General features: G+C 67.2%; 105 protein-coding genes (2 of these 105 only partly in view). 61 read left to right on the top strand and 44 right to left on the bottom strand.

Annotated features, from left to right (window positions below):
* From FE263_RS11840 to aqpZ, 13 genes are all read right to left on the bottom strand, one after another.
* Positions 1–235, bottom strand: partial view of a TadE/TadG family type IV pilus assembly protein gene (locus FE263_RS11840; protein WP_240759476.1) — the 5' portion only. 338 nt of this gene lie to the left of the window's left edge; only the first 235 of its 573 coding nucleotides appear in the window; the start codon lies at positions 233–235; the stop codon falls past the left edge of the window.
* Positions 222–932: a tetratricopeptide repeat protein gene (locus tag FE263_RS11835; RefSeq protein WP_171034060.1), complete on the bottom strand. Its 711-nt coding sequence runs from the start codon at positions 930–932 to the stop codon at positions 222–224. Before FE263_RS11835 ends, FE263_RS11840 begins: the two co-directional genes overlap by 14 nt.
* Before the next feature lie 39 nt (positions 933–971).
* The gene (locus tag FE263_RS11830; RefSeq protein WP_138326177.1) at positions 972–1,931 is read right to left on the bottom strand and encodes a type II secretion system F family protein; all 960 of its coding nucleotides are present in this window, start codon (positions 1,929–1,931) and stop codon (positions 972–974) included.
* Entirely contained in the window at positions 1,928–2,887 is a 960-nt protein-coding gene (locus FE263_RS11825) for a type II secretion system F family protein (RefSeq protein WP_138326176.1), read from the bottom strand. Before FE263_RS11825 ends, FE263_RS11830 begins: the two co-directional genes overlap by 4 nt.
* On the bottom strand, positions 2,884–4,233 hold the full coding sequence (locus tag FE263_RS11820; protein WP_138326175.1) for a CpaF family protein: 1,350 nt from the start codon (positions 4,231–4,233) through the stop codon (positions 2,884–2,886). Before FE263_RS11820 ends, FE263_RS11825 begins: the two co-directional genes overlap by 4 nt.
* Positions 4,230–5,483 (bottom strand): AAA family ATPase, encoded by a 1,254-nt coding sequence (locus FE263_RS11815; RefSeq protein ID WP_138326174.1) that lies wholly within the window; start codon positions 5,481–5,483, stop codon positions 4,230–4,232. The genes FE263_RS11820 and FE263_RS11815 overlap by 4 nt, the downstream gene beginning before the upstream one ends.
* Entirely contained in the window at positions 5,483–5,803 is a 321-nt protein-coding gene (locus tag FE263_RS11810) for a hypothetical protein (RefSeq protein WP_138326173.1), read from the bottom strand. Before FE263_RS11810 ends, FE263_RS11815 begins: the two co-directional genes overlap by 1 nt.
* A 5-nt stretch (positions 5,804–5,808) precedes the next feature.
* Positions 5,809–7,197, bottom strand: coding sequence for a type II and III secretion system protein family protein (locus FE263_RS11805; RefSeq protein ID WP_138326172.1), 1,389 nt, complete (start codon positions 7,195–7,197; stop codon positions 5,809–5,811).
* A complete protein-coding gene (gene cpaB / locus FE263_RS11800; protein ID WP_138326171.1) occupies positions 7,197–8,027 on the bottom strand; it encodes a Flp pilus assembly protein CpaB in 831 nt (276 codons plus the stop codon). Before cpaB ends, FE263_RS11805 begins: the two co-directional genes overlap by 1 nt.
* A 4-nt stretch (positions 8,028–8,031) precedes the next feature.
* The gene (locus FE263_RS11795; RefSeq protein WP_138326170.1) at positions 8,032–8,511 is read right to left on the bottom strand and encodes an A24 family peptidase; all 480 of its coding nucleotides are present in this window, start codon (positions 8,509–8,511) and stop codon (positions 8,032–8,034) included.
* 94 nt (positions 8,512–8,605) lie between these two features.
* Positions 8,606–8,776 carry a Flp family type IVb pilin gene (locus tag FE263_RS11790; protein ID WP_138326169.1) on the bottom strand — a complete coding sequence of 57 codons (171 nt, stop codon included), beginning with the start codon at positions 8,774–8,776 and terminating at the stop codon, positions 8,606–8,608.
* Positions 8,777–8,960: 184 nt separating this feature from the next.
* Positions 8,961–10,250 (bottom strand): glycosyltransferase family 87 protein, encoded by a 1,290-nt coding sequence (locus FE263_RS11785; RefSeq protein ID WP_138326168.1) that lies wholly within the window; start codon positions 10,248–10,250, stop codon positions 8,961–8,963.
* A 121-nt stretch (positions 10,251–10,371) separates the two neighbouring features.
* The gene (aqpZ, locus tag FE263_RS11780) at positions 10,372–11,094 is read right to left on the bottom strand and encodes an aquaporin Z (RefSeq protein WP_240759403.1); all 723 of its coding nucleotides are present in this window, start codon (positions 11,092–11,094) and stop codon (positions 10,372–10,374) included.
* 242 nt (positions 11,095–11,336) lie between these two features.
* Here aqpZ and FE263_RS11775 point away from each other — a divergent pair, with 242 nt between their 5' ends.
* From FE263_RS11775 to FE263_RS11750, 6 genes are all read left to right on the top strand, one after another.
* Complete coding sequence (locus tag FE263_RS11775; protein ID WP_240759400.1) at positions 11,337–13,772, top strand: recombinase; 2,436 nt, start codon at positions 11,337–11,339, stop codon at positions 13,770–13,772.
* Positions 13,773–13,925: 153 nt separating this feature from the next.
* On the top strand, positions 13,926–15,389 hold the full coding sequence (locus FE263_RS11770; protein ID WP_138326166.1) for an efflux RND transporter periplasmic adaptor subunit: 1,464 nt from the start codon (positions 13,926–13,928) through the stop codon (positions 15,387–15,389).
* 33 nt (positions 15,390–15,422) lie between these two features.
* Complete coding sequence (locus tag FE263_RS11765; protein WP_138326165.1) at positions 15,423–18,557, top strand: efflux RND transporter permease subunit; 3,135 nt, start codon at positions 15,423–15,425, stop codon at positions 18,555–18,557.
* Between the two features lie 31 nt (positions 18,558–18,588).
* Complete coding sequence (locus tag FE263_RS22555) at positions 18,589–22,128, top strand: efflux RND transporter permease subunit (protein WP_138326164.1); 3,540 nt, start codon at positions 18,589–18,591, stop codon at positions 22,126–22,128.
* A 256-nt stretch (positions 22,129–22,384) separates the two neighbouring features.
* The gene (locus FE263_RS11755) at positions 22,385–23,587 is read left to right on the top strand and encodes a calcium-binding protein (protein ID WP_138326163.1); all 1,203 of its coding nucleotides are present in this window, start codon (positions 22,385–22,387) and stop codon (positions 23,585–23,587) included.
* Between the two features lie 15 nt (positions 23,588–23,602).
* Positions 23,603–26,449 carry a glycosyltransferase family 2 protein gene (locus FE263_RS11750; protein WP_138326162.1) on the top strand — a complete coding sequence of 949 codons (2,847 nt, stop codon included), beginning with the start codon at positions 23,603–23,605 and terminating at the stop codon, positions 26,447–26,449.
* Between the two features lie 15 nt (positions 26,450–26,464).
* Here FE263_RS11750 and FE263_RS11745 read toward each other — a convergent pair whose 3' ends face one another.
* The gene (locus tag FE263_RS11745; RefSeq protein WP_138326161.1) at positions 26,465–27,178 is read right to left on the bottom strand and encodes a fumarylacetoacetate hydrolase family protein; all 714 of its coding nucleotides are present in this window, start codon (positions 27,176–27,178) and stop codon (positions 26,465–26,467) included.
* Positions 27,179–27,376: 198 nt separating this feature from the next.
* Here FE263_RS11745 and rpsB point away from each other — a divergent pair, with 198 nt between their 5' ends.
* The 3 genes from rpsB (at position 27,377) to recO (ending at position 30,071) form a co-directional block, all read left to right on the top strand.
* The gene (rpsB, locus tag FE263_RS11740) at positions 27,377–28,216 is read left to right on the top strand and encodes a 30S ribosomal protein S2 (RefSeq protein WP_138326160.1); all 840 of its coding nucleotides are present in this window, start codon (positions 27,377–27,379) and stop codon (positions 28,214–28,216) included.
* A gap of 118 nt (positions 28,217–28,334) precedes the next feature.
* The gene (tsf, locus tag FE263_RS11735; protein WP_138326159.1) at positions 28,335–29,273 is read left to right on the top strand and encodes a translation elongation factor Ts; all 939 of its coding nucleotides are present in this window, start codon (positions 28,335–28,337) and stop codon (positions 29,271–29,273) included.
* A gap of 36 nt (positions 29,274–29,309) precedes the next feature.
* On the top strand, positions 29,310–30,071 hold the full coding sequence (recO, locus tag FE263_RS11730; protein ID WP_138326158.1) for a DNA repair protein RecO: 762 nt from the start codon (positions 29,310–29,312) through the stop codon (positions 30,069–30,071).
* Here recO and FE263_RS11725 read toward each other — a convergent pair whose 3' ends face one another.
* Together FE263_RS11725 and FE263_RS11720 are read right to left on the bottom strand one after the other, a co-directional pair.
* Positions 30,072–30,395 (bottom strand): flagellar biosynthesis regulator FlaF, encoded by a 324-nt coding sequence (locus tag FE263_RS11725; protein ID WP_138326157.1) that lies wholly within the window; start codon positions 30,393–30,395, stop codon positions 30,072–30,074. It lies immediately after the preceding gene.
* A 66-nt stretch (positions 30,396–30,461) separates the two neighbouring features.
* Positions 30,462–31,922 carry a flagellin gene (locus tag FE263_RS11720; RefSeq protein WP_138326156.1) on the bottom strand — a complete coding sequence of 487 codons (1,461 nt, stop codon included), beginning with the start codon at positions 31,920–31,922 and terminating at the stop codon, positions 30,462–30,464.
* Between the two features lie 130 nt (positions 31,923–32,052).
* Between FE263_RS11720 and FE263_RS11715 the strand changes: the two genes are divergently transcribed.
* The 27 genes from FE263_RS11715 (at position 32,053) to FE263_RS11605 (ending at position 55,906) form a co-directional block, all read left to right on the top strand.
* A complete protein-coding gene (locus FE263_RS11715; RefSeq protein WP_138326155.1) occupies positions 32,053–32,445 on the top strand; it encodes a hypothetical protein in 393 nt (130 codons plus the stop codon).
* A gap of 533 nt (positions 32,446–32,978) precedes the next feature.
* Positions 32,979–33,254, top strand: a complete 276-nt coding sequence (locus tag FE263_RS11710) for a hypothetical protein (protein WP_138326154.1) — start codon at positions 32,979–32,981, stop codon at positions 33,252–33,254.
* A gap of 29 nt (positions 33,255–33,283) precedes the next feature.
* Positions 33,284–33,757: a hypothetical protein gene (locus tag FE263_RS11705; RefSeq protein ID WP_138326153.1), complete on the top strand. Its 474-nt coding sequence runs from the start codon at positions 33,284–33,286 to the stop codon at positions 33,755–33,757.
* Positions 33,758–34,145: 388 nt separating this feature from the next.
* The gene (locus FE263_RS11700; protein ID WP_138326152.1) at positions 34,146–34,901 is read left to right on the top strand and encodes a hypothetical protein; all 756 of its coding nucleotides are present in this window, start codon (positions 34,146–34,148) and stop codon (positions 34,899–34,901) included.
* Positions 34,831–36,864, top strand: coding sequence for a hypothetical protein (locus FE263_RS22100; protein WP_171034059.1), 2,034 nt, complete (start codon positions 34,831–34,833; stop codon positions 36,862–36,864). The genes FE263_RS11700 and FE263_RS22100 overlap by 71 nt, the downstream gene beginning before the upstream one ends.
* A 4-nt stretch (positions 36,865–36,868) precedes the next feature.
* Positions 36,869–38,323: a phage portal protein gene (locus FE263_RS11695; RefSeq protein ID WP_171034058.1), complete on the top strand. Its 1,455-nt coding sequence runs from the start codon at positions 36,869–36,871 to the stop codon at positions 38,321–38,323.
* Between the two features lie 50 nt (positions 38,324–38,373).
* Entirely contained in the window at positions 38,374–38,919 is a 546-nt protein-coding gene (locus tag FE263_RS11690; protein ID WP_138326150.1) for a phage scaffolding protein, read from the top strand.
* Positions 38,920–39,005: 86 nt separating this feature from the next.
* Positions 39,006–40,379: a DUF4043 domain-containing protein gene (locus FE263_RS11685; RefSeq protein ID WP_138326149.1), complete on the top strand. Its 1,374-nt coding sequence runs from the start codon at positions 39,006–39,008 to the stop codon at positions 40,377–40,379.
* Positions 40,380–40,590: 211 nt separating this feature from the next.
* Positions 40,591–40,992 (top strand): hypothetical protein, encoded by a 402-nt coding sequence (locus FE263_RS11680; RefSeq protein WP_138326148.1) that lies wholly within the window; start codon positions 40,591–40,593, stop codon positions 40,990–40,992.
* 63 nt (positions 40,993–41,055) lie between these two features.
* Positions 41,056–41,601, top strand: coding sequence for a hypothetical protein (locus tag FE263_RS11675; RefSeq protein ID WP_138326147.1), 546 nt, complete (start codon positions 41,056–41,058; stop codon positions 41,599–41,601).
* A gap of 10 nt (positions 41,602–41,611) precedes the next feature.
* Complete coding sequence (locus FE263_RS11670) at positions 41,612–42,256, top strand: hypothetical protein (protein WP_138326146.1); 645 nt, start codon at positions 41,612–41,614, stop codon at positions 42,254–42,256.
* Positions 42,257–42,301: 45 nt separating this feature from the next.
* A complete protein-coding gene (locus FE263_RS11665; RefSeq protein WP_138326145.1) occupies positions 42,302–44,212 on the top strand; it encodes a hypothetical protein in 1,911 nt (636 codons plus the stop codon).
* A 10-nt stretch (positions 44,213–44,222) separates the two neighbouring features.
* The gene (locus FE263_RS22095; protein ID WP_171034057.1) at positions 44,223–44,393 is read left to right on the top strand and encodes a hypothetical protein; all 171 of its coding nucleotides are present in this window, start codon (positions 44,223–44,225) and stop codon (positions 44,391–44,393) included.
* 12 nt (positions 44,394–44,405) lie between these two features.
* Positions 44,406–45,986 carry a phage tail protein gene (locus FE263_RS11660; RefSeq protein WP_138326144.1) on the top strand — a complete coding sequence of 527 codons (1,581 nt, stop codon included), beginning with the start codon at positions 44,406–44,408 and terminating at the stop codon, positions 45,984–45,986.
* An 83-nt stretch (positions 45,987–46,069) separates the two neighbouring features.
* Positions 46,070–46,495 (top strand): hypothetical protein, encoded by a 426-nt coding sequence (locus FE263_RS11655; RefSeq protein WP_138326143.1) that lies wholly within the window; start codon positions 46,070–46,072, stop codon positions 46,493–46,495.
* A gap of 1 nt (position 46,496) precedes the next feature.
* The gene (locus FE263_RS11650; RefSeq protein WP_138326142.1) at positions 46,497–46,814 is read left to right on the top strand and encodes a hypothetical protein; all 318 of its coding nucleotides are present in this window, start codon (positions 46,497–46,499) and stop codon (positions 46,812–46,814) included.
* A 23-nt stretch (positions 46,815–46,837) separates the two neighbouring features.
* The gene (locus FE263_RS22090; RefSeq protein ID WP_171034056.1) at positions 46,838–46,987 is read left to right on the top strand and encodes a hypothetical protein; all 150 of its coding nucleotides are present in this window, start codon (positions 46,838–46,840) and stop codon (positions 46,985–46,987) included.
* A gap of 1,173 nt (positions 46,988–48,160) precedes the next feature.
* Complete coding sequence (locus FE263_RS22085) at positions 48,161–48,319, top strand: hypothetical protein (RefSeq protein ID WP_171034055.1); 159 nt, start codon at positions 48,161–48,163, stop codon at positions 48,317–48,319.
* Positions 48,316–49,137, top strand: a complete 822-nt coding sequence (locus tag FE263_RS11645; RefSeq protein ID WP_138326141.1) for a hypothetical protein — start codon at positions 48,316–48,318, stop codon at positions 49,135–49,137. Before FE263_RS22085 ends, FE263_RS11645 begins: the two co-directional genes overlap by 4 nt.
* Before the next feature lie 6 nt (positions 49,138–49,143).
* Entirely contained in the window at positions 49,144–49,329 is a 186-nt protein-coding gene (locus tag FE263_RS11640; protein ID WP_138326140.1) for a hypothetical protein, read from the top strand.
* An 80-nt stretch (positions 49,330–49,409) separates the two neighbouring features.
* The gene (locus FE263_RS11635; protein ID WP_138326139.1) at positions 49,410–50,405 is read left to right on the top strand and encodes a hypothetical protein; all 996 of its coding nucleotides are present in this window, start codon (positions 49,410–49,412) and stop codon (positions 50,403–50,405) included.
* 76 nt (positions 50,406–50,481) lie between these two features.
* Complete coding sequence (locus tag FE263_RS11630; RefSeq protein WP_240759398.1) at positions 50,482–51,009, top strand: phage baseplate assembly protein V; 528 nt, start codon at positions 50,482–50,484, stop codon at positions 51,007–51,009.
* Positions 51,010–51,068: 59 nt separating this feature from the next.
* A complete protein-coding gene (locus FE263_RS11625) occupies positions 51,069–51,380 on the top strand; it encodes a hypothetical protein (protein WP_205880347.1) in 312 nt (103 codons plus the stop codon).
* A complete protein-coding gene (locus FE263_RS11620) occupies positions 51,380–52,486 on the top strand; it encodes a baseplate J/gp47 family protein (RefSeq protein WP_138326137.1) in 1,107 nt (368 codons plus the stop codon). Before FE263_RS11625 ends, FE263_RS11620 begins: the two co-directional genes overlap by 1 nt.
* The gene (locus tag FE263_RS11615) at positions 52,483–53,817 is read left to right on the top strand and encodes a phage head spike fiber domain-containing protein (protein WP_138326136.1); all 1,335 of its coding nucleotides are present in this window, start codon (positions 52,483–52,485) and stop codon (positions 53,815–53,817) included. The genes FE263_RS11620 and FE263_RS11615 overlap by 4 nt, the downstream gene beginning before the upstream one ends.
* 45 nt (positions 53,818–53,862) lie before the next feature.
* Positions 53,863–55,164, top strand: a complete 1,302-nt coding sequence (locus FE263_RS11610) for a glycine-rich domain-containing protein (RefSeq protein WP_138326135.1) — start codon at positions 53,863–53,865, stop codon at positions 55,162–55,164.
* A gap of 22 nt (positions 55,165–55,186) precedes the next feature.
* Positions 55,187–55,906 carry a glycosyl hydrolase 108 family protein gene (locus FE263_RS11605; protein ID WP_138326134.1) on the top strand — a complete coding sequence of 240 codons (720 nt, stop codon included), beginning with the start codon at positions 55,187–55,189 and terminating at the stop codon, positions 55,904–55,906.
* Here the strand turns inward: FE263_RS11605 and FE263_RS11600 are convergent.
* The 3 genes from FE263_RS11600 to FE263_RS11590 all read right to left on the bottom strand — a co-directional run bounded on the left by FE263_RS11600 (position 55,854) and on the right by FE263_RS11590 (position 58,372).
* Entirely contained in the window at positions 55,854–56,594 is a 741-nt protein-coding gene (locus FE263_RS11600; RefSeq protein WP_240759389.1) for a hypothetical protein, read from the bottom strand. The genes FE263_RS11605 and FE263_RS11600 overlap by 53 nt on opposite strands.
* Before the next feature lie 135 nt (positions 56,595–56,729).
* Positions 56,730–57,518, bottom strand: a complete 789-nt coding sequence (locus tag FE263_RS11595) for a GDSL-type esterase/lipase family protein (RefSeq protein ID WP_138326133.1) — start codon at positions 57,516–57,518, stop codon at positions 56,730–56,732.
* An 8-nt stretch (positions 57,519–57,526) separates the two neighbouring features.
* Positions 57,527–58,372, bottom strand: a complete 846-nt coding sequence (locus FE263_RS11590) for an undecaprenyl-diphosphate phosphatase (protein ID WP_138326132.1) — start codon at positions 58,370–58,372, stop codon at positions 57,527–57,529.
* A 192-nt stretch (positions 58,373–58,564) separates the two neighbouring features.
* On the opposite strand from FE263_RS11590, the gene FE263_RS11585 reads away from it, so the two are divergent.
* A complete protein-coding gene (locus tag FE263_RS11585) occupies positions 58,565–59,029 on the top strand; it encodes an MlaD family protein (protein WP_138326131.1) in 465 nt (154 codons plus the stop codon).
* Between the two features lie 46 nt (positions 59,030–59,075).
* Here FE263_RS11585 and FE263_RS11580 read toward each other — a convergent pair whose 3' ends face one another.
* Positions 59,076–60,110, bottom strand: a complete 1,035-nt coding sequence (locus tag FE263_RS11580; protein ID WP_138326333.1) for an ATP-grasp domain-containing protein — start codon at positions 60,108–60,110, stop codon at positions 59,076–59,078.
* Between the two features lie 44 nt (positions 60,111–60,154).
* The gene (locus FE263_RS11575) at positions 60,155–60,733 is read right to left on the bottom strand and encodes a DedA family protein (protein ID WP_138326130.1); all 579 of its coding nucleotides are present in this window, start codon (positions 60,731–60,733) and stop codon (positions 60,155–60,157) included.
* 430 nt (positions 60,734–61,163) lie between these two features.
* Between FE263_RS11575 and FE263_RS11570 the strand changes: the two genes are divergently transcribed.
* The 14 genes from FE263_RS11570 to mazG all read left to right on the top strand — a co-directional run bounded on the left by FE263_RS11570 (position 61,164) and on the right by mazG (position 76,661).
* Positions 61,164–61,610: a hypothetical protein gene (locus tag FE263_RS11570; protein ID WP_138326129.1), complete on the top strand. Its 447-nt coding sequence runs from the start codon at positions 61,164–61,166 to the stop codon at positions 61,608–61,610.
* Positions 61,611–61,676: 66 nt separating this feature from the next.
* The gene (locus FE263_RS11565) at positions 61,677–62,672 is read left to right on the top strand and encodes a lytic murein transglycosylase (protein WP_138326128.1); all 996 of its coding nucleotides are present in this window, start codon (positions 61,677–61,679) and stop codon (positions 62,670–62,672) included.
* A complete protein-coding gene (locus FE263_RS11560) occupies positions 62,669–63,586 on the top strand; it encodes a septal ring lytic transglycosylase RlpA family protein (RefSeq protein WP_138326127.1) in 918 nt (305 codons plus the stop codon). Before FE263_RS11565 ends, FE263_RS11560 begins: the two co-directional genes overlap by 4 nt.
* Positions 63,587–63,595: 9 nt before the next feature.
* Positions 63,596–64,846, top strand: a complete 1,251-nt coding sequence (locus FE263_RS11555) for a D-alanyl-D-alanine carboxypeptidase family protein (RefSeq protein ID WP_138326126.1) — start codon at positions 63,596–63,598, stop codon at positions 64,844–64,846.
* Positions 64,847–64,850: 4 nt separating this feature from the next.
* On the top strand, positions 64,851–65,486 hold the full coding sequence (gene tmk / locus FE263_RS11550) for a dTMP kinase (protein ID WP_138326125.1): 636 nt from the start codon (positions 64,851–64,853) through the stop codon (positions 65,484–65,486).
* A complete protein-coding gene (locus FE263_RS11545; RefSeq protein ID WP_138326124.1) occupies positions 65,483–66,505 on the top strand; it encodes a DNA polymerase III subunit delta' in 1,023 nt (340 codons plus the stop codon). The genes tmk and FE263_RS11545 overlap by 4 nt, the downstream gene beginning before the upstream one ends.
* Complete coding sequence (metG, locus tag FE263_RS11540; RefSeq protein WP_138326123.1) at positions 66,502–68,037, top strand: methionine--tRNA ligase; 1,536 nt, start codon at positions 66,502–66,504, stop codon at positions 68,035–68,037. Before FE263_RS11545 ends, metG begins: the two co-directional genes overlap by 4 nt.
* 13 nt (positions 68,038–68,050) lie before the next feature.
* Entirely contained in the window at positions 68,051–68,842 is a 792-nt protein-coding gene (locus tag FE263_RS11535; RefSeq protein ID WP_138326122.1) for a TatD family hydrolase, read from the top strand.
* A 4-nt stretch (positions 68,843–68,846) separates the two neighbouring features.
* Positions 68,847–69,629 (top strand): MBL fold metallo-hydrolase, encoded by a 783-nt coding sequence (locus FE263_RS11530; protein ID WP_138326121.1) that lies wholly within the window; start codon positions 68,847–68,849, stop codon positions 69,627–69,629.
* Between the two features lie 351 nt (positions 69,630–69,980).
* On the top strand, positions 69,981–71,927 hold the full coding sequence (locus FE263_RS11525; RefSeq protein WP_138326120.1) for a PrkA family serine protein kinase: 1,947 nt from the start codon (positions 69,981–69,983) through the stop codon (positions 71,925–71,927).
* A gap of 49 nt (positions 71,928–71,976) precedes the next feature.
* Positions 71,977–73,269, top strand: coding sequence for a YeaH/YhbH family protein (locus FE263_RS11520; RefSeq protein WP_138326119.1), 1,293 nt, complete (start codon positions 71,977–71,979; stop codon positions 73,267–73,269).
* Positions 73,266–74,840 (top strand): SpoVR family protein, encoded by a 1,575-nt coding sequence (locus FE263_RS11515; protein WP_138326118.1) that lies wholly within the window; start codon positions 73,266–73,268, stop codon positions 74,838–74,840. The genes FE263_RS11520 and FE263_RS11515 overlap by 4 nt, the downstream gene beginning before the upstream one ends.
* 52 nt (positions 74,841–74,892) lie before the next feature.
* The gene (locus FE263_RS11510; protein WP_138326117.1) at positions 74,893–75,801 is read left to right on the top strand and encodes a phosphatase PAP2 family protein; all 909 of its coding nucleotides are present in this window, start codon (positions 74,893–74,895) and stop codon (positions 75,799–75,801) included.
* Between the two features lie 71 nt (positions 75,802–75,872).
* A complete protein-coding gene (gene mazG / locus FE263_RS11505; protein ID WP_138326116.1) occupies positions 75,873–76,661 on the top strand; it encodes a nucleoside triphosphate pyrophosphohydrolase in 789 nt (262 codons plus the stop codon).
* 15 nt (positions 76,662–76,676) lie between these two features.
* Here the strand turns inward: mazG and FE263_RS11500 are convergent, their stop codons facing one another.
* The 8 genes from FE263_RS11500 to dusB all read right to left on the bottom strand — a co-directional run bounded on the left by FE263_RS11500 (position 76,677) and on the right by dusB (position 87,096).
* Entirely contained in the window at positions 76,677–77,501 is an 825-nt protein-coding gene (locus FE263_RS11500; RefSeq protein WP_138326115.1) for an inositol monophosphatase family protein, read from the bottom strand.
* Between the two features lie 72 nt (positions 77,502–77,573).
* Positions 77,574–78,863 (bottom strand): GTPase HflX, encoded by a 1,290-nt coding sequence (gene hflX / locus FE263_RS11495; RefSeq protein WP_138326332.1) that lies wholly within the window; start codon positions 78,861–78,863, stop codon positions 77,574–77,576.
* A gap of 43 nt (positions 78,864–78,906) precedes the next feature.
* Positions 78,907–79,218: an RNA chaperone Hfq gene (gene hfq, locus FE263_RS11490; protein ID WP_138326114.1), complete on the bottom strand. Its 312-nt coding sequence runs from the start codon at positions 79,216–79,218 to the stop codon at positions 78,907–78,909.
* A 139-nt stretch (positions 79,219–79,357) separates the two neighbouring features.
* A complete protein-coding gene (ntrX, locus tag FE263_RS11485) occupies positions 79,358–80,776 on the bottom strand; it encodes a nitrogen assimilation response regulator NtrX (protein WP_138326113.1) in 1,419 nt (472 codons plus the stop codon).
* A complete protein-coding gene (locus FE263_RS11480) occupies positions 80,766–83,021 on the bottom strand; it encodes a sensor histidine kinase NtrY-like (RefSeq protein ID WP_240759473.1) in 2,256 nt (751 codons plus the stop codon). The genes ntrX and FE263_RS11480 overlap by 11 nt, the downstream gene beginning before the upstream one ends.
* Before the next feature lie 252 nt (positions 83,022–83,273).
* A complete protein-coding gene (gene ntrC, locus FE263_RS11475) occupies positions 83,274–84,722 on the bottom strand; it encodes a nitrogen regulation protein NR(I) (RefSeq protein ID WP_138326111.1) in 1,449 nt (482 codons plus the stop codon).
* Positions 84,723–84,856: 134 nt separating this feature from the next.
* Positions 84,857–85,939 carry a two-component system sensor histidine kinase NtrB gene (locus FE263_RS11470; RefSeq protein ID WP_138326331.1) on the bottom strand — a complete coding sequence of 361 codons (1,083 nt, stop codon included), beginning with the start codon at positions 85,937–85,939 and terminating at the stop codon, positions 84,857–84,859.
* A gap of 107 nt (positions 85,940–86,046) precedes the next feature.
* Positions 86,047–87,096 (bottom strand): tRNA dihydrouridine synthase DusB, encoded by a 1,050-nt coding sequence (dusB, locus tag FE263_RS11465; protein ID WP_138326330.1) that lies wholly within the window; start codon positions 87,094–87,096, stop codon positions 86,047–86,049.
* Positions 87,097–87,381: 285 nt separating this feature from the next.
* Here dusB and ispD point away from each other — a divergent pair, with 285 nt between their 5' ends.
* Entirely contained in the window at positions 87,382–88,554 is a 1,173-nt protein-coding gene (gene ispD, locus FE263_RS11460) for a 2-C-methyl-D-erythritol 4-phosphate cytidylyltransferase (protein ID WP_138326110.1), read from the top strand.
* A 221-nt stretch (positions 88,555–88,775) separates the two neighbouring features.
* Positions 88,776–88,976, top strand: coding sequence for a DUF987 domain-containing protein (locus FE263_RS11455; RefSeq protein WP_138326109.1), 201 nt, complete (start codon positions 88,776–88,778; stop codon positions 88,974–88,976).
* Between the two features lie 39 nt (positions 88,977–89,015).
* On the opposite strand, the gene FE263_RS11450 is transcribed toward FE263_RS11455, so the two are convergent.
* The 8 genes from FE263_RS11450 to FE263_RS11420 all read right to left on the bottom strand — a co-directional run bounded on the left by FE263_RS11450 (position 89,016) and on the right by FE263_RS11420 (position 99,362).
* Positions 89,016–91,199 carry a S9 family peptidase gene (locus FE263_RS11450; RefSeq protein WP_240759388.1) on the bottom strand — a complete coding sequence of 728 codons (2,184 nt, stop codon included), beginning with the start codon at positions 91,197–91,199 and terminating at the stop codon, positions 89,016–89,018.
* Positions 91,196–92,809 (bottom strand): OPT/YSL family transporter, encoded by a 1,614-nt coding sequence (locus FE263_RS11445; RefSeq protein ID WP_138326108.1) that lies wholly within the window; start codon positions 92,807–92,809, stop codon positions 91,196–91,198. Before FE263_RS11445 ends, FE263_RS11450 begins: the two co-directional genes overlap by 4 nt.
* A gap of 33 nt (positions 92,810–92,842) precedes the next feature.
* Positions 92,843–93,433: a nitroreductase family protein gene (locus tag FE263_RS11440; protein WP_138326107.1), complete on the bottom strand. Its 591-nt coding sequence runs from the start codon at positions 93,431–93,433 to the stop codon at positions 92,843–92,845.
* 124 nt (positions 93,434–93,557) lie between these two features.
* The gene (locus FE263_RS22080) at positions 93,558–93,734 is read right to left on the bottom strand and encodes a hypothetical protein (RefSeq protein ID WP_171034054.1); all 177 of its coding nucleotides are present in this window, start codon (positions 93,732–93,734) and stop codon (positions 93,558–93,560) included.
* Positions 93,735–93,815: 81 nt separating this feature from the next.
* Complete coding sequence (locus FE263_RS11435; protein WP_171034053.1) at positions 93,816–94,550, bottom strand: ATP12 family protein; 735 nt, start codon at positions 94,548–94,550, stop codon at positions 93,816–93,818.
* Positions 94,547–97,003, bottom strand: coding sequence for an AsmA family protein (locus FE263_RS11430; protein WP_138326105.1), 2,457 nt, complete (start codon positions 97,001–97,003; stop codon positions 94,547–94,549). The genes FE263_RS11435 and FE263_RS11430 overlap by 4 nt, the downstream gene beginning before the upstream one ends.
* Before the next feature lie 5 nt (positions 97,004–97,008).
* Positions 97,009–97,980 carry an RluA family pseudouridine synthase gene (locus FE263_RS11425; RefSeq protein ID WP_138326104.1) on the bottom strand — a complete coding sequence of 324 codons (972 nt, stop codon included), beginning with the start codon at positions 97,978–97,980 and terminating at the stop codon, positions 97,009–97,011.
* The gene (locus FE263_RS11420; protein WP_240759385.1) at positions 97,977–99,362 is read right to left on the bottom strand and encodes a replication-associated recombination protein A; all 1,386 of its coding nucleotides are present in this window, start codon (positions 99,360–99,362) and stop codon (positions 97,977–97,979) included. Before FE263_RS11420 ends, FE263_RS11425 begins: the two co-directional genes overlap by 4 nt.
* 111 nt (positions 99,363–99,473) lie before the next feature.
* Here FE263_RS11420 and FE263_RS11415 point away from each other — a divergent pair, with 111 nt between their 5' ends.
* Entirely contained in the window at positions 99,474–99,629 is a 156-nt protein-coding gene (locus FE263_RS11415; RefSeq protein ID WP_138326328.1) for a YqaE/Pmp3 family membrane protein, read from the top strand.
* A 19-nt stretch (positions 99,630–99,648) separates the two neighbouring features.
* Here FE263_RS11415 and FE263_RS11410 read toward each other — a convergent pair whose 3' ends face one another.
* The 4 genes from FE263_RS11410 to uxaC all read right to left on the bottom strand — a co-directional run bounded on the left by FE263_RS11410 (position 99,649) and on the right by uxaC (position 104,461).
* Positions 99,649–100,821: a GGDEF domain-containing protein gene (locus tag FE263_RS11410; protein WP_138326102.1), complete on the bottom strand. Its 1,173-nt coding sequence runs from the start codon at positions 100,819–100,821 to the stop codon at positions 99,649–99,651.
* 104 nt (positions 100,822–100,925) lie between these two features.
* Complete coding sequence (locus tag FE263_RS11405) at positions 100,926–101,858, bottom strand: BKACE family enzyme (protein ID WP_138326101.1); 933 nt, start codon at positions 101,856–101,858, stop codon at positions 100,926–100,928.
* A gap of 73 nt (positions 101,859–101,931) precedes the next feature.
* Entirely contained in the window at positions 101,932–102,951 is a 1,020-nt protein-coding gene (locus FE263_RS11400; RefSeq protein ID WP_138326100.1) for an SPFH domain-containing protein, read from the bottom strand.
* A gap of 112 nt (positions 102,952–103,063) precedes the next feature.
* Positions 103,064–104,461 (bottom strand): glucuronate isomerase, encoded by a 1,398-nt coding sequence (uxaC, locus tag FE263_RS11395; RefSeq protein ID WP_138326099.1) that lies wholly within the window; start codon positions 104,459–104,461, stop codon positions 103,064–103,066.
* Positions 104,462–104,543: 82 nt separating this feature from the next.
* Between uxaC and FE263_RS11390 the strand changes: the two genes are divergently transcribed.
* Entirely contained in the window at positions 104,544–105,257 is a 714-nt protein-coding gene (locus FE263_RS11390; RefSeq protein WP_138326098.1) for a GntR family transcriptional regulator, read from the top strand.
* 13 nt (positions 105,258–105,270) lie between these two features.
* Here FE263_RS11390 and FE263_RS11385 read toward each other — a convergent pair whose 3' ends face one another.
* On the bottom strand, positions 105,271–105,513 hold the full coding sequence (locus FE263_RS11385; protein ID WP_138326097.1) for a hypothetical protein: 243 nt from the start codon (positions 105,511–105,513) through the stop codon (positions 105,271–105,273).
* A gap of 137 nt (positions 105,514–105,650) precedes the next feature.
* Between FE263_RS11385 and FE263_RS11380 the strand changes: the two genes are divergently transcribed.
* Positions 105,651–107,153: a glycosyltransferase family 39 protein gene (locus FE263_RS11380; RefSeq protein WP_171034052.1), complete on the top strand. Its 1,503-nt coding sequence runs from the start codon at positions 105,651–105,653 to the stop codon at positions 107,151–107,153.
* Positions 107,154–107,180: 27 nt separating this feature from the next.
* Here the strand turns inward: FE263_RS11380 and FE263_RS11375 are convergent, their stop codons facing one another.
* Both FE263_RS11375 and FE263_RS11370 read right to left on the bottom strand, forming a co-directional pair.
* Positions 107,181–107,774 (bottom strand): NADPH-dependent FMN reductase, encoded by a 594-nt coding sequence (locus FE263_RS11375; protein ID WP_205880346.1) that lies wholly within the window; start codon positions 107,772–107,774, stop codon positions 107,181–107,183.
* A 2-nt stretch (positions 107,775–107,776) separates the two neighbouring features.
* On the bottom strand, positions 107,777–108,832 hold the full coding sequence (locus FE263_RS11370; protein ID WP_138326095.1) for an aldo/keto reductase: 1,056 nt from the start codon (positions 108,830–108,832) through the stop codon (positions 107,777–107,779).
* Between the two features lie 216 nt (positions 108,833–109,048).
* On the opposite strand from FE263_RS11370, the gene FE263_RS11365 reads away from it, so the two are divergent.
* The 5 genes from FE263_RS11365 to FE263_RS11345 form a co-directional block, all read left to right on the top strand.
* On the top strand, positions 109,049–109,618 hold the full coding sequence (locus FE263_RS11365) for a hypothetical protein (RefSeq protein ID WP_138326094.1): 570 nt from the start codon (positions 109,049–109,051) through the stop codon (positions 109,616–109,618).
* Positions 109,615–111,627: a TonB-dependent receptor plug domain-containing protein gene (locus tag FE263_RS11360; protein ID WP_138326093.1), complete on the top strand. Its 2,013-nt coding sequence runs from the start codon at positions 109,615–109,617 to the stop codon at positions 111,625–111,627. The genes FE263_RS11365 and FE263_RS11360 overlap by 4 nt, the downstream gene beginning before the upstream one ends.
* Positions 111,628–111,685: 58 nt before the next feature.
* Positions 111,686–114,118 carry a putative bifunctional diguanylate cyclase/phosphodiesterase gene (locus FE263_RS11355; RefSeq protein WP_138326092.1) on the top strand — a complete coding sequence of 811 codons (2,433 nt, stop codon included), beginning with the start codon at positions 111,686–111,688 and terminating at the stop codon, positions 114,116–114,118.
* A 153-nt stretch (positions 114,119–114,271) separates the two neighbouring features.
* Positions 114,272–115,327 (top strand): hypothetical protein, encoded by a 1,056-nt coding sequence (locus FE263_RS11350; RefSeq protein WP_138326091.1) that lies wholly within the window; start codon positions 114,272–114,274, stop codon positions 115,325–115,327.
* Positions 115,327–115,343: the 5' portion of a hypothetical protein gene (locus tag FE263_RS11345; protein WP_138326090.1), read on the top strand. 1,273 nt of this gene lie beyond the right edge of the window; the window shows 17 of its 1,290 coding nt (coding positions 1–17); the start codon lies at positions 115,327–115,329; the stop codon falls past the right edge of the window. The genes FE263_RS11350 and FE263_RS11345 overlap by 1 nt, the downstream gene beginning before the upstream one ends.

Raw genomic sequence — 115,343 nt, 5'->3', positions numbered from 1 at the left:
CGCCACCGAGCGCGGGGCAGACGATGGTGTTGATGAAGGCCGCGCCGGTCGCCTGGTTCTGGGCGTTTCCTGTCTGTACCTCGCGCGCGGCACGCTGCAGAGCCGCATCCAGCACCGACTGGGTGAACAGGTCGTAGGAGAGTTCGAAGACCAGCAGCAGCACCGCCAGAAACGGGACTGCGAGGAGTGCGAACTCGATCGCCGCCGTCCCGCCGAGCGCCTTATCGCGGTGCATCACGCAGACTCTCGAACGCGTTGACGACCGATGCGACCTGTGTCGCGGGCATATCGATCCGCAGCACGCTCGCCGCCTGCTCCTGATGGCCGGCGAGGGTCTCGGCCAGGGCGTAATCCTGCCGCACCCGCGAACCCGCATCGGCGGACCGGGCAAGCGGCCCGAGCAACCTCAACGCCGCGGAGGGATGGCCCGAGATCGCGAGCGAGAGGCCGAGATCCGCCTGCGCGGACAGCAGGGCGGGATCGACGTCGAGCGCTGCGTGATAGGCAGCCTGCGCCTCGGCGGCGCGGCCGAGCAGGTCGAGGGCGACGCCAAGGTCGGTCAGGATCCGTGCATCGCGTGGGCCAGCCTTCGCGAGCCCTTGCAACCCGGCCAGCGCGCCGGCGGGATCGCTTGCAAGCTGCAGCCGGGCGAGTCCCAGGCCGGCAGGGACGTTCCCCGGAGCGGTCGCGAGGACGCGCCGGAAGCTTGCCTCGGCAGCCTGCGGATGGCCGAGCGCCGCATCGGCTTCGCCCATGCGCAGGGTGACCCGCGCGTCGCCGGGACGCCGCGCGGCCAGATCCTGCATGATCCGCAGGGCCGCGTCCGGCGCGCCGCTGGCAAGCTCGATGTCGGCGACCTTGAGGTCGTGATCCACCTGCGACGAGGCCGGCAGGGTGGCACAGCCCGCGAGCAGGCAACAGTACCAGCTCACGCACCGGATCGGGATGGAAGCGCGGAATGATGTCATGCGCTAATGGCCACCGTTGAATGCATTCGCCATCAGCATGATCGCGGGACCGACCACGATGATGAAGATGCAGGGCAGGATGAACAGGATCATCGGAAAGGTCAGCATGACGGGCAGGCGGGCGGCACGCGCCTCGTTGCGTGTCATGCTCTCCTGGCGCATCTCGACGGCGAGCGTGCGCAGCGCCTGGCCCATCGGCGTGCCGAACTGGACCGCCTGGTTGAGGGCGGTACCGAGGCGCCGCAGGCTTTCAAGGCCGGTGCGGATGCCGAGATTGTCCAGCACCTGTTTGCGGTCGGTGATCAGGCGCATCTCGTTCGACGTGATGCGCAACTCCCGCGAGACCTCGATATGGGAATGCGACATTTCCGCGGCGACGCGATCGATCGCCGGCTCCAGGCCCAGCCCAGCCTCGGTGCAGATCAGCAGCATGTCGAGGGTGTCGGGGATGCCGGCCTGGAGACGTGTCAGGTAGCGGGCCCGGCTCTGGCGCAGGATGTAGTCCGGTGCAAGCAGACCGGCGAGGGCGCCGGCGACCGGAAGGACGGTGTGCCAGGGGGCATGGATGCTGAACCCGGTGACCAGCAGCGAAAACAGCAGCAGCAGGCCGCCACATCCGAGCACCTTGGCGCCGATGAAGATGGCAATCGCGTTGGCGCCCGGCAGGCCTGCGATGCTCAGCGTGCGGGACATCTGCTCCAAAGTCGCGGCCGGCAGCAACCCGCTCTGCGACAACAGGCTTCCCACCATCGCCAGCATACGCAGCGCGGCGTCCTCGCGACTGGGGGCGGGCTGCGTGGCAGACCCGGGCTGCGCCATGCGCAGGGACTGCAAACGCTGCGCCAGCCGGCGGCGCAGCCTGTCCCGCCGGAGCAGCAGCAGGCACCCGGTGAGCCCGCCCGCCAGCAATGCGGCCCCGACAGTCAGCAGCGCCCGGTGCGGGAACAGGCCGGAGGGGATCATGCAAGCGACCGGTTGGTGATCTGCTGCATGAGGGTGAGACCGATGGTCAACGACGCCGCCGCCGTGGCGACCAGCTTCAGGCCGAACGACGTCGTGAACAGCGGCATCATGTAGGACGGATTGCTGAAGAACAGCAGGACACCGACCACGAACGGCAGGCCGCCTAGCACGTAGCAGCTTGCGCGTGCCTCGGATGCCAGCGCGTATCCGCGCATGCGTGCCGCCACCCGCTTGCGCACCGTATCGGCCAGCGTCTCAAGGGTCTCGGCAAGGCCGCCACCGGTCTGGTTCTGCAACGAAAGCGCCGTCGCGAAGAAACGGTATTCCGCAAGCTGGTTTCGAGCGCCCATCGCGCGCAGCGCCTCGGCGAGCGGGACGCCGACGGCCATTTCCTCGGCCAGCTGCCGGAATTCCGCGCTGGTCGGGTCCGGCGCCTCCTTGGAGATCAGGATAATCGACCGGCCCAGCGGAACGCCTACGCGGACCGCTCGCACGATCATGCCGAGCGCATCCGGAAATTGCCGGAACAAGGCTGCGCTGCGGCGTCGATCGCAATGCCGGTAGAAGAGCCGGCTCAGCACGACCCAGAGCACCGGTGCGACCGGAAGCGCGATCATTCCGGCAACGTGCAGCGCCAGCCAGCCGGCGATGGCTGCAGGGCAGCCAGAGAATACCAGCACGCGCAAGAAGCCCTGCGTGTACTGCATCCGGCGCACACGCCTGAAGCCGAACAGGACCTCGAGGCGAATGGCGGCATCCGAGCCCGAACCGGCGGTCCTGACGGATGAAGGATCGGCACTGACTTCGTTCACCCGATAGGGCGTGATGATCGAAGTCATGCGGCGCGTGATCGCTAGGCGGGCGACGTGGCTCTCGTTGAGAAGGAGCGCCGCACCGCAGACCGCGATGGCGCCCGCGCAGGCGGTGGCGAGCGAGAGCAGCGCCACCCGGTTCATCGCGTCACATCCTCCAGGGCGGCGGCCCAGGCCCGGTCGAGCTGGAAGTAGGTCAGCGTGTCCTGGAAGCTGGGACGGGAGCGGCTGACGCGATAGTGCCCCTTCAGCCGCCCATCGACCGCCTCGCCCTCGATCACGTATGCGAAGATGTCGTTGAGAACCACGACATCGCCTTCCAGTCCGGCGACATCGGTCAACTGCGTGATCCGCCGCACGCCATCGCGATGCCGCTCGACCTGGATGATGAGGTTCACCGAACTTACGATCTGGGTGCGGATCGCGCGCGAGGGCAGTCCCATGCTGCCCATCTGCACCATGTTCTCGATGCGCGTGACGGCATCGCGGGTGGTGTTGGAGTGGATCGTCGACATGCTGCCGTCGTGGCCGGTGTTCATCGCCTGCAGCATGTCGAACGCCTCCGAGCCGCGCACCTCGCCGATGATGATCCGGTCGGGGCGCATGCGCAGCGCGTTGCGGACAAGATCGCGCTGGGTGACTTCACCCTTGCCTTCCAGGTTGGCGAGCCGGGTTTCGAGGCGCACGACGTGGGGCTGCTGCAACTGCAGCTCGGCCGCGTCCTCGATGGTGACGATGCGCTCGCCATGGTCGATCAGGCGCGAGATGGTGTTCATCAGCGTGGTCTTGCCGGAGCCGGTGCCGCCGGAGATGACGATGTTGAGCCGCGCCCGTCCGCTGATCTCGAGGATGCGTGCCAGCGCGCTGGAGCACGAGCCGTTCCGGACCATCTGCTCGAAGGTGATGGCCGAGCGCGAGAACTTGCGTATCGAGAGGTAGGGGCCGTCGAGTGCGAGCGGTGGAAAGACGATGTTGACCCGGCTGCCGTCCTTCAGGCGCGCGTCGACCATCGGGCTGCTCTCGTCGATCCGCCGGCCGACGGCGGTCGCGATGCGCTGGCACACGCTGACCAGATGAGCCACGTCGCGGAACCGGACCGACGACAGGGTGGTCTTGCCGGAGCGTTCGATGAAGATGCGGTCCGGTCCGTTCACCATGATGTCGGCGATGCCGTCATCGTCGAGCAGGGGCTGCAGCGGACCGAGGCCGAGCATGTCGTGGACGAGCTCGCCGGCGAGGTCGCGCTGTTCGCGCAGGTTGAGCTGGATCCTGCGCTCGCTGGCGATCTCGCCGACCAGGCGCTCGACCTCGCTCGCCAACCGGTCCGGCGGTAGCGTCACCACGTAGGCGGGATCGAGGCGGCTGAGGCAAAGGCCGCGCAGGTTGAGCAGCATCGCGCTCGAGGACGGCTGGCTCGCAGCGGCGGCCGGGGCGGCCGGAGGCGGCTCTATCCCGGTGGGGCGCCGGCCGAAACCGATGGTCGAACTCATGCGCGCGGTCTCAACAGCCGGCGCCAGCCGGTGGCGGCGGGACGGGCTTCGGCCTCCTGGGTCTCGGCCATGCGGACGAAGGTCGCTGCCTGGGCCAAGGCCAGGATGGCGCTGCGGAACGGTCCCCTGCCGGTGACCGCGTGCTTGCCGGCGATCGATGCCTGCCCCACCACGCGCGGCAGGAAGGGGATGATGACGTCTGGCTTGAGACCGAGCGCGTCTTCGACCTGCGCAAGCGTCAAGGTGCCGGAGAGGCCAAAGCGGTTCAGGACCAGGAGCGCGCGCCGGCTCTGCGGCCCGGTGTTGATCAAGGACAGCAACCGCAAGGCATCGCGCATGGAGCGAAGGGTCGGGTCCATTACAACAACGCGCTGATCCGTCAGCTCGATCAGGTCGCGGTTGAGCGCCTGGGCCTGGAACGGCACATCGACGAGCACGAAGTTGTAGCGCCGCCGGACGATCCCCAGCAGGTGCTGCGCCGCGCCGGGCGCAATGTCGGGGGTCTCCGACAAGGTCTCCTCGCTCGAAAGGACCGACAGACGGTCCGTCACCGGCTGGGCGCTGCGCTCGATGAAGAGCTGGTCGACGCGAGCGGGAAGTTCGAGCGCGGTGCGCAGTCCGGTGTCGCCCCGGACGCCAAAGGCAAGAGCCATGCTGCCGGTGAACAGGTTGGAGTCCAGCAGCAGGGTGTGGCGGCGGACTTCGGTGGCCAGGTGCCAGGCGAGGTTGGTGGCAATGGTGGTCGCGCCGACCCCGCCGGCGGTGCCGGTGAAGCTGATCACGCGGCCACCCTGCGCAGCCTCATTGGCCACGGCGCCATCGTTGATCCAGCGGCCGAAATGGCGTGCCACCATGCTGCGCGCGAGCGGCTTGTAGAGATACTCCAGGACGCCGAGGCCACGCGTGATCTCGCGGTAGAAATTGACATCCTGGCGGTCGCCGATGACCAGCACGCGCACATCGGGCTCCACCACCTGCGACAGATCGACCAGCACGGCGATCGGCTGGTCCTCGCCGGAGACGTCGATGATCAGTACGCGCGGTGTCGGCATGCGTCGAAGCAGGGCGATGGCTTGCCGGCATGGCATGCGGCGCACGTCTATCCCGCGTGGCAGGACTTCGCTGAGGCCTTCGAGCAGGATTGCCTCGGTGGCGCTGTCGGCCACGAAGGCGGTCACGCTCGGCCGCTCCGCGCGCCCGGCGACGGCGTCGGCATGGACGGCGGCGAGGGCTGCCCCGGGATCTGCCATCACAGGCCGCCAATACCGGGCGTTGCGGTATCGGCCGCTGCGCTTCCCGAGACCCCGATCTGCGACAGGCCGCCCTCGGCCAGCTTCTTGACGCGGTCCTGGCGAAGCCGGGCGACCGCCGCCGCCGCCTGCAGTCCATCGGCATCAGCGCCGTGCCTGCCGTGCTGCAGGTCGTCGGGCACGGCGACCTGGGCGGCCAGATTGGCGGCGTTGACGCCGGACGGGTTCCAGCGGCTGGTATCGTAAAGTGGGTCGGTGGCCGTGCAGGCCATCGAAAGCCCGGCGAGCCCGAATGCCAGCAGACGGAGTGGTGCACGCATCCCGGTCATTCCACGATGAAGCCGGCATCGCCCGGGATATGGACCGGCGATGCGGTTACGTTGATGCCCGCGTGCGCCCGCCCGTTCTGGCGCAGCAGCAGGATGCGCTCGAGGTCGCTGGGGGGCTGCCAGTCGTCGGTCGGCAGCCTGAGCGCTGCCGCAGTGTCGACAGGGCGCACGATATAGGGCGTGACCACGATCACCAGCTCGGACTGGTTGCGCAGGAAGGAGTCTGAATGGAACAGCGCCCCGAGGACCGGGACGTCGCCCAAGAACGGCACGCCGCTGCCAGTGTCGGTGGTGTTTTCCTGCAGCAGCCCGGCAATCGCGAAACTCTGGCCGCTGCCCAGCTCGACGGTAGTGTCGACGCGGCGCACGGTCAGCGCCGGGATCTGGATCACGCTGTTTCCGCTGCTGATGGAGACCGCGCCCTGGTTGGTGAGCGCGCTGACTTCCGGTCTGACATGCAAGCTGATCTGGCCGTCATCGAGGACGGTGGGGACGAACGAGAGCGAGATGCCGTACTGCTTGTACTCGACGCTGATGCTGTCCAGTCCGCCCGAGACCGGAACCGGAAATTCACCGCCTGCAAGAAAGCTTGCCGGCTCGCCACTCATCGTCGTCAGGTTCGGCTCGGCCAGCATGTGGATGAGCTGGTCTTCCGACAGCGCGTCGATCACAGTATCCAGGGTCGTCGCGTGGCCGCCGATCTTGAAGCGTGACAGGAAGCCGAAATTCTGCGCCAGCGCGGCCGCGGGATAAGCCGTCGAGACGCCGATGGCAGCCTGGGTGCCAAGCGCGTTGACCGACTGCCAGTTGATGCCGAGCTGGCGGGTCAGGATACGGGACATCTCCGCGATCCGCACACGCAGGTTGACCTGGATCGAGCCGTTGACGCGCATGTGGTTGACGACATGGCCGTCCCTGCCGAGCGCATCCTGCGCGACAGTGACCGCCTCCTGCGCGCCGGCGGGCGATGGCGCGACTCCGCTCAGGGTGATGCTGTCATTGCCCTGCTGCATGCGAATGCCGTCGAGCCCGCTCTGGCTGAGCACGTGACGGCCGGCCTGCGACGCATAGGTCGAGGGCACCACCTCCACGGTGTAGCGCCCGATGCTGTTGCCGTCGGCGTCGATCGCGACCACGGTGGTATGGCCAGGTGCCACGCCGAACACGAACAGGCTGGTCGGACTGGCTGCGCGAACCTCGGCGACTTTCGGATCGGCGGCGAAGATGTTGGCGGCGTGCGCCGACAGGGCGAGCAGCCGGCCTGAGCCTGCCTCGATGACAACATGGTGGGCGTCTCTCGGCACTGCCTGGCCTGGTGCGGCCGGCGTGCACAGGAGTGTTGCCACCAGGAGGCAGAAAAGGATCGTGACGGCGCGGCGCACCATCAGAAGTGGGTGTCCTTGGGATCACCGCTGCCGTTGAAGACGTGCAGAGTCGTGCTGACAATGGTCTGGTTGCGCGCCAACGCCGGCGAGACGTCGCCGCCCCAGGTCAGGCTGGCAGGTTGCCGGCTGCCGGCGCATTCGGACAGCGGACACACCGACAGCGAAAGCCTTCCCAGCCGCGCCGCCAGCGAGATGCGTTCGGCCTGGTCGGGTGTCGCCTCGATGGTGACCGTCCGCGAGGCGGCGCTGCCGCTGGTCGGAAGCTCGCCGCGCACGATGTCCTGGTCGGTTGCAATGATGCGCAGGCCGCTCAGTACCGTCTCCGCGGCCATGTGATGGCTACTCGACACACCCGGATCGTCGAGGGTCTGGGTCAGGATGAGATCGACATAGTCGCCGGGCCAGACCAATCCGGCGATGCCGCTCACCGCATCGACGCCAATGCTGACGGCGCGCTTGCCGGGCGACAGCACGGCCGCGAGATAACCGTGGTCGCCCGGCCTGACCACGTCCTGTGGAAACAACAGGCCGCCAGCCGGGATCGTGACGCGCAGCAGGGCGCCGGCGAGGCCCTGGCGCGCAGCGATGGAATCTGTCAGCGCATTCGGCGCCACGCTTGCGACGGGAAATTGCCTCGAGGCGAAATCCTCCGCGCGCACCAGCTGGCCGGCATGGATCAGGTGCGCCGCCACCAGGACGCTGGTTTCTGCCTGCACGACCGGAGCGGACGCCACGGCCGGATGATCGTTCGACATCAGTGAGATTGCGACGGCGCCGAAGCCGCCGATGCTCAGCAGCATGAAGACGACCAGGATGACGCGCGTGAGCATGGCCTCAGTGCCCGACGATCTGCGTCATGGTGCCGAGCGCGATGGCGACGGCGTATGGCAGCGGGCCGCGACGATGAACACGCCAGAGTTCCGCGCGTATGGCGCGACGGACGAGATGTCGCGGACGGACCGGCTGTGGTTGCGGGAGAACCTTGCCTGCGAAGACATACAGGATGGCGAGCATGCCGCCGACCATGCTGATTGAGATCAGCAACACCGGGACTTCATGCGGTGTCACGACCAGGGAGATGGCGGCGAGCAGCTTCACGTCGCCGCCGCCCAGCAGGCCCTTGCGCCAGGCCAGAGTCGCAGCCAGGAAGATCATCGTCGCGATCCACAGCGACGGCGCGATGGTGTGCGCCAGTGCCGCGCGCAGACAGCCGAGCGCTGCCAGGGAGGCGGGGACGCCATTCGGGATCGTCCGGCCGACCACGTCGTGAAGTGCAGCGTAGGCGAGCAGCAGCACGCACACGCACGGGATCATGGCAAGAGCATCCAAAGCGTTCAAAATATGTCATTCCGACGAGTGCTGGACGTCGACTTCCGGCGACACCGTCCGGCATCGCCGTAAGGGCGATTCAGAACTTCGCGCCGATAGCGACGAAAGCGGCGTCCATCTTGCTTCCGAGAGTCGTGAAGGCGGTTACCAGGACGGTAGCCAGCACACCGGCGATGATCGCGTATTCGAGCGCGGTGACGCCGCGGCGGTCAACGCCAAGACCGATGCAGGCGCGGAGGAGATTCAACATGGAAACTGTCCTGTCTTAGAGAGTTGCAATCGCGGTCGCATGGGGCATCGGGGCCGGCGACGATGGCAGGCCGGCAACCCGCAGACGCAATCTGACAAAGACTCGTTTCGGAAAAGTAAATTTCGGAGACAGGGTTCTCGATGGTGCCTGCGGAGCCTGGACCCACAGCTACGCGCGCCGGAGGTTAATGACTGGTTAACGCCCGACGAGCGTGACCTGGCAGTCGTGCGCGATCCCAGGTGCAACTCAGCAGGAGCACGGCGGGGGCGACGAGGGCGGCCAGTTGGACGTGAAGGTGACCGACGATCGGGGCCAGGCCGGGGAGCATCCAGCAGGCGGCCATCACGGTCGCGGACCAGGGTGGATAGAAGCCGCGGCGACCGTGGCGGACCAGCCAGCAGAGTGCCGCGAGAATGAAGACGAAGTCGTAGAACAGCGAGAACGGCGCCGCGATCACGGATGCGGCGAGCAGCCCGGCGGCGCGCAGCGGCAGCGCCGCCTGGCGCCGCCAGAGCATCGCCACCGCACCAACCGCCAGTGCCGTTGCGATCGCCTGCGCCACGGATGCGACGATGCGTGGGGCGCCCGCCGAGCGAAAGGCGCCGTACGGCATGACCAGCGCGCTATGCGAGGCGACCAGCTCAGCCCGGAAGTCCGGCTGGCAACTTGAGAGATAGACAAGGTAGGCGTTCCAGATCGCCGGGCTGAACAGCCAGGTCGAGAGCGCGCAGATCAGCACCGTGCCGGCTGCAGCCGCGGCAAACGCACGCCAATGACCGCCGGCCACGAAGGCCACCGGGACCAGCAGGGCATACTGGGGCTTGCAGGCAAGGCAGGCGACAAGCAGGCCGGCAAGCAGTGGCCGTCGCTCCAGGAGAAGCAGGGCCCCGGCAAACAGTCCGGCGGTGAAGAACGAGTTCTGGCCCAGCAGCAGCACCCAGGGGACGGCGGGGAATGCCAGCAGGCCGGCGATACACCGGCGCCAGGGCAAATCGAGGATTGCTCGCAGGACCGCAAGGCCGCCGACCAGCGTCACCGCCTCGAATGCCAGGAAGGCAGCAGGCAGGGGCAGCCGGCCGAGGACGCCGCACACCAGCAGAAAGGGCGGCGGGTAGAGGAAATACTCGTATGGGGTGCCGGGACCGAGCGCCGCCTGCTCGGCGGCATGATGGGCAACGCGGCTATAGGCGGCGAGGGCGTGGCCGCTGTCTGCCAGCACTCCGGCTGCATAGAAGCTGACGAAATCCAGCGAGCCGGGATGCTGGAGCGGGACGATCCAGCCACGTGCCCCGGCGAACAGGAAGGCGAAGACGATGGTTTGCATCCAGAGCAGGATCGCGACCCGGCGACGCAAGGCGGGGGTGGCCAGCCAGTCGCCGGTCGCGGCGTGCTCCCGCGTGCGCTGGATCGCCTCCGCGGACCGCCTCGCAAGGAGCGCAAGACGGCCTGGATCAGCCTGAGACCCGACGCCCATGCCTTGTCCTCCCGCGGCCCGACCGGTGCCGAGCCCTGGCAGGCGGGTCGGGGGCCGCAGGATGATGGCGAGATGTTTCTAAAGCGTTAGCGACCCTGCTCGGCGCTCGGAAGCGGGCCTCTCAGGTCGCGGTGGCGCGAGATGCCTCGATGGCGGCATCGACCGGGTCGTGCAGCATGCGTCCGACTGCTCCGGCCACCATGGCTCCGGCAATCGGCGCCACCCAGAACAGCCAGAGTTGGCCGAGATACTCGCCGCCGGCGAACAGGGCGGGGCCGGTGCTGCGGGCGGGGTTGACGGACGTGTTGGTGATCGGGATCGAGATCAGGTGGATCAGGGTCAGGGCGAAGCCGATCGGGATGCCGGCGAAACCGACCGCCGCACCCTTCGAGGTGGTCCCGATAATGATCATCAGAAAGAAGAAGGTGAGCAGGAACTCGGCGAGCAGGCAGGCGCCGAGGGAGTAGTGCCCCGGGCTGAGATCGCCGTATCCGTTGGAGGCGAATCCCGCCGGCAGCCAGTCGGGCTTGCCGCTGGCGATGATCCACAGCGCGCTGGAGGCCAGGATCGCGCCGATCACCTGAACGACGATGTAGGGGCCGACGTGCTTGCCCGCACACCGGCCGGCGGACCACAGGCCAAGGGTCACGGCGGGATTGAAATGGCCGCCGGAGATGTGGCCGACCGCGTAGGCCATGGACAGGACGGTGAGGCCGAAGGCGAAGGCGACGCCGAGGAAGCCGATGCCGAGATGCGGGAATGCGGCGGAGACGACGGCGCTGCCGCAGCCGCCGAAGACAAGCCAGAAAGTCCCGATGAATTCGGCAGCCAGACGCCGTTGCATGTCGTTCTTCATGACGCGGCCCCTACAGGATGAGCGAAGTCTAATATTTCGGACAGAATCTATCCATAAAATTCGACCGGGCGGCGGGATCCTCTCTCATTCGGCAATAGCACGCGTACTCCACAACCAGAACGTGCACCAATCGTGATTGACTAGATATGGTGCGACGCGCAGGGAAGGTCGCTATATATAGCCGTCTCCTCCGGCGAGTCGGGGCGGTTGATCAGTTCTTGGAGTGCCTGATGGACGGACATCTTGCGACGCGACTGCCCCTGGCGGACGACCAGGCCGACTTCTCGCTGGCCCGCCTGGACGGGGCTTTCGGTGAGCAGAAGCTGCCCGGGCGGAAGCTGGACCGGGGGATGGGCGAGGCGGTCGGACGGCGTACGGTGTTCAGGCCGGGCGATGCAGAGGATTTCGCCCGGGTGGCGGATCGCGTGGCGGCCGGGAACACCGCGCTGGTGGACCATGTCAGCGCATTCGAGCGGGCGCAGCTGCGCAATGCCATCGCTACCGGGGCATTGCTGACGTCCGGACGGCATCTGCAGCATGGCGACGCCGAGCAGCCTGGCCGCAACATGGAGGTGTTCACCAACTGCGCCACGGCGATCACCTCGTTCGCCAAGTTCTACCTGCTGCTGAATGGCTCCGGCGTAGGCCGCGCCTACGACGACGAGTTGTGCGCGGTCGACTGGGGACAGGCGCCGACACTGCTGCTGCATCTTTCGCCGGAGCATCCGGACTTTCCGCGCGACCGGTCCGGGCTGCACCGCTTCGGCGTCGAGATGCAGTTGCTGCCCTGGGGGATGGGGCCGGAGGATTTCGACGGCGCCGCAGAGGCGCAGGTGCGCGCCGTCCTTGACGCCGGGGTGCTGACGGACCTCGCGCAGGCGCCGGCCGGCGCGGTGCACCACCGGATCGCGGATAGCCGCGAGGGATGGGCCAAGGCGGTCGAGATCCTGGAGGCGATGGCGTTCCGGCGCCAGGCGGATCGCACCCTGGTGCTCGACCTGTCCATCATCCGGCGGGCCGGCAGTCCGATCGCCGGCATGCAGGGACGTCCGGCCTCCGGGCCGATCTCGCTGCTGCGCGGGCTGATGAACATCCGGCGTCATGTGATCGAGCCGGCGCGGGATGACAGCGGCGGCAGCAGGCTGCAGCCCTGGGAGCAGGCGCTGCTGGTCGATCACCATCTTTCTGTCGAGGTGCAGGTGGGCGGCGCACGGCGGGCGGCGCGCATGGCGACGAAGTCGTGGCGCGATCCCGGCGTGCTCGGCTTCGTGCGCTCGAAGTCCGAGGGCGGGCTGTGGACCGCCAACCACTCCGTCATGGTGGACCGCACCTTCTGGTCGTTGCTGGAGGGATCCGGGCAAGGCGACCTCGCCGTTCATGCCCGCGCGGTGTTCGACGAGGTGACCCGCTGCGCCTACGTCAACGGCGAGCCTGGCTTCATCAACGGTGACCTGCTGGAGGACCACCGCACCGGCACCGCCTGGGCCAAGCCGGTGCACGAGGATGGCCGCGACTTCGCCTCGCAGCGCTACCAGGCTGATGCAGCGGCGGACCTGCTGGCGGAGCTGTCGCGCCGGGCCAGCCGGGCGCGGTTTCCGGTGACCACCAATCCGTGCGGCGAGATCACCCTGCATGTGACGGGCGGCTATTGCGTGATCGCGGATTTCGCGCCTGCGCTGGCCTGCCCGGTCGGTCTCGGGGATTTCGCGCCGGGGCAGCCGACGGACGAGGTTGCCGGATTGTGGGACGCGCGGGTGGCGGACTCCGTCAGGCTGGGCGTGCGGTTCCTGCTGCGGGCCAACCGGATGGATGCGCTCTATGCGGAGGAAGTGGCGCGCACCAACCGCATCGGTATCGGCCCGACCGGGCTGCACGAATGGGCCTGGGTGCGGTTTGGCCTGAGCTTCCGCGATCTGCTGGACGAGGAGCGTGCCGCGCCGTTCTGGCGCATGCTGGAGGAACTGTCCGGGATCGCCAAGGCGGAGGCGAACGCCTATGCCGCCGAGCTCGGGACCACGCGCCCGGTCACGGTGACGACGGTGAAGCCGGCCGGCACGACCTCGAAGCTGTTCGGCCTGACCGAAGGGGCGCATCTGCCGGCGCGCCGGCAGTACCTGCGCTGGGTGCAGTTCCGCGGCACCCGCGATGCCGGGGCGGAGAGTGGCAACTGGCTGGAGGGCACCGATCCGCTGCTTCCGGAATACGAGCAGCGTGGCTATCCGGTGCGCACGCTGCGTTCGTTTCCGGGCATGAGCATCGTCGGTTTCCCGACGGTATCATTGATCCAGCGGCTCGGGCTGGGTGACGCTCTGGTGACGGCGCCGGAGGCATCGCCGGCGGAGCAGTATCAGTGGCTGCGCCTGCTGGAGCGCCACTGGATCGGAGCGGAGCAGGGCAACCAGGTCTCCTATACGCTCAAGATCTATACCGACCAGACGGATCTTGCCGCGTTCCGCGACATCGTGCTGCGCGAGCAGCCGCTGGTTCGTTGCTGCTCGATCCTGCCGAGCCGGCCGGACAACGAGCTTGGCTATGAATACCTGCCCGAGGAGGAGGTCTCCGCGGCACGGTTTGCGGCGATCGCCGATGGGATCCATGACGAGGCGGCCCAGGAGGTGGTGGACTGGGCCCACCTGCAATGTGCCAGCGGCGCCTGTCCGATCTGATTGTCTGCGAGCACCCGGATGCGGGTTGCGATACAATCGGCAACGTGCATCCGGCACCGTCTTGCTGCTTATGTCCGCCGGTCCGGCTGCGCGGCTGGAGACGAGGCTGACGGTATGGGCCGATAGCCGGACGGAAGGGCGGTCGATCCTCAGATGGACAAGCGGATAGGCCGGGACGCGCAGACGGGCCGGAACGAGCAGACTGGCCGGAACGAGCAGACTGGCCGGAACGAGCAGACTGGCCGGGGCGAACAGGCTGGCCAGGACGGGCGACATGCGACCGCATTGCTGGACCGCCAGCCGGTTCGGCAGGCTGCCTGGCGGCGGCCGGTGCTGCTGGTGGCGGTACTGCTGCTGTCGGCCCTGGCAGTGTGGTGGTTTGCCGTCGGGCGGGCGCCATCGGGGCAGCCAGCGGGTCATGCAACCAGGGTTGCGGCACAGCCCGTAGGGGCCGCGACCATCGCCACCGGCGCGCTTCCGGTGACGCTGACCGGGCTCGGCACGGTCACCCCGCTTGCGACAATCACCGTGCAGACGCAGATCAACGGCTACCTGATGTCGGTCGGATTCCACGAGGGCCAGCTCGTGCAGAAGGGTGACTTCCTGGCCCAGATCGATCCGCGCCTCTACCAGGCGGCAGTCGAGCAGGACGAGGGAACGCTGGGGCACGACACCGGCCTGCTGCACCAGGCGATCTCGGATCTCGCGCGCTACAAACTGCTGCTGGCGCAGCACAGCATCGCGGTGCAGCAGGAGGTCGACCAGGAATACCTGGTCGAGCAGTATCGCGGCACGGTGCTGGCCGACCAGGGAGCGCTCGCGACGGCCCAGGTCAACCTCGCCTACTGCCGTATCACCGCGCCGGTTACCGGACGCGTCGGACTGCGGCTGATCGATCCTGGCAACTACGTGCAGACATCGAGCACCACCGGGCTGGTGGTGCTGACCCAGCTGCAGCCGATCTCGGTCATCTTCGTGCTGCCGGAAGATGATCTTTCCGCCGTGTGGGAGGAGCTCCACGCCGGCCATACGCTGTCGGTGACTGCCTTCAACCGCACCGACCAGACGGCGATCGCTACCGGCACGCTCGACAGCGTCGATAACGAGGTCGACACCACCACCGGCACGGTGAAGCTGCGCGCCAATTTCGCCAATACCGACCAGTCGCTGTTCCCGAACGAGTTCGTGAATGCCGAACTCCTGGTGAACACGCTTTCGAACGTGGTGCTGGCGCCGGTGGCCGCCGTGCAGCACGGCGCGCCCGGGGATTTCGTCTACCTGATCAAGCCGGACAAGACCGTCGCGGTCACGGTGGTCAAGACCGGCGTCACCAGCGACGACAAGGTGCAGGTCCTGACCGGCCTCAAGGCCGGCGACCAGGTGGTGGTCGACGGCGCCGACCGGTTGCGCGACGGCGCGCATGTCCGCGTTACGGCCGATAGCGCCAACCCGTCGTCCGACGTCGATCCGGCAAACGCCAACCCGGGTCCCGGTGCGCCCCCCGGCGAGCAGCCGGCGCCGGCGACCCCGCAGGCACCCGGCCATCGCGGGCACCACAGGCACGACGCCGGCGATGCGGGTGGGGGCTCCGGTGGCCAGGCTTCAGGTGGCCAGTAGACGGTTGGGACAGCGAGTCCGAGGCCTGCAGCCGTGAGCCCGTCGCGCCTGTTCATCCTGCGGCCGGTGGCGACCACGCTGCTGATGGTGGCGATCCTGCTGATCGGCATCGTCGGCTACCAGTTCCTGCCGATCTCGGCGCTGCCGCAGGTGGATTATCCGACCATCCAGGTCTCCACCTTCTACCCCGGCGCCAGTCCGATCGTGATGACGACGGCGGTGACGGCGCCGCTGGAGCGGCAATTCGGCGAGATGCCCGGGCTGTCGCAGATGAGTTCGAGCAGTTCGGCCGGCGCCTCGGTGATCACGCTGCAGTTCGATCTCAGCCTCTCGCTGGATGTCGCCGAGCAGGAGGTGCAGGCAGCGATCAACGCCTCGACCAGCCTGCTGCCGACGGGCCTGCCGGCACCGCCGGTCTATGCAAAGATCAACCCCGCCGATACGCCGGTGATGACGCTCGCCGTCACGTCCAAGACGCTATCGCTGACCGCGATCGAGGATCTGGCCGACGTGCGCATCGCCCAGAAGCTGTCGCAGCTGGACGGGGTCGGGCAGGTGTCCCTGGCCGGCGGCCAGCGTCCCGCGGTGCAGATCCGGGTCAATCCGCGCACCCTGGCGTCGCTGGGCATCGCGATCGACGATATCCGCACCGATATCACCAACCAGAACACCGACCTGCCGAAGGGCAATTTCGACGGGCCCTCGCAGGACAGCACGATCAACAACAACGACCAGCTGCAGAGCGCCGAGGAGTATCGGCGACTGATCGTCGCCTACAAGAACAACGCCCCGGTGCGGCTGTCCGACGTCGCGTCGGTGATCGAAGGAGCCGAGAACACCGAGCTGGCGGCCTGGGCGGACAAGACACCGGCGATCATCATCAACATCCAGCGCCAGCCGGGCTCGAACGTGATCGCCGTGGTCGGCGAGATCAAGGCGCTGCTGCCGAAACTGAGGCTGTCGCTGCCGGGCGCGCTGGACATAAGGGTCCTGTCCGACCAGACCATCACCATCCGCGCCTCGGTCCGCGACGTCGAGTTCGAGCTTGGCCTCTCGGTCGTGCTGGTGGTGCTGGTGATCTTCGTGTTCCTGCGCAACCTGCCGGCGACGCTGATCCCGTCGCTTTCGGTGCCGCTGTCGCTGGTCGGCACCCTGGCCGGCATGTACCTGTTTGGTTTCTCGCTCGACACGCTGTCGCTGATGTCGCTCACCATCGCCACCGGCTTCGTGGTCGACGATGCCATCGTCATGATCGAGAACATCTCCCGCTACGTCGAGGAGGGGAGTTCGCCGCTGGAGGCGGCGCTGCGCGGCTCCAGCGAGATCGGCTTCACCATCATCTCGCTGACGGTCTCGCTGATCGCGGTGCTGATCCCGCTGCTGTTCATGAGCGACGTGGTCGGCCGGTTGTTCCACGAATTCGCCGTCACGCTCGCCACCACCATCATCCTCTCGGCCGTGGTGTCATTGACGCTGGTGCCGATGCTATGCGCGCTGCTGGTGAAGCACCGTCCGCAGGGCGCCCGCACCCGGATCGACCTTGCAGCCGAGCGCGGCTTCGACTGGCTGATCGGCCGCTACGACCGCGCCCTTGGCTGGGTGCTGAAGCACCAGGGCCTGACGCTGCTGGTGGCGACCCTGACCCTGGTGCTGACCTGCATCCAGTATATCGAGATTCCGAAGGGGTTCTTCCCGCAGCAGGATACCGGCGCCATCCAGGGCGTGACCGTGGCGGCGCAGGATATCTCGTTCGGATCGATGGCAGCGCAGCAGCAGCGCCTGGCCGACATCATCCTGCGCGACCCGGACGTCGCGAACCTGTCCTCGTTCATCGGCGTCGATGGCACCAACAAGACGCTCAACAGCGGGCGGATGCTGATCACGCTGAAGCCGTTCGACCAGCGCACCGATACCGCGAACCAGATCATCGCGCGGCTGAACCAGGCCACGCAGTCGCTCGCGTCGATATCGGTTGCGCTGCAGCCGGTGCAGAACCTGACCATCGACAGTACGGTCGGGCGGGCACAGTACCTGTTCTTCCTGGAGAACCCGAACGGCGCGCTGTTCTCGACCTGGGCGCCGCGCCTGGTCGAGCGGCTGGCGCAGAATCCGCTGTTTCACGACGTATCGAGCGATCTGTCCGCCAACGGCCGCCAGTTGCAGATGACGATCGACCGGCAGACCGCCGCGCGCTTCGGGATCACGCCCGCTTCGATAGACAACGCGTTGTACGACGCCTTCGGGCAGCGGATCGCCTCGACACTGTATACGCAGTCGAACCAGTACCGGGTCATTCTCAATGCGGACATGCGCGACGTGCGCAGCCTGCGCAACGCGTTGGCGGCAATCTACCTGCCGTCCTCCACCTCGACCGCAACCGGCGGCGTGGCACCGGCCCAGGTGCCGCTGGGTGCGCTGGTCAGCGTGTCGGAAACCAGCGGGGCGCTGCAGATCGAGCATCTCGGGCAGTTCCCGACGATCTCGATCTCCTTCAACCTCGCGCCGAACGCGTCGCTGGACAAGGTTGTCGCCGCCATCGAGCAGGCCAAGCAGGATATCGGGCTGCCGGCGACCTTCAGCACCGCCTACCAGGGTGTGCTGTCGGCGTTCCAGAACTCGCTGGGCAACGAGCTGCTGCTGATCCTGGCTGCCGTGGTTGCGGTCTATATCGTGCTCGGCGTGCTGTACGAGAGCTTCCTGCACCCGCTCACCATCCTGTCGACGCTGCCATCGGCCGGCGTCGGGGCGCTGCTGTTCCTGCGACTGGGGGGCTACGATCTCGATATCATCGGCATCATCGGCATCATCCTGCTGATCGGCATCGTGAAGAAGAACGCGATCATGATCATCGACTTCGCGCTCGAGGCCGAGCGGGTAGAGGGCAAGCCACCGGTCGAGGCCATCCACCAGGCCTGCCTGCTGCGGTTCCGGCCGATCCTGATGACCACCCTGGCTGCGATGTTCGGCGCCATGCCGCTGATGCTGGCGACCGGAGCCGGGTCCGAACTGCGTCGGCCGCTCGGCATCTGCATCGTCGGCGGCCTGCTGGCGAGCCAGTTGCTGACCCTGTTCACCACGCCGGTCATCTACCTGGCGGTGGATCGCATGGGAGTGCGGCTGTTCGGGCTGCACGCCAATCGGAATACCGGCGAGGTTGCGGCGGAATGAGCGGTCGCGGCAGGCTGTGGGCTGCGCCTGCATGAACATCTCCGCCCCGTTCATCTCGCGGCCCGTCGCCACCACGCTGCTCACCATCGCGATCACGCTCGCCGGGCTGCTCGGCTACGCCAAGCTGCCGGTGTCGCCGCTGCCGCAGATCGATTTCCCGACCATCATGGTGAATGCGCAGCTGCCCGGCGCCAGTCCGGAAGTGGTCGCCACCAGCCTGGCGGCACCGCTGGAGCGGCATCTCGGGCAGATCGCGGACGTCACCGAGATGACATCGCAGAGCCAGACCGGGCAGGTGCGCATCACCCTGCAGTTCGGCCTGAGCCGCGACATCAACGGCGCCGCACGCGACGTGCAGGCCGGGATCAACGCGGCGCAGGCCGACCTGCCGACGAACCTGCTGTCGCAGCCGACCTATCGCCTGGTCAACCCGGCCGACGCGCCGATCCTGATCCTGGCGCTCACCTCGAAGACCCTGACCCGCGGACAGATGTACGACAGCGCCAGCACGGTGATGCAGCAGCAGCTGTCACAGCTGTCCGGCATCGGCCAGGTGGTGATCAGCGGCGCCGCGCTGCCGGCGGTGCGTGTCGAGCTCGATCCGCTGGAGCTGTTCCACTACGGGATCGGGCTCGAGGATATTCGTTCGGCGCTGACCAACTCGAACGCCAACACGCCCAAGGGCAGCATCGATCTTGGCGGCCATCGCTGGCAGATCGCCGACAACGACCAGTCCAACCACGCGGACGACTACCGGCCGATGGTGGTCGCGTATCGCAACGGCGACGCGGTGCGGCTGTCGGACGTGGCGCAGGTGACAGACTCCGTGCAGGACGTGCGCAACCTCGGCCTTGCGGACGGCAAGCCGGCGGTGCTGGTGATCCTGTTCCGCCAGCCCGGCGCCAACATCATCTCGACAATCGACGGCGTGCGCGCCGCGGTGCCGAAGCTGCGGGCGGCGCTGCCGAGCGACCTCGACATCACGTTCGCGATCGACCGCTCGACCACAATACGGGCGTCACTGGCGGACACCCAGCGTACCCTGATCATCGCGGTGCTGCTGGTGATCGCAGTGGTGTACGTGTTCCTGCGCAGCGGCCGCGCGACGCTGATCCCGGCGATCGCCGTGCCGGTCTCGATCATTGGCACCTTCGGGGTGATGTACCTGTTCGGCTATTCGCTGGACAACCTGTCGCTGATGGCGCTGACGATTGCCACCGGCTTCGTGGTCGACGATGCGATCGTGGTGCTGGAGAACATCTCGCGGCACTTGGAGGACGGCATGCCGCGCGTGCAGGCGGCGCTGATCGGGGCGCGCGACGTCGGTTTTACCGTGGTGTCGATCACGCTCTCGCTGATCGCGGTGTTCCTGCCGATCCTGCTGATGGGCGGAATCGTCGGCCGCCTGTTCCGCGAATTCGCGGTCACGCTGTCGGTGGCCATCCTGGTGTCGATGCTGATCTCGCTCACCACGACACCGATGATGTGCGCGCTGTTCCTGCGTCCGGAGAAAGTCCGGGAGGCGGCGGGCACGACGGCACTGGACAGGCTGCGCAACCGCAGCCTGTTCCAGCGGGTGCAGGACGGCTATGCGCGGGTGCTTGCCGTGGCCCTCGACCATCCGGTGCTGGTCCTGTTGCTGCTGGCGGGGACGGTCGCGCTGAACGTCTGGTTGCTGGTAGTCATCCCGAAGGGGTTCTTTCCGGAGCAGGATACCGGACGGCTGATGGGCTCGCTGCAGGCGGACCAGTCGATCTCGTTCCAGCTGATGAGCAAGAAGTTCACCCAGATGATGTCGATCGTGCAGCACGACCCGGCGGTGCAGGACGTGGTCGGCACCACCGGGCAGGGCAGCGGCGGCGCTTCGTCGCAGACCAATACCGCCACGGTCTATGTCTCGCTGAAGCCGCTCGCCCAGCGCGACCGCATGCCTCAGGTCCTGGCCGGGCTGCGGCGGGAGCTTGGCCATGTTCCGGGCGGCAGGCTCTACATGCAGGCGGTGCAGGACATCCGGGTCGGCGGGCGCCAGAGCAACGCCGCCTACCAGTACACGCTGCTCGGCGACAACAGCGACGAGGTCAACGAATGGGGCCCGAAGCTGCTGGCGGCGCTGCAGCATGGCCATGTGCTGGTCGATGTCAGCTCGGACCAGCAGCAGGGTGGGCTGGAAACCAATATCGTGGTCGACCGGGCGACGGCGTCGCGGCTCGACCTCACGATGTACCAGGTGGACAACACGCTCTACGACGCCTTCGGCCAGCGCTCGGTGTCGACCATCTACGACGCCGAGAACCAGTATCACGTGGTGATGGAGGTGGCGCCGCAATACTGGCAGCGGCCGTCGATCCTCGGGCAGATCTGGATCAGCACGTCCGGCGCCCAGGCGAGCGGGTCGGAGACGACGGCGCTGTCGGGCGGATCGGTCTCGGCGGGGAGTGCCACCGGGATCACCACGGCCTCGGTGGTCTCCGTGCCGGCGGTCTCGGCCTCGCGGTCCTCGAGCGCCGACGGGGCCACCAACAGGTCCGCCGTGTTGACCAACAACACCGTCTCGCTGTCGATCGTGGCGAGTGCTGCGGGAAGCAACGGCAACTCCGCCAGCAGCAGCGCGAGCGCCACGAGCAGCAGCAGCGGCACCACCAGCAACGGGACATCGAGCAGCAGCACGTCGAGCAGCAGCACCACCGGCAGCAGCTCCAGCAGCAGCACCGCCGCCAACAACGCGGTTCGCACGGCGGCGCAGGCCTCGCTGACCAGCACCGGCAACGGCAGCTCGTCCTCGGCCTCGGCGGTCTCGACCTCGGCCGAGACGATGATCCCGCTTTCGGCGGTGGCGCATTCGATCGCCGACCACACGCCGCTCGCCGTAAACCACCAGAGCCAGTACGTGGCGACGACGATCTCGTTCAACCTGGCACCGGGCAAGTCGCTCAGCGACGCCACCGACGAGATCCAGAAGGCCGTGCAGTCGATCCGCTTGCCGGGGGATCTCACGGTGGGCTTCGCCGGCACCGCGCTGACCTACCAGCAATCGCTGAAGTCGGAGCCGATCCTGGTGCTGGCGGCGCTGACCGCGATCTACATCGTCCTCGGCGTGCTTTACGAAAGCTTCATCCACCCGCTGACGATCCTGTCGACGATCCCGTCCGCCGGCGTCGGCGCGGTGCTGGCGCTGATGCTGTTCGGGATCCCGTTCACCATCATCGCGCTGATCGGGATGATCCTGCTGATCGGCATCGTGAAGAAGAATGCGATCCTGATGATCGACTTCGCACTCGCCGCCGAGCGCGAGGACGGAATGGATAGCCGGGAGGCGATCTTCCAGGCGGCCGTGTTGCGGTTCCGGCCCATCATGATGACGACCTGCGCGGCACTGCTCGGCGCACTGCCGCTGTGCTTCAGCTTCGGCGAGGGGAGCGAACTGCGGCAACCACTCGGGATCTCCATCGTCGGCGGGCTGATCGTCAGCCAGGCGCTGACGCTGTTCACCACCCCGGTGGTCTATCTGGCGCTGGACCGGCTGCGGCTGCGTGGACGCCGCAGCGATACGCGGCAGCTTCCGGCGCAATGACTCCTGTTCGGTATCAACACGAGTTCGATCTGTAGCACTGAACAGACAAGTTCTGTTTGTCTGGCACAGGCCTGTGCAAGACATCGTCGGGATGGACATACGCGCATTAGCTCCATCTGTGATCCTGTTCTCGATATTAAGATGATTTGGTGAACTTCGGTTCATCGATTTAGCTGTTGAGAAGCCGGGTTGGTTCCATTAACAGTCTTTTTGCGACGCCTACCAGCTTCCGCAAACAGAAAATTGGAACAGTATCATGGCTGGTGTCACCGTCTCCGGAGGCTCGGGCGAAACTATTACATTACCGTTTGCATCGGGACAGAACGCCCTGCTGGCGCAGGGGCTTGCCGATGCTTTGACGAAATCGATCAACTCGGGAGCGCTGTCGGCGGTGACCTACACCGGCGCAAGCCTGCCGCCGGTCACGCCAGGGGTCCAGGAGGAAGTCGTCATCAAGGCGAGCGGGCCGTTGTCATTGCCGAGCGAGGCAGTCGCGCTGGTCGATGTTGCTGCCAATTCGGTGGTGTTCGGCGGCGGCGCGTTGAATGAGACCGTATTGGCTGGTTCCGGCGCGCTCACCTTCTTCACGGAGGGCGGGTCGGGAACGATCGTGACCGGCGACGGGAACAACCGCATCATCGAAAGCGGGAGCGGACCCTGGAACATCGCGACCGGGGCAGGCAACGACTTCATCTCTGTCGCGGGCGGTCTCAACACCGTCTCCGCCGGGACAGGTGACAACACGATCCTGCTCAACGGCGGTGACAACCTGATCAACTCGACCGGCAACGACACGATCTCCGCAAATTCGGGTAGCGATACGATTGCCGCCAGCGGCGGCAGCCCGGTCCGGGTCAGCGCGACCGGGGCCGATCTCACCTTCATCGGCGGTGCCGGGGCTGCGACAGTCCTTGGCGGAGCCGGCTCGGATACCGTATTTGCCGTTGCGGGTGGGTATTTCCAGGGCGGAACGGCCGGCAACAACCTGATCGTCGGCGGCAGCGGACCAACCACCATCCTTGGCGGCGGCAGCGGCGATGTGCTGGATGCGACCGGAAGCGGGGGCACCAGCCTGTATGCCGCAGGAGGTAACGAGACGCTCGACGGATCGCTCTCCTCGGGCAACGACCTGCTGCAGGCCGGCGGCGGATCCGATCAAGTGACCGGCGGCTATGGCACCGACACCCTGATCGGCGGTAGCGGCACCGTCACCATGCAGGGCGGGCTCGGCAAGGACGTCTTCCAGTTCATCAAGGGCGATGCCTCGAACGCCCTGATCGTCGACTTCTCCGGCGCCAAGGGTGACAGCCTCAACCTCAAGGGCTTCGGCAGCAGCGAGGTGAGCTACGCCTTGCAGCATGTCCAGTACAGCGCGACCGGCGCCGTCGTCACGCTTTCGGACAACACAAAGATCACCTTGACCAACGTCACCGACTTGACCAAGAGCAATTTCTCCTGATCAGGAGCTAGGGGAATGGACGGCGGTGGCGCTTCGGCTACCGCCGGAACTGCCTGTTTCGGCCGAGCCGATCCGGTGGAGAGCGCACTTGTCACCGGATGGCTGGTCGCGCCGGGCGATGGGGTGGTGGATGCCTTCATCGACGGTGAGGGCGCCGGAAGTGCGATGGTGTCATCAGGATCTGGCGACGCTGCACTTGCAGATGGCACGCGGCGCTTCAGCTATCAGATCCCCTGGAATTTCCAGGATGGGCGCTCGCACGTCCTGTCCCTGGTGCTGGGCGACGGGACTGCGATCGAATGCCCGACTCGTGGCGGCGTGACGCGCTCCAACATTCGCTTCCGCTTCGAGCAGCCACCCGACACGCAGGCTCGGGGCAAGGATCTCGACCAGGAGAGGCGGGTTGCGGCGGATGCGGGACAGGACGGCAACGCCGGCCTTGCTGATCCGCTCTCCGGGAGCATCATCACCGGGTGGGCAGTTTCGAGGCAGGCGCCGGAAGAGACGGTGCGGCTACGTGTGTTTGTCGATGGCAACGCCGCCGGCATCGCAGCTTGCGACCGTCCGCATCGGGCTCTGCGTGCGCTCGGGTTGCCGAACGAGATCGGCGGGTTCGAATTCGAGATCGGGCGCCGCTATATCGATGGGCTGACCCATTCGCTGGTCATCCTGTTCGAGGATGGCAGCACGCTTCCCTTCCTCGATGCGCAGGGGAAGACGCGGAACACAATCGACTTCACCATCAGGCCGCTGACCTCGATCGCAGGTGTCGTGGACGGCCTGCACGGGGACAGCATCAAGGGTTGGGCGGCGCGCCGGGATCTCCAGACCGGCGATCTCGAAGGCAGGCTGCGTATCGAGGTGCTGTGCAACGGGATCGGCGTGAGCGAGATCGTCGCCGACCTGCCGCGGCTGGATGTCGCGAGGGAGAATCGCTGCGATCCGGCGGTGGGCTTCGAGTTCAGGCTCCCGGCGCAATGCCGGAGCGGGGTGGAATTCGAGTTCGTGTTTCGCGTCCTGCCGGATGGCCAGGAACTGGCCGGCAGCCCGTTGGTGGTCAAGCATCGTCCGACCGAGAACGAGGGCGAGTTGCGGTCGCTGATGGAGACGGTCGAGGACCTCTGCGCCAAGACCTTCAAGCTGCAGCGCCAGCTCCATGCCATGCTGCCGGTCTCGGACGCCACCATCGACAACTACGACGGCTGGGCCCGGCGCAACCTTGCGCGGCTGCGTTCCCGTGTCGCCGGCGCTGCCACCCCGTGCGACGATCCGCCGCTGGTGTCGATCGTCATGCCGGTCCATCGCGCCAACCTCGCTTATCTGACCGCTGCGATCGCGTCCGTCTGCGCACAGACTTACCTGAACTGGGAGCTGATCATCGTCGACGACGGCAGCAGACAGACGGCACTGTCCGCCTGCCTGCGGACATATTCCGCAGCCGATCCTCGGATCGTCTGCGTGCTTGGCAGGCAGCATCGCGGCATCGGCGCAGCCAGCAACGTGGCGTTGCGGCGTGCCCTTGGCGCCTATGTGGTGATGTTCGGCCAGGAAGACCTGATGGTCGATGTCGCGCTCGAGGAGATGGTGCGGGAGGCGCTTAGGACCGGGGCAAAGGTCCTTTATTCGGACGAGGATGCGATCGACGAATTCGGCGGGCTCAGTGAGCCGAAGCTCAAGCCCGATTGGAACTACCGCCTGTTGCTCGGGAACAACTATATCGGCAGCCTGTTGATGATCGATCGGCCGCTGCTGATGCGGGCGGATCTGCTACGGACGAACTACGACGGGGCGCAGGAGCACGACCTGCTGCTCCGGCTGTGGGAAGCCTGCGAGCCCGGGCAGATCGGCCACCTGGCCGAGATCCTGTCACACCGGCGCACTGGTTCCGTGCTGTCGACTAGGCAACCGGAGGCGATCGAGGCGGGCCGGCGTGCGGTTGCAGACCATCTCGTGCGGCGCGGCTTCGCAGCGAGCGGTGTTGCCGCGCATCGCGGGGGCGCGGGCTACAGAATCAACTGGGGATACGCCGAAGAGCCTTCGGTCACCATCATCGTCCCGTTCAAGGACCAGGTGGCGACCACGCGTCGGTGTCTGGAGCGCCTGCTCAAGAATACCCGTTGGAGGGACTGGCGGATCGTGCTGGTCGATAACGGGTCGGTCACCCCGGCGGCGGCGGAATTCTGCCTGGAGGCAGCGCTGGATCCACACGTGGTCGTGCGGCAAGTGCGGGAGGCGTTCAACTACGCGCGCCTCAACAACATGATGGTACGGGAGTTCACGTCCGAATTCTACGTGTTCCTCAACAACGACGTGTTCGTCCAGCAGCCCGACTGGCTGCACATCCTGGTCGGAGAGGCGATGGCAGACCCGCGGGCGGCGATCGTCGGAGCCAAGCTGCTCTACCCGAACGGCACCGTACAGCATGCCGGTGTGATCCTGGGTGTCGGCGGGATAGCGGATCACGCCTTTCGCGGGCTTCCGGCGGATCATGGCGGATATCTTGGCCGGGCGCGTTGCGCGCAACGCTACTCGGCGGTGACCGGCGCCTGCATGCTGTGCCGGTCGGAGGCGTTTCTCGAAGCAGGTGGCTTCGACGAGCGGGAGCTCAAGGTCACCTTCAATGACGTCGACCTCTGTCTGAAGGTTGCGGCACTTGGCTGGCACGTACTCTGGACGCCGGACATGGTGGCCGAACACCATGAGTCACTCAGCCGGGGCGACGATATCTCCGCCGGCAAGGCGCCGCGTTTCTTCTACGAGAATCAGGTCATGCTCGAACGCTGGGGGGACCAGCTGACGGTCGACCCGTTCTACAACCCGCACTTCTCGCGCGATCACGGCATCTTCTCGGACCTGCGTTAGGCGGTCGCCTGCAATCTATCGGCCGCCGATGCGCACCGTCACGCCGCCGATCCCCGCAATGCTTCCCTCGAGCAGATCGCCGCGCTTGACGGCGCCCACTCCTGACGGCGTGCCGGTGAAGATCAGGTCGCCAGCTTCGAGCCGGACCAGGCGGGAGAGAAACACGATGGTTTCGGCAAGCGGCCAGATCATGTCGGAGAGGTCGCCCTGCTGCCGGAGTTCGCCGTTCACACGCAGGGTGATGGCGCCACGGCCGGGATCGTCGACATCGGACGTAGGCACCAGCAAGCCGATCGGCGCGGAGTGGTCGAAGCCCTTGGCCATATCCCAGGGGCGACCCTGCTTCTTGGCGATGGCCTGGAGGTCACGCCGGGTCATGTCCAGGCCAACACCGTAACCCCAGACATGATCGAGCGCCCCTTCGAGGAGGATGTCGCTGCCGCCGGAGCGTAGTGCCGCCACCAGCTCGATCTCGTGGTGCAGGTCGTCGGTGGCCGGCGGGTAGGGCATCTCGGTGATGCCCCGCGACAGGGCACCGGCGGGCAGGAGCGCGTCGGCGGGCTTGGAGAAGAAGAATGGCGGCTCGCGGTCGGGATCGGCGCCCATTTCGCGCGCGTGTTCCGCGTAGTTGCGTCCGACGCAGTAGACCCGGCGCACCGGGAAGGCGGCGCCGGTGGTGGTCGGCAGCAGGATGGCGGGCGGAGTGGGGATCATGTTGGGCTGGCTCATGCGCCCGAGCATACCAGATCGCCAGCCGAGGGCACCCGGGCGCGCTTGCTTTTGGCCGGCAACTTGGCCATATGCCGCATGCCGGTCGAACCGTGCCCTCAGGGTGTGGCTGGACCGGTAATTCGCACGCGGGGCGGCTCTGGTGTCCGTTTGGACAATGGCCCCGCGGAGGCACAACCAGAAGGAAAGGACACGCCGATGGCGATGCCCGACTATACTCTCCGCCAGCTGCTCGAGGCCGGTGTCCATTTCGGTCACCACACCCGCCGCTGGAACCCGCGGATGGCGCCGTACCTGTTCGGCATCCGCAACCAGGTCCACATCATCGACCTGCAGCAGACGGTGCCGATGCTGGATCGCGCCCTGCGCGCGGTCCGCGACACCGTGGCAAACGGCGGCCGCGTGCTGTTCGTCGGCACCAAGCGGGCGGCGTCCGAGCATGTGGCGGATGCGGCGAAGCGCTGCGGCCAGTACTACGTCAACCATCGCTGGCTCGGCGGCATGCTGACCAACTGGAAGACCATCACCGGCTCGATCAAGCGGCTGCGCCAGATCGAGGAGATGCTTTCCGGCGACACCCAGGGGCTGACCAAGAAGGAGATCCTGGAGATCACCCGCGACCAGGAGAAGCTGGAGCGCTCGCTGGGTGGCATCAAGGAGATGGGCGGCCTGCCGGACATCCTGTTCATCATCGACACCAACAAGGAGAAGCTGGCGGTCGAGGAAGCCAACAAGCTTGGCATTCCGGTGATCGCGGTGCTTGACAGCAATTCGGATCCGGCCGGCGTCACTTATCCGATCCCCGGCAACGACGATGCGATCCGTGCGATCACGATGTACTGCGACCTGATTGCCTCCGCGGTGCTGGACGGCATCAGCGCCGAGCTTGGCGCATCGGGCCAGGATTACGGCGGCGCCGAGGACCTGCCGATCGAGATGGCGCCCGAGGTGTCCGCATCCGAGTTGCAGGGCGAGATACCCGGCCAGGGCGAGGTGTCGGCTCCCGTCGCCGAGACCCATGCGGCTCCGGCGGAATAGTCCGGACTGCCTACCGGGAGCGGAACGCCTGGTGCGATCCGGTCCGTCCTGTTGATGCCGAAGTCACGCCCGGCCGGGTCAACGGCTGGGCGTGTTCCCTGCTTGAGGAGAGAGGCCGATGGCCGAGATCACCGCCGCCCTGGTGAAGGAACTGCGCGAAAAGACCGGCGCGGGCATGATGGACTGCAAGAAGGCGCTGAACGAGACCGGCGGCGACATCGAGCAGGCAGTCGACTGGTTGCGCAAGAAGGGCCTCGCTGCCGCTGCCAAGAAGTCCGGCCGGGTCGCCGCCGAGGGCCTCGTCGGTGTGGCATCCGGTCCGCGCATCGCGGCGATGGTCGAGGTCAATGCCGAAACCGACTTCGTAGCGCGCAACGAGAGCTTCCAGGCCTTCGTCGAGAGCGTGGCGCAGATCGCACTGCAGATCGGTGACGATATCGAGGCGATCAAGACCGCAATGCTGCCGACCGGTCGCAGCGTTGCCGACGAGATCACCCACCTGATCGCGACCATCGGCGAGAACATGTCACTGCGCCGGGCACGCGTGCTGACAGTACCGTCCGGCGTGGTGGCGACCTATGTGCACGGTGCGCTGCGTCCGGGCCTGGGCAAGATCGGCGTACTGGCGGCCCTTGAGGCGCCAAGTGAAAGCGATGCGCTCGAGATGCTTGGCCGTCAGGTCGGCATGCATGTGGCGGCGACTAGTCCGAGCGCCCTCGATGTCGATGCGGTCGATCCGGCGGCGCTGGAGCGCGAGCGGGCAGTGTTGATGGAGCAGGCGCGCGCCTCCGGCAAGCCGGAAGCGATCATCGAGAAGATGGTCGATGGCCGGGTGCGGAAGTACTACGAGGAAGTGGTTCTGCTCGAGCAGGTCTGGGTGCATGACGGCGAGAGCCGCGTGAAGGCGGTCGTGCAGAAGGCCGGCGGCAAGCTGGTGGCGTTCGATCGCTTCAAGCTGGGTGAGGGTATCGAGAAGGAGAGCAGCGACTTCGCCGCCGAGGTCGCCGCCGCCTCCGGGGTCAAGAAGGACCCGGATCCGGATCTCGAGCCGGCCTGATCGTAACCGGACTATAACAGCGGGGCGGGAGCATCCATGGAGTGGGAGGCTCCCGCCCTTGTGCTTTCCGCCACTCCCTACGGGGAAAACGCGGTCGTGGCCCACGTGCTGACGGCGGAACACGGCGCCTATCGCGGGCTGGTGCGTGGTGGGGCGTCGCGCAAGCAGGCGTCGCTGTGGCAAGCCGGCAATCTGGTGTCAGCGCGGTGGTTTGCAAGGCTTCCGGAACAGCTGGGCAATCTCGGCGCCGAACTGGTGCATCCTTCCGCCGCCCGGATCATGCTGCACCGGCTTCCGCTTGCGTTGCTGTCGTCATGTTGCGCGGTTGCCGACGGCGCTCTGCCGGAACGCGAGCCGCATCCGCGTGTGTTCGACGGGCTGGTTAAGTTGCTCACCCTGCTGAGCCTGGATGCTGAGGAGGCCCAGCGTAGTGGCGTGGTCGCCCTGATCCGGTGGGAGGCGGCACTGCTCGCCGATCTTGGCTACGGGCTGGATCTCACGAGTTGTGCGGTGACCGGTGAGGCGGGCGAGTTGAGCTTCGTCTCGCCGCGTAGCGGAAGAGGTGTCTCCGCCGTCGGAGCCGGCACCTGGCGCGATCGGCTGCTGCCCTTGCCGCCCTTCATCATGAACGCAGGGGACGTTGGCAATCCGTCAACCTGGAGCCAGGGTCTTCGGCTGACGGGACATTTCCTGGCAAGAGACGCCTTCGGGGCACGGCATCAACCGCTGCCGGCGGCAAGGTCTCGCCTGCAGGACATGATCGAGGCCATGCCCGTTGCAGGCGAGGCGCCTGGATGATCAGGACAGTCCTTCGACCATGTCCTCGTTGATGGCGACGAGCGGTGCCAGCGGCAGGTCCTGCAGCACGGCCTGGGTGCTATAGGCCATCGACCAGCGGGCCAGCCTGATGCAGTCCTGTCTGAGGACCGGCGGCAGGCGGTTCTCCGAGGATCCCAGGTCGCGGAACAGGATCGACCAGAGCTCGTGGTTGAGGCCGAGGGCTGCATTGCGGGTGGGCGGGGTGTCTGCCTGGGTAAGCTTGCGATTGACGAGACGAAAAGCGATCGCCTGCTCCTCGCGCGGCGACGTGGCAGCGGTAGCGGTAGCGTATGGATTGGCCATGGGTTGGTCCGATCAGGAGAGCGAGAGGACATCGGTCCGGCCTGTAGCTGGCCGGACCGAGGAGCCTTAGCGGAACAGCGACATGATGGAGGAGGACTGCGAGTTCGCGATCGACAGGGACTGGATGGCGAGCTGCTGCTTGGTCTGTAGCGAGGTCAGCTTGGCGCTTTCGGCGGAGAGGTCGGCATCGGTCAGGGCGCCGACGCCGGAGGTCAGTGCATCCGACAGGGTGCTGACGGTGCTTTGCAGGCCAGTGAGCAGGTTGGTGGAAGAGCCGAGCGAAGACGAGATGGTGTTCATCTTGGAGATGGCGGCGTTGACCGCGTCCACCGCGACGGCCGACCCGGTGACCGCGGTGACGGTTCCGGTGCCGACACTGCTGGCGTTGTTGGGGTCGATGGTGTTGAGGTTGCCGCCGCTGACCGTCAGGTCGCCGGTCGTAGAGTCCTTGGTGACGCCGTAGCCGGAATTCTGCACCGCGGTCATCAGGAGATCGACCTGAAGCGGAGCGGTGCCTGCCGCATTGGTCGCATTGTTGGTCTCGGCGCTGCTGGTCTCGACACTTGTGATGTTTGTCTTGGCGGTGGTGTTGCCGTTGCTGTCGACCGCGGTCGAGACCGAGTAAGTGTTGTTGTTCGACGCATCGGTCGAGACGGTGATGCTGTTGCCGGTCGCCGTGTCGGTATAGACGGAGTTGTTGTTGGCATCGGTAGAGGTGGTGAAAGCGCCGGCCATGCTGAGCACACCGCCCGTCACCGTCGCCGTAGAGCCCTGCGAACCCAGGGCGGTATTGATTGCGGTAGTAATCGCGGCGTCGGCCGTGTGGGCGTTGTTCAGGATGTAGGATGATGTGACGTACGGTGATTGCGCCGTTCCAGTTGTCGCCGTGCCGCCCGGCGCCGACGAGACCAGGGTGAGCTCCGCGGGGGTGGCTGCGCCATCGCCGAATGCAGTTGCCGTTGTGCCGACCGCGATCTGCAAGCCGGCCTGAGCGACGTTCAGCCCCGCCAGGCCAAGTCCGGAGCTGGTCGCGTTGGAGCCGGCCAGCGAGAACTTGTCGCCTACGAGATCCTGGACCGCGCTCACGGACGTGCTGGTGACTCCGCTGCCGATAGAGCCCGACAACAGGTTGACGCCCTGGAAGGTGGCGCCGGTAGCGTTGGCGTCGATCTGCTTGAGCGTGGCGTTGATGCTGTTGTTGATCGTCGTGGCGCTCAGGCCGTTGGTCTGGCCGGCGGTGATGGTCTGAGCCAGGCTCGAGAGCAGTCCGCTGGTCGCGGTTGCCTGGGTGGAGGCGGTGCTCACCACCTGGGCGGTGAACTGCAGTCCGGAGCTGACACCGGCGAGTCCGGCGATCTGGGAGTTCATGCCCTGGGAGATCGCATACACGGCCGGATCGTCCGACGCGGAGGAGATCTTCTTGCCGGTGGAGATCTGATTTTCCGTCTGGGTCAGCTGGGTTGCGGTCATGCGGAGCGAGGCCAGCGCGGCGATGGACGCCGTGTTGGTGTTAACGGAGAAGGTCATGGAAGCTCACCTCGATTGAAAGTGGGCCATAAGGGCACCTAGAGGTTAAGACATCGTGAAAGCGTGGATAAACAAGGCCGACGGCGGCCGACCCTCCCGGGTTGGGATCGAGGTCAGGAGGGACAGGACGATGCGGACTTGGGCTATCGGGCTCGCAGGGGCAGCGCTGCTGCTTGTGTGTCATGCGACGGCGCTGGCTGACGAACCGGGCGCCGGCGACGATCTGTCCCGCCAGCAGCTTGAGCGGGTGCTGGCGGTCCTGAGGGCGCAGCCTACGGCGGCGGGGCCATCCTGCCTGGAGTCCCTGCGGGACATGCACAAGACCGAGGATCAGGTCAAAGCGCTGCAGGCGCGGGCAAAAGATCCGGACAAGGCGCTGGCTCAGGACGTTCTGGAGTCCGACTACGAGAACAGCAGGGAGATTTGCGGCGCAGATGCCGCTCGCCTCTGCTACGCGCCATCGGCTTCGGCGGGCATGACGACCGCTTGCGCCGGCTTGAGGCATGCACGTCGTAACCAGTAAACTCGACGTCCTTCGAGGCGCCATCACGGCCACCACGTACTGAAATCCCCTCGCGCGGGCAATCAGAACGATAACAAGCATACCCAGACTGGATCTTTGCAAAGCCTGATCAGGGACCCGGCACACTTCATCTGCCGGGTTAGGCCGATTGCGGGGAGGACCCGCAGTTTTGGTTTCCAATATAGTCCTTACGGACTCAGCGGCACCCATAGTGATGGCTTGCTGTCGCAATCTCGCCGGGCCAAAGGACCATGACGAGAAGTCCTCGCGGTCAAGCAGGGTCAGTATAAGCAGGATCCGATTGAATACTGCCGCGATCTGCTCATGCATCGGACGATGCGGATCTGAGCCCGGGCCGAGGATGTTGTGGTAGTTACTAACCTTGCCAGAAAACCGTGCCATTTCTGTCCTTAAACCGAGTCCAGAACTAATTGCGGAAGAAGTTAGGAGAAAGCTCTTGTACAGGCGCCTAGCAGTCGTCACATTCCCGTGAGACTTCCGCGCGTTATAAAAAGAGTAAAGGACCGTCGCATATGCCCCGTTCACTTGTCTGGACCATGGAGCTCGACGACAAGCTGGAGCACCTGATCGATTTTCAGGGCGCCACCATTCGATGTGCCGCAAAACAGCTGGGAGTGAGCCGCAGCTTCGCACAGAGGCGGGCGAAATTGCTTTCCGTGCAGTCGCGGCGGCGCAACTGCTCGGAAGCGCGGGAAGCTGCTGGTGACGAGCCTCTGCGGGCGGGTCATCCGATCACCTGGAGCGCAATCTGCAAGGATACGTTACCGTTCCGATACCAGGCGGCGTGATACAGGTGTCTCAAGGCGAACGAGCGCCCTTGCAGTTGGCTACGAAAGAGCGCCTTGCGAAGGCTGCTTACCACACGAATATCGGCGGAGTACAACGCCTCGCCGAGCCGATGCTGGCTCTGCAGCGAGCCGGCGATATCCAGGACAGTCACGTGGCTGCCGCTGAACGTTGGTATCGCGACTATGTATTTGGTGTGGAAGGCGCGCGCGATCCGGAGGCAAGACGAACCGGGAATGCCCCGGACGTCCATGCCGCCATGCTTTCGCGGGTCGCAGCGTGCACGCGCCATCGAAACGTACAGGCAGCGCTTGGATGGTGTGGCGAGATCCGCTTGCGGCTCCTGCTGGTCGAAGAGCTTTCATTTTCGAATATTGCAGAAAGGCTGATGCCGACGGACGTGAACGGACGCAAAAAGATCGCGGCGCAGGTTGTCTTTCTTCTCGAGCAGCTTGCGGAACATTATGACAATCTGGATCAGGTTCGATGTCGTGGACCTGGGTGACCTCCGGGTGTGGGCGACGCGGTGAAGCAAGGAAGGTGCATTTAGTTTCGTTACTTTCAAATAAGGTTTATTGACAGTGGACCCGGTCCAGACTATAAAGTTTACATACTGAAGAAGTTGAGCCCGCCGGTAGGAATGCCAGGCGGGCTTCTTCGTCTCGGCCACCTGTCGGATGATAACTCATGCCATCTGGGACCAGCACTCGCTGCTGCGGTGATGTGGTGAAAAGCGGAAACTCGGTGTTCGCGGTGCAATCTTCCAGCAGTTCCCAGCATGTTCTGCTGCGGCTGGAGAAGCCATCCCGGGCAAGGCACCGTGCAGATGTAAGTCCCGGCCACTGGTCCGAAATCGCGCTCTGCGGCCTGCCGGCACAAGAGATCGTCATACGATGCGTTCCGATCCGGAGAAGTGGACCGTGCAAGTTGACGAAGCTGGGTCATCTGTCGGAAGCGATGTGCAGCCGGATCGCCACCGCCGTAAGCCGGGAGATGCTGATCAGGCGGTTCGAAGGCAGTCCCTCGATGCGCAGCAACCTGATGGCCTCGACGAGTTCCAACGGTCGCCGGGTAGGCGCGGTGCGGCAAGGCTGACCCTGGATCCGGTCGTCAAAGCCCCACGCAAGCGCGTCGCGAGGAAACCGATGGCGCAACGGACTGTCGCGGATGCCGTCAAAAGCCTGTCGCTCTCCGATCGCTTCCTTGCAACCCTGTCGGTGACCGGCAATCCATCAGCGGCCTGTCGAGCCAGCACCATGACCCGCAGGCAGCTGAACGAGCTGCTCGAGGCCGATGCCGAATTTGTACGCTGCTATCACGAAGCTCTCGAGGAAGCCGCCGACATGCTGGAGGCGGAAGCCTGGCGTCGTGCGTTGGAAGGCGTGCCGCATCCGATCGTCAACTCCGGCAAGCCTGTGTTGGATCCTGCCACCGGGGGCACCTTGATGGTGCGACGCTATAGCGACACGCTGCTGATGATGCTTCTGCGCGGCAGCAAGCCGGACAAATTCTCGCTCAAGGCTCCGGTGGCGGCGCGTGAGGATCCACTGCTTGTCTTGAAGGAGATCTCGACGGACGATGATCCACCAAGGCGGGAGCCGAGCGCGCGGACGGCCAGGGACGGGGCGGCAAGCAAGCCCCAAGCTTGATCGGATCGCGCTGACCGATGCGCAGTGGGACATCTACCAGGCCGGCTGGCAAGGCGATACCCGCTTCCGCGTCGCGGTGTGCGGCAGACGGTTCGGCAAGGCGCTGTCGACCGAGACAGCCCTGCGAATGCCGGACGGATGGACGACGATGGCGGAAATACGCGAAGGCGACAGGCTGTTCGACGATCTGGGACAACCCTGCCGGGTAAGGTTTATCTCGGAGATCATGACAGGGCGGCCATGCAATCGTATTGCCTTCGATGACGGGGTCGAGATCGTCGCCGATGACGAACATTCCTGGACAATTGCGTCATGGAGTGGTCCCGAGACGCTGACGACCGCGCAGATCGCGGCCAGGCTTCACGCGGCGCCGGACGAAGTCCTTACCGTGCCCGCCTGCCGCGCACTGTCGCTGGCGAGATATGCCAGCAGCGGTCGTATGGTGCCGGACGGGGTCGCCGGCTCGATCGAGCAGCGCAGGCTCATGTTGCGGATGCTGGTTCGTTGTTCTGCACCTGATGGAAACTGGTTGACGGTCATCCCGGGTGGCACGGACGACGCGGTTGCGATCGTCGGACTATTGAGATCGCTTGGATTATGTCCCTCGGCAACTAGAATTGCGGAACGCTCAGGTATTCGCTGGCAACCCGGAAGCAGAAGCCGCCGGATCGTGTCGGTCCTCCCGGTGGCCAGTGTTCCGGTGCGATGCCTGCAGGTCGACTCTGCCTCCCGCCTTTATCTCTGCGGCGACGGCCTGGTTCCGACCCACAACACGTTCCTGATGACAGAAGAGATACGCCGGGCTGCAAGGCTCGCCGTGCAGCGGCGCATCGGAACCGAGAACGAGATCTGGTACGCCGCTCCGACGTTCCTGCAGGCGAAGCGGGTGATGTGGAGCCGGCTCAAGAAGACGATCCCGGCGCGGTGGCTGGACGGCCGACCGAATGAGACGATCTGTGCGATGACCTTGCGGTCCGGTCATGTCATCAGGTTGGTCGGGCTGGACGCCTTCGAGAACCTGCGAGGATCCGGGCTCTGGTTCTTCGGCGGCGATGAGTGGGCGGATTGCCGGCCGGAGGCCTGGAGCGAAGTGATCCGGCCGATGCTGTCGACCGCCCGCGGTCATGCTTTGTTTGTCGGGACGCCGAAGGGCTTCGACCACTTCCGCGATGCCTATCTGCTCGGGCAGCCGGGTGGTGACCCGAGCTACCGCTCGTTCATGTTCACGACCTTGAACGGCGGCAACGTGCCCCCGGCGGAGGTGGACGCGGCGCGCCAGCAGCTGGACGCCCGTACCTTCAGGCAGGAATACGAGGCAAGCTTCGAGACCTATGCCGGGCGGGTCATCTATGCCTTCAGCCGAGCCGGAAATGTCAGGCCGGTCTCCTACGATGCGACCCGTCCACTGCATATCGGAATGGACTTCAATATCAACCCGATGTCGGCGACGGTCTGGCAGGAGGACGGGATTGCGACATGGCAGATCGACGAGATCGTCATGCCGACATCGAATACCGACGAGATGGCGACGGAGATTGCCCGTCGCTACGGCCGTACCGGGTTTGATCCCGGCAAGTCCATGGTCGACCACATAACAATCTATCCAGATCCGGCAGGTGCGCAGCGACGAAGTTCTGCGGCCGGGCGCACTGATATCGGGATCCTGCGTCATGCCGGTTTCGTGGTTGTTGCAGGCGCATCACATCCGCCGGTACGGGACCGGACCAACATGGTTAACCGGCAGTTCATGTCCGCCGATGGGCAGCGCCACGCTTTCGTGGATCCGGGATGCGTGCGATCCATAGAGGCCTATGAGCGGCTCATCTACCGGGACGGGACGAACGAGCCGGACAAGGGCTCTGGTCATGACCATCTGGTCGACGCGACCGGATACTACCTCTTCGGGCGAACGCTTCGCCTGCCTGGAAAGAAATTTTCCGCATCTCAATTCATGGAGCGCTGACCTCATGGACTGGCTCGCCCTCCAGGCGCGGATGCCGCGGGATCCCGACATGTCACCGAGGAGCAGTCGCCTCGGCAATCTCGAAGCCGTTCTCGAGGGACGGCAATACGATGTGCTGCCATTCGCTTTCTCCCGCGAACGCAGCGAAGCCGGGGATTATGTACCGCTGGATGAGCGGCGACCTTCGGTTCGAACCGGCCTGTGCCGCGTTGTTGTCGAGGACTCCGTCTCACTCCTGTTCAGCGAGGGCCACTGGCCGGAGATCAGCGCTACCGATCCGCGTACGGTAGAGGCGCTCGCCGACCTGGTGAGGGAGACGCACCTGAACGACATCATGCTCGATGCTGCCACCAGGGGATCGGTGGGCTCGGTCGCGCTGCTGCTGAAGGTGGTCGAGCGACGGCCGTTCATCGAGGTGCTGACAACGCGGTATCTGACGCCGCTCTGGAGCCGGAGTGATCCGGGCATGCTGGTCAGCGTCACCGAGCGATACAAGGTCACAGCACAGGATCTGGTAGCCCTCGGGTACGATGTGGATCCGGCTGCAGGGCAGATGTGGTTCGAGCGTTGCTGGAACGATGTTGCAGAGACCTGGTATATCCCTGTCGGGGTGAACCAGATTGATCAGCAGAGGCGGATCGATCATCAGCGAACGGTAGTGCACGAGCTTGGCTTCGTGCCGATTATCTGGATCCGCAACATCTCTGGCGGCGCAGGAAGTGGCCGGGACGGTGCCGACGGGGCGTGCACCTTCTCCGCCGCGATCGATACGGTCATCGAGGCGGACTACCTGCTGTCGCAAGCCGGACGTGGCCTGAAGTACGGATCGGATCCAACACTGGTGTTGAAGGATCCCGCCGGCGCAATGGCCGGCGGCAGCATGGTCGTGCACTCGGGCGGCGTCGCCAGCGCGCTGACTTTGCCGCCGGAAGGTGATGCAAAGTTGCTCGAGATCAACGGCAATGCTGCAGCTGCGGTCCTGGCTCATGTCCAGGAACTTCGTGCCATCGCGCTGGAAGCCATGCATGGCAACCGCGCGCATGGTGACCGCCTTTCGAATGCGCAGAGCGGGCGGGCCATCGAGCTGATGTTCCAGGGCCTGATCTGGCTCGCGGACAGGCTACGGATATCATACGGGGAAGTCGGGCTGCTGGCCCTGATGCGCATGGTCTGCGCAGCGTCCGGACGCGTGCGCGGTGGGCTGAGCATTGCCGGGCAGGACTACGCGGACCTCGACGCTGTGGGGCTCCGCCTGATCTGGCCGGGCTGGTTCCCGATGACGTTCGCGGACAAGCAGGCACAAGCCGCCACGGTCGCCTCCCTGGTTGCGAGCGGCGTCATCGACAAGCAGGCGGCGTTCGACATCGTAGCGCCTGTCAACGACCTGCAGGGGCACCGTGGGCGCCTCTACGGGGATGGCGTGCAAGGCGGCAGCGACACGACTTCCGAATTGCCCTGAGCAGCCCGCTCGCAGGCGATCGGCCACCAATCTTGAGGGACACCACCATAATGTCGGATCTGCAGAATGAAATCCCGGATGATGCGGTCGATGCTCCCACACCCGATGCCGTCGATCCTTCACGCGAAAGCACGGAGTACGAGAAGCGTCTGAGGCGAGACCTGGTCCGCGTCCGCGAGCAGGCGAGGGCAGCGCAAAGCGATCGGGATGCTGGCGTGGCGGCAGCGAACCGGGACCGCGACGAAGCGATCGCATCACTCAGGACCGATTTGACGGAACGGATCATCCGGTCCGAGCTGAAGGCACACGCCATCAGGGCCGGAATCGTCGACCTCGATGCGCTCAGACTGGCCGACACGGCGACCCTGTCGCTTGGTGACAACGGTGATGTCGTCGGCGCCGAAGCGTTGATCGACGGCCTGCGCCTGCAGAAGCCCTATCTGTTTGTCGACAGCCAAGCCAGGAGCGGTGTCGCCACGACGGCGCAGACCTTGCGTGCTCCGGCTCCAGCACTTCCCACCGAGATGGATGCGAGGACGCTGCCCCGGGAGGCATGGCTGGCGGAGCGCAACAGGCTGCTGGCTCCTCGAGGCTAACTGGCGACTGCGGCAACCCGATCTGATCGGCCCCGCCGCGCGCTCGTGAACGATCTCCTGCAATCAACGAAAAGGCATCCAACACGATGGCTATCCAGAACTTCCCGCAGCAGTTGCAGCCGATCATCCAGCAGGGCTTTCTCGCACGTGAATTCCAGGACGGCCTGCAGTCCAGGCTCAGCTTCCGCGCCATTGCCGACCGCGAGGTGTTTCCGAACCGGATCGGCGAGACCATCACCAAGACCCGGAAGGGACTGAAGACGCCGGTCACGGTGCCGCTGGTGACGTCCTCGAACACCAACTTCGACAACGGTCTGACGCCGTCGACCTGGTCGGTCGAGCAGTATACCCTGACCATCAATCAGTATGGTGACACCACCGATCTGAACATGGTGAGCGAGGGGATCGGCATTGCAAGCCAGTTCCTGGCAAACGCCAAGACCAACGGCACCCAGGCGATGCAGTCGCTGGATCGGATCGCGCGCAACGCATTGTTCGGAGGCTCCGCCGGAGGAGTCGGTGGTTACCTTGGTGGCAATACGAGGGTGATTACGACCCTTGGTGCAGCTGCGACCACGGTGCGGGTCGATGATCTCCGAGGCTTCCAGAACGTTCTCAGCCCGTACGGGCAGGTGGTTGGAGTCGGCGCGACCAATGGGATGACGGTCACGGTCGGGTCCAACGCCTACACGCTTGTCGGCAGCCTTTCCGACGCGGTGAATATTTCCACCGCTCCAAACGGCGTTTCCGGCACGCTGAGTTTCTCGACCAACGTCGCCGTGAGTGACGGCACGATCAGTCAGGCGGTGATTGCCGCCACCGCGCCCCTGGTGCTGCGGCCGAACGGGCGCACCAGCACCGCCGGTTTGACGGCTCCGACCGGGACCTATGGCGCGGTTTCGTACGTACCGGGCGATACACTGGGCATCCAGACAGTGCTCGGTGCGGTTGCTGCGCTGCGAATGAACAACGTGCCGCCGATCAACGGCTCGTTCAACTGCTACCTCGATGATCAACAAATGCTCGGTCTATTTCGCGACGGCGACTTCAAATACCTGTACCGAGGCGCCTACGGGTCAGATGTCTATCACTCCGGCGCAATCGTGGAACTGCTCGGCGTGCGGTTCGTCCCGACGACGGAAGCCCCACAGCAACTCAGCCTTGGCGCCGGCGCAATCCATCGCGCCATCGTCTGCGGTCAGGGCGCACTGGTCGAAGGCGACTATCAGGATATGGGGCACCGAGACATCCCAGACGCGGAAAAGTCGCTGATCGAGCATGTGGATAATGTCGTCATGGTGACGCGTGAGCCACTCGACAGGTTGAAGCAGATCATCGCGCAGTCCTGGTACTGGATCGGTGGCTTTGCCTTGCCGACCGACTCAACCGCAAGCACCTCGATCATTCCGACCTCCACGAACAGCTACCTCAAGCGCGGCGTCGTCATCGAGAGTTTGTAGTGGCACGCCGTCCGCAACCTCCGGAGCTCGGGCTGCCTGGCAACGGAGCCGGTGAGAACGCTGTCGCCAGGCCGATGCGGCTGGTCCATCCACACGGCTTCTATCATGCTGACGGCGTGCATCGGTTCTGGGCAGCCGGGCAGGTTGTGCAGGATGGCGCGGAGCTGGAGCTGCTTCGCAGACGCGGGGTCGATTTGCAGGAGACATAGCAATGTCCGGCTCAAGCAGCTTAGCGACAGCAGACCTCACGGATGCCGAGCGAGTCGATGTGCGGCGGTTCTGCGGGTATCCTGCATTCGGCAACACGGCGTCCGGCGGGCAGTCCTGGCGATTCTTCCAGGCCTACGGAACGCTCGAATTCCGTCTGAGCAACGTCACTGCGGAAGAACTCCAGGTCATCAGGCAGTATCTGGCCTGGCTGTATCTTCTTGAGCAGGCGGTTCCGACAGCGGCGGCAAACCTGGATACCGACAAGGCCGCGTCCTGGACGCACAGCAGGACCGAGGTGATGGACCGTGTGCGGCTTTTCGATGAGTGGCGGCGCCGGCTGGCGGTCTTCCTCGGTATCCCCCTGGATCCCGATAGCGCCTTCGGCGGCCGCATCGTCATATGAAATCGGTGCGGGGAGCGGGGAGCTCTCCCTCGATCCGCTGCCAAATCACCCGGGAGGGACCGCATGAATTTTTTCTCGGGCTGGATCGGCTACGGCGTGTCGGTAGCCGGAGGCGCTCTCCTAGAACCGGTCGACCCGGTTTATGCGAGGCGTCCGATCCTCTTCAGCCCGCTGCAGAACGGGACGAGCTTCGATATAGGCAGCGGAACCTGCGGGCCATCATCGACAAGCTGGGGAACGCTTGCCTTCGCCGGAGTGTTCGACGCTGCGGTCGCAGGAAACCTGTTGCTGTGGTGGCCGCTCTTGTTGCCGACATCGGTGCCGGCGTCATCGACGTATACCACCGGACCCCGCGCGAACACCCTGGTCTTCCGGAGCCTGCGCGAAGGCCCGGACGTGGTGACCTACCCAGGCGGCAGCATACCGGCGGTGATGCCGAACGGCACGCAGGTTACTGCGGGCGTGGCACTTCAGGTCGCTGGCGGCGTGCTGGCGGCCGTGCCGTTCGTATTCGGCGCCAGCGTTGTGATGTCGCAACTCCCTGCCGCCTCTGCGACGGGCGGCAGCGGACAGCTCTGGAATGACGGTGGCGTGGTGGCGGTATCGTAGGAGAACGACATTGGACCAGATCAGGCTGCAATCGCTCATCGGTCGCGGTCTTGCGCTCTGCGGCTCGATCACCGGAGGCAGCTATCTGCAATACCGCCCGACGACGGCGCTTGATCCGATATCCGTCTCCACTCCGATCGCGACACTCAACTGTGCCTTCGACTTCAGCAAGGACCTGCAGCTTCTGACACCCACGCCGCCCGGTCACCCATTCGTGCTAGTGCTGGTCGATCCCGGTCGGCTGCTTGCCGGAGACCTGCTCGTCGGTGCGGACACCTACTTCATCTCGCGGGTGGAGGCCCTGCAGCCGGCCTGGGCTGTGTTGTGCAACGCCACGGTCAGCCTGGTGGATACGGCACCCGCGACATCTCCCGGTGCGAACTCCTACGGCGGACAGGTTGTCGCGGCTAACCTACTCGTCGCCAGCGGCTGGCCGGCGAGCATGCTCGCGAAGAACCGTGGCGAGCAGGACGTCACCAAGCTGCCTAGCGATACGCGTGCCGCATATTTCGAAGTCTTCCTGCCAGCGATTCCCGGATTCACGATTGGGCCGGGACTTGAGCTGCAGGATCAGAACGTTGCGAACTATACCATCATGAGCTTCGAGACGACCGACTTCGGCTGGAAGCTTATCGTCGGGTTGGCGACGAGCTGACGATCATCCTGCTCTGGGACGAGCACTCAACCGGGGGGCGACGGTGTGGCGGACATATCCGATGTCGAGGAGGCACTCTGCGGGCTGATCCTCGCGGCGACATATCCGGATGGCGTCGGCTCCCCTAGCATTACGGGCCCCACGATCAAGATCTTCAGGGGCTGGCCGATCAACAAGACGCTCAACGCCGACCTGCAGAACGGCATGCAGAACGTGACCGTGTTCAGCAGGGCCAACTCGACACGCGATACCTCGCGCTACGCCAGGCACTGGCGGACGATCTCGACAACTGTATCGACGATGACCATCAGCGTCGATGGAATGCAGGCAACGCTCGGTGGCTCCGGCGGCGCAGGCCAGACCGTTGGCTTGATTGTCGACGGTGTCGGATACGCCTATACGCTGACGGCTGCCGACGGATCGGCCAGCACCGCGACGATGCTTGCCGCGCTGCTACCCTCGGCGGCCAGTCAGGGCAGCGTCATTACCGTCACCGCGGCGAGAACGCTGCAGGCCAGGATCACCGGCAGCGGTATTGCAGAGATGGAAACCCGGCGCCAGGAACAGGGCCTCATGGTGTCGGTCTGGTGCCCGACGCCGGCAGGCCGCGACGTCCTCGCCAGTGCCATCGATAATTATCTTGCTCCGATCGACTGGTTATCATTGGCCGATGGAACGTCGGCGCGGCTGACCTACCATAGCAGCGCCGAGACGGATGAATCCCAGAACGCCATCCTCTACAGGCGTATCCTGAACTACACCGTCGAGTATGCAACGACGCTGCGCATGACCAGCGCACAGATGATGTTCGGCATTGGCACGCTGCAGAGCGGTGGCATCGAGCAGGGGTTCAGCTGCCTGGCGCCGCCTTCGCGGCTGGTCGTCCCACCTCTTGGCGCAATCCGCTTCGATGCCTGGTACGATCCGTCGAACGGGGTCGATCAGCAACTCGCTGTCGTGCTGTCGCCGCCGGAATTCAATTTTCGGCTTCCGTCTGATGCGTCCGTCGACGCGGGACTGGCTTCCTGGCCGGTGGCAACCCAGTCAACGATCGATGCTGAGATCGTGTCGGCGATCGCGGCTGGCCTGGCCTTCTGGGCATTCGACAGCTATCGACCTGATGACAGTCTGAGCCTCGCGCTGAGCCTCTACCTTTCGAGCGCCTATCGACCGCGGTTGAAATTCTGCATGCTCGGGCAGACTTCGAATTGGGGATCCGGTGGCGAGGATCAGCCGTCCCTGCTGCGCGACATCTCGATGATGACGCAGGGCGGCTACATGACGGTACTCGGGGGCAGGCCGCTCTATCTTGTTCTGGACGCCTCTGCAGGCCAGATCGCCGGCTTGCCGCCAGGTGGTGTCGCTGCAGCTATCGCATTGGTGAGAACACAGGTGCAGGCGGCGGGCGCAGCCAACCCCTATGTCGTGTGGCTTTCCGGTGCGGCTCTCGCGGATTACGACAATACCGCCAAGGCGACTGCCGTAGGTGCGGATGCAGCCGGTGCCTACGCGACGCCGAGGTTGAACGGCGCACCGCAGCCATATTCGGCACTGCGGCTCGCCGCACGGCAGGACTGGGCGGCGAGGGCGGCCACCGGATTCCCGATGGTGCCAACCGCCATGACAGGTTGGGACCAGCGGCCGTTGATAGAAACGCCGCAAGCCTTTTACCCAATCCCGCCCGACCTGACGCCGCTCAACTACTACGACACCGCGTCGGCTGCCGAACTGGGATCCCACGTGGTCGAACTGGTCGAGGCGGTCGGGACTTACAGCGCGGCATGTCCAGCTCAGGTCGGACTGATCTATGCATGGAACGAGCTGGCCGAAGGTGGCTGGCTTATGCCGACATTCAGTCCCGCCGGACCTGATCTTGATCGATGCGCCGCGACATCCGCTGCCATCGCTGCGGCTGTCGAGAAGTCGAAGCAGCCCTCCATCGCACTCATCTCCTGACGGGAACATCATGACCGACGTCCACCCAGATGCGCTTGTCGTTCTGCACGCCTTCGGACCATACTTTCGCGGGCAACTCCTGACCGATCCGGCCGTGATCGCCGCCATCCTCGGGGGCGGCAACGCGTCCCTGGTGGTCCGGACCCGGCTGCCACAGCCTTCTCCTGTCCAGGCTGAGTGAGGCATCGCGAACATGGTACAAATCACGCAGTCCGGTGCACTCAACACCGCGGCGCTTGTCGTTCCAGATCTGTATGTGCAGATCACATCCCCGCAGGCGCTCAGTCTCAACGGAGTTCCCAGCGACCTGCTTGGCATCGTCGGAACGGCAAGCTGGGGGCCGGTCGATCAGCCGGTGCTGTTCGGCAGCCTTGCCGGCTACAATGCCGCCTTCGGAGCAGTTCTCGTGCGCGGGTTCGATATGGGAACTCCGGCTTCCTGCGCGATCGACCAGGGCGCCTCCGCGCTGGTCGGTGTGCGGGTCACTGACGGCACTGATACCGCCGCCAACTACGCGGTGCTTTACAGCGCTGTCGCCGGCAACTACCCGTTGCTGCTGACCGCGATCTGCACTGGAAGCCGGGGAAACCAGATCGCCATCGTGCTCGCGGGCGGCACCAGCGCCAACAGCTGGAAATTGACTCTTCAGGTTCCCGGCATGTTGCCCGAGGTGTTCGACAACATCGCGGGAGGAGGCGGGCCGGCCAATCTCTGGTCCAACATGGTGTTGGCCGTGAACGTCGGAACCGGGCCTATGCGCGGCCCGTCGCAGCTCTGTCTTGCGACACTCGGCGCGGGGACTGCAATCGCGCCAGCGATGATCGGCAACCAGTCCCTGATGGGGGGGACTGACGGCGTCACCGGGATTGCCTCGGCCGCCCTCGTCGGCATGGACGGGCTCTCCCGGACCGGGATGTTCGCCCTCAGGGGGCAGGGATGCGCGGTAGCACTGCTGGCGGACTGCACCGACCCCACGGCATGGTCGGCAATGAGTGCATTCGGTCTGCAGGAGGGCATCTACATGATCGCCTGCGGTGCAAGCGGCGACAGCATCGTCAGTGCGATCGAGAGCAAGCAGAGTTTCGGCATCGACTCCTACGCCCTGAAGATGATGTTCGGAGACTGGCTCTACTGGTATGATAGCGACAACAGCCAGACCCGGATGGTCAGTCCGTTGGGATTTGTTGCCGGCTGCCTCGTCAACCTGTCACCCGAGCAGTCGGGCTTGAACAAGCAACTGTCCGGCATCATCGGGAGCCAGAAAAGCGGGTTGTCCTCCAGCGGGCAGACGACGACCTATTCGTCCGTCGAATTGCAGGCCCTGTTCTCCGCGGGCATCGACGTGATCTGCAACCCTGCTCCAGGTGGCGCATACTGGGCAATCCGTTGCGGCCATAACAGCTCGACCAACTTCGTGATCGCGTCGGATGCATACACGCGGATGACCAACTTCATCGCCCAGACGCTGGCTGCGGGGATGGGACGTTACGTCGGCAGCGTGATCAATTCCACCCTCCTGTCGAATGTTCGAGCGACCTTGCTCGGGTTCCTGTCGAACCTGGTCGGGCAGGGGATCCTGGGCTCGGTGGATGGGTCGATCCCCTACGCCGTCGTCTGTGGAACCACGAACAACCCGGCTGCTCGCACTTCCCTTGGCTACGTACAGGCCGACGTGCAGATCCAGTACCAGGGGATCAACGAGAAGTTCATCGTCAATCTGCAAGGCGGGCAGGGCGTCACCATCACATCGAGCCAGACTCCCTCGATCCGGTAGCCGGCTTCACGCCGCCCCTGTCAATGCCTTGGCGGCGCCGGGCCTTGCCGGCCTCGCCGCGATCAACGAATTGAGGATCAACCTTGGGCAATCCCTATAGCATCGGACGCGACTGTCAGGTCGTGCTGCTGTGGAACGGCATCCGCATCGACTTGCGTGATGTCGTGGGCTTTCAGGCGGAGCAACAGGTCAAGCTGCAGCGGTCCGATCCGCTCAACAGCGTGCCGGTCGAGTTCAATACGCCAGCGGGGTGGCGTGGCCAGTTCCATATCGACCGTGGGTCCTCGGCACTCGACGACCTCATCGTCGCCATCGAGGCCGCGTTCTGGAATGCGGGTATCATCGGGTCCGGGACGATCTACCAGTATGTCAACGAAACCGACGGGTCGACCAGCACCTACGAGTTCACCGGGGTTGCGCTCACCCTGAGCAACTCGGGGACCTACAAGGCGGAGGCCATCGTCACTCAGACAATCAACTTCTTTGCCAGCCAGAGGAACAGGATCTGATATGCTCCCATCCGAAATCGACAGCGGCGATGGCAGGAAGTTTTCCCTGCTGGCGTCAACGCCGGCAGACATGCTCGATCTGCTCGAGGCTGCCGGGCCCGCGGCGGGCTCGGAGGCCTGGATGCGCTACGCCCTGATGATCTGCTCGGTGAGCGCGATCGACGGCAAGCCGATTTTGATGCCGCGGACCAAGGAAGCCGTCCGAGAACTGGCCCGCAAGGTCGGCAACGCCGGAATGGATGCCCTGGCGTTGGCACACTATCCCGAGCCGATTTCCGACGCGACGATGACCGACGAGCTCGACACCGCAAAAAACTAAGTCGGCACTCCCTGCTCATGCAGATGATGTATCTGCTCAGCAACGGGGTGCCGTGGCCGGAGATCCTGGCAATGTCGGCCGTGCGTCGGCTTGCCTGCTGTGTCTGCCTGGGTGAGATCGACGGCGGCGTGTTCGACTGGTCTAGCCTGAGCTGGGCGGTTCAACCGATCTGACCATTCGAGACAAGCGCTGGAGTGATCTGCATGTCGGATGCCCTGAGTGCGGCAGCCGATCCTGTGCATGCAGGATCGGCGGTTTCCATCATGCGCCGCGCCATGCGGTCAACCGCTGCCGGGACGGACGGCCGGGATGCCGGCCTGCTCGCGCTGCTACTGGCCGGCGGCGGCGCCGGAAGCGGTGTGCCCCGCCGTCGGAGGAAGGCGACCGGTCCGGGCCGCGATGTAAATACAGAGGGCGAAGGGGTCCGCCCGGGTGTGATCGGCGATCGGCCGCAGGGGATCGGGGCGCTGACGGCGGTTTCGTCTTCGAGAGCTTCGACTGCCGGGGCGGCGAAACTGGCCGTCGTGCCGCCTGGTAGATCGCTCGGGCACGCCCAGCGATCTGGACTGCCGCGTGGGCGGCAGGGTCTGGCCGGCGAGCGTACAATAGTGGCGAATTCCGCATTGGTCCCGCCGCTCGTCGCAGTCAAGAATGCGCGGCTTCCGCCGCAAGCGTCGTCGGGGTTGTCGATGCCCCGCGCTGGCCTGGGGGCGGTCTTGAAGGCCGTAACCGCGGGAAACGAACCGCCGCGCCCCGATCTTGGCCGTGGCCGCATGATGACGCAGCCTGCGACGCCCGCTGCCATGCGTCAGGCGCCGGGCGTCGAGCGTGACGGCCGGCAGGCACTCCGGCGACGGGGCTTCGCTGGGCCCTCGACCATCGACGGCCAATACGCTTCTGCGATCACCGCGCCAGGAACCGGCAGATCGCCCGAGGGACCGCCATTCGCCGGCCCGGCGGGAAACCGACACCTGTCCTCGGCGCAGGACGGACGGTCCGCGATCGGCAGCCTCCCTTCGCGGCTGTTCATGGCGCCACCTGCCGGACGAGCGATCGTGACGCCGACGACGGGCGTAGCGGCTGGCGTATCGGGCAACGAAACGGCCCTGCAGGCCGCGATGTCCAAGCATGTCGCATTCGTCGGCGCCGGGATTGTGCCGCGCCGCATAGCCAGCGCCAGCTCCGGCGAAACGGCGCCGTCGGGTGGCTTCACCACAGGCGCACGTTCGGCGGGCCTGCGATCATCATCCGCGGGATCCGGGCGCGACGGCGTCCCGCAGGTTCAGGCAACGTCATCGGGTGCGTCGTCCGGCAGCAGCGCGCCAGATGGAAACGGGAGTGGAACGATGATTGCCTTGACTGGGGAGATCGCAATCGATGGCCGCAAGCTCGGACGGATCACCGCCGCCAGCCAGGTCAGCAGCGCCAGCCTGCCGCCCCGATCCGCGTCGGCGGTCAACATACGCGCCATGCCGGTCTTCACCGGGTCGAGCGTACCGTTGTGAGCGGCGGGGCCGGTCTTGCTCTTGTCGAAACGCTTCTGGCAACTCTGGGCCAGGCACCGCTGATCCTCGGCCCGGTGGTGTTTCTCGGCCACGAGGTTCCCGCGCGGATCAGGGTCGGCGGCAAGCAGACTTCCAGCATACACCGGTTGCCCGGTGGCGGTCGCATCATCGACACGATGGGCGCGGACGATGGCGCGATTGCCTGGACCGGATACTTCACCGGACCGTTCGCAGCCGCGCGGGCGCGCATGGTCGACGCCATCCGCCGGAACGGCAGCGCCGTCGGACTGAGCTTTGGCGATTACGCCTTCACGGTCGTCGTGGTGAGCTTCGACTACGACATCCAGGACCGTGGTGCGGTCATCTCCTACCGCCTGCGCGCGGAAATCGTCCCGACGGGCATACTTATAATCGAGAATACCGCTGCCGGCATCGCTGCCAGCATCGTGGTCGACCTGCTCGCCGCGTCGGCGCTGCTGCCGGCTAACGCGGGCGCAGGGGCATTCAACCAAGCGCAGGACCTGTTGGGTTCAGCCACGGCCCCGACCTCGACGCTTGCTCTGGCGTCGGTGGGCAGCGCGATCTCGGCAGGCGGTCAGGCGCTGCAGCTCGCATTGTCATCGACCGGAAGCCGCTTGCTCGACGATCGCGACAGTTTCGACGGGAACGGCGTGTCCCCGACCCTGCTGACCGGAATGACGCAGGATGCCGGTCAGCTCGCCGCCATGACGCAGTCCGCCGGCTACGTCAATCGCAGCCAATCCAACCTTAACCAGCTGGCCGGCCTTCCACAGGGCGATCCGCTGGTCTTTGCGTGAGGCAACATGACCATCATACGCGTGGCGGACATCACCCTGTTCCATGTCGCGGCGCAGCAGCTCGGCGACGCCACACAGTGGAACCGGATCGCCGCCCTGAACAGCCTGTCCGATCCGATGCTGCACGGTGTCACGGTGCTGTCTCTGCCGCCGCTCGACACCGGCCTGGGCGGCGGGTTGCCGTCACAGTGAGCGCTACCATCACGACCCTCTGTCGCCGTCCGCGCGCGCGCGTGCTTGTTTCGGGACAGGCGATTGCCGGCTGCAGGTCGATGGAGATTGCAACCAGCAACCTGGCGCAGGCGGGCAGTTTCTTTACCCAGATCGCAATCGACACCGCCACGATCGGCGCCGCGTCGTCGTGGTACAACGCGGACACGCTGGATCTGACGATCCAGCTCGGCTTCGTCCCGGAAGGTGCGAGCGAGGGTGCCGTGGGCTGGCAGAACATGCTGTCGGGACGGGTCGACCGGATGCATTTCGATCCTGTTGCCGGACTGGTTACGCTGGAGGGTCGCGACTACGCGGCGCGCCTGCTGGATCTTCCGGTGTCCGAGACCTTCCTCAATTGCACCAGCAGCGATGTCGCACAGCAGCTCTCGACACGGTGCGGGCTGAGCGCCGCCATTGATCCGACTTCCACCTTCGTCGGGCAATATTATCAGATCGAGCATGCGAGGCTCTCGCTGGCGCCGTTCTCGCGCTTCGGAACCGCCTGGGACCTCCTCTCCAGCCTGGCGCAGATCGAGCAATACGATCTCTGGGTTGACAACAGCACCTTGAACTTCAGGTCGGCTGCGAGAAGTGCCGGAGCTGCCATACCGATCACATTCCGGACCGGCGGCCCGGGTGCGTCATCCGCCACCGTCAACGCAAGCACTCTGACCGTGCAACGCTGCCTGGCTCTCGCAGGAGACGTTCCGGTGGTTGTCGCGAGCTGGAACAGCCGGCACAGAACCCGCATACAGGTCCAGGCCGGTGCCGGTGGCGGGTCCGGCGCAAGCGCCATCAGGGTGCTGCGACCCAACCTGCCGGCGGACACTGCGCAGGCGTTGGCCAATTCCGTCAGTGCCACGGCGCTTTCCCACCAGCGAAGCTTGACTGCCACGATGGCCGGCGACCTCACGCTCAACCCGCGTGACAGCGTTCGGCTGACCGGACTGGGCGCTCCGTGGGACGGGGCGTATCGCGTCACCCGGCTGGAACGGGAATTGACCCTGCATGGCGGTTTTGTGCAGCGGGTCAGCGCACAGGCAGCGTCCGGCTGACAGCGCCACGCGTCAAACGGGATCGTTATACCAACAGCAGAGCGGTCCGCCCGACGGATCCGTTCGAGGAGAGCCCGTGCCGGACTGGATCGAAGCCGTCAAATTTCATTCGGCCGTGCATTCCGCAAGCAATGGCCAGCCGCGCTACGCGATCGTGACCAGCGTTGACCCGGCGAACCACGCCATCAAGGCAAGGATCGAGCCGGACGGCGTGGAGACCGGCTGGATCCCGGATAGCGCCGTCGCTGCAGGCGGCCTCAAGATTGCCTGCCCAAGTGAGGTCGGGACCCAGGTCCTGCTGCTGGCGGTGGAGGGCGATACCGAACATCCCGTGGTCGTCGGCAGGTTGTTCGATACGGTCTCGGCGCCCCCGGTCAGCCCGGCGACGTCGCAGCCGGTTCAGCCGGGCGAGGTCGGAGTTTTTCTCCAAGGTGGCGTCTATCTCCATCTGACCCCGGCCGGCGTCTTCATCGCGGGCGACGTGCGCATCGCCGGGACGGTGACGAGCACCGGAGACGTCGTTGCGGGCGAAATCAGCCTGCAGCTTCATGTGCATGGTGCCGTGCAGGCGGGCCAGGGACGCTCCGGGCCGCCGAGCTTCTAGCGATGGCAGATATCGCGCATGTCGTCGGAAGCGATCTTCAACTCAGCAGTAGCGGAGACGTGGCGACCGTCGATCAATCCGACTGGACCGAGCAGCGCGTGCTGAGGCGCCTGCTCACCAGCCTTGGCGCCTATATCTGGCAGCCGGCCTACGGTGCCGGCCTTTCCGGGCTGATCGGCAGCACCGTCTCGACACAGCAGATCGCGGCTCTGATCAGAAGCCAGCTCGCGCTCGAGGCAGCCATCCTGCAGCAGCCGGAGCCGGTCATCGCCATCAGCCGAGGTGCTTCCGGCGAGGCTTTCGCAACGATCTCGTATGCCGATGCGACGACCGGCGGCGCGGCCATCATCACAATCCCAGGGGCCGGTTGATGCAGCTCTCGTTGCAGAATTTCACCACCCTGGTCGCAAACATGGCGGCGAGCGCGCAGGGGGCCTGCTCGACCCTGCTTGATGTCAGCGTCGGGTCGGTTCTTCGTGCGGTGATCGAGAGCTCGGCCTCGGTCGCGCTCTGGCTGCAGTATCTCATCCTGCAGGTGCTTTCGATGACCCGTCTCTCGACCAGCATCGGCGCGGATGCGGATAGCTGGGTTGCGGACTTCGGGTTGATGCGGCTGCCATCGATCCCGGCAAGCGGCATGGTCGTCATGGCGTCGCTCAATCCGTCCGGCCAATCCGCGACAATCCCCACCGGCGCGCTTGTCAAGACAAGCGACGGGACGCAGAGCTTCCTTGTCGTCGACGGTCCGTATCTTCGGGCCGTGGGGGTGGCATCGGTAGCAGTACCGGTGCAGGCGATGGTCGCCGGCGTTCTGGGAAACGCACAGGCGGGCTCGGTGACGATCCTCGGCACCGCCATTCCTGGGATCGATACCGTAACAAATCCGGTTGCCTTTACGCTTGGCGCGCCGGCGGAGACCGACCAGGCTCTGCGTGCCCGCTTTGTCATCTATGTCAACACGCGCTCGCAGGCGACCGAGCAGGCGGTGGCCAACGCCATCGAGTCGGTCCAGCAAGGCCTGACCTACGTGATCCAGGAAAACGTGACTGCAGCCGGCCTCTCGTTGCCGGGCAATTTCGTGATCATCGTCGACGACGGCAGCGGCGCGCCGCCTGCATCCCTGCTTCAAGCAGTGGCGACGTCGGTGGATGCGATCCGTCCGGTGGGGTCGACCTTCTCGATCATCGCGCCGATGCTGATCGAGGTTGCGGTCTCGATGCAGATCACGGTGACCGATCCGACGCAGAACAGCCTTGCGCAGGCGGCGGCCGGTAGCGCGGTCTCCTTCTATATAAACAGTCTCGCGGTCGGACAGGCGCTGCGTATCTCGCGTATTGCCGGCCTGGTGTACGATGCGGCTGCGATCGTCTCGAATGTCACCGATGTCAGCCTGAACGGGCTCGATGCGGATCTCGGCGGGCAAGCCGGATCGGTGGTGCGGGCCGGCCTGATGACCGTCCTGATCGCACCGTCATGAGCAGCTTCTCCGGCCCCGGTAGCGGCATCGGATCGATCGCCGACATGATCGCCAGGCTGCGTGCGGTCCTGCCGACAGGCTGGTTCCCGCAATCTCCACCGGCGCCGCTGGCGAGTGCCACGCCGGTCCTCGATGGTGTTCTCAGCGGGATCGGGACCGCCTGGTCGCTGAACTACGGCCTTCTTTTCGACACCGCGCAGCAGACGCGGATTGCCACCGCGAGCGTGGGCTTCCTCGACCTGATCGCGGCGGATTTCTTCGCCGGCGCGCTGGTGCGCAACGTCGGGGAGACGGATGCACCGTTCCGGTCCCGGATCCTGGCCAACCTGCTGGTCCGGCGCGGCACCCGCCAGTCCGTCAGCGATGGCGTGCGGTCGCTGACCGGACAGGCGCCGACGATCATCGAACTGCAGCGCGGCGCCGATTGCGGCGGCTACGGACACGGCAACGATCCCGGCACCGGTCGCGGCGGCTACGGCACGCCGGCGCTCATCTACGGATCCGCCATGATGAATTTCCAGTACCTTGTCATCGCCGCGCCATCGCCGGCGTTCGCACCCGGCCTCGCCACGACGCGGCGCAGCATGGCCACTTATGTCGACGCGAGCGGACTGATCGTCCAGGCACCGCCGATGACGATACGGCCGCTCTACCAACTCGGCGTCCTGCAAGGTCCGCTGATCGAGCGCGGCAGTTTCAACCTCGTCGTTGACAGCCGGAACTGGACACCGCTCGCCCGAACCGCAACGACAACGGCCGGCTGGTCGCTCTCGACCCTGCAGGATGCGCCGATCCCTGGCGATCCGGTGCTGGACCTTAGCATTCCGGCCGGCGGCGAGGCGTCCGGCCCGGGAGTTTCGGTCGCGGCAGGCGGCAGGCCGGCCTGCGGCTCGGCCTGGATCCTCATCGGCCAGCAGTCTGGACTGTCGTCGGCGAGCCTGATCCTCACCGACCTTACCGACGGAACCACGGTTGCATCCTCAGCCGACATGACTTCCATCGGTGTCTGGCAACGCCTCAGCGCGACGCTGACACCGCGGCAGGCGGGCGGCCCGACGTTGCAGATGGCGATCGCCGGAACGGCGAGCTCCGGGCAGCCGGGCGTGCTGCTCACGCAGTGCTGGCAGATCGAGCCCGGATCTATGGCGACGAGCTACATTCCGACGTCCGGCTGTCTCGGCCTGCGCGACGCCGACGTCGTCTCGGTCGTGCCGCCGAGACCTGTCGTCTTCACGCCCACCATCGCGCAGGTCATGGCGACGATTGCCGCGACCGAACCGATCGCGACGATCGGCTGGACCGCAATCGTGCCGCCGGTCATCGCGATCTGATCGCGCTCCGGCAGAACCCCTGATGCGAAAGATCCTGGAGTAGTCATGGACCGTCAGATCATCTATCCCGGCGCCATCGCGCTCGATACCGACCAGCTGCTGCAGTCGCGCAACACGATGGTCGGGCTCGGCTATCTGGCCAAGATGATGCTGGGCGACGCCACGCCCTGCGCGGACGGCCTGCAATGCACGCCGGCAACCGGCCTCGCCGTCATGCTGTCTGCCGGCAGCCTGACGCTGCCGACGGTGATCGATGCTTCCTATGTGGGCCTGCTGCCGCCGGACGGCGATCCGCTGCTCAAGATCGGCATCAACACCGCGCCGGTGCTGGTGCAGCTGGGCAGCCCTGGCGCCTTCCTGATCTCAGCCACAGTGACCGAGGTCGCGGGCGGCGACCTGCCGATCGCCTACTACGACGCCGCCAACCCGTCGCTGGCCCTGATCGGTCCGGGCGGCGATGGCCTGCCACAGGCGAGTGTCCTGCAGCAGCGTATCGGCTTCGCGGCGACAGCGGCAGGCCTTGCCCCGGCCGGCAGCACGCCGCTCTGGAGCGTCGAGATCCCGGCCGGTGCCATCGCGGTCGGGCCGGGCATGATCACTCCGGCCCCGGGCGCGCCCTTCATCGCGGTCAAGCTGCCACAGGCCGCGCCACTGCTATCCCCTGGTTTTTCGGGAGCGCCAACCGCGCCCACCGCATTGCCCGGCGATGTCAGCACCCTGCTTGCCACCACCGCCTTCGTGTCAGGCGCCAACCGGCGCTCGCGTGCGGTCTGGATCAAGGCTGGAACCAATGTCTGGACCTGTCCGGCCGGGGTGTCGCAGATCCTGTTCAGGGGATGGGGAGCCGGTGGCGCCGGCGGCACCGGGTCCGGCGGATCGCCCGCCGGCGGCGGCGGCGGCGGCGGCTATCTCGAGGTGCTGCTCGATGTGGCGCAGGGACAAGCCTACCCCGTCGTCGTCGGCTCCGGCGCCACCGCCTCCGCCACGGTCACCCCGACCAGCTTCGGCGGATTGCTGTCGGTGTTCGGCGGTGGCAATGGCGGCAATGGCGGAAGCCAGCCGGGTGTCGGCGGAACCGTCGGCAGCGACGCGGTCCTGCAACTCGCGGCGCTGTCCAATCCGGGGATTTCCGCTGGCCAGGCTGGCTATGTTGCGGGAGGAACGGCGATCGGCGGCGCCGGCGGCGGGAGCTACGGCTCGACGCTCGGCTTCGCGAACACCGGCCTGGGTGCGGGATTGCCCGGTGGCTGGCCCGGCGGTGGCGGCTCCGGCGGTGCTCCGGGGCCGGGTGGCCCGGGAGCGGACGGGCTGGTGATCCTGGAATGGTGCGGCGAGCCGGCCGCATGAACCGCTTGGCGAGGACCAGCTCATGATCACGGAATTCGCGGCATGCACCGCCTTCACGGCGGCTGAAGAGGGCGGCTACGTGTGCGATGCACGTGATTCCGGCAACTGGACCAGCGGCATCTGCGGCACCGGTTCGCTGGTCGGGTCGAATCTCGGCGTCGGCGCACCCATCCTCGAGCGCTGGTTCGGGACCAGTACGAGGGTGACGACCGCACTCATGCGGGCGCTGCCGCCGGCGACCTACCAGGCGATCGCGATGGAGTTCTACTGGCAGCCGATGCAGTGCGCGCGATTGCCCGCCGGGCTCGACCTGATGGTGTTCGATTTCGGCTGGAACCGCGGCTGCACCACGTCGGTCAATATCTTCCTGCGCAGCCTCAGCCTGGGTGCGGCCTGCCTGCAGGCACCCGATGGCGATGCCGTCGCGGCGGCGCTGCTGGCGGTGCCGTTGCAGACCTGGCTGCGCTCCATACCGCTCTCCGACATCCTGACGTTGCAGACAATGCTGGGCTTGCATGTGGATGGCATTGCCGGCCCGCAGACGCTGGCGGCGTTGCAGGCGCGGCCCGACCTTCGGATCCATCTGGCCGTGCTGGTGCTGGCAGCGGCACAGTTGCTGTCGTACCGGCAGTTGAGCAACTTCGCGACCTACGGCGCCGGCTGGATGGCGCGGACCATGCGCCGTCGCATCAGCGCGCTGGCACTGCTGACCATGCAGGTTCCGGTCCGGCTGGTCGGGTGAGCGAAGCCTCGAATACCCGGGCGGGTTGGCCCACGAAATCGGCCGGTCCGCTATGGGTCAGGCTGGACCTCGTCTCCAGCCAGACCTGGCCACCAAGCGCCCGCCAGCGCTGGCAGAAGGCGAAGTCCTCGCTGAGATAGATCCGGGAGGCCGGATCGATCATGCACTCGAACAGTGCGAACGGGTGCAGGTCGCTATCCGGATGCTGGTCCGCGTAGCTGTGGACGCTGCGGTATGATGTCTCAGGGTAGGCCTGCATCATCCGCTCGATCACCGCGCGTGCGATCAGCATGAAGCCGGTCCCGGCATACCGGGCAGTCGCGAAAGCGCCGTCGCGTTCCGCCTCCGCGTTCATGCACAACTCCCCGACATAGCGCAGGCCGGCAGCCTCGGGCGGCTCGCCACGCTCGAGCCGCAACCGCGTCGCCTCGTCCCAGTAGTGCGTCTTGAGTGGATAGGTCGCGGCACAGAGTGGCTTGCCGAAGGCGAGCAGGTCGCGGACCAGCGCCGGCTGGAAGCTGATATCGCCATCGACGAACAGGATATGGGTCGCCTGTCGCAGGGCCATGAAATGGGCGAGGAGCGTGTTCCGGCTGCGGGTGATCAACGCGTCCTGACCCAGCAGCCCGAGCGTCACGTCGTAGCCGTCGTTGGCGGCGCAGCGCATCACGCCGATCACCGACTGCATGTAGCCCTGCGTGACCACCCCGCCATAGCACGGCGTCGCCAGGAAGAGGTGAGGGCGCAGGCGACGGCTCCTTCGATGCAGAGCCGGAAAAGCGCGGCTTGCCCGTCATCCTCGCAGCCGACGGTTACTGAAACCTTAATGGTGGATGTGGTCGCCCATGAGCGAGGCCAGCGTCGGCTCGATGAGCGCGGCCAGCTCGGCCTGGCTCTGCGCGGTAGGATGCAAAGGCGGATCTGGCGGCGACAGCATCGGGTCCATGTAGCGCGAGGCCAGCACACGGCCGTCCTGCTCGAAGATCGGGGCTGCGTCTATGAAGCTGATCCAGCGTGGGCTGCCGGCGGCGAAACGCGCGAGGTCACGGTTCAGCGCGAGCGTGTTCACGCTGACCCATGGCGATCGGATCGAGGGCAGCACGCCGATCAGCAGCACGCGGGTGTCCGGCAGTCGCTCGTGCAGCAGATCCAGGATCACCCGGATCCCGGCGAATGTCGCGGCGGCATCGGTGTGTATGTGACCGAAATTGTTCGCCCCGATCAGCAGCACCACGGCGCGGGGATGCACGCGGTCAAGCTCGCCGTGCTGCAGCCGCCAGAGCAGATGGCAGGTGCTGTCGCCCTTGAATCCCAGATTAACCGCATGGCGGTCGCCGTAGTAGCGCCGCCAGGCCGGGGCAAAATCCCGCCAGGGCTCCGGTCCCGTCCGCTCCCAGTCCTGGGTGATGGAATCCCCGATCCAGAGCAGGTCCACCTGCCCGACGAGCTCCCGCTGCTTGGCTTCGAAGCGTTGCTTCCACCAGGGCAGATCCATTCGCGAGACCGGCTGCGTGGCGATGCCGGCTGGCGCGGCCGCGCCCAGTCCGAGGAAGATGGCGGCGCCCAGGCAGACCTTCCCGAAGCGGCGCCACCGCGGCGGATTCCGTCTCATGAGGCCGCTCAGAGGTAGAGAAAGGCGAAGCTGGCGGCACCGAACAGTATGCAATAGATGGCGAACGGGCTCATCGCCCAATCCTCATGCGAACGGAAATATCGCATCAGGAAGGCTGTGCTGGCCAGGGCGGTGATGCCGGCGACCACGGCGGCCAGGATCGCCGGCGCCCAGTTCGAGCTTGCTGCCGCACCGGCCTTGTGCAGGTGCAGCATCTGGTCGGCGGTGGCCGCAAAGATGATCGGGGTCGCGATCAGGAAGGAGAACCGCGCGGCGCCCTGGTGATCGATGCCGCGCAGGATGCCGCCGATGATGGCGGCGCCCGAGCGCGAGATCCCCGGGATGAAGGCCAGGCACTGCCAGAGCCCGATCACCAGTGCGTCGCGCCAATCCAGGGTCGCGATCGGCCGATGGTTGGCCGATACGCTGCGGCCGCGCAGCTTCTCGCCAGCCAGCAGCATGATGCCGTTGACCACCAGGAAGATGGCGGCGATCTCCGGGGTGCCGAACAGCCGGCGCAGGAAGCTTTCGAACAGGAAGCCGAGCACCACCGCCGGGAGCGTGGCGAGGATGATCAGCCAGAGGATATGCCGGCTCTCGCGCTGCATGGCGGGGTCGCCCTGGCCCAGGGCGCCACGCGCCAGCTCGTACCAGTCGCGCCAGAAATAGGCGAGCAGGGCGATCGCGGTGCCGAGATGCAGCGTCACCAGGAAGGGCAGGAAGGCCGGGCTGCGCTGGTCGATCGACCAGTGCAGGATGGCCGGGATGATCACCGCGTGTCCCAGGCTGCTCACCGGAAACAGCTCCGTCACGCCCTGCAGGATGGCGATGATGAGCGCTTGGAGGGTGGTCATTCGGACATCGTCCCGAGTCTGTGAGAGCCACCTGTTGCCGGACTCTCGGTCGTGCCGCAAGCAATCCCGCGGCTTGACCCACGATCGTGGCGGCCCCTATCTGACCGCCACGCGCACGGTCCCTCCGGTCGCGCCACCAAGCCTGCGCAGACAGATCGGGATTGCACGCATTGCTTCATCGGACCGATCCTCTTGGCCCGTCATAGCGCCACCGCGATCCTGGCCAGCGCCCTGGTGATCGCCGTGGCCGCCGGCTTCTATACCTATGCCGAGACCAGAGGCGCAGGCCCGACCGAGGCGACCTACGAGCTGCAGTCGGTGTTCCTCTCCGCGAACGGGCTGGCGCCGGGCGCCGACGTGCGGCTGGCCGGCGTCAAGGTCGGTTCCGTCTCATCCATCGCGCTGGATACCAGGCTGTTCGTCACCCATGTCGGGTTTCGCATCGAACAGCGCTATCGCCTGCCCGAGGACAGCAGGCTCGCCATCGGCAGCAGCGGCTTCACCTCGTCCGACGCCCTGATGGTCACGCCCGGCCACTCGGCCCGCATGCTGCAGCCCGGCCAGGTCATCCGCGACACCCAGGAAATGGTCAGCCTGGAGCAGCAGGTCAGCCAGTACATCTTCGGCACCGGCGGGCTCGGCACCGGCGGACCCTGACCTGAACGTTGATCAGGTCCGGGTCGCGTTTCGCGCGGCGAGGCCGCTAGTCGTTCAGCGGATAGGACGCCATCAGCCGCCGCTGCTTGCGCCAGTCGCGCAGCATCGCCAGGACTCCGCTGCTGCCATGGCCACGGGCCCGCATCTCGGCGCCGATCTCGAAGGCTTCCCGGTAGTGCTCGAACTGCACCCGGTAGGCGTCGCGCAGCGTGGTGGATGCGTCCCAGATATGGGTCGCCTCCGACCCGACACCGTTGATCTCGATGATCCGGAAATCCTCGCCACGCCTTAGCGCCGCCAGGCTGCGATAGCGCAGGTCGATCCGGCCGAAGTGGAAGTCGGGAATGTCGGATACGATCGACTCGATGCAGGTCGTCAGCGCCGCGGTGATGTCCGCGTTCCCGTTCAGGAAGATCGACCCCTTGCAGTGGTTGCCGGCGAACACCAGCCGGATCGCCACCCCCGCACCCGGGACGCTCTCGAGGCGGTCGTGCAGCCGGGGCATGTAGAGATGCGGCACCAGGCGGGTGCGCGGATCCGCCATGATGAGGTCGCGCAGCGTGGAACGGCCGTCGCCGACCAGGATCGGCGCCTGCTTGTGGGTCAGCGAGGTGATGCGCCCGTGCTCCTCGCCGGGGCGGCGGACATAGAACACTCCCGCCTCGCCCTCGTGGGCGATCAGCTCCTGCAGGACCAGATCGACGTCGCGCGGGAAGGCCGCCAGCGTCTCTGCCAGACGATCCTCGTCCTGCACCAGCCGGACACCGGTACCGTTGCAGCCGATGTCCGGCTTGACCACAAGCGGCAGTTCGAGACCAGCCACGCGGAGCTGCGCCAGGGCACGGGGCACATCGCCGGCCCCGGTCCGGAACACGGTGTAGGGCGCAATCCACGCACGCGCTTGCGGGCCGGCCTGGTCGAGAATGGAACTCTTGCTCTCGCCGCACAGGCCACCGGTCGAGATGCGCGGGTTGGCGGCGGATGGCAGGCTGAAGTCGCCGTGCCGCAGGCCAAGCAGGACCCACCAGGCCACCACCGGAGTGTAGAACAGCCAGCCGGGCCAGTATTCGAACCTCGACATCTCGCGCGGCGGGGCGGCGGGAGTGGCGCCAGCGGCGATTTCACTCACGACGAGGTCTCCCGCACTTTGGCGATGATACGACCCGCCAGCACCACCACGATGGCGAAGCCGATCGCGCCGACCCAGCGCCAGGCGCCGAAATGCTGCATCAGGAACTCGCCCACGCGAAGCGAGACCAGGAACAGCAGGCTGGTCCAGATCGAGGTCGCCACCACCGCGGCAAGCACGAAGCGCCACAGGTTGGCCTTGAGGAATCCGCAGGCGGTGTAGGTCGGCAGCCGCGCGCCGGGTATGAACCGGCTGATCATGACCACCCTGAACACCTTCCCGGAAAGCCACTCGCGGCCGCGGGAATGGCGCTCCGCCGACACCATGCGGTTGATGCGCGGCACCGCCGCCGCCAGCCGGCCAAGCCCGTAGAGGCCGAGATCGCCGAGCACGATGCCGCTATACAGCGAGGGCAAGGCGACACCCACGCGGACCACCCCGGACTGCACCTCGATCGCCGTCAACACGGTGGCCGCATCCTCGAGGATGAAGGTGCCGACGATGATGGTTGCCGCCTGGGCCAGGGGAGAGGCGCCTGCCGATTTGAGCAGCGCGGAGACCGATAGGAAGACCATTCGAGTTCACGCGCGCCGGCCGGTAGCCTGGACAGGGAGGATCGGGATCAGGACGGAGATAGTGGAGAAGGCCTCAGCGAGGCGATCTCCCGGGGCACTTCCGTTCCGAGCAGCGATAGCAGGCCTCCATGCCCCGTCAGGCGTCGCGGACGCGAACATAGCCGGAGGTGTCCAGGAAATTGCACACGCCGCCGCATCGCCGCGTTGAATATCGGCACCGGGATAAGCAGTCACGCGATTTCTGGTTCATGCCCGGGCGATCGGGCAGCGGGCCTTGGGGCGACATCCGACGACCTCCGGCATGACGTGCCCACCGCGACACGGCGCCAGCGACGGTTCCCGGCGCCGTCGCCGCCAAGGTGTAACAACGTCATGCATCCGGATCGCTGCAGGACTAGGATGCCGGTTCCCTGCACAGGATGCTCCGGCAATGCCCCCCGCCAAGAGGCTCAAGCGCGACAATGACAGCGGCCCGCCGGACAAACGCCGCCCGCCCGGTCCGGCGACCGACCGTGCCGCCAGTGCCCGGCAGGCCCGCAAGGGGCAGGACACCATACGGCTGGTCGATCCGCTGACCACCCGGCTCGGCACCAGGATCGACACCAACGCCCTCATCTTCGACAGCGACTGGTATCGTGCACAGTATCCGGACGTCGCGGCATCGCGGGTCGACCCGGTGCGGCACTATCTCAACGACGGCGCCAGGGAGGGGCGGGACCCCAACCCGTATTTCGACACCGACTGGTATGTCACCAACAATCCCGATGTCGCCGCAGCCAGGCAGAATCCGTTCCTGCACTACCTGCTGCACGGCGCTCACGAGGGGCGGCTGCCGGCACCTCCGCCGGGCGCCGAAGCGGGACCGCCGGCCGCCTGATACCATGAGCGCGCGCTCCTCGCGCCATGGTTGTTTCCGACTCGCGGGCTGTGGCAACCGGAGCAGATGATGCTGCGCCGGCACTTGATCAGCTCCGCCCCCGCACTCCTGGCGGGAGGCACCCCTATCCTGGCAGGAGGCAATTGCGCCGCGAGGGCATCCGGCGCCAGGACCTACCGGCAGTTCCTGCAGGATATCGGCAATCAGGGTCGCACGCTCGGGATCGATCCCGCGATCCTCGATACGGCTCTCGCCCTCGACGAGCCCAACGCGAGAGTGCTGCAGCTCGACCGGCATCAGCCGGAATTCACCCTGACCTGGGCTCAGTATCGCGCACGGGTGCTGACCGACGGCAAGCTGCAGGCGACGCGGCAGGCCTACGGCAGCCGGCTCCAGCTGCTCACCGCGCTATGGCAACGCTACCGCGTCGATCCGCGGGTGGTGACCGGGATCTGGGGCCTCGAATCGAATTTCGGCAGCAGGATCGGCAGCTTCGGGGTCGTCGATGCGCTGGCGACGCTGGCTTATGACGGCCGCCGCGCCGCGTTCTTCCGCGCCGAGCTGTTGAATGCGCTGCGCATCCTGCAGCAGGGCGACGTCGCTGTCGGCCACATGCTCGGCAGCTATGCCGGCGCGATGGGCCAGCCGCAGTTCATGCCAAGCTCGTTCCTCCGCTACGCCGTGGATTTCGAGGGCAACGGCCGCCGCGACATCTGGACCAGCGAACCCGACGCGCTCGCCTCGATTGCGAACTATCTCCGGCAATGCGGCTGGGTCGCCGGGGTGCCCTGGGGCCAGCCGGTCCGCCTTCCGTCCGGCTTCGACGCCACCCCGATCGGGCGGCAGCATTGGCTCCCGCTCGGCACCTGGACCGCCCTCGGGGTGCGCCGTGCGGATGGTGGCCGCTTCTCGCGCCCGGATGTCAGGGGTGCGGTGGTGGCACCGGACGGCACCGGCGGCGACGCCTTCATGGTCTACGGGAACTTCGACGTCATCCGCCGCTACAACCCGTCCGACTTCTATGCCCTGGCCGTCGGGCTGATCGGCAACGCCGCAACATGACCCGGCCTGCCTCGAACCGCCCGTCCACCTTCACCGGGGCCCCGGTCCTGCTGCTGTCTCTGGTGACGCTGTCCGGCTGCCACCATCGCCAGCCGGTGGTGAGCCGCCCGGCAACCTACACCGTCGGACCGGCATGGCAGGGGGACGGCAGCTGGTTCTATCCGGCCGAGGTCGCCTCCTACGAGGCGACCGGGATCGCCGCCATCGATCCTGCGGAGGGCAGGAGACCCGGCCAGCACCATCGCATCACCGCGGATGGCGAGTTCTACGATGCGTCCGCGATCGCCGGCGCCCACCAGACGCTTCAGCTGCCGGTCGTCGTGCAGGTCGAGAACCTTGAAAACGGCCATGCCATCCTGCTCCGGCTGAACGATCGCGGTCCGGCCGATCCCGGTCGCCTGCTCTCGGTGACGCCACAGGCGGCCCGGCTGCTTGGCATGGACGGCCTGCCACGCCGCGTGCGGGTGCGTCTCGACGAGCCCGCGACCGCAGACCTGCAGCGCGGGGTTGCAGGCGTGCCGTTGCCGGACGCGACGGCGGCGCCGGTCGGGGCGGTCGCCGAGCAGTCCCTGATGCCGGGCTCCGCGGCCGGCCCGCCTGCCGCCGTATCGCCTCCCGCCGCAGCGGCCGCCCGCACTGCCACGTCGTCCACTCCCGGCCCCGCGCTCGGCAGCCTGCCCGACGAGACGGCCGATCCTGGCCAGCTCTGGATCGACGCCGGGCACTTCAGCGGACGCCGCTATGCCGACCAGGTGGCCGCCGCCACCGGAGGGTTCGTACGGCAGTCCGGGCGTGGCCGGGCAACGAACTACATGGTCCGGATCGGGCCGCTCGCCTCGGTGCAGGCGGCGGATGCGGCACTGGACCATGCCCTCGCCGCCGGGGTAACCGGTGCGCGCATCGTTGTGGAATAGGGACGACAGGTGGCAACCAGGCGATTCTTGCTCACCGGCGGCGCTGCTGCCCTGGCCTTGTCCGTGCCGCTGCGGGACGCCGCCGCGCGCCGCCATCCACACGCCAGGCCGCATCCTGCCGACGGCGAAGGAGACGGCGACGATGCCGCATCCGGGGATGCCGGCGCCGCGGCGGGCACGCCTGCCGACACCCCGATCGGGCCGCTCGACACCGCCGCCCGCTGGGCCATCATCCTGGACGCCAACACCGGCTCGGTGCTGCTGCAGAAGGCCGCCGACGAGCAGATGCCACCCTCGTCGCTGACCAAGATGATGACCGCCTACCTGGTGTTCCAGGCGCTCTCCGAGCAGCACCTCAAGCTCGACCAGACACTGCCGGTGAGCGAGCGTGCCTGGCGCATGCAGGGCTCCAAGATGTTCGTGCCGCTCGGCGGTCAGGTCGGCGTCGAGGACCTGATACGCGGCATGCTGATCCAGTCCGGCAACGACGCCTGCATCGTGCTCGCCGAAGGCATCGCCGGCTCCGAGGACCAGTTCGTCGTGCGGATGAACGAGCAGGCCCACCGCATGGGCCTCACCGGCACGCAGTTCCGCAACGCCACCGGATGGCCCGACCCGGACCACCACATGACGGCGCGCGACATCGCCACGCTGGCCCGCCACCTGATCCAGGACTTTCCCCAGTACTATCACTACTTTTCGGAAAAAGACTACAAGTTCAACAACATCGCCCAGGGCAATCGCAATGTCCTGGTCGACAAGGGTCTCGCCGACGGCCTGAAGACCGGCCATACCGACGCCGGCGGCTTCGGCCTCTGCGCAAGCTCGGAGCGCGATGGCCGCCGCATCATCATGGTGCTGAACGGCCTGCCATCGTCGCATGCGCGGGTCGAGGAGGGCGCGCGGCTGCTGGGCTGGGCGTTCGCCAACTTCGAGGACGTGAAGCTGTTCACCCGCTACGAGACCATCCAGCAGATCCCGGTATGGCTCGGGACCCAGCCATCGGTCCCCGCGGTCACCAGGGACGATGTCGTGCTCACGCTGCCGCACGGCTGGCGCAGCCATGTCAGGATCAGGGTGGATTACGCCAGCCCCCTGGCCGCTCCGGTCGCGGCCGGCGCGCAGGTCGCCACGCTTACCCTTACCGGCGCGGGGCCCACCAACATGACCTATCCGCTGGTCGCCTCGGTGGCGGTGCCGCGTCTCAGCCTGCCGAACCGCGCCATCGCGGTGATCGAGCACTCCATCGGCGGCGGATAGCCGGGTGGACGGCCTGCTCGTCACCATCGAGGGCGGCGAGGGGGCCGGCAAGACCACGCAGTCCGGCCTGCTGGCGGATGCGCTCGCCGGGCGTGGCTTCGACGTGCTGCGCACCCGCGAGCCGGGCGGCGCTCCGGGGGCCGAAGCATTGCGACGCTTCCTGCTGGCCGGCGACCACCGTCTCAGCCGCCGCGCCGAGGCGATGGCGCACTACGCCGCCCGCTTCGACCATGTCGACAACACCATCCGCCCCGCCCTGGCTGCCGGGCGGATGGTGCTGTGCGATCGCTACGCCGACTCGACGCTCGCCTACCAGGGCTACGGACTGGCGCAAGGCGAGCCGGACGTGCTCGCCTTCATCGCCCGGCTGGACGCGCTGCTGGATGTCCGGCCACACCTCACGCTGGTGCTGGACGTGGCCCGTGCCGAGGGCCTGCACCGCCTGCGGCAGCGTGGCGGCGATGCCGACCGCTACGAGACGCTCGACGATGCATTCCATGAGCGCGTCGCCGCCGGCTACCGCAGCATCGCAAAAGCCCACCCGGTCCGCTGTCGCCTGATCCCGGCGGGCGGTGCGGTCGAGACCGTCCACCGGCGCATGCTGGAGGCGGTGCTCGCCGCCGTCCCGCCGGGCCGATGAGCGGCACCGCACCGCGCGAGGTTGCCAACCTGCATGGCCACGAGGCTGCCCTGGCCAGCTTCTCGCGTGCCTGGAACGCCGGCCGCCTGCACCATGCCTGGCTGATCAGCGGCGCACCCGGGATCGGCAAGGCGACGCTGGCCTACCAGCTGGCGCGGATCGTGCTCGCCGGCGACGATCCCGAAGCGGCGTCGCGGCGGATCGCTGCCGGCACCCATCCGGATCTGCTGGTCGTCGAGCGCACCGCCACCGGGGCGCGGGGGCCGGAGGACCGGCAGAAGCGCCTGCGCCAGGAGATCGTGATCGACGATGCCGCCGCCGTCGGCAGCTTCCTGCACCGTACCGCGGCGATGGGCGGCTGGCGCGTGGTGATCGTCGACGGCCTCGACCAGGCCAACCGCAGCGCCGCCAACTCGCTGCTGCGGCTGATCGAGGAGCCGCCGGCGCAGGCGCTGTTCCTGCTCACGGCCAGCGCGCCCGGCCGGGTGCTGCCGACGCTGCGCAGCCGGTGCCGGAGCCTGCGCCTGGCCGCCCTGGATGATGCCACCATGCTGGCTGCCCTGGCCGATCTGCTGCCCGATCGGGACGACGCCGACCGGAGGGCGCTGGCCACCCTGGCCCGCGGCGCCCCGGGCCGTGCCGTGCTGCTCGCCGCCGATGACGGGCTGGCGCTGTCCCGGCTGGCGACCGAGGTCCTGGAGGCCAGCCCGCGTCCGTCCGGGGCCTGGAGCTACGAGGTTGTGGACAGCGTGCTGCGTCGCGAGAACGGCTTTTCCACCTTCATCGACTTGTTGTCGGAATCCATATCGGCGAAACTCCGCGCCTCGGAGGTCATGCAGCATCGGGACGATACCGCGCCTCGGCGGCCGATCCTGCGCGACCCGCAGCTCTGGGCCGAGACCTGCAGCCAACTGGTCCGGCTGCGTGCCGAGACCGAGGCCCTGAACCTGGATCATCGCCAGTCGCTGCTGACCGGCCTGGACTTTCTGAGCAGAGTGGGCCTGTTGGGCAGACCATGACCGAACGCTATACGATCACCACCCCGATCTACTACGTGAACGGCTCGCCGCATATCGGCCACGCCTATACCTCGATCGCCGCCGACGTGATGGCGCGCTGGAACCGGCTAGACGGGCGGGACGTGTTCTTCCTGACCGGCACCGACGAGCACGGCCAGAAGGTGGAGCAGGCCGCCATTGCCGCCGGCCTGCCGCCGCAGGAGTTCGCCGATCGCGTCTCGGCCGATTTCCGCGCGATGGCGGACGCTCTGCACATCTCCTACGACGACTTCATCCGCACCACCGAGCCGCGCCATCTCGAAGCCTGTGCGGCACTCTGGCGGCGGATGCAGGAGGCCGGCCAGATCTATCTCGGCGCCTACGAGGGCTGGTACGCGCTGCGCGACGAGAGCTTCTACGGCGAGGACGAGCTGACGCTTCATCCGGATGGCAGCCGAACCGCGCCGAGCGGTGCCCCGGTCGAATGGGTGCGCGAGCCGTCCTATTTCTTCCGGCTGTCGGAGTGGCAGGACCGGCTGCTCGCGCTCTACGAGGCGAACCCCGACTTCATCGGTCCGCCGGCGCGACGCAACGAGGTGATCAGCTTCGTTCGCCAGGGGCTCAAGGACCTGTCCATCAGCCGCACCAGCTTCTCCTGGGGCGTGCCGGTGCCCGGCGATCCGGCGCATGTGATGTATGTCTGGTGCGACGCGCTGGTGAACTACATCACCGCACTCGGCTATCCCGACACCGGCAATCCGCTCTGGCGCCATTGGCCGGCCGACCTGCACCTGGTCGGCAAGGAGATCGTCCGCTTCCATGCGGTGTTCTGGCCGGCCTTCCTGATGGCGGCCGGGATCGAGCTGCCGAAGCGGGTCTATTCGCACGGCTGGTGGACCATCGACGGCGAGAAGATGAGCAAGTCGATCGGCAACGTCGTCGAGCCGCGCGCGCTGGCGGCGGAGTTCGGTGTCGATCCGGTGCGCTACTTTCTGCTGCGCGAGGTGCCGTTCGGCGGCGACGGGGATTTCAGCCGCCGCGCGCTGATCGGCCGGATGAACATCGAGCTGGCCAACGATCTGGGCAATCTCGCGCAACGCACGCTGTCGCTGGTCGCGCGCAACTGCGAGGGCCGGCTGCCGGAGCCGCAGCCGCGACAGGAGTCGGACACGACGCTGCTGGCGCAGGCCGACGCCTTGCCCGGCCTGATGCGCGAGCAGATCGCGCGGCAGGCGCTGCACGAGGCGCTGGAGGAAGCCTGGCGCGTGGTGCGCGCCGGCAACGGCTATATCGACCGCCAGGCACCGTGGGCACTCAAGCGCACCGATCCCGAGCGGATGCGCGCCGTGCTGCGTGTCCTGGTCGACACCATGCGGGTGATCGCCACCGTGCTGCAGCCCTTCATGCCGACCAGCATGGCGTCGATGCTCAACCAGCTCGGCGTACCCGCCGGGCTGCGGCAACTCGGCGACCTGTCGGCGCCCCTGCCTGGGAACACGGTGCTGCCGCCGCCGGCCGGCATCTTCCCGCGCCACGTCGAGCCTGCCGCATGAGCCTGCACATCCCATGAGCCTGATCGATTCGCACTGCCACCTCGACCGTTTCGACGCAGCCGAGCTGCCCGACCTGCTCGACCGCGCGCAGGCCGCCGGCGTCACCGGGATGGTGACCATCGGCACCCGGCTGTCCGAGGCGCCGAGGCAGATCGCGCTGGCGCGGCGCAGCCGGCCCGACCTGCCGGTCTGGTGCACGCTCGGCACCCATCCGGACCATGTGCACGAGGAGGAACTGCCCGGCCCGGACGTCCTGGCCGGGCTGGTAGAGGCGCCGGGCGTGGTCGGCATCGGCGAGTCGGGGCTCGACTACTTCCACGGCACTCCCGAGGTGCGGCCCGCTCAGCAGGACAGCTTCCGGCTGCACCTGCGTGCGGCGCGCGCCACCGGCCTGCCGCTAGTGATCCATGCGCGCGATGCGGACGACGACATGATCGGCATCCTGCGGGACGAGCACGAGCAAGGCGGCGCGTTCCCGTTCCTGCTGCACTGCTTCAGTTCCGGCCTCGAGCTGGCCCGGGCCGGTGTTGCGCTCGGCGGCTCGATCAGCTTCTCGGGCATCCTGACGTTCCCGAAGTCGCAGGCGCTGCGCGACATCGCCGCAGGCATCCCGGCGGACCGCCTGCTGGTCGAGACCGACGCCCCCTATCTTGCCCCGGTGCCTTGGCGTGGCCGCCGCAACGAGCCCGCCCATGTCTCGCACACGGCGGCGATGCTGGCCTCGGTCCGCGATCTGGAGCCGGCCGCACTTGGCGATCTCACGACCGCCAACTTCTTCAGGCTGTTCAGCCGGGCCGCGCGGTAGCTTCATGCGCGTGGTGATCCTCGGCTGCGGCGGCTCGGCCGGAGTCCCGATGCTTGGCGGCGACACCGGCCACGGCGATTTCGGCGCCTGCGATCCCGCCGAGCCGCGCAACCGTCGTACACGGTCCGCGATCGTGATCGAAGGTGACGACGGACGGCGCGTGCTGGTCGATACCGGGCCGGAGATGCGCCAGCAACTGCTGGCATGCGGCATCGGCCGTATCGACGCGCTGTTCTACACCCACGCCCATGCCGACCATGTCGCCGGACTCGACGACATCCGTGGCCTGAACCGGGTCGCGGACCGGCCACTGGAGGCCTTCGGCACCGCGCAGGTGCTCGGCGAGATCCAGAGCCGCTTCGCCTATGCGTTCCGGCCCTGGTCGCCGCCCGGCTTCTACCGTCCGGTGCTGCAGGCGCACCCGGTGACACCCGGGCCGGCCGTGATCGAGGGCATGCAGTTCGTGCTGTTCGAGCAGATACACGGCCGCAGCATCACCATCGGCCTGCGGGTCGGCGCCTTCGCCTACTCCACCGATGTGATGGAACTCGACGAGTCGGCGCTGCGCTCGCTGGAGGGAGTGGATACCTGGGTGGTCGGCTGCTTCCAGCGTGCTCCGCATCCGGCGCATGCGCATCCCGAACTGATCGTCCGGTGGGCGCGGCAGCTCGGGATCCGGCGCACGATCCTGACCCACATGGGGACCGACCTGGACTGGGCGTGGATGGCATCGAACTTGCAGCCCGGCCTGGAGCCGGCCTTCGACGGGATGCGGATCCATCTATGATCGCAAAGCCACGCCAAGTGGCGACGACACGGAATACGAGAAGTGAACGTGCAATTTAGTTGAATAGGGATTGTGCACAGCGATAGCCTCGCAAATGCCGCCGTCCCGACACTTGGTCTTGACGGTGCAATCGCGAAGGAGCCCGCTCATCACAAGGCGCCAGACAACCCGATTTTTTCACGCTTTCGAACACGGGAGCGCGAAAGGCTACGACGAATTACGCATCCTGTTCAAGAATTCGACAGGTCTGCGCTTTGCCGACGCGCCGGAAAATCGTCCTCATTGCCGAACGAGTCAAGAGCCGGCCAGGCGGTTGCAAGCGACCCTGATCCCAGCTGCGGAGACCCCCTGATGGCGCCTCTGGACGACGTCTTCTCCCTCGCCACCTCGATGCGCGAGGAACGGCGAGAAACCGAGATGAGCCTGGCGCAGTATCTTGAACTCTGCGCCGACGATCCGTCCTGCTACGCCAGCGCCGCCGAACGCATGCTGAAGGCGATCGGCGAGCCGGCCACCATCGACACCTCGCGCGACGCCCGCCTCGGCCGCGTCTTCATGAACCGGACCATCCGGGTTTATCCGGCCTTCTCGGACTTCCACGGCATGGAGGAGACGGTCGAGCGCATCGTCGGCTTCTTCCGGCACGCGGCGCAGGGACTCGAGGAGCGCAAGCAGATTCTCTACCTGCTCGGCCCGGTCGGTGGCGGCAAGTCCTCGCTCGGCGAGCGGCTGAAGTCGCTGATGGAGCGCGAGCCGATCTACGTGCTGAAGGCCGGCACCCAGATCAGCCCGGTGTTCGAAAGCCCGCTCGGGCTGTTCGACGTCGACCGCATGGCGGATGGGCTGCAGCGCCGCTACGGCATTCCGCGCCGGGTGCTGACCGGCATCGCCAGCCCGTGGGCGTTGAAACGCCTCGAGGAGTTCGACGGCGACCTGTCGCGCTTCCGGGTGGTCAAGCTGCATCCGTCCAAGCTGCGCCAGATCGCCATTGCCAAGACCGAGCCCGGCGACGACAACAACCAGGATGTCTCCGCACTGGTCGGCAAGGTCGACATCCGGCAGCTCGAAAGCTTCAGCCAGAACGACCCCGACGCCTACGGCTTCTCCGGCGGCCTCAACCGCGCCAACCAGGGGCTGCTCGAATTCGTCGAGATGTTCAAGGCGCCGATCAAGATGCTGCATCCGCTGCTCACCGCGACGCAGGAGGGCAACTATGTCGGCACCGAGAATATCGGCTCGATCCCGTTCACCGGGGTGATCCTGGCGCACTCGAACGAGGCCGAGTGGCAGACCTTCCGCAACAACCGCACCAACGAGGCCTTCCTCGACCGCGTCTGCGTCATCAAGGTGCCGTACTGCCTGCGCGTCACCGAGGAAACCCGCATCTACGAGAAGCTGATCAGCGGCTCGGCGCTCGGTGCGGCGCCGTGCGCGCCGAACACGCTGGAGATGCTCGCCCGGTTCGCGGTGCTGTCCCGCCTCAAGTCGCACGCCAACTCGTCGCAGTTCGCCAAGATGCGGGTGTATGACGGCGAGAACATCCGCGAGACCGATCCCAAGGCCAAGACCATGCAGGAGTATCGCGACTCCGCCGGCGTGGACGAGGGCATGGAGGGGATCTCGACCCGCTTCGCCTTCAAGGTGCTGTCGGGAACCTTCAACCACGATCCGACCGAGATCGCCGCCGACCCGGTGCATCTCATGTACGTGCTGGAACAGGCGGTGCGCCGCGAGCAGTTCTCGGCCGAGGTGGAAGCCGCCTACCTTGCGACGCTCAAGTCCGAACTGGCCGGCCGCTACGCGGAGTTCGTCGGCAACGAGATCCAGAAAGCCTATCTCGAGAGCTACCACGACTACGGCCAGAACGTCTTCGACCGTTACCTCGACTACGCGGACGCATGGATCGAGGATCTCGACTTCAAGGATCCCGATACCGGCCAGATGATGAGCCGCGACCTGCTCAATGCCGAGCTCACCAAGATCGAGAAGCCGGCCGGCATCGCCAACCCGAAGGATTTCCGCAACGAGGTGGTGAAGTTCTCGCTGCGGGCGAGGGCACAGAATGGCGGCGCCAACCCGTCCTGGATCTCCTACGAGAAGGTGCGGGACGTCATCGAGAAGCGCATGTTCAGCCAGCTCGAGGACCTGCTGCCGGTGATCAGCTTCGGCTCCAAGAAGGACGGCGAGAGCGAGAAGAAGCACGCACAGTTCGTCGAGCGGATGATTGCCCGCGGCTACACGGAGCGCCAGGTCCGGCGCCTCGTCGAGTGGTACATGCGTGTGAAGCAGTCGGCCTGATGGCCGGTCGCGTGAAGAAGTCTGGGTAAGGTCGGGAACTCGCTGAAAAGTGGATATCATTGATCGTCGGCCAAACCCGCACGGCAAGAACCTCGAGAACCGTCAGCGGGTTCTGAACAAGGCGCGTGATGCGGTGCAGCGTGCCGCACGCGATGCCGTGGCATCCGGCAAGTTGCGCGAGGTCGCCCAGGGAAGCGCGATCTCGATCCCGTCGGATGCGCTGCACGAACCGAGCTTCCAGCGCGTCTTCACCGGCGGCTCGCGCGACATCGTGCTGTCCGGCAACAAGGTGTTCTCGCGCGGCGACCGCATCCAGCGCCCGCCCGGCGGCAAGGGTGGCGGTGGCGGCGGGGCAGGGGAGGCAGGCGAGAGCGGCGGCGGCGAGGACAGCTTCCGCTTCGTATTGACCCGCGACGAGTTCCTCGATCTGTTCTTCGACGATCTCGAACTGCCGGATCTTGTCAAGCGCGAGATCACCACGACCGAGACGATGGCGAGCACCCGTGCGGGCCTCGCCAGCGAAGGCTCGCCTTCGCAACTCGATCTCGGCCGGACCATGCGCTACTCGATGGCGCGGCGGATCGGCCTGCGCCGTCCGAAGACGGAGACCGTGCGCGAGCTCGAGGCTCGCATCGCGCTCCTCGAGGACGAGGCGCCGGGTGGCGAGGAACTAACGGCGCTGCGGGCGGAACTGGCGCTGGCGCTGCGCCGCTTGAACCGCATCCCCTGGGTCGACCCGGTCGACCTGCGCTATCGCCGCTTCACCCAGACCCCGAAGCCGTCGGCGCGCGCGGTGATGTTCTGCCTGATGGATGTCTCCGGCTCGATGACCGAGCGCATGAAGGACCTCGCCAAGCAGTTCTTCCTGCTGCTGCACGTGTTCCTCGAGCGTCGGCACAAGCAGGTCGACGTGGTGTTCATCCGCCACGCCGAAGCCGCCGAGGAGGTCGACGAGGAGAAGTTCTTCACCGATCCGCGCACCGGCGGCACCATCGTCTCGTCCGCGCTGCACGAGATGATCAAGATCCAGAAGGCGCGCTATCCGGTGTCCGGCTGGAACATCTACGTGGCGCAGGCGTCCGACGGCGACAATTCCGCATCCGACACGCCGAAATCCTGCCTGCTGCTGCAGGAGACCATCCTGCCGATCGTGCAGTACTACGCCTATATCGAGATCGTCGGGTCCGGCGCCATCATCCGCGGCGAGACCGATCTGTGGCGCGGCTACAAGCGCGTGGCGGAGAGCATGGATCAGCTGGTCATGCGACAGGTCGCGGAGAAGCGGGACATCTTTCCGGTGTTCCGCGACCTGTTCGCCCGACGCGCGGAGGCATCGCCATGAACCACATTCCCGGTCTGCCGATCGCCGGCGGCGGGCGGCGCTCCGAGGCAGGCGGCGGCTTGCTCTACCAGGGTGCAGACTGGAGCTTCGATACGCTCCGCAACAGCTATGACGCCATCGAGCGCATCGCTGCCGAGGAACTCAAGCTCGAGATCTATCCCAACCGCATCGAGGTGATCACCGCCGAGCAGATGCTCGACGTCTACACCTCGCACGGCATGCCGCTGATCTATAAGCACTGGTCTTTCGGCAAGCGCTTCGTTGGCCACGAGAACGCCTACCGCCGTGGCCTGATGGGCCTCGCCTACGAGGTGGTGATCAACTCAAGTCCCTGCATCAGCTATCTGATGGAGGAGAACAGCGCCACCATGCAGGCACTGGTGATTGCCCATGCAGCGTTCGGGCATAACCATTTCTTCCGCAACAACCGCATCTTCCGGGAATGGACCGATCCGTCCGGAATTCTCGACTATCTCGAATTCGCCCGGTCCTATATCGCGCGCTGCGAGGAACGCCACGGCATGCGCGCCGTCGAGCGCATCCTCGACGCCGCGCACGCGTTGCAGAACCAGGGCGTCCACCGTCATTCCGGGGCCAAGCTGATCGACCTGAAGGCCGAGCAGCAGCGCGACCGCGAGCGTCGCGAGCATGAGGAGCGCAGCTTCAACGATCTCTGGCGTACGCTGCCGAACGGCAAGACGGTCGCCGCTTCCGACACCCAGAGCGAGCGTCGCCGCCGGCTCGGCCTGCCCGAGGAGAACCTGCTCTACTTCCTCGAAAAGAACGCGCCGAAGCTGGCGCCGTGGGAGAGGGAGGTGATCCGTATCGTCCGGCTGATCGCACAGTATTTCTATCCGCAGCCGCAGGCCAAGATGATGAACGAGGGGTGCGCCACCTGGGTGCATTCCGAGATCATGTCCCGCCTGCACGAGCAGGGCCGCATCGACGATGCCGCCTATCTCGAGGTGATCCACTCCACCACCAACGTCATCACCCAGCCCGGCTTCGACCAGGGCGGCGGTGGCAGCTTCAACCCGTACGCACTCGGCTACGCGATGATGAGCGACATCGCCAGGGTCTGCACCGATCCCACCGACGAGGACCGGCGCTGGTTCCCCGACATCGCCGGCAACAATGACGCCGTCGGCACGCTGAAGCACGCCTGGTCGGAATATCGCGACGAGAGCTTCATCCTGCAGTTCCTGTCGCCTGCGGTGATGCGCCGGTTCCGCATGTTCCGGCTGCTCGACGACGTCTCCAAGCCGTATCTGCTGGTCGACGACATCCATGACGAGGCTGGCTACCGCGAAATCCGCCGGGCGCTTGCGCGCAGCTACGACCCGAGCCACTTCTATGCCGACATCGAGATCGTCGATCTCGACCTGTCGGGCGATCGCTGTCTGCGGCTGGAGCATCGCACCCGCGCGGGCCATCTCCTGGCCGAGCAGGATGCCCGCGCCTCGCTGCGCCATCTCGCCGAGTTGTGGGGCTACGAGGTCAAGCTGATCGAGCTCGACCCGCAGACCGACACCGTGCTCGCGACCCACACCGCGGCGCCGCTCCGGGTCTGACCAGCAACAGTTGGGGTTGACACCCGGCAGGCGTGTTTGTTTTCCATACGCAATGGAATCCACCCTGCAGATTGCCGTGCGGCCGGCCGGTGCCCGGACCTGGATCACGCCGGGCGACAGGCTCGCGATCGGCCTGGTCGGCTGCCTCGGCATCATCGACTGGCTTTGGTGCCAGCGGGCAGGGCTTGCGTTCACCGGCTGGCCCAGGATCCTGGGCGCCGTCGGGCTGGCCCTGGTGCTTCGCCTTGTCTACTGCACCGCGCGCCGCAACGCTCCGATCGCGGAGATGGCGCTCTATACCGGCCTCTGGATCCTGTTCACCGCCTTCGGGGCCATCCTGACCTACCTGGGCGCCGCCCTGGCCGAACCGCTGAGCGATGCCGGCTTCACCCAAGCCGATGCCTGGCTCGGCTTCCAGTGGCTCGACTGGGTGCGCTTCGTGCAGGACCGGCCGCTGTTCAAGATCGTGCTGGAGATCGCCTACGACAGTCTGATGGCGCAGATCGTCGGGTCGATCATCCTGTTTGCGCTGCTGCGTGATCGTCGCCGCAATGCCGGCCTGCTGCTGTCGATCGTCGCCGGCTTGTGCATCACCACCGCGCTGTTCACCTGGCTCCCGGCGCTGGGTCCGTGCGTCGCGTCGGGCCGCGCGGCCGACTTTCCGTATCTCGACGCCTTGCTGAGGCTTCGTCGCGCAAGCCAGCACTCCTACGATCTCGGTGCGATGCAGGGCATCATCTCGTTCCCGTCGTTCCACGCGACGTTGGCGGTGCTGCTGGCGGCAGCGCATCGTGGCATACGCTGGTCGTTCCCGCTGATCGGCTGCCTCAACCTGCTGATGCTGGTATCCATCGCGCCGATCGGCGGCCACTACCTGACCGACATACTCGGCGGGATCGTGGTTGCCGCCATCGCCTGGCTCATCGTCCGGCGCCTGCTGCCTGATGTCGAGTTGGCATAATATTCATTATACGACATGCCGATGCGGCGGTGCCAGTTGACATTCCGGCGCTATCGCGGCGTTCAGGACGCATGAGCGAACAAGACCAGACCCGCCGGCTGCTGGACATCATGGCGGCCCTGCGCGACCCGGTCACCGGCTGTCCGTGGGACCGCGAGCAGGACTTCGCCAGCATCGCGCCCTACACCATCGAGGAAGCCTGCGAGGTCGCCGATGCCATCGCGCGCGACGATCTCGAGGCACTCCCGGACGAGCTCGGCGACCTGCTGCTGCAGGTCGTCTACCATTCCCGGCTCGCCGAGGAACGCGGCCTGTTCGACTATGCCGACGTGGCGCGGACCATCGCGGACAAGATGGTGCGCCGCCATCCGCATGTGTTCGGTGACGAGACGGTGGCGCCCGGCTTCTGGGAAGCCAGCAAGGCTGCGGAGCGTCGCCATCGCAAGGTCGATGGCGCCCTGGCCGGAGTCGCCGTGACACTCCCTGCCCTGGCCCGCGCCGGCAAGCTCAGCGCCCGCGCCGCCAGGGTCGGCTTCGATTGGCCCGACGCCCCGCGCATCCTCGACAAGCTCGACGAGGAAATCGCCGAGCTGCGTGCCGAACTGCCCCGGCCGGACCGCAACGCCGATCCCGCCCGCATCGCGGATGAACTCGGCGACGTCCTGTTCACAGTCGCCAACTTGGCGCGCAAGCTCGGCATCGATCCGGAAGCCTGCCTGCGTCAGGCCAACGAGAAGTTCACTCGCCGCTTCGAAGCGATGGAGCAAATTGCTGAAGCTGCAGGAAACTCATTCGCCGATCTCGACCTGGAGGCGATGGAAGAGCTCTGGCGAGCCATCAAGTCCCGAAAGAACCCCTGACCTGATCGCCGGCCACTATTCCCCGAACAGCGTATCGTGCAGCGCCTGCCAGCTGGCCCGGTCCGGCGCATAGAGCAGCCCGCCATCGAGGTCGGTCGGCCGATACGGCGAGCCGTCGAAATGCGCGCTGTAGCCACCGGCTTCCTGGTGCAGCAGCCAGCCGGGCAGATGATCCCACGGCATCAGCCGGTTGAAGATCAGGAAGTGGCAATGTCCGGAGGCCAGGACCCGGTACTCGTGCGCCGCGCAGCGATAGTCCCAGCTGGCTGCCACCTTGGTCAGGTTGCGCGCCACCCGGTCGCGCACCGCCATCGGCAGGTAGCGCCAGGACGCGTTGCCGGTCATGTTGCCGGGCGCCACCACGCTGGCGACCCGCAGCTGCTGGCGTGACCCGTCGGCTGCCTCGCTCCAGGCGCCCTCGCCACGCACCGCCACCGCGCTATGGTCGGTGATCGGGTCGTGGATCACCGAGGCGACCACCTCGCCCCCACTAACCACCGCCGCCATCACCCCGAACAGCGGCACCCCGGCGGCATAGTTCGAAGTGCCGTCGATCGGATCGACCACGATAGCCAGCTCCGCCTGCGCCAGGCGCCCGAGCACCGTCTCGTCGCTGGCACAGGCCTCCTCGCCGATCACCACCGCACCGGGAAACAGCCGCGTCAGGCCGGAGGTGATCAGCGCCTCGGCGGCCTCGTCGGCGACCGTCACCAGGTCGAGCGGCCCGGACTTGCTGCGTATCGCGCCGTCCTCGAGGTTGCGGAACCGCGGCAGGATCTCGGCACGCGCCGCCGCCCGTAGCAGCTGCGTCAGTTCCGCCGTCTCCTTGACTGAAAACATATCCTCGCCCGCCCTTGTCGCTCGGCCATCCGCCGCCGCTTCCCGCTGGTTCCTGAACGCGCCGGAGCCGCGTCAGGTCGCAGCTTCATCGTGTGTCGCCCGATCGCGGATCACGGCTCGATTCTGGTCCTCGAATCTCGCGAGGTCGGCCGGCAGCAGCCGCACCTCGATCGACACGCGTTCCTCGCCATCCTCGCGCGACAGCACCTCGCCATGCGCATACAGCCAGGCCAGCGCTGCGCCGTCGCTGACCGCGATATCGTAGGCGGCGAAGCGCATCGCCCCGATCAGGCGGCGGTCGATCTCCGCCTGCAGCGCATCGAGTCCCGCTCCGGTGACCGCCGAGATCACCACCGCCGCCTCACGATGCGGCACGTTGCCGATGCCGCCCAGCAGATCCGCCTTGTTCAGCACCTCGACCGAGAAGTCCGGCCAGTTCGAAGGCAGCGTGTCGTCCTGCGCCAGGCCCTCCAGCACCGCGATGACGTCCTGCCGCTGCGCCATGCTGTCGGGGTGGGCCACGTCGCGCACATGCAGGATGATGTCGGCTTCCGAGACCTCCTCCAGCGTGGCGCGGAACGCCGCCACCAGCTCGGTCGGCAGCTCGCTGATGAACCCCACCGTATCCGACAGGATGACCCGCCGCCCGGACGGCAGCCGCAGCCCTCGCATGGTCGGGTCCAGCGTCGCGAACAGCTGGTCCTCGGCATGCACCGTGGCTCCGGTGAGCGCATTGAACAACGTCGACTTGCCGGCATTGGTGTAGCCGACCAGCGCCACCACCGGGAACGGCACCCGCCGCCTCGCCTCGCGATGCAGCCCGCGTGTCCGGCGCACCTGCTCCAGGTCGCGCTTGAGCCGTACGATGCGGTCGGTGATCAGCCGCCGGTCGGCCTCGATCTGGGTCTCGCCGGGCCCACCCAGGAAGCCGAAGCCGCCGCGCTGCCGCTCCAGATGGGTCCAGGACCGCACCAGCCGGCTGCGCTGGTACTCGAGATGCGCCAGCTCGACCTGCAGCGTGCCTTCGCGGGTCGCCGCCCGCTCGCCGAAGATGTCCAGGATCAGGCCGGTGCGGTCGATCACCTTGCAGTCCAGCGCACGCTCCAGGTTGCGCTGTTGCACCGGCGTCAGGCGGGCATCGATGATCGCGACGGTGACATGGTCCGTCACCAGCTGGTCATGCAGCGCCGCAACCTGCCCGCTGCCGAGCAGCGTGGCAGGCTGGCGGGCCCGCAGGGGCAGCACGGCCTGCCGCACCACCACCAGCCCGATGGAGGCGGCCAGTCCAACCGCCTCCTCCAGCCTGGCCTCCGCCGCCCTTACATCGTCCCGCCTGCCGTCCTCGCGTGCCTCGAGCCGCATCCAGGGCAGGATGACGGCGGCAAGCGTCGGACGGCGGGCAGCCTCAGAAGATGTCACCGGCCGGTGCACCCTCCCTGGTCCCGGTAGCGGCTCCGGCGACCGCGGGCGCAGCGGCTTCGGCCTTGCTCTGGTCGAACAGCGCGATCGGCGCCGACGGCATCACCGTGCTGATCGCGTGCTTGTAGACCAGCTGGGTATGACCGTCACGCCGCAGCAGCACGGAGAAGTTATCGAACCAGGTTATGATGCCCTGCAGCTTGACGCCGTTGACCAGGAAGATGGTGACCGGCGTCTTTGATCGCCGGACATGGTTCAGGAACACGTCCTGAACGTTCTGAGATGGGTCTTTTGCCACGACCGAGCCTTTATCTTCTTGTTGAGGCAGCCATTCCGGCTGCCCGTTCTTGCGAACGGATCACCGGGCCGACCGGCCCGGCATCACCAGCTGCAAAGTAACAGCAGGCTCACGCACGGCAAGCCATGTGACCGTCCGGTCAGGCGCCCCGATCGTCCGAGTTGACGCCGAGCTGCTTCAGCTTGCGATGCAGCGCGCTGCGCTCCATGCCCACGAACCCCGCCGTCCGGCTGATGTTGCCGCCGAAGCGGAGCAGCTGCGCCTGCAGGTACTGGGTCTCGAACAGGTCGCGTGCCTCGCGCAACGGCAGCCCCATCACATCGGCCGCCGGGTCGAACTTGAGCAGGGCGGGTGCGCCCTGGCCGATCGAGGGCGGCAGCATCTCGGCGCGGATCGGCTCGTTGCTGCTGCCCGGCGCCATGATCAGCAGCCAGTCCATGGTGTTGCGCAGCTCGCGCGCGTTGCCCGGCCAGTCGTAGCTCTGCAGCGCGGCCATCGCGTCCGCCGACAGCTCGCGCGCCGGCAGTCCGGCATTCTCCGCCGAGCGGCCCAGGAACATGCGTGCAAGTTCCGGGATGTCGTCGCGGCGCTCGCGCAGGCTGGGGATACGAAGCGGCACCACCGCCAGACGGTAGTAGAGATCCTCGCGGAAGCGTCCCGCCGCGATCTCCGCCTGGAGGTCGCGATTGGTGGTCGCCAGCACCCGGACGTCCACCTTCACCCGCGTCGAGCCACCGATCCGCTCGAACGTCTGGTCCTGCAGAGCCCGCACGATCTTGCCCTGCGTCTCGATCGGCATATCGGCTACTTCGTCGAGCAGCAGGGTGCCGCCGTGCGCCCGCTCCAGCACGCCGGTACGCCGCCCGAAGCCCTGCCCCACGCTCTGGCCGCCGCCCACCGCCTCGGCATTGCTCTCCAGCCCGAACAACTCCTCCTCGAATCGCCCGGGCGCCAGGGTCGCGCAGTTGAGTGCGATGAACGGCCCGTCGGCGCGGCGTGAGCGTGCGTGGATCATGCGCGCCGCCACCTCCTTGCCGGCCCCGGCGGCCCCGGAGATCAGCACGCGCGAGCCGGTCGGCGCCACCCGCTCGACCTGCGCCCTGACCGCGGTCATCAGCTGGCTTTCGCCGCGCAGCATGGTGTCGGGTCCGGCACGCAGCCGCAGCTCGGCATTCTCGCGTGCCAGCCGCGCCGCCTCGAGGGCGCGCCGCACCACCAGCAGCAGCCGGTCGGTCTGGAACGGCTTCTCGATGAAATCGTAGGCGCCATGCTGCAGGGCTGCCACCGCCGTCTCGATGGTGCCGTGCCCGGAGATCATCACCGTGGGCACGTCCGGCTCCTCGCCCTGCATCGCCTTCAGGATGCCGAGACCGTCCAGCCGCGAACCCTGCAGCCAGACATCCAGGATCACCAGCGACGGCCTGCGTGCCCGGAAGGCCGCGATAGCGCTATCAGAGTCCGCCGCAAGCCGCGTCTCGTAGCCCTCGTCGCGCAGCAGCCCCTCGATCAGCAGGCGGATATCCGGCTCGTCGTCGACGATGAGGATTTCATTCGCCATGGGCGACGCCTTCGGCACGTGTTGCAGGCAAATTCAAGACCGCTATCGCTCCTCTACCGCCGGGCCGGTCGTCCAGGGTCACGGATCCGCCGTGGTCCTCCATGATCTTCTTGACTATGGCAAGCCCCAGACCGGTGCCTTTCGGCTTGTGCGTCACATAAGGCTCCATCAGCCGCTGGCGTTCCTGCTGCGGCAGGCCGACACCATCATCGGCGATGGAAATCGACACCTCCCGGCCGTCGGGCTTCAGCGCGATCCATATCCTGCCGCGCACCGCGTCCGGCGCCGGCTCGCCCGGACCGCCAACCGCCCCCTGGGCTGCGGCTGCTCCCTCCGTCACGGTGGCAGGACCATCGGCGACCGCGCGCGCCGCTGCCGGCAGCATCGCGATCCCGTCCGCCGCATTCTGCAGCAGGTTGGTCATCGCCTGGCCAAGCAGCCTGCGGTCGCAGGCGACGATCGGTCCACGATCCGGCAGGTCGGTCTCGAACACGATGTCGGGGTGCGCGCTGCGCTGCAGGATCAGCGCCTCGCGCACGATGCGCGACAGATCCTCCGGCTTGATCAGCGGCTGCGGCATGCGCGCGAACGCCGAGAACTCGTCCACCATGCGACCGATGTCCCCGACATGACGCACGATGGTGTCGGCACACTGGCTGAACGTCTCCGGATCGGAGGTGATCTCGCGCAGGAAGCGGCGCTTCAGGCGCTCGGCCGAGAGCTGGATCGGGGTCAGCGGGTTCTTGATCTCGTGCGCGATGCGTCGCGCGACGTCCGCCCAGGCCGCCTTGCGCTGCGCCGACTGCAGCTCGGTGATGTCGTCGAAGGTCACCACATAGCCCTCGGTCACCGCGCCCTTCATCTCCGGCCCGATCCGCACCAGCAGGGTACGCCGCCCGCTCTGCACTTCCGCGGTCTGCAGCTCGGCGGTCTGCGGGCGTGCCGGGCTCTGCCGCGCCTGTGCCAGCAGCGGCTTGAACTCGGGCACCAGATCGGCCAGCGGCCGTCCGACCGCCTCCATCAGGTCGAAGCCGAGCAGCGTCCCGGCGGCGCGGTTCGGCAGCTCGACGCGCTGCTCGGCATCGAGCCCGATCACTCCCGCCGACACGCCGGAGAGCACCGCCTCGGTGAAGCGCCGCCGCTCGTTGATCTGGCTGTAGGCCACCATCAGCTCGCCACGCTGCGAGGCCAGCTGGTCGGTCATCCGGTTGAACGCCCGCGACAGCCCGGACAGCTCGTCCTCGCGTCCCGCCTCCGGCACCCGCACCCCGAGATCACCCTCCCGCACCCGCTCGGCCGCCAGGATCAGCAGGCCCACCGGCCGGGCGATCTGGTTCGCCAGCACCAGCCCGATCAGCACCGCGGAGGCCAGCACCAGCAATGCCACCAGGGCAAAGATCATCACGAAGGTGAACTGCACCCAGGAGCGGTTATGGTCGAGCCGGTTGTACTCGGCGACCACCCGCTGGGTCTTGCGCATGTGCTCCAGGATCACCGGATCGACCGGCCGGGTGATCGCCAGCATGGTCTTGTAGCGCGCGTCGCTCAGGCTGAGATCGACCACAGCGGTGACCGAGCGGCCGTCCGGGCTATCCTGGATTGCGACATCGCCGGATCGCGCCAGCAGCACCGCGGCCGGCGGCGGCAGCGCCACGCCCAGGCCCAGCACGCTGTTGGAGGCCAGGATCTGGTTGTTCGAGGGATCGAAGATCACCGCCTCGGTCAGGCCGCGCAGGTACATCTGTTCGGACAGGAACTGGCTCAGATCGTGCGGATCAAGGTAGAAGATCGCTCCGTTCTGCGTCACGTCGCCGGCCATCTTGAGCGCATCGATGCGGATGTTGCTGTTGTGTTCGGCGAGATAACCGGTAGACGCCTGCAGCGCCTCGTCGAGCGCCACCCGCACCCGGTCGCTGAACCAGAGCTGGATGCCAAGATGGAAGAAGGCCGCCGCGAACACCGCCACCAGCGTGGTCGGCACCACAGCCACGACCCCGAACAGCAGCACCAGGCGCACGTGCAGCCGGGACCCGGCGAGACCGCGCCTGCGTTCGCCGAGCACGCCGGCCAGGCGCGTGAACAGCGCGCCGGCCAGCAGCAGCAGCACCACCAGGTTGAGACCGAACAGCGCGATCTCGATCTTCGGCCGTCGCGCCAGGATCATGCCGCCGGACAGCTCGGAGAAGGTGGCGATGCCGAGAGCCAGCGCGATGGCGGCGAGCACGAAGGTGCCGATCCGGCTCATCAGCAGCTCACGCAGGCGCCTCGGCAGCCTGGGAAAACGCCCGAACTCGCGCCGCAGGCCGTCAGGCAGGCTGACCGTCATAGCCCTCCCGACTGCCTATCATGTGGCAGGGCGCCGCGGGCCCTCCCCGGGCCAGTGGGTTCGCAAGATAAGGCTTTCAGTACAGGCCGCCCATCGACACGGTTCCAATCGGCAAAGTTCCGGCGGAAACGAAGCTCAACCGCTTTCCTACCAAGTCAACCGCCTGCCGGACTAGCCGATTCCACGCACCACCGGGATCTCCAGGTCGCGGATCTTCTTGCGCAGCGTATTCCGGTTCAGGCCGAGCATGGCGGCGGCCTTGATCTGGTTGCCCTTGGTGGAGGCCAGCGTCATCTGGATCAGCGGCCGCTCCACCTCGGCGATCACCCGGTCGTAGATGTCGCGCATCGGCATGCCGTCGCGGCTGGCGGCCAGGAACTGCCGGATATGACGCTCCACCGCCTGCGCCAGCGGCTCCTGCTCGACATGGGACGCCGGCGCCGCCTCGGCCGCACCGCTGTTCTCGGCAAGCTCCACCCCGATCACCTCGGCGCTGATGGTCTCCTGCGGATACAGCGCCGCCAGCCGTCGCATCAGGTTCTCGAGCTCGCGCACGTTGCCGGGCCAGCGATGCGCCTGCAGCCGCTGCATCGCCTCCTCGGAGAGCGTCTTCGAGGGCAGGCCGCTCTGGTGCACCTTCTCCAGGAAATGCCGCGCCAGGATCGGGATGTCCTCGCTGCGCTCGCGCAACGGCGGCAGCCGGATCGGCACCACGTTGAGACGGTAGAACAGGTCCTCGCGGAAGGTGCCGGAGCGGATCGACTGCCGCAGGTCACGGTGCGTCGCCGCCACGATGCGCACATTCGCCTTCACCGGCGCACGGCCGCCGACGGTGGTGAACTCGCCCTCCTGCAGCACCCGCAACAGCCGGGTCTGCGCCTCTGGCGGCATGTCGCCGATCTCGTCCAGGAACAGCGTGCCGCCGCTGGCCTGCTCGAAGCGGCCCTGGTTGCGGTTGGTGGCCCCGGTGAAGGCGCCACGCTCGTGGCCGAACAATTCGCTCTCGATCAGCTCGCGCGGGATCGCCGCCATGTTGATCGCAACGAACGGCCCGTTGCGCCGCCGCCCGTAATCATGCAGCGCACGCGCCACCAGCTCCTTGCCGGTGCCGCTTTCGCCGTTCACCATCACCGTGAGGTCGGCGGTGGTGAGGCGCGCGATCACCCGGTAGATGTCCTGCATCGCCATCGAGCGGCCGAGCAGCGGCAGGCGCTCCTCCGGGTCGCCCGGGGCCGCGGGCGCCGCTGCCGGCAACGGCGTCGCCAGCGCGCGGGCCACCACCGACAGCAGCTCCTTGAGATCGAACGGCTTCGGCAGATACTCGAAGGCGCCGCGCTGGGTCGCCTTCACCGCCGTCATCAGCGTCGACTGTGCGCTCATCACCACGATGCGCAGGTCAGGCCGGAGCCGCTTGATGCGCGGGATCAGGTCGAGGCCGTTCTCGTCCGGCATCACCACGTCGGTGATCACCAGGTCGCCCTCGCCTTCCTCGACCCAGCGCCACAGCGTCGCGGCATTCGCGGTGGTGCGGACCTGGTAGCCGGATCGTCCGAGTGCCTGGGTCAGCACGGTACGGATCGAACGGTCGTCATCGGCGACCAGCACGGTGGGCAGCGTCATTCGCTCTCTCGGTCGCCTTCTCGGATCATGCCGGGCGGGATCGGGTGAAGGCCGGGGTCATGCAGACGCGGCCACCGGCCATACGCCTCCAGTCCCCGGCCTCCCGTCACCAGCCGCCGCCAGGTGGCCGCCGATCAGGGGGTGTCGGAATCGTCCGTCAGCACCGGCAGGTGCAGCAGGACATCGGTGCGGCCAGGACGGCTCTCGATCTGGATCGAGCCGCCATGGTCACCGACGATCTTGGCGGCGAGTGCAAGACCGAGGCCACTGCCGGAGGTCTTGGTGGTCAGGAACGGCTCGAACAGATGCGGTCGTATGCTGTCCGGAACGCCAGGACCGTTGTCGCGCACCATGACCATCAGCGGCAGATGGACGCGCTGCTCGGAACCCGGCACCGCCAGCCGGACGCTGTGCCGGTAGGCGGTGCACAGCGTGATCTCCGGGGCGGCCCATCCCGTCTCGTCGCCTCCCTCGCCGGAGACTGCCTCGGCGGCGTTCTTGACCAGGTTGAGCAGCACCTGCACGAGCTGGTCGCGATTGCCGTACACCGGGGGCAGCGACGGATCGTAGTTCTCGACGAAGCGTATGTGGGCCGCGAACCCGCTCTGGGCCAGCATCCTGACATGCTCCAGCACCCGGTGGATGTTGATCGGCCGCCGCTCGATCGGCTTCTCGTTGAACATCTCCATGCGCTCGACGAGGTCACGGATGCGGTCGGCCTCGTCACGTATCAGCACGGCGAGCTCGCGATCCTCCTCGGCGACCGTCGCCTCCAGCAACTGCGCGGCGCCGCGAATGCCGGACAGCGGGTTCTTCACCTCATGCGCCAGGATCGCCGCCATCCCCGACACGCTGCGCGCCGCATTGCGGAAGGTGAGCTGCCGATCGAGCGCGCGCGCCGCCGACGCATCGTGCAGGGTAAGCATCACCGCGCCCGGCTGTTCCGGCAGCAGCGTGCCATGCACGGTAATCCCGGTGCGCCGCAGCAGCCGTGGCCCCTCCAGCACCAGCTCGTGCTCGACGACGGTGAGACCGTGCCGGCGGACCTGCGCGATCAGCATGAAGACCGGATGGTCCGGCGGCAGGATCTCGGCCAGCCCGAGGCTGCGCAACTGCGACAGCGACAGCCCGAGGAAGCTCTCCGCGCCGCTGTTGGCGTACTGGATGCGGTCGCGCGGATCGAGCAGCACCACCGGAACCGGCAGGCTCTCCATCATGGCGGCATGGTCCGGCTGGGCGCTCGTCTCGGGAACAGCCGGCACATCCGCCCGCGTCGTCGGCAGCAGCTTGAGGCGGATCGCCTTCGGGCTCAGGGTCGCGACCTTCATGCTGCCTCCCTCATGACGTTGTCGCGCGCACCGCGTTGGATGCCCGCCTCGATGCAGGTCTCGTAGAAGCCCTTGATCGCCGCGATCGCCGTCGACGCGTCGTCGATACGATTGAACGCGGCCCGGAACGTCGCCGACCCGCGCAGGCCGGCCGAGTACCAGGACACGTGCTTGCGGGCGAGCCGGAGCCCGGCCTGCGCCCCGAAATGCGCCAGCATGGCGTCGTAGTGCGCCAGCGCGATGTCCAGCTCGCCTTCCAGCGTGGGGCCCGGGATCCGTTCGCCACGCATCAGCCAGGCCGCCACCTGGGCCGGAAACCAGGGCCGTCCGTAGCAGGCGCGCCCCAGCATCACGCCGTCGGCGCCGGAGAGCGCCAGCGCCTGCTCGGCCGCCTCGATGCTGACGATGTCGCCGTTCACGATCACCGGCAGCCGCGTTGCCTGCTTGACCTGGCGCACGAACGACCAGTCGGCGCTGCCGGTATAGAATTGCTGGCGCGTGCGGCCATGCACGGTCACCATGCGTATGCCGCTGGCCTCGGCGATTGCCGCCAGCCGCGGCGCATTCAGGCTCTGATGGTCCCAGCCCATGCGCATCTTCAGCGTGACCGGCACCGGAACGGCGCGCACCACCGCCTCCAGCAGCGTCGCCGCCAGCGCCTCGTCGCGCATCAGCGCAGAGCCGGCCATCTGGCCGACCGCCACCTTCTTCACCGGGCAGCCGAAATTGATGTCGACCAGATCGGCACCGCGATCCACCGCAATGCGCGCCGCCTGCGCCATCGCGTCCGGCTCGCACCCTGCCAGCTGCACCGCATTCGGGTTTCTCGTGGCGTCCCCGCCGACGATCTCCGCCATCCGCAGGGTCGCGGCGTTCTCGCGGACCATCGCCCAGGAGGCGATCATCTCGGAAACCACCAGCCCGGCCCCAAGCCGTCTCGCCAGCGTCCTGAACGGCAGGTCGGTCACACCCGACATCGGCGCCAGGATGACCGGCTCCTGGATGACGGCGCCGCCCAGGTCGATCGGACGCAAGCGCCCGCCCATCGATCCCCCCGCATCCTGCCCGACCGTAACGATACCGACGTCCATCTCTTAAATGCGACCCATCTCTCAATCGAGAACTGATTACGATTTGGGCAGAATACGTAGCCGGCAGCGCCGGTGCAATCACCCAGTGCCGGATTGTTGGGCTTTGTTGCAGCGCAGCGTCGATCCGATGCGTCTTTTCCAAGACAGCGGCGCGGCGGGTTCTTCAACGCAGGGCCCATGCATCTTCGTTGCGCTCCCGTGGCTTGACGCCGGCCCCCCGCCATCCCATTGCTCCGCGCCATGCGTATCGCCGCCCTCCTGATGGCCGCGGGCACCGGCAGCCGTTTCGGCACCGGTCTCGCAAAGCAGTTCCAGCCGCTCGGATCGCGTCCCGTGCTGCGCCATGCCGCCGAGGCGCTGCTGCCGCATGTCGACCTGCTGCAGCCAGTCGGCGATGCCGGCCTGATCGCCCCGGCACTGCAGGATCTCGAGAGGCTCCAGCCGCCGGTCGCCGGCGGCGCCACCCGGCAGCAGAGCGTCCGGCTCGGCCTCGAGGCGCTGGACCGGTTGCCGGATCACCAGCGCTGCGACCTCGTGCTGGTGCATGACGGCGCACGGCCGTACGTGCCCGCGTCGCTGGTCCGCCGGGTGATCGAGGCGTTGTCTGCGCATCGCGGCGCAATCCCCGCCGTGCCGGTCGCCGACACCCTCAAGCGCGGCGCGGGAGGGCTGATCGAGGCCACGGTGCCGCGCGCCGGGCTGTTCCGCGCCCAGACCCCGCAGGGCTTCGACTTCGCCACCCTGCGTGACCTGCATCGCGCCCATGCAGCAGGCCCGCACGCCGGCATCGAGGCTACCGACGACGCCGCCCTGCTCGAGCACGCCGGGATCCCGGTCGCCCTGGTGGCCGGATCCGACGACAACATCAAGCTGACCTACGAGGAGGACCTGATGCGTCTCGAGCGGCTGATCGGTCCGGTCCTGCTGCCGCGCACCGGCACCGGTTTCGACGTCCATGCCTTCGTGCCGGCCGATGGCGAGCCCCGCCCGCTGATGCTGTGCGGCATCGCGGTGCCGTTCGAGCGCGGTCTCGCCGGCCACTCCGACGCCGATGTCGGGCTGCATGCGCTTTGCGATGCGATCTACGGGGCGCTCGCCGAGGGCGATATCGGGCGGCATTTCCCGCCGAGCGAGGCCACCTGGAAGGATGCCGACAGCGCCCGCTTCCTGGTCCATGCCGGCGAGCGCATCGCCGCCCGCGGCGGCATCCTGGTGAATGCCGACGTCACGCTGATCTGCGAGCGGCCAAAGATCGGCCCGCACTCCGAGGCCATGCGGGCGCGGCTCGCGGAACTGCTTCGCGTCGAGATCGGCCGCATCTCGGTCAAGGCCACCACCACCGAGCGCCTCGGCTTCACCGGCCGCGGCGAGGGCATCGCCTGCCAGGCCAGCGCCACCGTGCTGGTGCCTTAACGGCGCCGAGGCCTGGACCAGACGATCGACCTGGTGCCCGATCTCGGTCACCACCAGGCCGGTGACCACTTCTCCTCGTCGCCGCCATGCTCGAGCACCGGTGCCGACACCGCCATCAGGCGCGCCCGGCCGGACATTCCTCAACCCTGGCCTGCGGCAGGACCGTCGGCAAACTCGATGTCGGCGCCACCCGCTGCGGCGGCTCGATATCGGGGTTCGTCGTGCTGACCCCGTCGAGCCTGACGCTTATCCACCCGGCGTCGCGCAATGCATCCGGCTTCGTCGACCCGGGATGCACCGTCAGCTTCAGCCGGAGCGGCGACCTGCCGTCGAACCGGCAGGAAGACGAAACCCGCGGCTGCTACCAGTGGCACGGGATGGCCTGCGACTTCACCGGTGCAGCGTTGCGGCAGCTTCGCTGACGGGGCGCGGTTTCCGCAAGCCGGCGGGTCCGGCCGCCCTCACCGCCCCCGCAGCCGCTCCGCCAGGAACGCGGCGCGCGCCTCGTTGACGCGTGCGCGCAGCACCGGATCGGGTAGCAGATGCGTGCCCGGCAGCAGCAGCAGTCGATACGGCTTGCCGGCCGCGATCAGCGCCTGCGTCAACTTCATGGTGTTCTCGAAATACACGTTGTCGTCGGTCAGGCCGTGCATGATCAGCAGCGGCCGCGACAGGCTTGCGGCATAGGTCAGCACGCTGCTCTTCGAGTAGCCGACGGGATCGTCCTGCGGCGTGCCGAGATAGCGCTCGGTATAGGCGGTGTCGTAGTCGGCGAAATCCACCACCGGCGCACCGGCGACACCGGCGGCGAAGATATCCGGCCGCCGTATGGTGGCCATCGCGGTGAAATAACCGCCGAAGGACCAGCCCTCGACGCCGACGCGGCGCATGTCCATCTCCGGGACCCGCCGCCCCAGCGCCTGCAGGCCGCTCACCTGGTCCTGCAACGGCAGGTCGATCAGGTCTCCCCTGGTGGCATGCTCGAAATCGTGATCGCGTCCGGGGGTGCCGCGCCCGTCCACGCTGACGACGATGAAGCCGTGATCGGCGAGGCACTGGTTCTCCAGCTCCAGGCGGGGCGCGCGCTGCACCACCTTGACCGTCGGCCCGGCATAGACGGACAGCACCACCGGATATTTCCGGCCGCGCACGAAACCCGCGGGACGCAGCACCGAAGCATCCAGACCCTGTGCGCCTGCCTGCAGATACTGCACCGTGGGCAGTTTCGGGGGGGTGGCCGCCTCGCTCGGCAATGTCGCAATCACGCTGCCATCGGCCGCTCGCAGCATCGTGCCGGCGTGCCCATCGGCGCCGTTTAGGCTGTCGGCAAACAGGTCGTGGCGCTGCGGCGAGAACGATGGATTGTGCAGTCCAGGTTCCGCTGCGAGCGGCGTCGGCGCACCACCTGCGAGCGCCACCCGGAACAGCCCGAGCGACAGCCGGTCGGGATCGGCCGTCACCACCACGCTGCCGTGCGCCGCATCGACGTCGTCGAGCGACAGGAACGGAAACCCTGCCGGCGTTACCGCATGGTCAAGCGTGCCATCTGCCCGACGCAGCTCGAGTTGCCATCGTGTACCGCGCGACGCGGCCCACAAAAAGCCGGAGCCGTCCGGCAGCCAGTCCGGCAGCGCGCGACCGGCAACGCCATCCATCGGTGCGAGGTCGATCCAGGCCGGATCGGTCTCGGTCAGCAGGGTGCGGGTCTCGCCGGTAGCCGGATCCACCGCCAGCACCGCCTCGCGTGTCTGCTCGCGGTTGAGCACGACCAGCGTCGGCGGGGCATGCTTCGCCCAGATCACCCGTGCCACGTATGGCCAGGCCTGCCGGTCGAGCGCGATCCAGGTGATCGCACCACCGCCGCGTCCGACCAGCCCGAAGCGGAGGCGCGCATTCGTGGTTCCGGCGCGGGGATAACGGAATTCGACCGGCGGCTGCGACGGATGCAGTGGATCGGCGATGAAATGTTTCTCCACCGCGCCGGTATCGGCTTCCTCGAAGATCAGCCTCTGGCTGTCCGGCGACCACCAGACGCCATCCGCGCGATCGAGCTCCTCCGCCGCCGCGAACTCCGCCAGGCCATGCGACAGGGTCTCCGAGCCACCCCGCGTCACCTGCACCTCCGCGCCGCCCGCGAGCGTCACCACATGCAGGTCGTGATCGCGCACCACGGCGACGAACCGCCCGTCCGGCGACAGCCGTGGCGCGATCCAGCCAGTCCCGGCGACCGGCGTCACCGTCCCCTGCGGCAATGCGACCGAGGATAGCTTGTCTCCCTCGCCGACCAGGATTGTCGCGCCATCGTCGGAGACCGCGAAATCCGTGATGCCGCTGACCGTCACGCGCGCACGTTCGCGACGCGCCTTCTCCTCGACGCTCAGATGCTCCGGCGTTGCTTGCGGCGCCGCCAGCTCGCGCTCGCCGCGCTGCGCCACATCGTACTCGTACAGATGCTGCCTGGTATCCTGCGGACCGCTGCGCAGATACAGCACATGCCGGCCGTTCGGAAGCGGCAGCGCATGCACGGGCAGCCCAAGCGCGTAGTTGCGCGTGCGCGCCAGCGGTTCGAAGCAATCGGAGGCCATCGCCGGAGCCGCTGAAACCAGCGCCAGCAGCAGCAGGGCGCCAGGGGTCGGATATCTCAAAGCTTCAGCACCGATCGGCCGAAACTGAACAACGCATCGCCGGCAATCGAACCTGCCGCAAATATCTGCATGTCGCCACGTCCCGCCTCGCCCTTCCATCGCATCCACGCCGCCCGGCACAGCAGCCCCGCCAGCACCGCCCAACCGGCCAGCGGCGAGACCAGCAACATGCCGGTGGCGAACATCACGCCCATCTGCCGCCGCGAGCCGCCGATCGCCTGCAACAGCGCACCCGGTATCGCCCACAGCGCCAGCTCGCGGGCGATGTCGCCACTGCGTCCGGCCCGGATCGCGGCAACGAACACATGGTCGACCGGCGCCACCTGATTGTGCGCAAAATAATGATGGTAGCTCAGCAGCACGACGATACCGGCGATGATGAAGGCATACATCGCCGCGAAATATTGCTGCCGCCTGCCGTCGAGCTCGAACGCGGCGTCGCGCCCCTCGCCGCGCAGCAGGAAGCCCGCCTTGAGGTCGCAGCCCATGTCGGCGAACGCGGGCCCCGTCGAGGCGGAGAACCCGACCAGCAGCGCCAGGGCCGGTGCCGGAAAGCCGATCAGCACGCCGACTGCCAGCGTCACCACCGCCACCGCGAAGGCCGGGAACCAGCCAGAATGCATCGCCGCCAGACCGATGATGAGTTCATGCAGCAGAGCCGCGAATGCCGCGTAGACGACGAACCCGAGGAGCGCCCACAGGCTCATGCTGCTTGCAAGGCCGCCCAGCCCCGCGATCAGCATGGCGATCAGCACATACCCGCAGGCCCCGATGCCGAGCGCACGCTGCAGCGGCGCCTCGGCGCGGCCATCCTCCGCCGCGTCCTTCTCGTGCCGCCCGGCGAACAGCGTCCACAGCACCTGCAGCAACGCCATCAACCCGGCGCCAAGCATCAGGCCCTGCGGCACATGCGTCTTGCCGATATCCGGCAGGTGCAGCAGCGGCCCGATCAGGTGGAAATAGCCGCGCAGCAGCAGGCCGATCCCGAACATCAGCAGCGCCCACGCGTTGGCGATGAAGGCCACGCCGAACGCCGACATCGGGATACCCGCCAGGCTGCCGGCAATGCCGAGCCCGAGCCCGATGCCAAGCACGCGGGCCTTCCGGCCGCCCTCGTCGCCAGCCTGGATTGCACCTGCCGCCGCGACGCCCGGTGGCCAGGCGCCCTCGGCCGGAAACACCCGCGAGCCGAACATCCAGTACAGCAGCGTGGCGTCCAGCAGCATCGCGCATGCAGCGCCCACGAACATCGGCAGCACGAGATCGCCGCGGCCGAGTGCGAACGGCACCCCGATCGGCAGCAGCAGGCTGTTGGCGGCACCGAACGTGCTGGCCGAGATCGCGCTCTGCGCCAGGTTCTGGACGTGGATGTTGCGATAGAACCTGAAACCCGGCAGGCCGATCCGGCCGAGCGCCATCCCGGCCAGCGCCCCGATCAGCGCGGTGTTGGTGGTGACGCCGAGCCTGATCAGCACCTGCATGCCGATCACCGAGCCCAGCACGCAGAGCGGCGTGATCAGCAGCAGGTTGCCGATCGAGAAGAACCGCGGATGCGCCTCTCCGGCTACATGCGCGGCCTCGCCGTCTCGCCGCCGGCTGATCCCATCCATCCCGGTCAGGCCGATCCGGCCATGCGGTCCAGGCTACTCAGGACGGAACTTGCCTTCCATGGCAGTCACCTTGAGCGTCAGGCGCGGGCTTGGCGTCTCACGGGCCTGCAAGCCTTCCGGCAAAGTCGACTTGTCGCCCTGGCGACCGATGGCGATCGCCGCTTCCACGCGCCAGCCTTCGACCAGTTCGAGATCCGCGAACGCCTTCTCGAAATCCAGCCCGACCATGCCATGCGTCGCCCAGCCGGACTTCACCGCCTGCAGTCCCAGAGCGCCCCACGCCGCCCCGGCATCGAAGGAATGGCTGTGCGACGGCACCTCGCGATCCTTGCCCGGCGGCAGCATGGTCGATTTCGAAACCAGGAACACCAGGGCCGCCGCATGCTGAGCCCAGGAGCGGTTGAACTCCACCAGGATATCGAGAAACTTCTGCCAGTTCGGGGTGTCGCGCCGTGCGTAGATGAAGCGCCACGGTTGCGAGTTGTACGCCGACGGCGCCCAGCGGGCTGCCTCGAACAGGGTGAACAGCTCGACTTCCGACATCGCCTCGCCGGTGAACGCACGCGGTGACCAGCGCTCGAGAAACACCGGTTCGATCGGATAATCGGCAACGCGTTCCGGCATCGGATACTCCTGCGACTCGGCACCGCAGGATGGCGAAGCGTCGATTTCCGCGCAAGGCTTAGCCCGGACGCCTACCCGGAACCCGGTCCGGGGCCTGGGCCTTGGAGGTCCGAGGCTTGAGAAATCAGGTCAGGGCGTAGATGGCAACAGCGACCGGTACGACGCCGATGACGACCCACGACATCATGGCGCAGAATGTCGCGAAGCGCGCCATCGATTGCCCCAGGCGACGTCTTCCGCGGTTTTCCGCAAAGTCCTTGTGACCGTCGTCGACCGTCAAAGTCTGCAGCATGTCGTCCATTCGCGAACTCCCGATGTCGCCGGCGGATGGTTAGCAGATCATGTCCCTACGGAATGTAACCAATCTTGTCTCGAACTCCGGTCAGGCTGCATCCACCGGCGTTGCCAGGGAGATGAACCGGGCGGCCAGCGCGGTCTCGATCCTCATCCGCCCGGTCGCCGCCTCGGTCTCCGGCTGCATCCCCCAGAGCCTGGCCTGGAAGCTCTCGTCGAGGCGCGCCAGCTCGACCGCCCGCATGGATTCGAGCTCGCCTGACGCTACCGCCAGCCCCAGGACGACGCTGCCCAGCACCGGCACCATTGCCCCCAGCCCGGTCAGCGTCACGGGCGACTGCCGACACAGCATTCGGTGCAGCCGCGCCATCGAACCGGTATCTTGCCCGATCGGCATCACCCCGCTGGTCACCGCGAGCCGGACGCCATGCCGATGCTCGAGCCAGTCCAGCCACGGCTGCCAGAGCCCCTCCTGCTGCTGCACTAACGAGGCCGGGGAGGACGCGCGATAGCACAGCAGGTCGGTCGCGGCATGAGCATGCAGCAGGTCGACGATCGCCCGGGGCGCCGGTGCGACACGCTCCTGCAGGCTGCCGGCCAGCCCGGTCAGCACCAGATCGTCCGGCCCGAAGATCTCTCCGATGCCGCCGCCGGCCAGGCGCCACTCCTCGGCGACCGCGGCCGCAAGTGCCGCGGTCGGCAGTCCCAGCACCGAACCACCCGGCAGGCGGAGCGGCCTATCGTCAAGAAATAACACAAATGCAGTATCTTGTGGAACGACGCTTACGTGCTGCCAGAAGCGTTTTCGTAAGCTCGCGCTCACCGGAAAAGCCCCAGCCCACGCAGGATATCGAGAGGCTTCGGGTTCTTGTGCCGCTGCCCGGGTGCGGCTGCCGAAGGCGCCGGCCCCGGCACATCCTCCCGCGCTGCCCGCAACGCGGCATCGCATCCCTCGGAGGCCTCGTCCTGCGGGCCGATCACCAACGTCGTGCGCCCGTCCGTGGAACTCGTGTCGAACGCCGGGTGCGCCTGCCGGAGCGTCCCGGTGACACGCACCGGCAGCGACGCACCGGCACCGCCGAGGGTTACGAACGGCACCAGATGCAGATCCAGGGCACCGTCCGGGAGTCCGACCACGCCTTGCCCGTCCACCGAGGCGCGGCCGGTGCGCAGGCTGATGGTGTCGAGGCTGGCCCGGCCATCGCCAAGCCGGGCATGCAGAGCGAGACAGCGCAGGTCGGTGGTGCCTCCCTTCGGCAGCGCCAGCGACAGCGGCATCGAACGTCCCAGCAGCCGCAGCAGGGCGTCATTATCAAGCGAGCCGTTCACCATGCTCGCGCCGACATGCCCGCTGGCGGAGTCCGCGAGGGCCCGCCGGGTCTCGCCCTGCGCCCGGATCGTCCCGACCAGCTCGATGGCGCCCCGCATCGGCACCGGCTGGCCCAGCCAGCCGGCGAGTGCGGACGCCGGCAGGAACAGCGGATGCATGGTCACGTCCAGATGCGGCGGACTGGCAGAGGCATCCGCCTCCAGCCGGGCGAACACCGGACCGGCCGACCCCTGCGCCTGCACCGGGTCGATCAGCAGGTGGCCGCCCTGCAGCGCCACATGCGCGGTCACGCCCCGCAGCGTCTGCGCATCCACCAGCAGCGCGGCGACGCGCATCCTGAGATCGAGATCGACGCGGTGCAGCAGCGCCCATGGCACGTCCTCCTGCACCGGGGACACCGGGGGCACCGGCGCCCGCGCTCCCGGTACGGCCCCCGCTGGAGATGGCGGCGGCGGCGCGGCAGCGGTTCCAGCGCGAACACCGGTGCCGCCGCTCGCAAGCCGGTCCAGATCGAGCCGGTTCGAGGTCAACTGCCCGCTCAGCGACGGCTTGCCGTGCAAGGACAGGCTCAGCGCCCCCTCCAGATCGCCGGCATCGCTGGTCAGGCTGAGGTTGGACACCTGCACCGCCCGGCCCGGCTGCACGACTACCCGCGCCGTGACGGCCACCGGGCCAAGCCCGGGCGAGCTCGCCCACAGCGCACGGAGATCCGCCGCCGTGCCGTGCAGCGTCAGATCGCCGCCCTCGCCGCCCAGTTGTCCCTGGGCCTGCAGAGCCGCCCCCGCCGTCTCCAGCACAAGCTGGACCGGTGTTGCGGGCGGCATCGAACCGCCGGACATCGCCTGCACGGTCCGCAGGGTGCCGGCGGTGCCATGCAGCCGGAGCGTCCTGCCTTGCCAGCTGCCATCCGCCCCGACCGCCAGCGGCGCATCAGGGCTCGCGGCGGACAGGCGCCAGGACGACAGCGTTTCGCCATGCACCAGGGTGGTCCCGGCCTGAACCTGTAGCGCGGTCAGCAGCGGACGGCCGGTATCGACCACATGCAGGCTGCCGTGCAGCGCCTGCACCGGCGGCAGGCCGGCGTGCGGGAACAGCCGGTTCAGATCGCCAAGCGCGCCGATATGGAAACTGGCCGAAAGGTCGTATCCGCGCCCGCTCCGCGGATCGGTGAGCCCGCCCTCGATGCTCCCGTGCGCCAAGGTGCGCCCGTCCGCCTGCTCGCCGATGCGCAGCGCCACCGGCCAGGCTTCCCCATGCCGGGAGGGCGAGCGGCCATCATCCGCCAGCAGCCGCGCAATCGGACCGATCGTGCCGTCGGCGGTAAAGCCGGCATCGCCGTGGCTCCCGGCCAGGCTCAACGCCGGACGCTGGCTCTCGAGCTCGCTGCCCTCGAGATGCGCGACATGGACCGCGCCGCTGCGATGCGCCTGGCTGTCGCGCAACGAGACCTTCGCATCCATCAACAGCACGCTGTCGAACGCGACGCCCCAGGGTTGCTCGTGGCCGGCGCTGGCGCTGCCTCGACCGGGGGCGCGCGCCGGGTGCATCTGCCAGTTCGCGCGCCCGTCCGGATCACGCGCCAGCGCCAGGCTTGCGTGCCGGATCTGCAGCCCGTCCAGCCGCACCACATGACGCAGCAGTGGCCACAGTCCGATCCGCGCCTGCACGTCGCCGAGCCGCAGCATCACCGGATCGCCGCCATCCGACGCAAGCCCTTCCGGGTTGCCGAGCGTGAAGCCCTGCGCCTCGACGTGCGGCGACGGCAACAGGCTCACCCTCAGCGACTGCAGGGTGACGGTCCTGCCGCTCTGCTTCTCGACGGAGGCAATCACGGCGCGACGCAGCCGGTCCTGGTCGAGCGACCGGTCCAGCAGCATGGCGCCCGACAGCACCATGACGAGCACGACGATGCCGGCGCCGGCGCCGAACTTCATCCAGCCGCGCATCCGGCTCAGCTCCGCCGTACCGCCGGCAGCGCGCCTGCCTCGAAACCCAGCGACTTGAAGGTCTCGCGCATGTGCGGCGGCAGCCCGGCGGCGACGCTCAGCCAGCCGCCGGCCGGATGCGGCAGTTCGAGCTGGCGCGCATGCAGGTGCAGCCGATCGTCGAAGCCGTCGAGATGCGCGCCGGGGCCGCCGTATTTCGGATCGCCCAGGATCGGCGTGCCGAGCGCCTCGCAATGCACCCGCAGCTGGTGCATCCGCCCGGTCAGCGGCGACAGCTCCAGCCAGGACAGCTTTCGCGCGGCAGCGTCGCGGACCATGTATTCGGTGCGCGCATTGGCGGCATCCTCCTCGTCGCGCCCGGCGGCAATGGTCAGCGAGCCGGGCCCGATGCCGAGCTTCGCCAACGGCAGGTCGATGACACCCTCCGCCGGCGTCGGCTTTCCCACCACCACTGCCCAGTAGATCTTCCTCACCTCGCGGGTGCGGAACGAAGCCGCGAGCTTGCCGGCGACGCCCGGCGTGCGCGCCAGCAGCAGCAGCCCGGAGGTGTCGCGATCGAGCCGGTGCACCAGCCGCGGCCGATGCTCGAGTTCGCCGCGCAGCGCGTCCAGCATGCCGTCGACATGCCGGCTGATGCCCGGTCCGCCCTGCACCGGCAGACCGGCCGGCTTGTTGAGCACGATCACCTGCTCGTCGCGATAAACCACCATGCGCTCGAGCTCGCGGCGATCGTTCTCGTTCACCGCGACCACGATCGGCGCCGGCCTGGCGGCCTGCGGGATCGGCGGCACCCGCACCGACTGTCCGGGCATCAGCCGCGTCGCGGTCTCCGCACGCTTGCCATCCACGCGCACCTGCCCGGTGCGGCAAAGCTTCTGCAGCGCGCCCTGCGTCAGATGCGGGAAGTGCCGGCGGAACCAGCGATCCAGCCGGATCTCCGCCTCATCCTCGCTCACGCTCATCATCACGACACTCATCGGGCATCTCCGGGCGCGTCGCCTTCCCGCAACCGCGCCCAGTTGTCCAGCCTGCGTCGCACCTCGCGCTCCTGGCCGCGATCCGTCGGCAGGTAGAACCGCTCCCGCGCCATGCCGTCCGGGAAGTAGTCCTGGCCGGAGAAACCCTGCTCGGTATCGTGGTCGTATTCGTAGCCGCTGCCGTAGCCGAGCTGCTTCATCAGCTTGGTGGGCGCATTCAGGATGTGCGCCGGCGGCGGCAGGCTGCCGGTCGCCTTCGCGGCCCGCAGCGCCGCCCCCCAGCCCTTGTAGACGGCGTTCGATTTCGGCGCGGTGCCCAGGTAGACGACGAGCTGCGCCAGGGCGAGTTCGCCCTCCGGACTGCCGAGCCGTTCGTAGGTCTCCCAGGCCGCGATCGCCTGCGTCAGCGCCTGCGGATCGGCCATGCCGACATCCTCTGCGGCGAAGCGCGTCAGACGGCGGGCCACATAACGCGCATCCTCGCCACCCGTGATCATGCGCGCGAACCAGTAGAGCGCCGCATCCGGATCCGAGCCGCGCAGCGACTTGTGCAGCGCCGAGATCAGGTTGTAGTGCTCCTCGCGGTCCTTGTCGTACAACGCCGCCCGGCGTGCCAGCAGGTCGGCCAGCGCCGCCGGATCGAGCGTGTCCTGCCCGGGCAGGCTGAGCAGCTGCTCCACCATGTTCAGCAGGTAGCGCCCGTCGCCATCCGCCATCGCGCGCAGCGTCTCGCGTCCGGCCGCCGTGAGCGGCAGCGCGCGGCCGGCATCCTGCTCGGCGCGCACCATGAGCGCCTGCAGGGCGTCGTCGTCGAGCCGCCGCAGCACCAGCACCTGGCAGCGCGACAGCAGCGCCCCGTTCAACGCGAAGGAGGGATTTTCCGTGGTTGCTCCCACCAGCACGACGGTGCCGTCCTCGACCACCGGCAGGAAGCCGTCCTGCTGCGCGCGGTTGAAGCGGTGGATCTCGTCGACGAACAGCAGCGTGCCGACCTGACCCGCGTGGCGCCGCCGGGCCGCCTCGTCGAAGGCGCGCTTGAGGTCGGCCACGCCCGAGAACACCGCCGAGAGCTGGACGAAGCGCAGACCCGCCGCCTGGGCGAGCAGGCGCGCGATCGTCGTCTTGCCGACGCCCGGGCCGCCCCACAGGATCAGGCTCGCCAGCGAGCCGCGGGCGAGCATGCGCCGCAGTGCCCCGTCGGGCCCCAGCAGATGCGGCTGTCCGACCACATCGTCGAGCGTCCGCGGCCGCTGCCGATCCGCCAGCGGCCGCGTCGCGTCGGTCCCGGCATCGCGATCCCCGGCGCTATTGTCGTCCGCCGGCGGCGTCGCGCCGCCGAACAGGTCCGCACCATTCGCGTCGATCGGGGAGCTGCCGCTCAACTTCTGCCTCATCGAACGCTTATAGCAGCAGACCGTCCTAGACCGGACCCCCGGGCCAACCGTGACTTCGCTACGAAACGCATCCCGGCGCCCAATGGAGATCAACCGATGCTGCGCCTGCTGCTTGCACTGCTGCTGCCCTGGGTCGCTTTCTTCACCATCGGACGGCCGATCGCCGGCCTGATCTGCCTGCTGCTGCAGATCACCGTCATAGGCTGGGTACCGGCCGCGCTATGGGCCTGCTACGCCATCGGCAAGGCCAGGTAGGCGGGACGGCGGCCCTGGCTCAGGATGCCGCCACTTCCCTCGATGCGACCGGCGCTTCGATGAACCGGCGCTGGATCCCCCTGCCCGCCGCCTTTGCCTCGTAGAGCGCCGCATCCGCCTTGCGGTGCAGGTCGTCGCCCGCCGCGCCGTCCTCCGGAGAGCAGGCAAATCCGACGCTTATGCCGATCCGCACCCGGCCGGACCCTTCCAGCATGTAGGGCTCGTCGGTGACGCTGCGTATCACCCTGCCGGCATAGGCTTCGCCCTGCGCCGGCGTCATGTCCGGTGCCACGATGACGAACTCGTCGCCGCCGAGCCTGGACACGATGTCGTCCGGGCGCAGGCTGGACCGCATGCGGTCCGCCACCGCACGCAGGATCCGGTCGCCGGCGGCGTGTCCGAAGCTGTCGTTGATCGGCTTGAAGCCGTCCAGGTCCAGGTAGAACAGCACGAACGGGGTGGCGTTCGCGGCATACCGGGAACCGAGCGCCTCCATGAGGCCGGAGCGGTTCAGCAGGCCGGTGAGACCGTCGTGGCGGGCGCGGTCGTAGCTCTCCTGCTCGGCCTGCAGGGTCGCCACCGCCATTCCCTGGAAGCGCCGGATGATCGTCGCAACTCCGAAGAAGAAGACCGGCGTCTGCAGGACCAGGATGAGCAGCCAGTGGTTGCCGGACAGCGCTCCGCCGGCCACGAAAGGGACGCAGCACAGCGCCACCAGCGTCATCGCGTAGCGCGGCGCGGCATAGTTTCGTGCACAGATCGGACCGACCAGTCCCATCACCGTGGTTGCAGCCAGCAGTTGCAAGGCAAGGCTGCCGGTCCGCATCGCGGCGAACGCCATCGCGCCTTCCAGTGCGCACCAGGACATCGCGGTCAACAGGTAGAGTTCGGTGGGCGTGGGCTGGTTGCGGGCGGCGGCGGCGACGGCCCGCCGCACCACCGCGATACGCAGTGCCGCAAGCGCCACGTCGATCACCACGAACATCGCGAACACCTTGCCAAGGTGCATGCAGAGGGCGGTGACGTTCAGGATCAGGCCGTTCAGGACGCCGGCGATGGCCGCCCGTGGGGAAGCGAAGATCTCGCCCAGCAGCTTCTGCGCGATCCGGGGAGCGATCCGCCGGCCCGGATCGGTCAGCCACCGCAGCACCGGCCAGGCCGGCACCGTAAAGCTGTAGCGCGCGTCGGACATCGTCGGCTTCCAGGTAAACGTGCCGTTACCGTTACGAGAAACTACCGGCCGATGCAACCAAGAGTAGCGTCACCTCATTCGGCTATCCTTGCCGCCCCCGAGGGCTAGAAGTCGACGTTGTCGCCGCCCTTGAGCGACAGCATCTCGCGCGCGTCCGCCGGTGTGGCGACCTCGAGCCCCAGCCCCTCGACGATCATGCGCGCACGCGCCACCTGATCGGCATTGCTTCTGGCGAGCGTTCCCGGTGCGATCCAGAGGCTGTCCTCCAGCCCCACCCGGATGTTGCCGCCCATGCCGGCCGCGAGGGCCGCGATCGGCAGCTGATTGCGGCCGGCGCCGAGTACCGACCAGCGATACTGGTCGCCGAACAGCCGGTCCGCGGTACGCTTCATGTGCATGACATCCTCGGGATGCGGACCGATGCCGCCGAGGATGCCGAACACCGTCTGCACGAACAAGGGTGGCTTCACCAGGCCGCGCTGCAGGAAGTGCGCAAGGTTGTAGAGGTGGCCGACATCGTAGCATTCGAACTCGAAGCGGGTGCCGTTCTCCGCGCAGGCTTCGAGCGCATATTCGATGTCCTTGAAGGTGTTGCGAAAGATCAGGTCGCGGCTGTTCTCGAGTGCCTCGCGCTCCCAGGGGTGGCTGAACTCCTTGAAGCGCTCCAGCATCGGGAACAGTCCGAAATTCATCGAGCCCATGTTGAGCGACGCGACTTCCGGCTTGTAGGTCATCGACGGCCGGATGCGCTCCTCGATCCGCATCCAGGGCGCACCGCCGCTGGTGAGGTTGATCACCACGTCGCAGGCCTGCTTGATGCGCGGCAGGAACGCGGCGAACGCCTCCGGACGCTGATCGGGCTGCCCGGTCCGCGGATTGCGTGCGTGCAGATGCACGATCGCGGCCCCGGCTTGCGCGGCGCCGATGGCGGCGGCGGCGATCTCGTCCGATGTCACCGGCAGGTGGGGCGACATCGTAGGCGTATGGATCGCGCCGGTCACGGCGCAGGTGATGACGACCTTTCGAGCTACAGCCACGATGCTGTCCCTTCCCCCGGAGCGTCCCGGCCTCGTCGCCGCTGCGGGCGTACGACCGGTCTGCGAAACAAGCTCAGCGTGGCGACGCTGGCAGGTTGAACAGCGTCATCGGGTTGGCACCGGCCCCGAAGCTCGTCGCCGGCAGCGCGCCGTTCCAGCGCGTCGCCGCCTGGTATCCGAGCACCGACGGATCGGCCTGCGTCACGCTGCCCACCAGCTGCAGCACCTTGGCCTGCGCCTGGCCGTTCAGCAGCGTCGCCTGACTGTCGCCTTCCGCACGCAGGATCGCCGCCTGCCGCTCGCCACGGGCGCGGTCGATGTTGGCCTGCGCCTCGCCGTTCGCCTGCGCGATCCGCACCGCGGCCTGCGCATCCGCCTGCACCTTGATCTGCTCGCCCTCGAAATGGAATCGCGCCACCGTGTTCTCGGCCCGGATCGCATCATTCTTGGCCTTGACGGCCTGCTCCACAGACTCCTCGAAGGTCGGCGAGTAGCTGATCGAGCTGATCTGCAGGTCGGTCACCTCGATGCCGAAGATCGAGCGCAGCGCCTGGCTGACCTCGCGTCGCACTGCGATCGCGATCGAGGCACGCTCGACTGAGATGTTCACCGTGTTCTGCGTCGAGAACACCCGCATCACCCGGTCGGCGATGATCGGCTGCATGGTGCTGTTGATGTCGAGGCTGCCGGTACGCCCGGTATGATACAGCAGGCGCAGCACCGCATCCTCCGGGACCCGGTAGGTCAGGCCGATACCGATGCCGACCGACTGGTTGTCCACGGTATAGACCGTCATGTTCTCCATGCGCAGCGCGGTCAGGCTGGTCTGGATCTTGTCCACCTCGTCGATCAGCGGCAGCTTGAAATGCAGCCCGGGTTGCACCGGAAGCGGTGTCAGTACGGTGCCGAAACGGCGCACGCCGGCCATCTCGGTCGGCTGCACGGTGTAGAAGCAGCCTGACAGCACGATGACCGCAGCCAGCACCAGCGCCGCCACGGCGACGATCCGCCAGGGCAGCGCCGGCAGGCCGGGTGGCCGCCGCACCAGCTTGGGCTCGGGGAACGACCAGGGACTCGTGGGTGGGCCGGACATGGCATGCGCCTTCGAACACCGGCGGCTGCCCGGGCCTGATTGCCCGGCCACCGCCTGTCGCACTGTAGCCCGGCCCGGCTACCGTACATAACGGCCGTCCGGGCGCCGGCCCTCAGAGCCGATAGGCGGACTTGGCCAGCCGATAGGCGAGGTCGATCGCCACCTCGCGCGCCTCGTCCTCGTCCAGCGTATGCTCCGTCACCAGCCGCGCCAGATACGCGCAATCAGCCCGGCGCGCGACATCGTGCCGGGACGGGATCGAGCAGAACGCCCTGGTGTCGTCGTTGAAGCCGACCGTGTTGGCGAAGCCGGCGGTCTCCGTCGTCAGTTCGCGGAACCGGCGCATGCCCTCCGGACTGTCGAAGAACCACCAGGGCGGTCCGAGCCGCAGCGCCGGATAGTGTCCGGCGAGCGGCGCCAGCTCGCGCGAGTAGGCGGTCTCGTCGAGCGTGAAGACGATGACGGTCAGGCGACGGTCATTGCCGAACCGGTCGAGCAGCGGCTTCAGCGCATGCACGTAGCCGGTCGCGGTCGGGATATCGGCGCCCTTGTCGCGGCCGTAGCGGGCAAACACCGAGGGATTGTGGTTTCGCATCGCGCCTGGATGGATCTGCAGGACCAGCCCGTCCTCGAGGCTCATGCGCGCCATCTCGGTCAGCATCTGCGCCCGGAACAACTCCGCCTCGGCCGCCGTCGCGCCGGACACCACGCGCGCGAACAAAGATGCCGCCTCGGCATGCGGCAGGTCCGCCGTGGCGGCGCTCGGATGGCCATGGTCCGTCGCGGTGGCGCCGAAGCTGCGGAAATACGCGCGGCGCTGCATCAGGGCGGCCAGATACCCGTTCCAGCTTCCGGTATCCTCTCCGGTGATGCGCGAGAGTTCGGCAAGGTTGTCGGCGAAGCCGGGGAAGTCGGGGTCGATCACCGCATCCGGCCGGAAGGTGGTGATCACGCGCCCGGCCCAGCCGCTGTCGCGCAACGTGCGATGATGCGGAAGCGGATCGATCGCGCTCTCCGTGGTGGCGAGCGCCTCGATGTTGAACCGCTCGAACAGGGCGCGCGGCCTGAAGGCAGGCTCCTGCAGCTTGCCGGCGATCAGGTCGTACAGCCGGTCGGCATTGTCGGCAGTCAGCCGCTCCTCGATCCCGAACAGCGTCGAGAACCCGTGCTCCATCCAGAGCCGGGTCGGCGTGCCGCGGAACAGGTGCCAGTGGCTGGCCAGCTGCCGCCAGATCTCCCGCGGCTCGGCGTCCCCCGGGGTGCCGTCCGCCAACGGGATGCCGAGCGCTTCCAGCGGCACGCCCTGGCTGTACAGCATGCGGAACACGTAGTGGTCTGGCACCACGAACAGCGAGGCCGGATCAGCGAACGCCCGGTCGGTGGCAAACCACGCCGGATCGCAATGACCGTGCGGGCTGACGATCGGCAGGGCAGCGACCTCGCCGTAGAGGCGCCGGGCGACACCGCGCGCACCCGTCTCGGCCGGGAACAGGAAGTCGGGATGCAACATGCCGCGTCCTCTGGTCGTCACATCTCGGATACTAGTATATTACAATCCAGGCAACTGTTGTCCTGATCGGAAGCACTGTCGCATGCAGACCCCGACCACCCGGCCACGACGAAATGCGATGCCGCTGTCGACCCCCGTCCGCGGCGAGCGCCTGGCGGCCATCATCCACCGCACCCTCCGCGACGAGATCGTCTCCCTGATCCGCCGTCCCGGCGACCCGCTGGTCGAGATGCAGGTGGCGCAGGTTCACGGCACCAGCCGGACTCCGGTGCGCGAGGCCATCCTGCGGCTTGCCGAGGAAGGCCTGATCGACATCTACCCGCAGTCCGGCACCTTCATCGCCAGGATCCCGGTCGCCGAGTTGCCGGAAGTGATCGCGGTCCGCTCAGCCCTGGAGGAGGCCACCGTCCGGGTCGCCGCGCGCCTGCGGTCCGATCCCGACCTTGCGGCCCTGCGGGCCCATCTCGCCCTGCAGACGGCCCTGGGCAAGGCCTCCGATCGCGACGGCTTCCACCGCGCCGACGAGGCGTTCCACGCGATGCTCGCCGCCATTGCCGGCCAGCCTCGGTTCTGGACCGTCGCGCAACAGGTCAAGACCCAGGTCGACCGCTTCCGCCGCCTGACCCTCCCGGTCGCCGGCCGCTTCGGCTCGGTGGTCGAAGAGCACGCGGTGATCGTCGACCGCCTCGCCGCGCGTGATGCCGACGGCGCCGCGGAGGCGATGCGCGCTCATCTCGGCGCCCTGCTGGGCAGCATCGAACCGGCGCGACAGGCTCAGCCGGAGTTGTTCGGCTGAGCGCGGCTTCTGCTCAATTGACCACGCCGTAGGAGGGCGCGCCGAGCCCGGGACAGCTGCATTGCGCTCCCTGCGGCACCTGTTGCGGCAACCGGCATATATAGACGCCGGCATGGCAGACATAGCCGTATCCCGGCGTCACCCCGGCCTGCGGTCCGGTCGACGCGGTAGCGACGCATCCCGACAACAGCAGCCCGATGCCGAGCGCCCCGGCGCGTCGCACCAGGGTGGCGGGCACATTTCCGTTTCGCGACATCCGGTTACTCTTGCCCCTCATGACAGGGCGGCGTGGATCATGCATGGTCCGGACCAGATCCCAGATTTGAAGAGCCGATGGAACACCGATCAGCGCTAGCCGTTCCACGGTTCCGTCTTAAGCCTGCATCGGGGCCTTTGACCGATCTCGGCCTGGGCCTGCTGGTGGTCCTCGCGGGCCTGGTCACCAGGCTCTACGGCCTCGGCGACAAGCCCTACTGGCTCGACGAGGTCACCACCCTGCACCGCTCCGCCCTGCCCGCCAGGGCGATGATCCGCGACTCGCTCTCGTTCCATCATCTGCCGCTCTATTTCCTGATCAGCGGCTGGTTCATCCCGCACGGCACCGACGAGGCCACCTTGCGCCTGCCGGCGGCGTTGTTCGGCGCGGTGTCCTGCCTGCTGCTGTTCGGCCTCACCCGCACCCTCGGAGGCCGTCGCGCGGCGCTCGGTGCCGGCCTGCTGCTGGCGCTGTCGCCGTTCCAGGTCCAGTACGGCCAGGAGGCGCGCTCCTATACCCTGGTGATCAGCTTCATCCTGCTCGGGCTGTGGGCTCTGGTCGTCGCGCTGCGCGAACCGTCACGAGCCGCGCTGCCGTTGCATAGGGCCGGCTCTGCCTGGCGCGCCTGGCTGGTCTACGGCCTGGCCACCACCGCAGCACTCGACACGCTGAGCGTTGCGCTGTTCTGGCTCGCCGCCGGCCTGATCGCCCTGCTGGCCGCAGCCTGGCGCGACGCGGCCGCCCGTCGTGGCCTGCTGGTGAATGTCGCGATCGTGCACGCCGCTGTCCTGGCCTGCTACCTGCCGTGGATCGTCGCCATGCATCGCCTCACCAAGGGCGACATGGGTAGCGGTCTCGACTGGGTGCCGCCACTGAACTGGGAACGGCTCTGGACCACGATCCAGGCGGTCTACCTGCTGCGCACCACCAGCCTGATCGCCTTCCACACCTTCCCCGATGGCGTCGCCTGGCTCGGCGGCATGGTCTGCGCCCTGGCCCTGTTCGGCCTGTGGCGGGTGCCGCGCCGGCAGCCGGCGATGACCGCCGCCAAGATCGCGCTGGTCACCCTGCCGGCCGGGCTGCTGGTCGCCTCCCTGGTATCGTCGGTGTGGATGCCGCGCTACCTGGCCTGGAGCGGCCCCATCTTCTTCCTGTTCGCCGGCCTCGGCCTGGGTTGCCTGCCGCGGAACCTGTCGTTCGGCGTGCTTGCGGTGATGATCGTGGCGGGCGTCGCCAACCTGCTGCCGTACTACCGGCTTGAGACCAAGCCGCTCTGGAACGATGCCGCCATGATGCTGCGTGGCAGCCTGCCGGCGGATGCCCTGCTGCTGACCGACGATCCCGGCGCCATCGACATGATGAACGTCCGGCTGCAGCGCCTGGCCGATCCGTTCCCGGACGAGCTCTGGACCGACGATGCCACCCGTGCGCTGCAGTCCCTGCACGATGGCCATCCGGTGCTCGCCGTGCATGGCCGGGTCGGACAGGCCGACCATACGCCGCTCTCCGCCTTCCTGGACATGGTGGCCCCGCTTGGCGCGCCCTGCATGACCCGCACGGTGGGCCTCGACATCATCATCGAGGCGTTCACGCCGGATGGACGACCCTGCCCGACCACGCCGGAGACCGGCGGCGCCTAGCCGGGCCGTCCCCCTGACCGGACGTCGCTAGTAGGGCACCCCGCCGGCCCGCTGGTGACGCAGCGCCCGCGCATACCAGGTGAACTCGTCCAGGAAGCGGGCGGCGCTCTTGCCGGTCCGCTCGTCGGTCGCCACGCCATCCTCGCCGAGCGCCTGCTGGATGCGCGGGATCGGCAGCAGGCTGGGAATGCTGGGCATGCCGAGTTCGGCCAGCGTCATGCGCAGCTGCATCGCCGCCCGCACGCCGCCGAACTGGCCGGCCGAGTAGCAGACGATCCCCGACGGACGCCAGAAATACTCCTCGAGGAAGTAGTCGAGCAGGTTCTTCAGCGCCGGCGGGATGCCGTTGTTGTACTCGCCGCTGACGATCATGAAGCCGTCCGCCCGGCGGTACAGCGTCGCCAGCCGTTCCAGCGGCTCCGGCGCCTCTCCTGCCGGGTGCTCCTTGTACATCCGGTCGAGCAGCGGCAGATGCAGCTCCATCGGATCGACCAGCGGCGCCTCATGGCCGCGTGCCTCCAGCGCCTGGACGATCAGGCGCGCCGCCCGGATGCCCTGCCGGTCGCGGCGCACCGAACCCAGCAGGACCGGTACGGTCAGCCCGGCGTCCGCCTCGGCCAAGGTCAAGACTTCAGATGCGGCCCGAGCAGGCTGAGGTCCGCCTCCGACAGCCGGTCCGACGCGGTATTGGCCTGGTGCCAGTACGGATACAGCAGCGGCGGCGCGCTGACCGCGTCGAGCCGGCTCCGCTCCTCCGTGGTGAGATGCAGGTCGGCCGCCTTGAGGTTGTCGGCCAGTTGCGCCTCGGTGCGCGCGCCGATCACCACCGAGCTCACCGCCGGCCGGCCCAGCAGCCATGCCAGCGCCACCTGCGCCGCCGACGCGTCGTGCGCAGCGGCGATCTCCACCAGCACCTCGATGATGTCGTACAGCTTGTCCGTGTCCCGCACCGGTGGCTCGGTCCACTGGGCCAGCTGGCGGGTGCCCTCGGGGGTCGCCTGGCCACGGCGGTGCTTGCCCGACAGCAGGCCGCCTGCCAGCGGGCTCCAGACCAGGATGCCGATACCCTGGTCGATCGATGCCGGCACCAGTTCGTATTCCGCCTCGCGCGCCTGCAGCGTGTAGTGGATCTGCTGGCTGACCGGCCGTACCAGCCGGTCGCGCTCGGACACGCCGATCGACTTCATCAGATGCCAGGCGGAGAAGTTCGAGACGCCGACGTACCGGACCTTGCCGTCGCGGACCAGCTGGTCGAGCGCCAGCATGGTCTCCTCGACCGGCGTCAGGCCGTCGATCTCGTGCAGCTGATAGAGATCAATGGTGTCGGTGCGCAGCCGCTTCAGGCTTGCCTCGCAGGCGCGGACAAGATGCTGGCGTGACAGGCCGGCATCGTTGGCGCCCGGCCCCATCCGGAACCGCGCCTTCGACGCCAGCAGCAGGTTCTGCCGCCGCCCCTCGATCGCCTCGCCAAGGATCTCCTCCGACAGGCCGTCCGAGTAGATGTCGGCGGTGTCGAACAGGTTGACGCCCGCATCCAGGCACTGGTCGATCTGACGGCGCGCCGTGGCAAGGTCGGTCGAGCCGGTCTTGGCGAACACGCCGCGGCCGCCGAAGGTCATGGTCCCAAGCGTGAGGGACGAAATCTTCAGGCCCGAACGGCCGAGTTGACGATACTCCATGGCGTGCTCCCTTGCTGCCGCCCGGTTCGGCGCCGTTCTGCGCCGCCGGGACATGCCCATGCTGACCGGTGCATGAGAGCGCTATCATCGGCCGCTGTCAAAACCGCCGTCCCGCACCGTTGTGCCGCAGGTCATGCGCACGGCCGCCACTAAGCCTTCCTTAACCCAAGCCTGGGCATAACGGCTCGGCTGGGTCGGACAGCAACGGGAGGGGGCATGGCGCGCAAGACAACGATCCCTCCGGTCCCCCGGCGGGGATCCCGCCCGTTTGCCAACTGGCTTCCGGCCGCGGCCCTGCTGCTGGGCAGCTGGGCGCCGCTGCCGAACCAGGCGCCGACCGTGCAGGATATCCAGGTCGCCGGACGGGTGCTGCACTTCCAGGAACCGCCCTTCAGTGGCGAGATCGTGGTCGCGATCGTCTACGACCAGCTCCTCCCGCAATCCCTTGCCGAAGCCAGGGCGTTGGCTGGCCTGCTCGGCGCCGGACTGACCGTCGGCACCCTCACGCTCCAGCCGCGCCTGGTGGAACAGAAACAGCTCGCCGGCCCGGGCGACTTCGGCGCGATCTTCGAGACGGTGGGGGTGAGCGACCAGCTCCTGAGCGCGGGCATGCGGAGCCATCGGGTGCTCTGCCTGACCCGGCACCTTGATCAGGTCGAGCATGGCGCCTGCGTGGTGGCGATCTGCTCCGAGCCTCAGGTCGCCATCGTCGTCAACGAGATAAACGCGAGTGCCTTCGGGCTCCGGTTCGCAACCGTGTTCCGCATGATGGTCCAGGAAATATGAAAAAATCATTTGGGCTCGCCATTCTGCTGGCTTGCGGTGCGACATCCGGAGCGTCTCCGGCACTCGCCCAGAGCTTCGACCGCAATGCCCTGGAGGACATGTTCGGTGAGCCGGTCACCACCTCGGCGACCGGACAGCCGCAACGCGCAAGGGAGGTGCCGGCCGACATGGAGATCGTCACCGCCGAGCAGATCCGCCGCACCGGCGCCGATACCCTGCCGGACGTGTTGCGCTTCGTGGCCGGGATCGACGTCCGGCAGTACGGCCTGCAGGATGCTTCCGTCGGCATACGCGGCTACGACACCGCGCTCAATCCGCGTGTGCTGGTGCTCCTCGACGGCAGGCAGGTCTACCAGGACGATTACGGCCTTACCGTCTGGTCGCTGATCCCGGTGGCGCTGAGCTCGATCCGGCAGATCGAGATCATCAAGGGACCAAGCGCCGCGCTTTACGGCTTCAATGCCGTTTCCGGCGTCATCAACATCGTGACCTACGACCCCCTGACCGACAAGGTGAATGGCGGCCGGGTGATGGGTGGCACGCAAAACCAGACCTATGGCGAGGCTGTGGCGACCGCGCAGGTGCCGGGAGTGGCGGGCGTCCGCCTATCCGCCGAAGGGTTCCGCTCGACCGAATTCACGGGTTACGGACAAGGCGATACGCGCGAGCAGCCGCATAGCGGCACCGCTGCCGTGGACGGACGTTTCCTGCTCGGCCACGGCATCGAATGGGACCTGTTCGGCTCGATCGGCAGCGTCGACAGCAACTACTACATCGATACCGGGACCTACACGCCGATCGCGTTCAAGGCGAACAGCCTGCGCTCGGCGCTCTCGGCCGACACCCCGATCGGGGTGCTGAAGCTCGACTACTACCGCAACGAGAATCGCACGTCCGAGGATCGTGCCGCCGAACAGGGTTCCGGCGAGAACGATCACTGGCGCGAGGATCTCAACGTCGTGCAGGCCAGCGACCTGTTCAAGCTGGGCACCAACAACACCTTCCGGATCGCAGGCGAATACCGCGACAACTCCGTGGCGTCTCTGCAGACCTTCAGCGGCCGCCTCGGCTATACGATCGTCGCCGGTTCGCTGATGTGGGCGTGGCAGATCCTGCCTCAGCTTTCCCTCACCAACGTCATACGGGTCGACGACCTGTCCCTGAGCCATGACGGTGGACAATTCTACATTCCCACGTTGGGGCCGCTCTATCTCGACGCACGCATAATCGAGCCGAATTTCAACAGCGGACTAGTCTACAAGCCGACGCCCTACGATACCGTTCGCGTGACCGCCGCACGCGCCACCCAGATACCGGTGCTGGTCGATTTCGGGTTTGCCAGGACCTACGGCGACGCCATCGTGGCCGGCAACACCGGCCTGCGCCCATCGGAAGTCCAGAATTACGAGGTCGACTACGACCGCAAGCTGGCGGTGCTCGACTCCACGCTGCGGCTGGCAGCGTTCGCCCAGCGCATGGACGCTACCATCGGATCGCCGTTCGGCTCCGGCGAGACGCTGCTGCCCACCTATCAGGCGCTGCTTCGGGCAACGAATTTCAGCGGCAGCAACGAAGCCGGTGGCGAGATCGGGATCACGGGATCAAGCCCGAACGGCCTGCGCTGGAACCTCAGCTACGCCCTGGCGGCGGTGCGCGACAGCACGCCCGAAGACGTGCTGTCGCAGGCGGCGACCGTAAGCTTCCAACGGCAGACGCCAACCAATTCGGTCATCGCCGGGGCTGGCTACACGTGGCGGCGACTGGATCTCGACGTACAGGCACGCTGGCAATCGCATATCGAGGATTTCGCGCTCGATACCTCCACCGGCGCCACCGCTGTCATCGTCGTACCGGACTATGTCACGGTGAACCTGCACGCGGCGTACCGGATCAACAGGCTGTTCACCGCCTCGGTGCTCGCGGAACAGGTCAACAAGCAGCAGATCGCCGAAACCGCCGGCCTTGCGGTCGACCGGCAATTCCTGGCCGGGCTGGAGCTGAGATTCTGATGAAGCTGTCCGCTGGCTTCTCGCCGCGCGTCGGTCCGGATCGAAAGGATTGCCGCGCATGAACCACCTGCTGGCTGCCCTGCTGCGCAACCATGACCTGGCAAGCCTGGCGATCGTGCTGGTTGAAGCCACGATCGGCAGCTGCATTGCGATGCGCATCCTGCTGACCAGGCGCGCCGGCCGACTGGCCGCGACCGTCGGCGCCCTGTCCTTCAGCGTCGTGCTGACGTTCGCCTTCTGGATCACCCTGCTCACCGCCCTCGCCAGCGTCTACCCCAAGCTGAGCCTGAGCGTGCCGGTGCGATGGATGATCCCGGCGCTGGCGATGTCGCTCGTCAGCGGCGCGATTGCCGGCGCCATCCACCAGCATGGCCGCCGGTCGGCGCGCAACGGCATGCTGGCCGGATCGCTGCTGGCTTGCGGGTTCTCCTGCATGCTGTTCACCGGCATGGCCGGACTGGTGCGTCCATTCGCGCTGGAATACGACCTGACCGCGGTGCTGATCGTCATGGTGCTCGGCGCCATCCTGTGCGGCTTCGCGCTCTGGGAGAGCAGCAACCCACAACGCCGCTACCGGCCATGGCTGATCGGCACCGGGCTGGCGGCACTCGCCATCGTCGTCCTGGTGTTCGGCTCGCTCGCCGCCATCCTGCCGTTCGATGCCTGGCTGAGCGCGGTCGCCCGGCCCGACGACATCGCCTCCTCGCCCATCGCCATCATCGTCGCCGCGGAGGGCGTCGTCGTCCTGCTGCTCAGCCTCTTCGGCTCGCTGGTCGACAACCGGGTGGCGGCACGGGACCGGCTCGAGGCCGACCGCTTCCGCCAACTGGCGGACAGTACGCTCGAAGGTATCCTGATCCACCGGGACGGCGAGATCCTCGACGGCAACGAGAGCCTTGCCGCGCTGCTCGGCATCGAGCTGATCGAGTTGCGGGCAAGCACGCTCGACCGCTTCATCGTTGCGGGCAGCGACATGTCTGCCTGGAGCCCGGATCGAGGCAACGCCCCGGTGGAGACCGAGATCGTCGCCTCCACCGGCAGCCGCATGCCGGTGGAGATCCTGTCGCGCGCCATCACCTACGGCGGGAGGCCGGCGCTGGTGACGGCGCTGCGCGACGTGCGGGAGCGCCATGCCTCGGAGGAGCGCATACGCTTCCTGGCGCACCACGACATGCTGACCGGATTGCCGAACCGCGTGCTGCTGAACGAGAGCCTCGATGCGGCGCTTCGCCGCGCTGCCCGCGGCCTTGACCCGCTCGCCGTGCTTTGCCTCGATCTCGACGGCTTCAAGATGGTCAACGATACGCTCGGACACGCAGCAGGCGACCAGTTGCTGCGCGACGTTGCCGACCGGCTGCGCACGAACCTGCGCGAAAGCGACCTGGTAGCGCGCGTCGGCGGCGACGAGTTCGTCGTGCTGCAGACCACCGGTGTGCAGCCGGAGCAGGCCACCACGCTCGCGAGGCGCATCATCGACTGCCTGTCCCCGGCCTTCTGGATCGAGGGCCAGGAGGTCAATGTCGGCATCAGCGTCGGCATCGCGCTCTATCCGGAGCATGGCGAGACCGGCGAGCTTCTGCTCAAGAAGGCCGACATCGCGCTCTATCGGGTGAAGGCGAACGGACGAGGCTGGTTCCGGTTGTTCGAGAGCGGCATGGACGACGAACTGCAGGGCCGGCGCAAGCTCGAGCACGATCTTCGCCATGCCCTGCAACACGACGAGCTGATCCTGCACTTCCAGCCGCTGGTCGATAGCAATTTCAGGATCCTGGCCTTCGAGGCGCTGGTGCGCTGGATGCACCCGACCCTGGGGCTGGTGATGCCGGCGCAATTCATCCCGCTGGCGGAGGAGTGCGGCCTGATCATCCCGTTGGGCGAGTGGGTCATGCAGGCCGCGTGCACTGCGGCAGCCGGCTGGAGCCAACCCTGCCGCATCGCCGTCAACCTGTCGCCGGCGCAGATCCTGCGCACCGACCTGCCAACCACGATCGCGAACATCCTGATCAAGACCGGCCTGCCGCCCGACCGTCTCGAACTCGAGATCACCGAGGGCGTGCTGATGGACAACACCGATGCCGCAATCAAGACGCTCACCGAGCTTCGCGAGCTCGGCACCCGGCTGGTGCTGGACGATTTCGGTACCGGATATTCGAGCCTTTCCTACCTTCAGCGCTTTGCCTTCGACAAGCTCAAGGTCGATCGGTCGTTCGTCCAGAGGCTGGCCAGCGATAGCGGCTCACGCGCCATCATCATGGCGATCATCGCGCTGAGCCGAAGCCTTGACCTTGAGGTCACTGCCGAGGGCGTCGAGACCGAGGAGCAGTTCAGGCTGCTCGGTGCGACCGGCTGCCAGGAGTTCCAGGGCTACCTGATCGGCCGCCCGATGCCGCACGACGAGGTCGAGAACTTCCTCCGCAACTCCTCACCCTTGTCGCCGGGTCAACCGAGGCCAAGACTGCTGGACCTCGCCGACGCGACGATGCTGGCCTGAGTCCGCCTGCATGACTTGTTAACCTCCTGTTGATCACCTCGCGGTATCGTTGCAGGGTCTCAAACAGGTGGTCGTGGGGTGGCAGAGAAACCCGCAAGGCAGGCAGACAGACAGATACTGCCGTTCCTGCCGGCGACGTTCAAGGAGTGCGGAGTGAACGTGCCGTTCACCACGCCCGGTCTGTTCGGGACGCGCATCCGGATCGGATCCGGTGGCATCCTCGAAGGCATCGTGCCGAGCCCGAGCGGCCGCGGCGTCTATGTGCTGCCATGGGACCAGGTCGGCTCGCTGTGCCAGCGGACCATCTTCGACCAGCAGCTCATGAGCCGCCTCGGCGTGCTTTCGACCGTGAGCCCGGCCGTGGTGCGCAACCAGACCTGGCAGGCCGCGGTCGATGGCCTTGCGGGGCGCCCGGCGATCCTGGCGGCGCAAGCCGGTCTTGCCGCCGCCGACACCGCCCTTGTGCAAGCGCAGGTATTCCTGCGGTGCAGGCTGCAGGGCGCACCCGGCCCAGAAGCGGCCGCGCCGCTCGCGTCGCGACCCTCGGTCAAGCCGCAGGCAGGCGCCGCCGGCGACGAGGCGGTCACGGCGTTCGCCGGCCGTCACGGGCTGCAGGAGGAAAACCTGGCTCTCGCACTGCAAACTCTTGCCAGCAACCTCGCCGACCTCGATCCGGCCGGCAGAACAGCCGGATCCGCAGCTGGCTCGCTTGCGGGACGCATCGCCCGGCTCGGAGCGCTGCGCGACGCACTTCGTCATGATGCCGGCCCGGCGCCATCGCCACGATACGATACCCGCCGCGTCGCCGCCCTGATCGACCTGCTGCTCGATAACGTCACCATGGCCATGGCCAAGACGGCTGTCGTCATCAACATGCCGGATCTGATCCGCATCTGGATGAAGTCGCCGGAGCCGCTTCGTGCAATCCTGTCGCAGCCGGACTGGCTGCTCGATGGCTGGGACCAGCTGGACGCCGGATATCGCCTGGCAACGATGGGGCGTTCAACGCCGGTACCGGTCTCCCGCCTGATCGCACTGTTGCCCCCGATGCCGGCCTCCGAGCCACGCACGGCGGAGATGTTCAAGGCACGCCAGATCATCCTGCAGGAAAGCCGTCACCTCACGGAAGGCGCCGACGACACGCGCCCGGGGCGATCCGGGCATGACCAGGTCGCACGCGGCGAGGCCGTGCTCGCCATGCTGTCGTGATGCGCGAGCTGCACAA

It is taken from the genome of Lichenicoccus roseus (assembly GCF_005844085.1).
Lineage (GTDB): Bacteria > Pseudomonadota > Alphaproteobacteria > Acetobacterales > Acetobacteraceae > Lichenicoccus > Lichenicoccus roseus.
The sequence above is the reverse complement of the archived record's forward strand: the minus strand, read 5'-3'. Positions and strand labels throughout refer to the sequence as shown.

Excerpts from the sequence above, each read along its gene's own strand:
- FE263_RS11830 (WP_138326177.1), bottom strand. The coding sequence starts at position 1,931 with ATGATCCCCTCCGGCCTGTTCCCGCACCGGGCGCTGCTGACTGTCGGG.
- FE263_RS11825 (WP_138326176.1), bottom strand. The coding sequence starts at position 2,887 with ATGAACCGGGTGGCGCTGCTCTCGCTCGCCACCGCCTGCGCGGGCGCC.
- FE263_RS11820 (WP_138326175.1), bottom strand. The coding sequence starts at position 4,233 with ATGAGTTCGACCATCGGTTTCGGCCGGCGCCCCACCGGGATAGAGCCG.
- FE263_RS11815 (WP_138326174.1), bottom strand. The coding sequence starts at position 5,483 with ATGGCAGATCCCGGGGCAGCCCTCGCCGCCGTCCATGCCGACGCCGTC.
- FE263_RS11810 (WP_138326173.1), bottom strand. The coding sequence starts at position 5,803 with ATGCGTGCACCACTCCGTCTGCTGGCATTCGGGCTCGCCGGGCTTTCG.
- FE263_RS11805 (WP_138326172.1), bottom strand. The coding sequence starts at position 7,197 with ATGGTGCGCCGCGCCGTCACGATCCTTTTCTGCCTCCTGGTGGCAACA.
- cpaB (WP_138326171.1), bottom strand. The coding sequence starts at position 8,027 with ATGCTCACGCGCGTCATCCTGGTCGTCTTCATGCTGCTGAGCATCGGC.
- FE263_RS11795 (WP_138326170.1), bottom strand. The coding sequence starts at position 8,511 with ATGATCCCGTGCGTGTGCGTGCTGCTGCTCGCCTACGCTGCACTTCAC.
- FE263_RS11790 (WP_138326169.1), bottom strand. The coding sequence starts at position 8,776 with ATGTTGAATCTCCTCCGCGCCTGCATCGGTCTTGGCGTTGACCGCCGC.
- FE263_RS11785 (WP_138326168.1), bottom strand. The coding sequence starts at position 10,250 with ATGGGCGTCGGGTCTCAGGCTGATCCAGGCCGTCTTGCGCTCCTTGCG.
- aqpZ (WP_240759403.1), bottom strand. The coding sequence starts at position 11,094 with ATGCAACGGCGTCTGGCTGCCGAATTCATCGGGACTTTCTGGCTTGTC.
- FE263_RS11775 (WP_240759400.1), top strand. The coding sequence starts at position 11,337 with ATGGACGGACATCTTGCGACGCGACTGCCCCTGGCGGACGACCAGGCC.
- FE263_RS11770 (WP_138326166.1), top strand. The coding sequence starts at position 13,926 with ATGGACAAGCGGATAGGCCGGGACGCGCAGACGGGCCGGAACGAGCAG.
- FE263_RS22555 (WP_138326164.1), top strand. The coding sequence starts at position 18,589 with ATGAACATCTCCGCCCCGTTCATCTCGCGGCCCGTCGCCACCACGCTG.
- FE263_RS11755 (WP_138326163.1), top strand. The coding sequence starts at position 22,385 with ATGGCTGGTGTCACCGTCTCCGGAGGCTCGGGCGAAACTATTACATTA.
- FE263_RS11750 (WP_138326162.1), top strand. The coding sequence starts at position 23,603 with ATGGACGGCGGTGGCGCTTCGGCTACCGCCGGAACTGCCTGTTTCGGC.
- FE263_RS11745 (WP_138326161.1), bottom strand. The coding sequence starts at position 27,178 with ATGAGCCAGCCCAACATGATCCCCACTCCGCCCGCCATCCTGCTGCCG.
- rpsB (WP_138326160.1), top strand. The coding sequence starts at position 27,377 with ATGGCGATGCCCGACTATACTCTCCGCCAGCTGCTCGAGGCCGGTGTC.
- tsf (WP_138326159.1), top strand. The coding sequence starts at position 28,335 with ATGGCCGAGATCACCGCCGCCCTGGTGAAGGAACTGCGCGAAAAGACC.
- recO (WP_138326158.1), top strand. The coding sequence starts at position 29,310 with ATGGAGTGGGAGGCTCCCGCCCTTGTGCTTTCCGCCACTCCCTACGGG.
- FE263_RS11725 (WP_138326157.1), bottom strand. The coding sequence starts at position 30,395 with ATGGCCAATCCATACGCTACCGCTACCGCTGCCACGTCGCCGCGCGAG.
- FE263_RS11720 (WP_138326156.1), bottom strand. The coding sequence starts at position 31,922 with ATGACCTTCTCCGTTAACACCAACACGGCGTCCATCGCCGCGCTGGCC.
- FE263_RS11715 (WP_138326155.1), top strand. The coding sequence starts at position 32,053 with ATGCGGACTTGGGCTATCGGGCTCGCAGGGGCAGCGCTGCTGCTTGTG.
- FE263_RS11710 (WP_138326154.1), top strand. The coding sequence starts at position 32,979 with ATGCCCCGTTCACTTGTCTGGACCATGGAGCTCGACGACAAGCTGGAG.
- FE263_RS11700 (WP_138326152.1), top strand. The coding sequence starts at position 34,146 with ATGCGTTCCGATCCGGAGAAGTGGACCGTGCAAGTTGACGAAGCTGGG.
- FE263_RS22100 (WP_171034059.1), top strand. The coding sequence starts at position 34,831 with ATGATCCACCAAGGCGGGAGCCGAGCGCGCGGACGGCCAGGGACGGGG.
- FE263_RS11695 (WP_171034058.1), top strand. The coding sequence starts at position 36,869 with ATGGACTGGCTCGCCCTCCAGGCGCGGATGCCGCGGGATCCCGACATG.
- FE263_RS11690 (WP_138326150.1), top strand. The coding sequence starts at position 38,374 with ATGTCGGATCTGCAGAATGAAATCCCGGATGATGCGGTCGATGCTCCC.
- FE263_RS11685 (WP_138326149.1), top strand. The coding sequence starts at position 39,006 with ATGGCTATCCAGAACTTCCCGCAGCAGTTGCAGCCGATCATCCAGCAG.
- FE263_RS11680 (WP_138326148.1), top strand. The coding sequence starts at position 40,591 with ATGTCCGGCTCAAGCAGCTTAGCGACAGCAGACCTCACGGATGCCGAG.
- FE263_RS11675 (WP_138326147.1), top strand. The coding sequence starts at position 41,056 with ATGAATTTTTTCTCGGGCTGGATCGGCTACGGCGTGTCGGTAGCCGGA.
- FE263_RS22095 (WP_171034057.1), top strand. The coding sequence starts at position 44,223 with ATGACCGACGTCCACCCAGATGCGCTTGTCGTTCTGCACGCCTTCGGA.
- FE263_RS11660 (WP_138326144.1), top strand. The coding sequence starts at position 44,406 with ATGGTACAAATCACGCAGTCCGGTGCACTCAACACCGCGGCGCTTGTC.
- FE263_RS11650 (WP_138326142.1), top strand. The coding sequence starts at position 46,497 with ATGCTCCCATCCGAAATCGACAGCGGCGATGGCAGGAAGTTTTCCCTG.
- FE263_RS22090 (WP_171034056.1), top strand. The coding sequence starts at position 46,838 with ATGATGTATCTGCTCAGCAACGGGGTGCCGTGGCCGGAGATCCTGGCA.
- FE263_RS22085 (WP_171034055.1), top strand. The coding sequence starts at position 48,161 with ATGATTGCCTTGACTGGGGAGATCGCAATCGATGGCCGCAAGCTCGGA.
- FE263_RS11640 (WP_138326140.1), top strand. The coding sequence starts at position 49,144 with ATGACCATCATACGCGTGGCGGACATCACCCTGTTCCATGTCGCGGCG.
- FE263_RS11635 (WP_138326139.1), top strand. The coding sequence starts at position 49,410 with ATGGAGATTGCAACCAGCAACCTGGCGCAGGCGGGCAGTTTCTTTACC.
- FE263_RS11620 (WP_138326137.1), top strand. The coding sequence starts at position 51,380 with ATGCAGCTCTCGTTGCAGAATTTCACCACCCTGGTCGCAAACATGGCG.
- FE263_RS11615 (WP_138326136.1), top strand. The coding sequence starts at position 52,483 with ATGAGCAGCTTCTCCGGCCCCGGTAGCGGCATCGGATCGATCGCCGAC.
- FE263_RS11610 (WP_138326135.1), top strand. The coding sequence starts at position 53,863 with ATGGACCGTCAGATCATCTATCCCGGCGCCATCGCGCTCGATACCGAC.
- FE263_RS11605 (WP_138326134.1), top strand. The coding sequence starts at position 55,187 with ATGATCACGGAATTCGCGGCATGCACCGCCTTCACGGCGGCTGAAGAG.
- FE263_RS11600 (WP_240759389.1), bottom strand. The coding sequence starts at position 56,594 with ATGCAGTCGGTGATCGGCGTGATGCGCTGCGCCGCCAACGACGGCTAC.
- FE263_RS11595 (WP_138326133.1), bottom strand. The coding sequence starts at position 57,518 with ATGAGACGGAATCCGCCGCGGTGGCGCCGCTTCGGGAAGGTCTGCCTG.
- FE263_RS11590 (WP_138326132.1), bottom strand. The coding sequence starts at position 58,372 with ATGACCACCCTCCAAGCGCTCATCATCGCCATCCTGCAGGGCGTGACG.
- FE263_RS11580 (WP_138326333.1), bottom strand. The coding sequence starts at position 60,110 with ATGTCGAGGTTCGAATACTGGCCCGGCTGGCTGTTCTACACTCCGGTG.
- FE263_RS11575 (WP_138326130.1), bottom strand. The coding sequence starts at position 60,733 with ATGGTCTTCCTATCGGTCTCCGCGCTGCTCAAATCGGCAGGCGCCTCT.
- FE263_RS11570 (WP_138326129.1), top strand. The coding sequence starts at position 61,164 with ATGCCCCCCGCCAAGAGGCTCAAGCGCGACAATGACAGCGGCCCGCCG.
- FE263_RS11565 (WP_138326128.1), top strand. The coding sequence starts at position 61,677 with ATGATGCTGCGCCGGCACTTGATCAGCTCCGCCCCCGCACTCCTGGCG.
- FE263_RS11560 (WP_138326127.1), top strand. The coding sequence starts at position 62,669 with ATGACCCGGCCTGCCTCGAACCGCCCGTCCACCTTCACCGGGGCCCCG.
- FE263_RS11545 (WP_138326124.1), top strand. The coding sequence starts at position 65,483 with ATGAGCGGCACCGCACCGCGCGAGGTTGCCAACCTGCATGGCCACGAG.
- metG (WP_138326123.1), top strand. The coding sequence starts at position 66,502 with ATGACCGAACGCTATACGATCACCACCCCGATCTACTACGTGAACGGC.
- FE263_RS11535 (WP_138326122.1), top strand. The coding sequence starts at position 68,051 with ATGAGCCTGATCGATTCGCACTGCCACCTCGACCGTTTCGACGCAGCC.
- FE263_RS11530 (WP_138326121.1), top strand. The coding sequence starts at position 68,847 with ATGCGCGTGGTGATCCTCGGCTGCGGCGGCTCGGCCGGAGTCCCGATG.
- FE263_RS11525 (WP_138326120.1), top strand. The coding sequence starts at position 69,981 with ATGGCGCCTCTGGACGACGTCTTCTCCCTCGCCACCTCGATGCGCGAG.
- FE263_RS11515 (WP_138326118.1), top strand. The coding sequence starts at position 73,266 with ATGAACCACATTCCCGGTCTGCCGATCGCCGGCGGCGGGCGGCGCTCC.
- FE263_RS11510 (WP_138326117.1), top strand. The coding sequence starts at position 74,893 with ATGGAATCCACCCTGCAGATTGCCGTGCGGCCGGCCGGTGCCCGGACC.
- mazG (WP_138326116.1), top strand. The coding sequence starts at position 75,873 with ATGAGCGAACAAGACCAGACCCGCCGGCTGCTGGACATCATGGCGGCC.
- FE263_RS11500 (WP_138326115.1), bottom strand. The coding sequence starts at position 77,501 with ATGTTTTCAGTCAAGGAGACGGCGGAACTGACGCAGCTGCTACGGGCG.
- hflX (WP_138326332.1), bottom strand. The coding sequence starts at position 78,863 with ATGCGGCTCGAGGCACGCGAGGACGGCAGGCGGGACGATGTAAGGGCG.
- ntrX (WP_138326113.1), bottom strand. The coding sequence starts at position 80,776 with ATGGCGAATGAAATCCTCATCGTCGACGACGAGCCGGATATCCGCCTG.
- FE263_RS11480 (WP_240759473.1), bottom strand. The coding sequence starts at position 83,021 with ATGAGCCGGATCGGCACCTTCGTGCTCGCCGCCATCGCGCTGGCTCTC.
- ntrC (WP_138326111.1), bottom strand. The coding sequence starts at position 84,722 with ATGACGCTGCCCACCGTGCTGGTCGCCGATGACGACCGTTCGATCCGT.
- FE263_RS11470 (WP_138326331.1), bottom strand. The coding sequence starts at position 85,939 with ATGATGGAGAGCCTGCCGGTTCCGGTGGTGCTGCTCGATCCGCGCGAC.
- dusB (WP_138326330.1), bottom strand. The coding sequence starts at position 87,096 with ATGGGCGGGCGCTTGCGTCCGATCGACCTGGGCGGCGCCGTCATCCAG.
- ispD (WP_138326110.1), top strand. The coding sequence starts at position 87,382 with ATGCGTATCGCCGCCCTCCTGATGGCCGCGGGCACCGGCAGCCGTTTC.
- FE263_RS11445 (WP_138326108.1), bottom strand. The coding sequence starts at position 92,809 with ATGGATGGGATCAGCCGGCGGCGAGACGGCGAGGCCGCGCATGTAGCC.
- FE263_RS11440 (WP_138326107.1), bottom strand. The coding sequence starts at position 93,433 with ATGCCGGAACGCGTTGCCGATTATCCGATCGAACCGGTGTTTCTCGAG.
- FE263_RS22080 (WP_171034054.1), bottom strand. The coding sequence starts at position 93,734 with ATGGACGACATGCTGCAGACTTTGACGGTCGACGACGGTCACAAGGAC.
- FE263_RS11430 (WP_138326105.1), bottom strand. The coding sequence starts at position 97,003 with ATGCGCGGCTGGATGAAGTTCGGCGCCGGCGCCGGCATCGTCGTGCTC.
- FE263_RS11425 (WP_138326104.1), bottom strand. The coding sequence starts at position 97,980 with ATGAGTGTCGTGATGATGAGCGTGAGCGAGGATGAGGCGGAGATCCGG.
- FE263_RS11410 (WP_138326102.1), bottom strand. The coding sequence starts at position 100,821 with ATGTCCGACGCGCGCTACAGCTTTACGGTGCCGGCCTGGCCGGTGCTG.
- FE263_RS11400 (WP_138326100.1), bottom strand. The coding sequence starts at position 102,951 with ATGTCCGGCCCACCCACGAGTCCCTGGTCGTTCCCCGAGCCCAAGCTG.
- uxaC (WP_138326099.1), bottom strand. The coding sequence starts at position 104,461 with ATGTTGCATCCCGACTTCCTGTTCCCGGCCGAGACGGGTGCGCGCGGT.
- FE263_RS11390 (WP_138326098.1), top strand. The coding sequence starts at position 104,544 with ATGCAGACCCCGACCACCCGGCCACGACGAAATGCGATGCCGCTGTCG.
- FE263_RS11385 (WP_138326097.1), bottom strand. The coding sequence starts at position 105,513 with ATGTCGCGAAACGGAAATGTGCCCGCCACCCTGGTGCGACGCGCCGGG.
- FE263_RS11370 (WP_138326095.1), bottom strand. The coding sequence starts at position 108,832 with ATGGAGTATCGTCAACTCGGCCGTTCGGGCCTGAAGATTTCGTCCCTC.
- FE263_RS11365 (WP_138326094.1), top strand. The coding sequence starts at position 109,049 with ATGGCGCGCAAGACAACGATCCCTCCGGTCCCCCGGCGGGGATCCCGC.
- FE263_RS11360 (WP_138326093.1), top strand. The coding sequence starts at position 109,615 with ATGAAAAAATCATTTGGGCTCGCCATTCTGCTGGCTTGCGGTGCGACA.
- FE263_RS11355 (WP_138326092.1), top strand. The coding sequence starts at position 111,686 with ATGAACCACCTGCTGGCTGCCCTGCTGCGCAACCATGACCTGGCAAGC.